Origin of the sequence: Burkholderia anthinoferrum (assembly GCF_002925705.1) — a bacterium.
Taxonomy (GTDB): Bacteria; Pseudomonadota; Gammaproteobacteria; order Burkholderiales; family Burkholderiaceae; genus Burkholderia; species Burkholderia semiarida.
Genome location: NZ_LFZP01000052.1, coordinates 170,043 through 283,499, shown reverse-complemented (window position 1 = coordinate 283,499; position 113,457 = coordinate 170,043). Strand labels below are relative to the sequence as shown.

Sequence of the window (113,457 nt, the reverse complement as noted above, 5' to 3'; positions counted from 1 at the left end):
CCACCGGAGCACCTCGAGCCACATGTCGACGTAGCAGTTGGTCTGTTTCCAGACCATCTCCTGACTATGCAGCGGATGCGGCCGGTAGTGGCGCGCGCGATGGCGCACGCTCTCGAACGACGCGTCTTCGCCGTCGCGGGAAACGAACCTCATCGCGTACCCCACAGCACGTCGCGCACGTCGCGCGGCCACGCGTCGATATCGAAGCCGTGGTGGCGGAACAGCGCGAGCGTGAGCCGCTCGAGGCCGAAACCGACGCAGCCCGTGTGCGCGACGTCGCCCGTCGCGGTACGGATGTCCCACAGCAGCCCGAAATGGTCCATGTGGTAGTTGAAGCTCAGGCATGCGGTCTGGCGGTCGTCGTGCTCGATCGGAATCAGCAGCTCGAACTTCAGGTTCTGCTCGCGCTGGCTGTCCGCGACGATCTTGCCGCCGCGTCCGAAGAACGGGTCGTTCGCGAGATCGATCGCATTCGGCAGGCGCAGTGCTTCGATCATCCGCGTGCCGCGTTCGATCCACGTCTCGCGGAACGAGACGATCTGCTCGGGCGTGCCGATCCGCACGTACTCGCGCATCCGGAACAACTGCATGCGGGTGGGGTCGAGCGACGGTTCGTGACGGAAGCAGTACGAGAATACGTCGACGATGCGGCCGTCCGGGTGCAGCGCGCCCGCGCGCGCGACGACGGGATACACGGGGTAGCACGCGGCCGGCGTCATCACGACGTAGGTCGGCTTCTGGTTCTCGGTCCAGTCGTCGCCGCGATCGAGGCATTGCAGCACGCGCTGGTGCTGGCGCTCGTCGCCGCAGAACGCGTGCACGCTGCCCGCCAGTTGCGGGAAGCTCTTCATGTATTCGCTGCGCTCGAACTCGATGCGGCTCATCGCCGGCGGGAAGCGCAGCACTTCGGCCTGCTGGTCGGCGCCGATGCGCGTGACGAACGCGTCGAGCGCTTCGACGACGCGCTCGAATCGCTCGCTGCGGCCGAACAGGCCCTGGATGCCGGTCGAGACCAGCAGGCCCGCGTCGATCAGCGCGTCGCGCAGCGGGTTGACGCCCGCACGGTCGAGCGGCGCGTCGGCGGGAACGGAGGCGGCGGAGGGCACGGCGAGGCGATCGTTCACGTATGTTTCTCCAGCGTCGCGGGACGCAGCGCGAGCAACAGGCTCGCAGTGTTGGCGGCAATGCGGTCGTTGCTGATCATCAGCGGCGCCGCGTGCAGGTCGCGAATGTGGCGGCCGATGCTGAACGGCGTGCCTTGCTTGTAGCCGGCCATCCCGCAGATCATCATCGCCTGATGCGCGACTTCGAGCGCGGTCGCCGACACGAAGGTCTTCAGCGTATTGATCTCGGCGGCCCAGGCCATGCCGGCCGACCACGAGCGGGCCCGCGCGTTCGCGTGGAGGCGCAGCACGTTGTCGACGCGGGCCTGCATCGCCTGCATCAGCGCCAGCGATTCGGCGATGCGCCGCGCGGCGGGCGACGGCGCGCCGTCGGTCTGGCGCGCCTGCGCGCGGAAGAACTGGTGCGCGCGATGGAACGCGTCGCCGGCCACGCCGATCCACACCGCGGCCCACAGGATGTGCGAGACGGGCACCATCGTTTCCTCGGCGATCTTCGCGAACGGCACCGGCAGGCATTGCACGGCGGCGCCCTGCGCGTCGAGCACGAAGCCGTTGCTGCACGTGCCGCGCATGCCGAGCGTGTCCCATTCGCCGCGGCGCGTGAGCGTATAGCCGTCGCGCAGCAGCGTGACGAGCACCTGCTCGGAAGCCGGCGCATCCGCATCGCGTCGCGCGGTGGCGAGAATGCCGTCCGCGTAGTCGCCGTACGAGATCGTCGGCGCGGCCTTGTGCAGCCGGAATCCGCCGCCGTCGATTTCGAGCGCGCACTGGCTCGCGCGCAGGTTGCCGCCGACGCCGTCTTCCGACGTGGCCGACGCGAGCAGCCACTGGTGACGCACGAGCTGCTGCAGGAACAGCTTGTGCCAACCCTGGTCGGCGGCGTGGTTGACGATGCACGCGACCTGGATCTGGTGCATCGCGAACACCATCGCCGACGACGCGCAGGCCTGGCCGAGGATCGAGCAGGCCGACGCGATGTCTTCCAGCGACGCGCCCGCGCCGCCGAGATGGGCCGGCACCATCGCGCCGAGCAGGCGGCGCGCGCGCATCGCCTCGATCGCCTCGACGGGGCAGCGCGCGTCGCGATCGACCGCATCGGCATGCTGGGCGGCGATTTGCGCGACGGCATGCGCGGCCTCGTCGAGGCGATGCGATTCGCTGTCGGGCGCGAGTTCGGGAAGCAGCGCGCTCATGCGGAGTGCTCGGTGCGTTGCAGCGTGGCGATCGTGTCCGCGAGCGCGTCGATGCTGCGGAACAGGTTGCGGTTCAGCATCTCGTCGGGAATCTCGATGTTGAACTGCTTTTCGATCGCGAGCATCAACTGGATCGTATCGAGGGAGGAGAGGCCCGCTTCGTAGAGGTCGTCCCCGTCGCCGATCGAATCGATCGCGGCTTCGAGATGGGCGACGTGCTTCAGGATGGTTCTGATTTCGTTTTTCACGTGCTGCTCCGGCGTGCGTGGTGTCGTCCGCTCGGGCGAACGCGCGATATGCGCTGACATCCCCCCGGCAGTCCGGCATCAGTAGACCACTGGCAGACACGGCGTTCTGTTCGCCACCCTACAAACAGCTGAACCGGTACGCGTGCGGCGCCGAAGCGCCGTCCCGGTCCGGCACGCCGGTCACGCGCGCGATGCTGCCGGCACGCCCGAGTCGGCCGACAGGATGCGCTTCATCTCGTCGCGCACGATCGCGCGGCAGCCGCACGACATTTTTTCGAGGCCGCCGAGGTCGGCGAGCTCGATCGAGCTGCGGTATTGCCGGATCAGGCCGAGCTTCTGGATTTCGCCGGCGGCGTCCGTGACCGTTTCGCGCCGCACGCCGAGCATTTGCGCGAGCATGCTGTGCGTCACCTGGATCTCGATACTGCGGGTGCGGTCGAACGCGAGCAGAAACCATCTGCATAACTGATGTTTGAGCACGTGATGACGGCTGCAGAACGTGATCTGCGAGACCTGCGCCATCAGCAGCCGCACGCAGACGAAAACGAGATGGCGGATCACCGGCGACGCGTCGAACGCGGCCGCGAAGACGCGCCGGTCGAGCCGGTAGACGAAGCCGTCGCGGCACGCGAGCGCACGGCACGGCATCTGGCCGCTGCCGCCGATCACGTCGTCGCAGACCACGCTTTCGCTGCCGATCTCCGCGACTTCCAGCGTCATGCCGCCAGACGACACGTACTGCAGCGAGATCGCGGTCGTGACCGGCAGGTAGACCGCGGCGAGCATTTCGCCGGGTTCGCAGAGCACCTGCCCGGATTTCAGGTGAACGAGTTGAAGGTGCGGCGTCAGCGTGGCGAGTTCGTCGCGGTCGATGGCCGCGAGAAAACGGTTGGCATCGAAGCTGTGGGAAAGCTCGATCATGCCGTTCGCATACGCGACGGCGTCGGGAGCCTGATGAGTCACGGCGCATCCTCGCAGAATGACGGTCGCGCGTCGTCCGCGCGAACTCCGGAACGGAAATTTCGCACGACCGTGCGGACTTTTGTTGATCAAAAACCGAATGACGATACTCGCAAAAAAGGCTAGCACGCAATTGAATTCACATAATTGCGCATCCTGCCATTTCACAAAGTTTGACGGTTGAGATTGGCCGCAAACGTTATGTCGATTTAATGATTCGTTTCCCTGAAATTAATCATCCGGAAATGGAATCGTGTGCTTGCTTGTCATTCAATGCCGACACGGAATCAATCGAACGACGTTGCGCATCGTACCGCGAAGTGCCGGAAAGTCATTGAACATTGTTTGACAAAAAAATGGGGATCGCCTGATTTTTCAATTGGATCAATGATTTGTAAGCGATATGTGCGCTAACCGACAGAGGTCTGAATTAGTGTATCGATTCAAATTTGAGACAGTTTGAAACGAACGTGTGCGGCGCGCCGACGTTGGGGAATGCTGCGCTGCACATCATGGAAACAATTGAAAATCGGCCGTAAGTATTTGAACGGTAAGCATCGTGGTCCCACGCGACCATGCCGGCCCGATGCGTAGGGATTGATCGATCGAATGCCTGCTGTGTCCGTTGCGCGGGCGAGTGTCCGGAAATGAGACGTTTTTTTGCTTTTGGGGCCGGTTATTCGGGGGCTCTAAATCGAATGTGATTCATATATTAAGGATGGACGGGTATTGGCACGTAAATCGCTTATTCGGGCTGGCGTGTCGAAACGTGGCAGTGGACTCAATCCGGCGATGACAAGCCGATGGTCAGTCGGATTCGGGGTTGTGGGCCGCAACCGCATCAATGTCCGGACGCGCATCGCGATAACGAGTTCCGTGCACGCGGCTGCAGGCGGCGCGGACGATAAAGGGATACAGACATGCTTCATCTTCACTCGAGCTATTCGGCGAACGCCATCCTTGCTGCCCTCCCGGAGGACAGCATCCGCACCATCGCACCGCATCTCGAACTGGTCAGGATCAAGGCCGGGATGCTCGACCGGGTCGGCGAACCGATGCGTCATCTGCACTTTCCGACGACGGCGATGATGTCGGTGCAGCACCTGATGGAGGACGGCGCGATGGTCGAGGTGGCGGTGGTCGGCCGCGAGGGGGTGGTCGGGCTGGGGACGCTGGTGGGCGGCATCGCGGCGTCGAGCCGGGTCGAGGTGCGCATCGGCGGAACGGCCTATCGCGTGCCGAGTTGCGTGATGCGCGCCGAGTTCGAGCGGTCGCCGCAGACCTACCGGCTGCTGCTGAACACCTGCCAGGCGACGATGGCGCAAATCTCGCGCAGCGCGCTGTGCAACCGCCACCACTCGGTCAGCGAGCAGCTCAGCCGCTGGCTGCTGCTCGCGCATGACAGGATCGACGGCGACGAGCTGACCGTCACGCAGCAGACGATCGCGAACATGCTCGGCGTGCGGCGCGAGGGAGTGACGGAGGCGGCCGGCAACCTGCAGGAAGCCGGGCTGATCCGGCAGCGCCGCGGCCGCATCACGGTGCTCGACCGCGACGGCCTCGAACATCACGCGTGCGAATGCTACGACCTGATTCGCGCGGACTATCGCCGGCTGCTCGGCACGCGCGGGAATGCGAGGCCGGCGACGGTCCACCCGCGCATGCTGGAGAGCCGTCGCGGATTCCCGGCACACGGTGCGTGACGATGCAGCCGATGTCCGGTGGAACGAATGCGATGCGGCGTGCCGCGATCGCGGCAGCCGACGTCGTGCTCGTGCTGGCGGGGGCGCTCGCCGCACAGGCGGCGTCGGGCCTCGGCTGGCATGCGCTGTCCGACGCGCAACGCGGCGCGATCGCGCTGCTGTGCGTGTTGACGGTGGCGCTGCTGCCGCGCTACCTGCGCACCGTGCGCGGCGGCGTGGCGGTGCAGGGCGGCGCGCACGTGCTGACGCACACGCTGGTGGCGGTGATGTGCGCGAGCGTGCTGACGGTGGCCGGCACGGTATGGATGATGAATCGCGGCGGCACGGTCACGACGCGCTGGATCGTGCAAACGGTGCTGGCCGGCGACGCGACGCTGCTGCTCGGCCGCGCGGCGCTGCTGGCGCTCGCGCTGACGCGCGGCGACCCGCGCGCACGGCAACGCCGCGTCGCCGTCGTCGGCGCGACGGCCTACGGGCGCGTGGCGATCGAGCGGATGCAGCTTGCGCCGAACGGCCCGTTCGTGGCCGCGTGCGTATTCGACGACGATGCGGCGGCCGCCGCGAGCGGCATCGGCGGCGTGCCGGTGATCGACGACTGGAACGCGTTGCGCGACCGGATTCGCGGCGGTGACATCGACGAGGTCTGGCTCACGCTGCCGATGTCGCACGAGTGGCGGATCCAGCGCATCGTGCGCGAACTGCGCGACGAGTTCGTCGAGTTGCGGCTGTTGCCCGACGTGCGGCAGATGGCGGTCGTCGACCGCTCGGCGACCGACGTGCTCGGCATGCCGGCGATCAATCTCGCGACCACGCCGCGCTCCGCGCCGGAGCTGTGGGCGAAGTTCGCGTTCGACCGTCTGTTCGCGTTCGCCGTGCTGATTCCATTGCTGCCGCTGCTGACGCTGCTCGCGATCGCGGTCAAGCTGTCTTCGCCCGGGCCCGTGCTGTTCAGGCAGCGCCGCAAGGGCGTCGACGGCCGCGAGTTCGACATCCTGAAGTTCCGAACGATGCGCGTGCATCGCGCGCAGCCGGGCGTCCTGCGGCAGGCGTCGCGCAACGATGCGCGCATCACGCGCGTCGGCGCGTTCCTGCGGCGCACCTCGCTCGACGAGCTGCCGCAGTTCTTCAACGTGCTGTTCGGGCAGATGTCGGTGGTCGGCCCGCGCCCGCATGCGATCGAACACGACGACTTCTATCGGCAACTGGTCGACTGCTACATGTACCGCTACCGCGTGCGGCCCGGCATCACCGGATGGGCCCAGGTGAACGGCTATCGCGGCGAGACGCGCAAGGTCGAGGCGATGGCGGCGCGCGTGAAGTTCGATCTGTTCTACATGCAGAACTGGAGCTTCTGGTTCGACATCAAGATCATCCTGCTGACGGTGGTACGCGGCTTCATCGGCCGCAATGCATTCTGAGGAAAACGAATGATCGAGTCGGCGCCGCGCGAGCGATCGTACCGACGGCCTGATGCCGGTTCGCGGGCACGGGAAGACGCGATGCGGCGGCGCGGAAAATTGCTGCACCGCGGTTGCGCCGACGGGCCGCGCGGCGCGCGCCGCACGTCGGGATTGCGCGTCCGTCCCCGGTTTCCTCACCGCTGACGCTGCGTGACCGGCACGCTGATTCGGGTCAACACACGCGTGTTCAATGGGTTTATCCTGCGTCGAATGCGTCCGGCGTTCTGCACGTCCGGCCGCGTATCCGGATGCGGCGGCGCAGATCATGCCTGCGCGCCGCGTACCGGCGCGATACCGCGCGCCTCACTTTTTCGCGCGGAACCCGGAACAGGAGAGACGGCCATGTCGCTCGACCAACAACAACGGCAGACGCTGAAACAGCGGCTGAACGAGAGCGAGCAGGCGCTGCGTGCGGAGATCCGCGCGAGCGAGGACCAGCGCGCGCTGGAATCCTATGCGGACCTTGCCGGCGCGGCGCCGGACGAGGGCGACGAGGCGAACGCCGATCTGTTCGTCGACGTCGATCACGCGTTGATCGGCATGAAGCTGACCGAGCTGCGCGCGATCGGCCGCGCGCAGCGGCGGATGCGCGACGGCAGTTACGGCGAATGCATCGACTGCGACGGCTCGGTCGGCTACGAGCGCCTGCTGGCGCGCCCGACCGCCGAACGCTGCACGCATTGCCAGTCGCTCTACGAGCGCCGCTACGCAACGACGCCGCGCGCGTCGCTCTGACGTCGCGGTTTCCACCGCGCTGCACGCGCCGGGCGGCCGGCGCAGGATGACCAACGGGCGCCCGGTGCCGTCGACACGCGGCGCCGGGCGGGCAGACGCCGTCGCGCCGGCGCGCGGCGCCATCCACGTGGAAGGGGGCACGCCGATCATGCCGATCCACAATGCGGAGTGCGCGGCCGTGTTCGCCGAAATCGGCGACATGCTCGAGATCCAGGGCGCCAACCCGTTTCGCGTGCGGGCATACCGCAACGCCGCCCGCACGATCGCCGACTACGGCCGCGATATCCCGACGATGATCGCGAACGGCGACGATCTCGGGAAGATTCCGTCGATCGGGGCCGATCTCGCGTCGAAGCTGCGCGAGATCGCCGCGACCGGCACCTGCGAACTGCAGCAAACCTTGCGTCATGCGTTGCCGGGCGCGATCGTCGCGCTGCTCGACGTGCCCGGGCTCGGCGCGAAACGCGTGAAGGCGCTGCACGACGCGCTGCACGTCGATTCTCTCGAGCAGTTGCGCGCCGAAGCGAAGAGCGGGCATGTGCGCGAGCTGCCGGGCTTCGGTGCGAAAACCGAAGCCCATCTGATCGAGGCGATCGACGATCGCCTGCAGCGTGAGCCGCAACGCTTCCTGCTGACCGACGCCGCGCATGCGCTGACGCCGTTGCTCGAACGCCTGCGCGCGGTGGCCGGCGTCGGCAAGGCCGTGCCGGCCGGCAGCTTTCGCCGCCGCCGCGAGACGGTCGGCGATCTCGACATCCTCGTCACCGCACGCGACGCTGCCGCGGTCGCCGACGCGTTCGTCGGCTACGGCGACGTGGCGCGCGTGCTCGCACACGGCAAGACCCGGTCGAGCGCGATGCTCGCCAACGGGTTGCAGGTCGACCTGCGCGTCGTCGATGCCGATGCGTTCGGTGCGGCGCTCGTCTACTTCACCGGATCGAAGGCGCACAACATCGCGCTGCGCCGGCTCGCGCAGGCCGGTGGCCTGAAGATCAACGAATACGGCGTGTTTCGCGGCGACGAGCGGATTGCCGGCGCGACGGAGGCATCGGTCTACGCGGCCATCGGGCTGCACGAGGTGCCGCCCGAGTTGCGCGAGGATCGCGGCGAGGTCGATGCGTCCCGTGCCGGCACGCTGCCGGCGCTGGTGGAGCGCAAGCATCTGCATGGCGACCTGCACGCGCATACCGACGTGTCGGCCGGCCGCGACGGCCTGCGCGCGATGGCCGCGGCCGCGCGTGCGCGCGGGCTCGCGTATCTGGCCGTCACCGATCGCGTCCCGCCTGGCGACGGCGCTCGCGGCGGCTTCGACTGGCTCGCGCGGCAGCTCGACGACATCGATCGCGTCAACGCGACGTTCGACGATTTCGTGTTGCTCAAGGGCGTGGAGGCGGGCATTCGCGAGGATGGCAGCCTGGACGTGCCCGACGCGATGCTCGGCCGGCTCGATCTCGTCGTCGGCGCGGTACGCGACGGTTTCGACCTGCCGCGCGGCGTGCAGACCGATCGCATGCTGCGCGCGATGGACCATCCGTATTTCACGATTCTCGCGCATCCGACCGGTCGCATGCTCGGCGAGCGCGACGCCTGCGAACTCGATGTGCCGCGCGTGCTCGCGCAGGCTGCCGCGCGCGGCTGTTTCGTCGAACTCGATGCTCAGCCGCGGCGCCTGGACCTGCCGGACGTCTGGTGTCGCGAGGCCGCGAAGGCCGGCGTGCCGGTCGCGATCGGTTCGGATGCATGCAGCGCGGACGAACTCGACAATCTCGCGTTCGGCGTCGACCAGGCGCGGCGCGGCTGGCTGACGCGGCACGACGTGCTGAACACGCGCACGCTCGCGCAACTGCGGCCGCTGCTGGCGCGCACGATGGGCGGCGGCAAGCGGAGCCGGTCGAAGGGCGCGTGAACGTAACGCGGCCGGCCGCGTTGCGTTCGGTTCATGCCGGCACGGTCATGCCAGCACGCCGGTGGCCGGGACGTACGGCAGCCCAAGCGCCTGCGCGACGGCTTCGTACGTGATGTGGCCGTCGCACACGTTCAGGCCCGCGCGCAGGTGCGGATCGTCGAGCATCGCCTGTTTCCAGCCCTTGTCGGCGAGCGCGAGCGCATGGCCGAGCGTCGCATTGTTCAGCGCAAAGGTGGACGTGCGCGCGACCGCGCCGGGCATGTTCGCGACGCAGTAGTGGACCACGCCGTCGACGACGAAGGTCGGCGCCGCGTGCGTGGTCGCATGCGAGGTCTCGAAGCATCCGCCCTGATCGATCGCGACGTCGACGACGACCGCCCCCTTGCGCATCGTCGCGATCATGTCGCGCGTGACGAGCCGCGGCGCCGACGCCCCTGGCACGAGCACGGCGCCGATCACGACGTCGGCATCGCGCACGGCTTCGTCGACCGTATGCGCATTCGAGCAGACGGTCGCGATCCGGTTGGCGAACACGAGATCGAGCTGGCGCAGCCGGTTCACGTTGTTGTCGAGCACGGTGACGCGCGCGCCGAGGCCCACCGCCATCTGCAGCGCGCCGGTGCCCACGACGCCCGCGCCGAGCACGACGACGTGCGCGGCCGGCACGCCCGGCACGCCGGCCATCAGCAGGCCGCGGCCGCCGCGCGGGCTTTCGAGGTGGGTCGCCGCGACCTGGATCGACATGCGGCCGGCGACTTCGCTCATCGGCGCGAGCAGCGGCAGGCCGCCGCCGGGGCCCGTCACGGTTTCGTACGCGATGCACACCGCACCGGATTTCACGAGCGCGGCGGCCTGATCGGGATCGGGCGCGAGATGCAGGTACGTGTAGAGAATCTGGCCGCGCCGCAGCATCGCGCACTCGGCGGGCTGCGGCTCCTTCACCTTGATGATCATGTCGGCCCGCGCGAAGATTTCGTCGGCGCCGTCGCTGAGCGATGCGCCGGCGGCCGTGTAGTCGTCGTCGAGCAGGCCGATCGCCGTGCCCGCGCCGCGCTGCACGAGCACGCGATGGCCGTGCCGCGTGAGTTCGCGCGCGCCGGCCGGCGTGAGGCCGACGCGGTATTCGTGGTTCTTGATCTCTTTCGGCACACCGACCAGCATGAGTCGCCTCCATGGCCTTCGTTATCGTCGTCGTGCGGGCGCGCAGCCGGTTGCGCGGCGGCGTGCCGACCGCAGTACTGGAATAACAGCGTAGTAGCGCGCGGAGGGAAGTCAAGCGTGCGGCATGCGCGCAATGCATGCGCACTGCGACGCAGCATGCGCGGCCGCCGGTTGCGACCGGACGTCGCAATGCGCGCGTGATCGGGTTTCGGTATCGTCATGCGTGTCGCGGGCCGAACGTTTTTCGGCAAGACGACGAGACAACGACACGAGGACATCGATCGACATGACCGGTGCGTATTTCAGCGTGCCGACGCTTTGCGCCCTCGCGCTCGTGCACGTCTACTGGGCGTTCGGCGGGCGGCTGGGCAAGCGTGCGGCCATTCCGGAGCAGGACGGCGTACCGCTGTTGCGGCCGACCGCCGTCGGCACGCTTGCCGTCGCGGCCGCCCTGCTGGGCGGCGCGTGCGTGGTCGCCGTGCGTGCCGGCTGGCTCGGGCGCAACGCGTATCCATGCACGATCGCGTTCGCGACCGTTGCACTCGCATTGATCTTCGCGGTGCGGGCCGTCGGCGATTTCCGCTACGTCGGCTTCTCCAAGCGGATCCGCGGGTCGCGTTTCGCGCGGATGGACACGCTGTATTACTCGCCGTTGTGCGCGGCGCTGGCGTTGTCGATCGCGTCGATGTTCTGGCCGTGGTGAATGGCGACTGGCGCACGGCTCACTCGGCGCGCGTATCGATCAACTCGAGATATTCGGCCGGCACGGCATCGGTCAGTCAGACACTGTTTTCGGCGACGAAGAACGCATGGCTCTGCCGGTGCATGCGCTGCGCATCGACTTCGAGGATCACGGGCACGCCGTAGCGCGCGCCGACGGCCAGCGCCGTCCGCCGTCTTCCCATCCTTGCACATTCCGGCTTCTCAATTTCCCATTGTTGCTGATTTCGATGCACTGAATTGCATCGATCCCTCTACCAATGGAACCGGTTCCATATATAATTCGCCGCACTCGTCGCCGGACCCGAAAGAGGGTCGTGCACGTTGCGCTTGCGGTGGGCAGACGTGACGTCTAAGTTGAACAAGGGTCATGGGCGATGACGGAGAGATGCAGGCTGATGCCGGTATTTGTCCGACGATAGGGCCCGCGAAGAGGTCGATCCGCACAGCGCCACCGGTACCGGGGCGGGGTGCGGCTGCAATGACGGCGCCACCGCGGCTCGCGGCCGGGCGCCTGCAATCGAGGTTGTGCGCAACACACGAAAGAACAGGGCGACCGGCCGCGTGCGGCACGGCTGCCTGCCGGGCACGCGGCATGCGGAATGCGCGCGTCCGAACCCCGATCCCCAACGATCAACATCCGACCATGTCCACGCCACCTGACAAACCCAATTCGCGTCGCCGTTTCCTGCGCACGTCGGTCGCGCTCGTGCCGATCGCGTCGGTCGCCGGCTGCGACCTGCGCTCGTCGTCGCCGTCCGCGACGACGGCTGGCAATGCATCCGCCGCGTCGGCCGGCGCCGAGCGCGCGCCGTACAAGCCGACCTTTTTCGATGCGAAGGAATGGGCGTTCGTCCAGGCCGCCGTCGACCGGCTGATTCCGGCCGATGCCGAAGGCCCCGGCGCGCTCGAAGCCGGCGTGCCCGAATTCATCGATCGCCAGATGGAGACACCGTATGCGCACGGCGCGACGTGGTACATGCAGGGGCCGTTCCAGCAGGGCGTGCCTGAGCTCGGCTACCAGTTGAAGCTCGTGCCGCGCGACATCTACCGGCTCGGCATCGCGGCCGTCAACCGCTATTGCGAAAAGGCGCACGGCAAGGCGTTCGCGGATCTCGACGCGCCGACGCGCGACACGGTGCTCGGCGCGCTGGAGAAGGGCGGCGCGCAGATCGACGACGTGCCGCCCGGCGTGTTTCTCGGCCAGTTGCTGCAGAACACGCGCGAGGGCTACTTCTGCGATCCGGTGCATGGCGGCAATCGCGACATGGCCGCGTGGAAGATGATCGGTTTCCCGGGCGCGCGCGCGGACTTCATGGATTTCGTCAACCAGAGCGGCAAGCCCTATCCGTACGGCCCCGTCTCGATCAACGGGGAGCGCAGCTGATGGCCGCAGACAAGAAGCCGCATGTCGACGCGGTGATCGTCGGGTTCGGCTGGACCGGCGCGATTCTCGCGAAGGAACTGACCGAAGCCGGTTTGAACGTCGTCGCGCTCGAGCGCGGCGAATATCGCGACACCTACCCGGACGGCGCGTACCCGAACACGATCGACGAGCTGACCTACAACATCCGCAAGAAGCTGTTTCTCGACCTGTCGAAGACGACCGTGTCGATTCGCCACGGGCTGCAGGACACCGCGCTGCCGTACCGGCAGCTCGCCGCGTTCCTGCCGGGCGAAGGCGTGGGCGGCGCGGGGCTGCACTGGTCGGGCGTGCACTTCCGGATCACGCCGGAAGAGCTGCGCCTGCGCAGCCACTACGAAGAGCGCTACGGCAAGAAGTTCATCCCCGAAGGGATGACGATCCAGGACACGGGCGTGACCTACGAGGAGCTCGAGCCGCATTTCGATTTCGCCGAGAAGGTGTTCGGCACGTCGGGGCAGGCGTACAAGGTCGGCGGCAAGGTGGTCGGCGACGGCAACGTGTTCGAGGCCAACCGCAGCGACCACTTCCCGCTGCCCGCGCAGCTCAATACGTATTCGGCGCAGCGCTTCTTCGATGCGGCCCGCTCGCTCGGCTTGCATCCGTACCGGCTGCCGTCCGCGAACACGTCGGGGCCGTACACGAACCCGTACGGCGTGCAGATGGGCCCGTGCAACTTCTGCGGCTACTGCAGCGGCTACGCGTGCTACATGTATTCGAAGGCGTCGCCGAACCTGAACATCCTGCCGGCGCTGAAGCAGGCGCCGAACTTCGAGCTGCGCTCGAAGTGCCACGTGCTGCGCGTCGATCTCGACGACACGAAGAAGCGCGCGACCGGCGTGACCTACGTCGATCCGGCCGGGCGTGAAGTGCACCAGCCGGCCGATCTCGTGATCGTGGCCGCGTTCCAGTATCACAACGTGCACCTGCTGCTGCTGTCGGGCATCGGCAAGCCGTACGACCCGGTGTCGGGCGAAGGCGTGGTCGGCCGCAATTTCGCGTACCAGAACCTGTCGACGATCAAGGCGTTCTTCGACAAGGACACCTACACGAATCCGTTCATCGGCGCGGGCGGCAACGGCGTCGCGGTGGACGATTTCAACGCGGACAACTTCGACCACGGCCCGCTCGGCTTCGTCGGCGGCTCGCCGCTGTGGGTGAACCAGGCCGGCGTGAAGCCGATCAGCGGCATCGCGACACCGCCCGGCACGCCGCAATGGGGCTCGGCATGGAAGAAGGCCGTGAAGGACAACTACGCGCACACGATCTCGATGGACGCGCACGGCACCAACATGTCGTACCGCGACGTGTATCTCGACCTCGATCCGACCTATCGCGATTCGTACGGCCAGCCGCTGTTGCGGATGACGTTCGACTGGAAGGACAACGACATCAGGATGGCGCAGTACGTGACCGGCCAGATGAAGAAGATTGCGGAGGCGATGGGGCCGAAGGCGATCGGCGTGTCGACGCGCGAGTTCGGCAAGCACTTCGACTCGCGCCAGTACCAGACGACCCATCTCGTCGGCGGCGCGATCATGGGCACCGACCCGAAGACGAGCGTGCTGAACCGCTACCTGCAGTGCTGGGACGTGCACAACGTGTTCGTGATGGGCGCGTCCGCGCTGCCGCAGGGCATCGGCTACAACCCGACCGGGATCATCGCGGCGCTGGCCTACTGGTCGGCACGTGCGATCCGCGAGCAGTACCTGAAAAATCCCGCCCCGCTGGTGACCGCATGAAGAGGACGATGAACCACAACGTCGCGCGCCGGATGTCGCGCGCGCTGGCGGCCGGTGCGGCCTGGGCCGCGTTCGGCTTCGCGGGCTCGGCGGCGCTTGCGCAACCGGCGGCCCCCGCGGCAGCCTCCGGCCCGGCGGCCGCACCGGCCGCCCAATCCGCCGACGCGGCCCTGATCAAGCGCGGCGAATACCTCGCCCGCGCCGGCGACTGCATCGCATGCCACACCGCGAGCGGCGGCAAGCCGTTCGCGGGCGGCCTGAAGTTCGACACGCCGATCGGCGCGATCTACTCGACGAACATCACGCCGGACCCGAAGACGGGTCTCGGCGGCTGGACTTACGAGGACTTCACCCGCGCGGTGCGCGAAGGCGTGCGCAAGAACGGCGACACGATGTATCCGGCGATGCCGTTCCCGTCGTATTCGCGGCTGACCGACGACGACATGAAGGCACTGTACGCATACTTCATGCACGGCGTCGCGCCGGTCGAGCACGAGAACCGCGCGGTCGACATCGTGTGGCCGCTGTCGATGCGCTGGCCGCTCGGCATCTGGCGCAAGATGTTCGCGCCGTCGCCGAAGCCGTTCGACGCGGCGTCGTACAGCGACCCGGCGGTCGCACGCGGCGCGTATCTCGTGCAGGGCCTCGGCCACTGCGGCGCGTGCCACACGCCGCGCGCGCCGACGATGCAGGAGCGCGGGCTGACCGACGCGGACGGCCTCGACTTCCTGGCCGGCGGCGCGGCGATCGACGGCTGGGTGCCGACGAGCCTGCGCGGCGAGCCGCGCACGGGCCTCGGCGCGTGGAGCGAAACCGAGATCGTGCAGTTCCTGAAGACGGGCCGCACGCTGCGCACGGCCGCGTTCGGCGGGATGACGGACGTGGTCGGCCACAGCATGCAGCACATGACCGACGACGACCTGAACGCGATCGCGCGCTACCTGAAGACGTTACCGCCGCGCGTGCAGGGCGAGCAGCCGCACGTGTACGACGCGGCCGCGGCGAAGGCGCTGCAGACGGGCGACGCGAGCAAGCCGGGCGCGGCCGTCTATCGCGACAACTGCATGGCCTGTCACCGCAGCGACGGCCACGGCTACACGCGCGTGTTCCCGGCGCTCGCCGGCAACCCGGTGGTGCAGGGCGACGATCCGACGTCGCTGATTCACGTCGTGCTGGAAGGCAGCGCGCTGCAGGGCACGCGCACCGCGCCGTCGACCTTCACGATGCCGCCGTTCGGCTGGCGCCTGTCGGACCAGGAAGTCGCGGACGTGTCGAACTTCGTGCGCACGAGCTGGGGCAACACGGGCACGCCGGTGACGGCCGCGCAGGTCGCGAAGGTGCGCAAGAGCGTGCCGTCGACGCGGCCCGAGCCGCCGCCGGGCGCGCGATTCCCGCAAGCGTCGCGCTGACGGCGGGGCGGCGGGGCGCCGGCCCCGCCTGTCACCCGGTCCGCGTCGATGCGTGACCGGGCCCGCGACGCATCAGTCTTCGCCGGGGTCGCGCCCCGCCAACCCGCGCCGCCGCGCGAAATTTTCGCGGCCGCGCGCCATTCTTCCGCCTCATCCCGTATCCTTTCACTCTTGAACCTTACTAAATCGTTACAAGAGCTTGGGAGGGGGGATGCCTCATGACGTCAGCCTGATTGCGTTGCTCGCGGCCGGTTTCGGTCTCGCGATGATTTTCGGTTACCTCGCGTCGCTGCTGAAAATGCCGCCGCTCGTCGGCTATCTGCTCGCCGGGATCGTGATCGGGCCCGGCACGCCCGGCTTCGTCGGCGACCTGTCGCTCGCGCAGCAACTCGCCGAAGTCGGCGTGATGCTGTTGATGTTCGGCGTCGGCCTGCATTTCTCGCTGGGCGATCTGCTCGCGGTGCGCAAGATCGCGCTGCCGGGCGCCATCGTGCAGATCACCGTCGCGACGCTGCTCGGCGGCGGGCTGGCGCTCACCTGGGGCTGGAGCCTCGGTGCGGCGCTCGTGTTCGGGCTGGCGCTGTCGGTCGCGAGCACCGTCGTGCTGCTGCGCGCGCTCGAGGGGCGCGGGCTCGTCGAGACGGTCAACGGGCGCATCGCGGTCGGCTGGCTGGTCGTCGAGGATCTCGTGATGGTGCTCGTGCTGGTGCTGCTGCCGCCGGTGGCGGGGCTGCTCGGCGGCACGCCGCCCGGCGACGCGCAGGCGGCCGGCGGCAGCGTGTGGGGCACGCTCGGCGTCACGATGCTGAAGGTCGCCGCGTTCATCGCGCTGATGCTGGTGGTCGGCAAGCGCGTGTTCCCGCGCATTCTGTGGCTCGTCGCGCGCACGGGCTCGCGCGAGCTGTTCACGCTGTGCATGATCGCGGCCGCGGTCGGCATCGCGTTCGGCGCCGCGAAGCTGTTCGACGTGTCGTTCGCGCTTGGCGCCTTCTTCGCCGGGATGATGATGCGCGAATCGGAATTCAGCCGGCGCGCGGCCGACGAGACGCTGCCGCTGCGCGATGCGTTCTCGGTGCTGTTCTTCATCTCGGTCGGCATGCTGTTCGACCCGAAGGTGCTGCTCGACGAGCCGCTGCACGTGATCGAGGTCGCGGGCATCGTGCTGATCGGCAAGACGCTCGCGGCCGTCGCGCTCGTGATCGCGTTCCGCTATCCGCTGAACACCGCGCTGACGGTGGGGGCCGGCCTCGCGCAGATCGGCGAATTCTCGTTCATCCTCGCGGGGCTCGGCCGCGCGCTCGGGCTGCTATCGGCCGAGGGGCAGAGCCTGATTCTCGCGGTCGCGCTGATCTCGATCGCGATGAATACGCTGCTGTTCGCGATGATCGATCCGGCGCTCGCATGGATCCGCAAGCATTCGGCGTTCGCGCGCAAGCTCGAGGCGCGCGACGATCCGCTCGCCGCGCTGCCGATGTCGACGCCGCAGACGCACCTGACCGGGCAGGTCGTGATCGTCGGCTATGGCAAGGTCGGCACGCGAATCGCGCATGCGCTGGACGAGCGCTCGATTGCGTATGTCGTCGTCGAGCAGAATCGCGAGCTCGTCGAGAAGCTGCGCGCGGACGGCATCGCGGCCGTGTCGGGCGACGCGATCGAGCCGATCGTGCTCGTGCAGGCGCATATCGCCCGCGCCGGGATGCTGGTCGTCACGCTGCCCGACGTATTCGACGTGCGGCAGATCGTCGAGATCTCGCGCACGCTCAACCCGACGCTCGAGGTCGTGCTCTGCACGAACAGCGGCGACGAGGCCGCGCTGCTGTCGAACGAGGGCATCGGCACCGTGTTCATGGGCGAGACCGAACTCGCGCGCGGGATGACCGAGCACGTGCTCGGCCGGATGGTGAAGCCGGTCGCGGCCGCGCATTGACGGCGCGCGGCGGCGCGCCTGGCTTCGTCAGCCTGCGGCGGCCACTTTCGCGGGCGCGGGGCGGGTGGACTGCGCGGCCGTCGTTGCCGGCGCCGCCGGTTTCGGCGCCGCGACCGTCTTCTGCGGCGCGCCGGCCTTCGCCGGCGCATTCTCTTCCGGTTCGACCGGTGCATCGGGCGGCACGCCGAGCAACTGCAGCGCGCCGCTCGTGACCGACGCGAACACCGGGCCGGCCACCGTGCCGCCGTAGTAGCCCTTGCCGCGCGGCTCGTCGATCATCACCGCGACGATCAGGCGCGGGTTGCTCATCGGCGCCATCCCCGCGAACAGCGCGCGGTACTTGCCCTTCGCGTAGCTCGCGCCAACCTGCTTGCGCGCGGTACCCGTCTTGCCGCCGATCCGGTAGCCGTCGACGCGCGCGCGGCGCCCCGTGCCGCCTTCACCCACCGCCATCTCGAGCATCGAGCGGATCGCGGCGGCCGTTTGCGGCGACGTCACGCGGTGGCCGCGGTGCGCGTCGATCGTCTGCTGGTCGGTGCCGTTCTTCAGCAGCGACACCGGATGCAGCGTGCCGTCGCCCGCATAGGCGGTGTAGGTCTGCGCGATCTGCAGCAGCGACATCGACAGCCCGTAGCCGTACGCCATCGTCGCCTGCTCGATCGGCCGCCAACGCTTGTAGCCGCGCAGCCGGCCCGACGCGACGCCGGGGAACGTCAGTTCCGGCGCGCGGCCGATCCCGTATTCCTGGTATTTGTTCCAGATCGTTTCGGCGGGCAGGTTCAGCGCGAGTTTCGCGAGCGCGACGTTGCTCGACTTCTGCAGCGCCTGCGACACCGTCAGCGACCCGTGGTTCGATGTGTCGTGGATCACGGCCGGGCCGATCTTGTAGGTGCCCGGCGACGTGTTGATGATCGTGTTCGGCGTGACCTTGCGCTCGTCGATCGACAGCGCGACGACGAGCGGCTTGATCGTCGAGCCCGGTTCGAACGTGTCCACCACCGCGCGGTTGCGCAATTGCTGGCCGGTGAGGCGGGCGCGATCGTTCGGGTCGAAGGTCGGATAGTTCGCGAGCGCGAGAATCTCGCCGTTCTGCGCGTCGAGTACGACGACGCTGCCGGCCACCGCGTTGTTTTCGATCACGGCCGCCTTGAGCTGGCTGAAGGCGAGCTGCTGGATGCGGCGGTCGATCGTCAGTTCGATCGTCGCGCCGTGCTGCGCGGGCACGAGCGGGCGCGTGTCCGACACGATGCGGCCGAGCCGATCGCGTATCACCTCGCGCTGGCCGGACGTACCTTGCAGGCGCGCATTCGCCGCCAGCTCGACGCCTTCCTGGCCCTTGTCCTCGACGTTCGTGAAGCCGACCACGTGCGCGGCCGATTCGCCTTCCGGGTAGAAACGTTTCGAATCGGCGATCTGCGTGATGCCGTCGATCGCGAGCTTGTCGAGCCGGCTTGCGGTATCCGCATCGACCTGCCGCTTGAGCAGCACGAACGTCTTGTCGTTGCCGAGACGCCGCTTCACCTCGACGAGCGGCATGTCGAGCAGCTTCGCGATCTGCGGATAATCGGTGTCGGCGACCTGTTTCGGGTTCGCCCAGATTTCATAGGTCGACAGGCTGACCGCGAGCATCGCGCCGTTGCGGTCGACGATGCGCCCGCGCATCGCGTCGAGCTCGATCGTGCGCTGGTAACGCTTCTGGCCCTGGCCGACGTAGAAATCCTGGTTCGCGACCTGCACCCAGAAAGCGCGGGCGATCAACGCGGCGAACGCGAGGAACACGACGACCACGATCAGCCGAGAGCGCCACATCGGCAGCCGCGACGCGAGCATCGGATTCTTGGTCGCCGCTGCGTACGGATCGGCGGGGTGGGTCTTTTTTTTCACGCTCATGCAAAGGCCGGGTCGGGCCGCCGGACGGCGGCGGGTCAGTCTGAATAATGCGATTGTAATAAATGAGTAAACAACGTGTGGGGAAAGTATGTTCCGGCCCCGCAAAAAGGCGAATGGTAGGTGATCCCGAGAATGGAGCGAAAAGGGGGCAGGGCGGCGCCGTAACGGAATGCGGCGGCGGCTGCGGCGGGGGAAACACGGACGATTCGCCGTGCGCCGAGGCCGGGCACGGGGTGACCGGCATCGATCGATCGGGATTGTCCCGCACGCGATCAATTGCCCGTGCTCCGGTTATTTCTTTAATCTCGAAAATGAAAAGCGCCTCGAGCCGAGGCGCCATTCATGCTGAATATCGAAATGAATATCGTGGATGTCGGAATAAACCCGAAAACCGCAGACGATTCAGGTCAATAATACCTATCGGGCCACGGAAATAAATTCGCGGTATTCCGGCTGGGTCGTGCAGGTATCGACCGCCTGCAGCCGCCACGCGCCTGCGGGATGCTCGCCGGCGAGCACGGCGGGGCCCTGTTCGCGCCGCATCGCGTCGAACGACAGCCCCTTCAATTGACAGACGGCATTGCCGCTGTCGGCCGCGCAGAGCGCCATCGCGCCCTGCACGTCGCGGACCTTGCCCCAGGTCGGAAGGTCGATGCCCTGATGTGCCTCGCGCGACCACAGTCCCTCGTCGGTATCGACCCACAAGACCGCGAAGGAATGCCGGGTTGCCGATTCGCTGCCATTAATCCGAATGGTGAGGCGCATTGGATCCTCTCCTGAAAAGTTGAAACGTTCGACCGATTTGACTTGAACAGTCTAGATAGACTGGTGTGAAACGCAAGTGATAAACCGCAATAAATCCGTATTGAGTCCATTTCGGTTTCAGATGAAAGGACGTCTGATGATGCATGGTCATTCCCGATGCGTCAGCACACACGGGCGATAGCGGCGATCGCGGCGCCCGGCCGGACACGCGCGGCCGTCAAGAGATGGGATGACGGGCGGACACCCGCGTCGATCTGTCGCGCGCCGGCTGCCGTCGAATCGGGCCGCCCGACGCCATCGGGCACCGCCCGAACTCGGCCGCACCGAACGTTTCAGCGTTCCGACGCGGCGGCCGGCACGACACACTCCGACAATCGCGTACAAATCTGCACACTTTCACGAAACTTTCGGGACAGACTTGCACGCGTTCGAGCCCCACACTGGGCACTTCCCGATCCCATGCGCGGACGCCCGTCCGCGCCGGCTGCCGCCGCCTCGTGCCAGCGCGCGATCGACGCGATCGCAGGGCGTCCGCCCGATCGGGAGCCGCCGGGGCGCGCGTCAGCCCCGGCCCGGCCGCTGAGCCGTGCGCCGGCCCGCAACCGCGGGCGCCGCGCCGCCCGGCCGATTCTTCGAAGGAGACTATCGTGCTGATCTGGAAAACCGCGTTGTCGCTCAACTGGCGCACGAGCCTCGTGTCGCCGGCCAGCGCGCCGGTCGCGGCGGCGAACGTCGGCCGGCTCGTGCTGACCGGCGCCACGGGCTTCATCGGCAGTACCGTGCTGACGGCGCTCGTCAATGCAGGGCTGCTCGAACGCGTGGTGTGCGTCGTGCGCGCGCAGGACCGCGGCCATGCGGTCGCGCGGCTGCGTGAAGCCGCGCTGCGCGCGGGGCTCGCGCCGTACTGGGCATCGCGCCTGACCGAAGCGAACGTGATCGTCGGCGCGCTCGGCGACGTGTGGCACGGCGCCGACGCGCCGCGCCTGGCCGGCGCGACGCACGTGATTCACTGCGCGGGCCACGCATCGCCGGCCGACGGCGCGCACCTGCAGGCCGACATCGCCGATGCGGTGCGCTTCGCCGAACGCTTTGCGCGCGCGCCGCGCCTGCAGCGCTTCGTGTACGTCGGCACGGCCTACGCGCACGCGGGCCGCGGCGGGATCGTGCAGGAGGAAGCGGAACGCGCCGCGGGCAACGATGCCGCGCCGGGCGCTGAAGGCCTGCCGGGTGCGGTGCTCGCGGCCGACTACCTGCACGCGAAGGCGCAAACGGAGCAGCGCCTGCGCGCGCTCGGGCTGCCGCTCGTCGTCGTGCGGCCGTCGCACGTGGTCGGCCACACGGTGCTCGGCACGCGGCCCGCGCCGAATTCGTTCTGGATGTTCCGGCTCGCGCATGCGGCGCGCCGCTTCACCGCGCGGCCGATGACGCGCATCGACATCGTGTCGGTGGACGACGTGGCGCGCGCGACGATGCTGCTGGCCGTCAAGCCGACGCTCGCGCACGACGTCTATCACGTGTCGGCCGGCGACGAGGCGCCGCAGGTCGCGCAGATCGTGCGCGCGATGGACGAGGCGGCGGGAATGACCGGGGCGCCGCGCTACGCGGCATGCGCGCCGGCCGAACTGCCGCTCGTCGTGCGCGACGTGCTCGGGCGCCGCGATCCGGCCCTGGAGCGCGTGATCGGCCGGGCGCTGCAGCGCTGCGGGGAATTCGCGACGGTCGATCGCGTATTCGACAATCGCCGCGTGCGCGATGAAATCGATTTCGAACCGTTGCCGTTCATCGATTACGTCGAGGAGTGCATGCGCACGTCACGCGGGGTGGCCGTCACCGAGCTGATGCGCGGCGCGTTCCACTGATCGCCCGCGTCGCACCGGCGCCCGTTCCCGCAGGCCGCGGAAGCGGGCGCCGCCGTCACGCGTCGCTGCCGAGCTCGATGAGCCGGTCGAGCGCGCGGTAGATGTCCTCGAGGCCGTCCTCGCCGAACCGCGACTCGAGTTGCCGGTATTGCTCGTCGATGCGCGGACCGATTTCCGTCACCAGTTTCCTGCTTTGCGGCGTCAGGCTGACCAGCAGCCGGCGCTGATCCTCCTGCGCGCGCGTGCGCGTGATCAGGCCGTCGCGCTCCATCCGTTCCAGCACGCCGGTCAGGCTCGGGCTCAGGATGCAGCAGCGTTTCGCGATCTGCCCGGCTTCGAGCGCCTGCGCCGGTTCGCCGTCGAGCACGCGGATGATCCGCCATTGCTGTTCGGTCAGCGAGAATTCCTTGAGAATGGGGCGAAACAGACCCATCAGCGTTTCGCGGGCCTCGAGCAGCAGCATGGCCAGGTTGCGATGGTCGAGCGTACGGTTCATCGGGGTGGGCAGAGGTCGGGGACGCATCAATCTTAACAGCCGAAGCTGATGAATTTCGCGTATCAGGGTAATCGAGGTTGCCAGCGCACGATTGTTTACTTAAGATATTAACTATTGACGATGCGCCGCGACGCGCGGCAGGGGAACGACGCATGGAGCTGTCTTGCACGAACGCCGCGGCGCCGCCGTTGCCGGTCGCCATCGGTACCGTCTACGGCGCGTTGCTCAACGAGCGCGCGGCGCTCGACGCGCTCGGCGATGCCGTGAACGCGCCGCCTTACGGCCGCCCGCCGCAGGCGCCGATCCTGTACATCAAATCCGCCAACACACATGCGGCCGACGGCGCCGCCGTCGTCGTGCCGGCCGGCGTCGACGCGCTGGAGATCGGCGCGTCGGTGGCCGTCGTGTTCGCGCGGCGTGCGACGCGCGTGCCGGCCGCGCACGCGCTCGACTACGTGCACGGCTTCACGCTCGCGAGCGACGTGTCGGTGCCGCATCCCGATTACTACCGCCCGGCCGTGCGCTTCAAGTGCCGCGACGGCTTCTGCCCGCTCGGCCCGGCGATCGTGCCGGCCGCCGCGCTCGCCGATGTCGACGCGATCGGCCTGACGGTGCGGATCGACGGCGCGGTGGCCGCGGCCGCGTCGACCGCGACGCTGATTCGCCCGGTGCGCGCGCTGATCGCCGACGTGACGGCCTTCATGTCGTTCGACGCGGGCGACGTGCTGCTGCTCGGCGTCGCGGGCGGCGCACCGCGTGCCCGCGCGGGCAGCACGATCGAGATCGCCGCGGCCGGCATCGGCACGTTGCGGCATACGCTGATGGCGGAGGAAGCACGATGAAGACGGCGCGCGTGATCTACAACGGCGCACTCCACGCGGCCGAACCGGCCGGCGACGGCGCGATCCGCCTCGATACGGGGCGCGTGGTGGCCGAGGACGCGGTGGCATGGCTGCCGCCCGTCGCGCCGCGCACGACGTTCGCGCTCGGGCTGAACTATGCGGACCACGCGAAGGAACTCGCGTTCAACGCACCGAGCGAACCGCTGATTTTCCTGAAGGGGCCGAACACGTTCATCGGCCACCGGTCGCTGACCGTACGCCCGGCGGACGCCACGCACATGCACTACGAGTGCGAACTGGCCGTCGTGATCGGCCGGCCCGCGCGCCACGTGAGCCGCGCGCAGGCGATCGACTACGTGGCCGGCTATACGGTCGCGAACGACTACGCGATCCGCGACTATCTCGAGAACTACTACCGGCCTAACCTGCGCGTGAAGAACCGCGACACCTGCACGCCGCTCGGGCCGTGGTTCGTCAGCCGCGACGAGATCGGCGACGCGGGCGATCTCACGCTGCGCACGACGGTGAACGGCCGCGAGACGCAGCGCGGCAGCACGCGCGACATGGTGTTCGACGTGCCGGCGCTGATCGAGCACATCAGCAGCTTCATGACGCTCTCGCCGGGCGACCTGATCCTGACCGGCACGCCCGAGGGGCTGGCCGACACGAAGCCGGGCGACGAGGTCGTGACCGAAATCGAAGGGATCGGCCGGCTCGTGAACACGATCGTCGGCGAAGCGGACTACTATCGCGCCGGCTGAAGCCGTCGCCCAAGGAAGGAGAGCACATGACCATCAAGCACTGGATCGGCGGCCGCGAAGTGGAGAGCCGCGACACCTTCACGACGCTGAACCCGGCGACGGGTGAAGTCATCACCGACGTCGCGTCGGGCGGCGAGGCCGAGGTCGACGCGGCCGTGCGCGCGGCGAAGGAAGCGTTCCCGAAATGGGCGAACACGCCGGCGAAGGAGCGCGCGAAGCTGATGCGCAGGCTCGGCGAGCTCATCGAGAAGAACGTGCCGATGCTCGCCGCGCTGGAGACGCAGGACACCGGCCTGCCGATCGCGCAGACGAGCAAGCAGCTGATTCCGCGCGCGTCGGAGAACTTCAACTTTTTCGCGGAAGTGTGCGTGCAGATGAACGGCCGCACCTATCCGGTCGACGACCAGATGCTGAACTACACGCTGTACCAGCCGGTCGGCGTATGCGCGCTGGTGTCGCCGTGGAACGTGCCGTTCATGACGGCCACGTGGAAGACGGCGCCGTGCCTCGCGCTCGGCAACACGGCCGTGCTGAAGATGTCGGAGCTGTCGCCGCTGACGGCCGACCAGCTCGGCCGGCTCGCGCTCGAAGCCGGCATCCCGCCAGGCGTGCTGAACGTCGTGCAGGGTTACGGCGCGACGGCCGGCGACGCGCTCGTGCGCCATCCGGACGTGCGCGCGGTGTCGTTTACCGGCGGTACCGTCACCGGCAAGCGGATCATGGAGCGCGCGGGCCTCAAGAAGTATTCGATGGAGCTTGGCGGCAAGTCGCCGGTGCTGATCTTCGACGACGCCGATTTCGACCGCGCGCTCGACGCGTCGCTGTTCACGATCTTCTCGATCAACGGCGAACGCTGCACCGCCGGCTCGCGGATCTTCGTGCAGCGCACGATCTACGACCGCTTCGTGCAGGAATTCGCACGCCGCGCGAACAACCTGGTGGTCGGCGATCCAGCGGATCCGGGCACGAATCTCGGCGCGATGATCACGCGCCAGCACTGGGAAAAGGTGACGGGCTACATCCGCATCGGCGAGCAGGAAGGCGCGCGCGTGGTCGCGGGCGGCGCCGACAAGCCGGCCGGGCTGCCCGACCATCTGCGCAACGGCAACTTCGTGCGGCCGACCGTATTCGCCGACGTCGACAACCGGATGCGCATCGCGCAGGAAGAGATCTTCGGGCCGGTCGCGTGCATCATCCCGTTCGAGGACGAAGACGAAGGGCTGCGGCTCGCGAACGACACGTCGTACGGCCTCGCGTCGTACATCTGGACGCAGGACGTCGGCAAGGTGCATCGGCTCGCGCGCGGCATCGAGGCCGGGATGGTGTTCGTGAACAGCCAGAACGTGCGCGACCTGCGCCAGCCGTTCGGCGGCGTGAAGGAATCGGGCACCGGGCGCGAGGGCGGCGAGTACAGTTTCGAGGTGTTCGCGGAGATCAAGAACGTGTGCATTTCGATGGGTTCGCATCACATTCCGCGCTGGGGCGTGTGACGGGAGCGGGTGGTGTCGCCGCAAGAACGAACGATTCCTTGGCCGGCACGCCGGCCAAGCATGGGGCCGGAGTAACCGCTAAAGCGCTAACTCCGGCCGACTGGGAGACTTGAACGATGGGCAAACTGTCCCTCGCCGCGAAGATCACGCACGTGCCGTCGATGTACCTGTCGGAACTGCCCGGTAAGCATCACGGCTGCCGTGATGCGGCGATCCGCGGCCACCGGCTGATCGGTGAGCGCTGCCGTGCGCTCGGCGTCGACACGATCGTCGTGTCGGACGTGCACTGGCTCGTCAACGCGGGCTATCACGTGAACTGCAATGCAAGCTTCGCGGGCACCTATACGAGCAACGAGTTGCCGCATTTCATCCGCGACATGCAGTACGCGTACCCGGGCAACCCGGCGCTCGGCCGGCTGATCGCCGAAACGGCCACCGAGCGCGGCATCGCGACGCGCGCGCACGAGATCGACAGCCTCGAGCTCGAGTACGGCACGCTCGTGCCGATGCGCTACATGAACGGCGACCAGCACTTCAAGGTCGTGTCGATCGCCGGCTGGTGCATGTGGCATCAACTCGACGAGAGCCGGCGCTTCGGCGAGGCGCTGCTCGAAGCGATCGAGAAGAGCGATTCGAACGTCGCGTTCCTCGCGAGCGGTTCGCTGTCGCACCGCTTCAACGACAACGGCAGCCCTGAGGAATCGATCCACCAGATCAGCCGCGAATTCTTCCGGCAGGTCGACTTGCGCGTGGTCGAACTGTGGAAGCAGGGCGATTTCAGGACGTTTTGCGCGATGCTGCCCGAGTACAACGTGCATTGCCACGGCGAAGGCGGCATGCACGACACCGCGATGCTGCTCGGGCTGCTCGGCTGGGATCGCTACGACAAGCCCGTCGAGATCGTCACCGACTATTTCGCGAGCTCGGGCACCGGGCAGATCAACGCGATCTTCCCGCTGCCCTGAGCATTGCCGCCCACCACGACTTCGAATCCGACCGGAGACTTGCCATGCCACACATCGTCGTCGAATACACCGCGAACATCCGCGACGACGCACGCATTCCCGCACTGCTGCGCACGATCAACGCGACGCTGATCGCGCAGGGCGGCGTGTTCCCGACCGGCGGCATTCGTTCGCGCGCGATCGAGCTGCACGACTACTGCATCGCCGACGGCGCGGAGGACGACGCGTTCGTCCACGTGACGCTGAAGATCGGCGCGGGCCGCAGCGACGAAACGAAGCAAGCCGCATGCGACGCGCTGTTCGACGCGATCAAGGCGCATTTCGCCGAGCTGTACGCGAAGCGTTATCTTGCTCTGTCGATGGAATTGATCGAGTTCAGCGAAAGCGGCTCGTACAAGCACAACAACATTCACGCCCGCTACAAGCGGGCCGGCTGAACCCCATTTTCGATCCGACCATGCTCGAACCCGCCATCATCGACCAGCTCGCGCACCGTCTGCACGACGCCGAGCGCGCGCGCACGCAGATCCGCCAGATCTCGCTCGACCATCCCGACATCACGATCGACGACGCGTATGCGATCCAGCGCGCGTGGGTGACGCTCAAGCTCGCGGAAGGCCGCACGCTGAAGGGGCACAAGATCGGCCTCACGTCGAAGGCGATGCAGAACACGTCGCAGATCGACGAGCCCGACTACGGCGCGCTGCTCGACGACATGTTCTTCGAGGACGGCGGCACGATCCCGACCGGCCGCTTCATCGTGCCGCGTGTGGAAGTCGAACTCGCGTTCGTGCTCGGCAAGCGGCTCACCGGCCCGAACTGCACGATCTTCGACGTGTACGACGCGGTCGATTACGTCGTGCCGGCGCTCGAGATCATCGACGCGCGCAGCCAGTCGATCGACCCCGATACGAAGCGGCCGCGCAAGGTGTTCGACACGATCGCCGACAACGCGGCGAACGCGGGCGTCGTGATCGGCGGCCGGCCGGTGCGCCCACGGGACGTCGATTTGCGCTGGGTCGCGGCGATCATGTCGCGCAACGGCGTGGTCGAGGAAACCGGTGTCGCGGCCGGCGTGCTGAACCATCCGGCGAACGGCGTCGCGTGGCTCGCGAACCGGCTGTCGCGTTTCGACGTCGCGCTGGAGCCTGGGCAGATCGTGCTCGGCGGATCGTTTACGCGGCCCTGCGCGGCGCGTGCGGGCGATACGTTCAGCGTCGACTACGGCCCGCTCGGGACGATCCAGTGCTACTTCGAGTGAGGTGAGCGAACGATGCGGATTCCGTCGAATGTCTTCAAGGCCGCGCTCGCGCGCGGCGACGCGCAGATCGGCCTGTGGCTCGGCCTCGCGAATCCCTACAGCGCGGAAGTGGTCGCCGGCGCCGGTTTCGACTGGCTGCTGATCGACGGCGAGCATGCGCCGAACACGGTGCCGACGATCCTCGCGCAACTGCAGGCGATCGCGCCGTATCCGTCGCATCCGGTCGTGCGCGTGCCGTGGAACGATCCGGTGATCGTCAAGCAGGTGCTCGATCTCGGCGCGCAAACGCTGCTCGTGCCGATGGTGCAGAGTGCGGACGAGGCGCGTGCGGCGGTGGCCGCGACCCGTTATCCGCCGCACGGAATCCGCGGCGTCGGCAGCGCGCTCGCACGCGCATCGCGGTGGAATCGCGTCGGCGAGTACCTGCATCGCGCGAACGACGAGATGGCCGTGCTCGTGCAGGTCGAGACGCGAGCCGGGCTCGACGCGATCGATGCAATTGCGCGGGTCGACGGTGTCGATGGCGTGTTCATTGGCCCGGCCGATCTGGCCGCCGATCTCGGGCATCTCGGCAATCCAGGCCACCCCGATGTGCAGGCCGCGATCGACGTCGCGATCCGCGCGATCAAGGCGGCCGGCAAGGCGCCGGGCATCCTGAGCGCGGATGAAGCGGCCGCGCGGCGCTATCTGGAAGCGGGGGCGTTGTTCGTCGCGGTCGGTGTCGATACGACGCTGCTGGCGAGGAGCGCGGAGCGGCTCGCCGCGCAGTTCAAGAAGGGCGGCGACGCCGCCGCGAAGAAGGGCGACGGCACGTATTGACGCGGCGGCGGGCGGTTGTTGTCTGCCGCCCGCCGGATCTTCGTCGTGCGGCTTCATGCGCGCGCATGAAGCCGCTATCCCTGCGCCTGACTTCCCCCCGCCAAATATCTCCCCGGCGTCGTCCCCAGCGCGCGCCGGAACATGTCGATGAACGCGCTCACGTTGTCGTATCCGAGATCGAGCGCGATCGTCGTCACCGGCACGCCGTCGGCGATGCGCTCCAGCGCCCGCAACAGCCTCGCCTGCTGACGCCATTGCGCGAACGTCAGCCCGGTTTCGGCGACGAAGCGGCGGCTCATCGTCCGTGCGCCGATGCCGGCCCATTCGGCCCATTCCTCCAGCCGCCGGTCGTTCGCGAGATCCGCGGCCAGCGCATCGGTGATCTTCACGAGCCGCGGGTCCCGCGGTCGGACCAGCCCCAGCGCCTCGGCTTCCGATGCCGCGATTTCATCGAGGATCACGTCGGCGATCCGGGCCTGTGCGGCATCCAATTCGGAATCGCCCCAGCTCGCCGCGCGCTGCACGGCCTCGCGCAGCAGCGGCGTCGTGCGGATCGCACGCGGCGTGGCCGGCAGCGCCGCGCAGCGCGCTTCGGCGACGAACGCCGACCAGCCGGAAATCGGCCCGAACGAGCGCAGCGAATGCCGGCAGTGCGGCGGAATCCAGATCGCGTGGATCGCGGGCACGACCCACTCCTGATCGTCGAGGCCGATCGTCACGAGCCCGCTCAGCGCGCCGACGAGCTGGCCGCGCGCATGCGAATGCGGCGCGGTGATACGGGGGGCGCGTTGCGACAGGGCGGCGGCGACCACGAACGGGCCGTCGTCGGACGTGACGAAGCGGGCGGGCAGAAGCGGATCGGACATGGCCGGATATCGGTATCGAATGGCCGTTATACCGGAGAACGGCCGGATTTGCACGCCTACACTGCGTCCATCGATGACAACCGGAGTACGACGCGATGCGAGCCGAACAAATGCTTCCCGACCATGCCAACCAGATCGATGCCGGCGGAACGACGATCCGCAAGGGCACGGTTGGCGCTTTTCTGATCAATGCCCGTGTGTTGACCGATCCGAATGCCGCGCCGGCGGACAGGGCGCGCGCGGAGGCCGATGCGATCGATGCGTTGCCGGCACTGCGTGCGCTCGGCCTGTTCGACGTGCTGGAAGTGCGCGATCCCGCGCTGCGCGCGTGGCTCGACGCCCGGTAAAGATCCACCGTCCAGATTGAAGGAACCACCATGAAAGCAGCCGTTGTTGAAGGCGCTGGACAGCGCCCGGTTTATACCGAATTCGAACCGCCGCGCGCGATGCCGGGCCACAGCCTGATCGACGTGACGGCGTCCGCGCTGAGCCGCATCGCACAGGGGCGCGCGGCCGGCACGCATTACTCGTCGGATCGACGCTATCCGTTCGTCGTCGGTGTCGACGGCGTGGGGCGTCTCGACGACGGTCGGCGCGTCTACTTCTTCGGCGCCCCCGTGCCGTTCGGCGCGATGGCCGAACGCACGATCGTGCCCGATACGCAGTGCGTGCCGCTGTCGGACACGCTTGACGATGTCACCGCCGCGGCGATCGCGATTCCGGGGATGTCGTCGTGGGCGGCGCTGACTGAACGCGCGCGGTTCGTCGCAGGCGAGACGGTGCTCGTCAACGGTGCAACGGGTACGTCCGGGCGGCTCGCGGTGCGAATCGCGAAGCATCTCGGTGCGGCGAAGGTGATCGCGACGGGCCGCAACGCGGCCGCGTTGCAGGCGTTGCTGAAGGCCGGCGCGGATGCTGTCGTGTCGCTGCAGCAGGACGACGCCGATCTGGCGCGGGCGCTCGAACCGCATTTCCGTGCGGGCGTGGATGTCGTGCTCGATTATCTGTGGGGCGCCAGCGCGCAGACACTGCTGGGCGCGGCCGCGAAAGCGACACCCGGCGGCCGGCGGCTGCGTTTCGTGCAGATCGGCTCGATCGGCGGCGCGGACTTGCTGGTGCCCGGCGCCGTGCTGCGGGCGACCGCGATCGAATTGATGGGCAGCGGTCTGGGCAGCGTGCCGTTGCCGCGCTTGCTGGGTGCTATCCGTGGTGTGTTTGATGCCGCCGCGCCGGCGGGCCTGACGATCGACACGCGCACGGTGCCGCTGTCGGCTGTCGGCGAGCACTGGGGCGATACGAGCAGCGCCGTGCGTTTGGTGTTCACGATGCGTGGTGACTGAACGGCGACGAGCGGGCCGCGGTCGTCACTCTGTACGCGGAAGGACCAGAAGCCGGGTGACGGCGCGTATTGACTGATATCGAGGTTCGGCGGTCTTATAAGGGCTCTATCGATTTTCGTTTATTGCGATTTTCGTTTATTTCGAATAAGATGGCGCATTTGAGAACCCTGCTTGGGAGCGCGCGATGGCCCATACCTCGATGTCCGATACGATCTTGCCGGTGGAGCGCGAGGTGCAGGCGGCGGTCGAAGGACAGCGTGCGCTGGCGGCTTATCTGGCCACGCGAACGGAAATACAGCGCATCCAGATTTTCGATGACGAAAATCGCGCCCATCAGGTCGAGCTTCCGACTTCTGCACTGCGTCTGCTGGTCGACATCCTCGCGGAGCTTGCAGATGGCAATGCGGTCAAGGTCGTGCCCGTTCACGCGGAACTGACCACGCAGGAAGCAGCCGACCTGCTCAATGTGTCCCGTCCACACCTGATCAAGCTGCTCGAATCGAAGGCGCTGCCGTATCACAAGACCGGCAAGCATCGTCGTGTGCGCTTTTCCGATCTGATGCGTTACAAGACCGAACGCGATCGGGCGAGCGCCAATGCGATGGAAGAGTTGGGGCGGCAAGCGCAGGAATTCGGGATGGGCTACGAATGACGAGTTCGCCATTCACGGCGGTCTATGATGCCTGCGTGCTGTACCCGGCACCGTTGCGCGATTTCCTGATGTGGCTCGCATTGAGCGGGTGTTTCAGGGCTCGCTGGAGTGCCGATATCCATAACGAATGGAAACGGAACCTGTTGCGCAAGCGCCCGGACCTCGGCGCCGCACAACTCGACCGGACTGCGAGTCTGATGGATCGCGCGATACCTGATGCGCTGGTGACCGGGTACGAAGCGTTGATCGAGGGCCTGAGGCTGCCGGATGCCGATGATCGGCATGTACTGGCCGCCGCGATCCGCTGCAACGCCAGTGTGATCGTGACGTTCAACCAGAAGGACTTTCCCGACGCAGTGCTGTCGGCGTACGGGGTGGAGGCGCAGCATCCCGACGTGTTCGTCGACAATCTGTTCGATCTCGAGCCGGCTGCGGTTGTCGGCGCAGCACGGCGACAACGCGAAATGCTCAAGCATCCTCCGATGATGGTGGATCGCTACCTCGACATCCTGCAGCGGCAGGGGATGGTTCAGACCTGCAAGGCGCTCGAAGCTTACCGGGCGATTCTCTGAACGAGCCGCCATGGTGTTCGCGTGCTCAGCGAATCGCCGGCACGTTGCTCGCGCATCCGTTTCAACGTGTTTCTCGTGCCGCGCCCCGACATGCGACGAAGCAGAGGGCGACGCGCCCCGAAACGCTCGCACCGTCCTCTGCCCGCCGTCATGTCGGAGCGGTCAGAACCGCTGCTGAATCCCCGCCGTGACCCCCACCTGCGTCGTGCCGTATCCGGCGAAATCGCGCGACACGCCGACTTTCTGGTCGTGCTTCGCGATCGCGAACGCACCGGCTGCATACAGCACCGTGCGCTTCGACAGCGCGTACTGCGCACGCACCGACACCAGCGTCGGGTCGGCATCCGTGCCGCCCTTGATGTTCTGGTGATAGACGGCCGCGATCAACGAGAACGTCGGCGTGAACTGGTACGACCCGCCGAGCCAATACATGTCGCTCAACTGGTTCGCGGCCGTGGTGTGATACGTGCGCCGATAGTTGCGATAGCCGGCCATCGTTTTCAGGTTACCGAAGTCGTAGCTCAGGCCCGCGTGGATGCCTTGAATGTAGTTGACGGTATCGGCCGGCGTGACGCTGTCGGCCGCGCCGTTCTGCCGGTCGAACGTGACGACGGCCGCGAACGGGCCCGTCTCGTAGCCGAGCGCGAAGTCGTATTTGGAACTGGTCTTGATGCTGCCTGGCACGTTGCCGAAACCGTACAGCGCGCCGAACTTGAAGCCGCTGAATTCGCCGTCGTAGCGCACCGCGTTCGACGAGCGCGTGAACAGGCCGTCCTTGCGGCCGCCCGTCGCCATCGACGAGGTCGCCCACGAGTAGTTCTGCGCGTAGCCCATCGGGTCGAACGGCAGCATGTAGTCGTAGGTGACGGTGAAGTTGCGGCCGAGCGACAGCTCGCCCCATTTGCCTTTCAGGCCGACCGTCGCGCGGCGCGCGAAGATCGAGTCGGGGCCGTCGTCAGACGCGCCATTCGCGAGATCGATGCCGCTTTCGAGGCGGAACACGGCTTTCAATCCGCCGCCGAGATCCTCGACGCCGCGCAAGCCCCAGCGCGACGTGTTCTTGTTGCCCGACTTCAGCTTGAACGCATTGCCGCCCTCCGGGGCCGCATGGTTCGTGTATTCGATGCCCGCGTCCATGATCCCGTATATCGTGACCGACGACTGCGCGTGCGCGGCCGGCGCGGCGAGACAGGCTGCCGCGGCTGAACTGGTGAGGACTACTGTTCGAATCGAGCGTTCTGCGCGTGACTTCATTTTGACGGTGTCTCCTAGATTATTGTGGGCGGGTTGAAACAGAAAACGGATGCGCGGCGCGCCAGCGGCGGACGCCGTGAAGCGTCCGCCGATGCGAGTCGCAAAGGGGCGGCTTGAAAGCCGGCGCGGCGGCACGCGAGCCGCCGCGATGCGGATCAGCCCGCTTTCGCGAACGCCCAGCAGTCGTTGGCCGGGAATTCGATCCAGTGCTTGCCGGCCGCGCGCGGCACGTGGCCGAACGCGCGCAGGCGCATCTCGCCGCAATGGAACAGGTATTCCCAGCGGTCGCCGAGATACATCGACGTGACGAGGTCGGCCTGCAGCCGGTTCGCGCCCGGGCCGTCGGCCACCTGCACGCGCTCGAGACGGATCACGGCCTGCGCGTCCTGGCCCGGCGCGAACGTGTCGCGGGCCAGCGCCTGCAACTCCCAGCCGTCGCCGGCAAGCGTCACGCGTTCGCCGTCGACGGCCGCGACGCGCGCGTCGATCCGGTTGTTGCTGCCCATGAATTCGGCGGTATACAGCGAGCGCGGCGCGCCGTACAGCTCGGCCGGCGTGCCTTCCTGCTCGATGCGGCCGTTGCGCAGCAGCAGGATGCGATCGGACATCGCCATCGCTTCGGTCTGGTCGTGCGTCACGCACAGGGCCGACAGTCCGAGCGACACGATCAGCTCGCGCAGCCACGCACGCGCTTCCTCGCGCAGCTTCGCGTCGAGGTTCGACAGCGGCTCGTCGAGCAGGATCACCGGCGGGTTGTAGACGAGCGCACGGGCGATCGCGACGCGCTGCTGCTGGCCGCCCGACAGTTGATGCGGAAAGCGTTCGGCGAGATGGCCGAGGCCGAGCTGGTCGAGCGCGGCCTGCACGCGGTGTTTCTGTTCGGCAGGCGCCACGCGGCGCAGCTTGAGCCCGTAGCCGACGTTGTCGGCGACGGTGCGGTGCGGCCACAGCGCGTACGACTGGAACACGAGGCCGAGCGAGCGCTGCTCGACCGGCAGGTCGATGCGCCGCGCGCCGTCGAAGAACACGCGCTCGTCGAGCTGGATGCGGCCGTCGGACGGCTGTTCGAGGCCGGCCACCGCGCGCAGCAGTGTGGTCTTGCCGCTGCCCGACGCGCCGAGCAGGCACACGACTTCGCCGGCCTTCAGTTCGAACGACACGCCCTTGAGGATCGGGTTGGCGCCGTAGCTGAGGTGCAGATCGTCGACGATGAGCTTATCCATGAAGTTTCACTCCGAAGCGCAGGGCCACGCCGAGACCGGCGCCGACCATCGCGATGTTGATGACAGAGAGCGCGGCGACCTGGTCGACGGCGCCGGTCGCCCACAGCGACACGAGCAGCGCGCCGATCACTTCGGTGCCGGGCGACAGCAGGTAGACGGCGGTCGAGTATTCGCGCTCGAAGATCATGAAGATCAGCAGCCACGCGGCGAGCAGGCCGAAGCGCACGAGCGGCAGCGTGACGTCGAGCGACACGCGGCTGCGCGTCGCGCCGACGCTGCGGCCGGCTTCCTCGAGTTCCGGGCCGACCTGCAGCAGCGCGCTCTGGATCAGCCGCATCCCGTACGCGAGCCACACGACCGTGTACGCGATCCAGATGCTCCACATCGAGTTCTTCAGTTCGCGCAGGCCCGGCACGAACAGGAAGATCCACAGGAACGCGAGACCGGCGAGCAGGCCCGGCACGGCGCGCGGCAGCAGCACGAGGTAGTCGAGCAGCCTGGTCGCCCAGTCGGGGCGGCGGTGGCCGGCGAACGCGACGAGCGAGTAGAAGCCGATCGCGAGCGCGCCGCCGATCACGCCGATGCCGAGCGTGTTGACGATCGCGCGCACCAGGTTGTCCTGCTCGAACAGCTCGACGAAGTTCGCCAGCGTCAGCACTTCGCCGAGCGGCACGCCTTCGCCCCAGTTGGTCACGAACGCGCGCAGCAAGATGCCCGAGATCGGCACGATCACGGTCAGCGCGAGCCACAGCGCGACGATCGCGAGCGCGACCCAGCGCCACACGCCGAGCGGCAGCACGGTCGCGCGGCCGGCCTTGCCCTTCACGGTGACGAAGCGGTTCGCGGTCTTCAGCAGGCGGCGCTGCAGCAGCACGAGCGGGAAGGTGATCGCGACGATGCACACGGCGACCGCGGCCATCAGGTGATACGACGGCACGCCGAGCTTGTTGGTCAGCTTGTACAGGTAGGTCGCGAGCACGAGGTGGCCTTCCGGGTCGCCGAGCACGAGCGGCAGCCCGAACACCTCGAAGCCGAGGAAGAACACCAGCACGCCGGCGAACAGCAGCGCGGGCATCGTCATCGGCAGGCTCACGTCGAGCGCGACGCGGAACGGGCGGGCGCCCGCCACGCGCGCGGCTTCCTCGACGTCCGAGCCGAGGTTGCGCAGCGCGGCCGACGAATACAGGTACACGTGCGGCACGTGCGTGAGGCCGACGATCACCGTGATCGCGAAGATCGAATACACGTTCCAGGGCACGCTCTGCGCCCCGAACAGCTCCTTGAACCACACCGAGTAGAAGCCGACCGGGCCGGCCGCGACCACGTAGCCGAACGCGAGCACCATCGGCGACACGAACACCGGCGTGAGCAGCAGCGGTTCGAGCCAGCGGCGGCCGGGCAGGTCCGTGCGCACCATCAGGAACGCGAGGATGCCGCCGAGCGGGATCGAGATGAACAGCATCCCGCCGGCGATGATGAACGAGTTCTTCACGGCCGACCAGAAATCGGGATCGCTGAAGATGAAGCGGAAGCCTTCGATGCCGAGCGTCTTGTTCGCGTCGAAGAACGGCGCGGACAGCAGGCTCTGGAACAGGATGAAGCCGAGCGGCAGCGCGACCGCGACGGTCAGTACCGCGACGACGATCCAGCGCAGCATGCCGGCGAGCGGCTGCAGGCTGCTGACCGGCAGCGCGGGAATCGCGTCGCGCGGGCCGGTGGCGGGCGGAACGGCCGGTGCCGTGCCGCGTGTGCTGGTGGAAAGCATGAGTTCGCCCCTGCGGCCATCCGGATGGCCGCCTCAAGGAAGTCGGTAAGGGGAAGGGGCCGCCCGCGCGCCGTGCGGCGGGCGGCCCGGCGTCAGCGGCTCAGCGCTTGATCGCCTGCTGCCATTGCTTCAGGAACGCGAGGCGCTTCGACTGGTCGAGATAGACGAGCAGGCCGGTGCCGATCTGGATCGGCTTGAGCGAATCGCCGAGTTCCTTCGTGAGGCTCGCGGCCGACGTTTCGCCGGTCACGTCCGCGCGGATCGCGTACAGGTTCGCCTGGTTCGCGATCAGCGTCTGGCCGCGCTTCGACAGCAGGTAGTCGACCCACAGCTTCGCGGCGTTCGGGTTCTTCGCCTTCTTCGACACGGTGGCGAGGCGGCTCACGACCTGCGTGTAGTCCTTCGGAAACACGTAGCCGATCGACTTGTCCTTCTTCGCCTTCGCGTACGCATACGAGCCGATGATGTTGTAGCCGATCAGGTTCTCGCCCGACGAGATGCGCTCCATCATCGCGCCCGTGCTCGACTGCAGCTTCGGGCCGGTCGCGCCGATCGCCTTCACGAGTTCCCACGTGACCTTCTCGTTTACGTGCGCGTCCTGGGTCAGGTAGTTGAAGCCGACGCCCGATTTCTCGATGTCGTAGGTCGTGACCTTGCCCTTGAACTTGTCGGCCTGCGTGGTGAGCAGCTTGATCAGGTCGGCGCGGGTTTTCGGCACCTCGTTCTCGGGGATCAGCCGCTTGTTGTAGACGATCGCGAGCGGCTCGAACGTCGTGCCGTACGCCTGCTTCTGGTACTGCGCCCATTGCGGCACGTTCGGGCTTTCGGGCGAATCGTACGTCGCCATCAGGCCGTCGTTGACGAGCTTGACCTGCAGGTCCATCGCCGAGCTCCACAGCACGTCGGCGCTGGTGCTGCTCGCCGCGTTCTCGCTGATGTAGCGGTTGTACAGCTCGGTGCTGTTCATGTCGTTGTACTCGACCTTCACGCCGTACAGGCTTTCGAAGTCCTTGATCAGCGGACGCACGAGGCCCGTGTCGGTCGTCGAGTAGACGATCAGCTTGCCTTCCTTCTTCGCGGCGTCGATCACGCCCTGGTAGTTCCCCGGGTAGCCGGCCGGAACCTGCGCGGCGGCGCTGCCGGCGGCAGTGCCCAGGACGACCGCCAGCGCGGCGGCGAGGTGCTTCGGTGCAAACGGCATGTCTTCCTCCAGTGATGCGTCGATGTTGTTCGAATGACGCGGATGTTACGGGCGGGGCACTTTCAGCCCGCTTTCATTTCCGTTCGCGATTGCGCCGTTCGCGTCATGGATTTCCCGGGGGCCACGCGGGTTTCGCGGCGCAACAGGGGGACGCGACGCGGGGTGACCGGCTACGCGGGCGCGGCCAGCAGTTGCCCGAGGACTTGGCCACCATGCCGCGCATACGCGGCCGTCCGCGCCGCATATCCGACGCCGCCGCCGCCGACGCGGCCCGTTCGCGGCACCCGCGCAACCCGTGTTTGCGCGAGGCGTGGAGACGGAAAGGATCATGTAATGTAGCGGGCTGTCGCTGACCTTACCGGAATCCCCATGCGTGTGCTGCTCGTCGAAGACAACCCCAACCTGGCCCAGTCGCTGAGCGATGCGCTGAGCGCCGCGCGCTTCGCGGTCGATCACATGGCCGACGGCGAGGCGGCGGACCACGTGCTGCGCACGCAGGATTACGCGTTGGTGATCCTCGATCTCGGGCTGCCGAAGCTCGACGGGCTGGAGGTGCTGCGGCGGCTGCGCGCGCGCCGCAACCCGGTGCCGGTGTTGATTCTCACCGCGCACGGTTCGGTCGAGGATCGCGTGAAAGGGCTCGATCTCGGCGCCGACGACTATCTCGCGAAACCGTTCGAGCTGACCGAACTCGAGGCGCGCGCCCGCGCGTTGATCCGGCGCAGCCTCGGCCACGAGCATTCGCGGGTCGAATGCGGGCCGCTTTCGTATGACAGTATCGATCGGAGCTTCCATCTCGCGGGCGAGCCGCTGTCGCTCACGCCGCGCGAGCGCTCGGTGCTCGAGGTGCTGATCCTGCGCAACGGCCGCGCGATCAACAAGGACACGCTGTCGGAGAAGATCTTCGGGCTCGACGAGTCGGTCAACGCCGATGCGATAGAGATCTACGTATACCGGCTGCGCAAGAAGCTGGAGAACACCGGCGTCGCGATCGTCACGCTGCGCGGGCTCGGCTATCTGCTCGAAGCAAAGGAAGGGACGGCCGAATGAGTGCCCGTCGCGCTCGCTCGTGCTCGCCGGCGGCCGACGCGGCGCCTGCGATCGTTGGCGCGGCCCGGCCGAACGCATGATGACCCGCCCGAACCTGCGCGCGCAGGTCGCGCTGTGGCTGCTGCTGCCGCTGCTCGGCCTGCTCGCGCTCGACTCGTGGCTCACGTACCAGCGCGCGATGAGCGCCGCGCACGTCGCGTTCGACCGCACGCTGTCGTCGTCGCTGAAGTCGATCCGCGAAGGCGTGCGGCTCAACGACGGCGAGATCGAGGTCGACCTCCCGTATCTCGCGCTCGAAATGCTCGAATCGAGCGACGGCGGCAAGATCTACTACCTGATCCGCGAGGACAACGGCCGCACGGTCACCGGCTATCCGGACCTGCCGCTGCCGCGCGGGCGCGACGCGGGCGACGGCGCGCTGTTCGTCACGCGCTACTACGACGTCGTGTATCGCGGCGAACAATTGCGGATGGCCGCGCTGCGCATCCCGGTGCACGACGTGCCGACCGCGCAATCGCGCATCGTGTGGGTGATGGTCGGCGAGACGATCGAGGCGCGCCAGGCGCTCGCGCGCGAGATCCTGATCGGGTCGCTGCTGCAGGAAGGGCTGCTCGTCGTGCTGGCGCTCGGGATCGTGTGGCTCGGCGTCGGGCGCGGGCTGCGGCCGCTGAACCGGCTGTCGGCGACCGTCGCCGCGCGCAGCGAGGACGACACGACGCCGCTCGACACGGGCGCGATGCCGAGCGAACTCGCGCCGCTCGTCGATTCGATCAACCAGTACATCGGCCGCACGCAGCGGATGCAGGTGGCGCGGCGCCGCTTCTTCGCCGATGCGGCCCATCAGTTGAAGACGCCGCTCGCGGCGGTGCAGGCGGGCGTCGAGCTCGCGCTGCGGCCCGACGAGCAGCCGCGCATGAACGTGCACCTGCGGCGCGCGAACGGCGCGGTGCGGCAGGCCGCGAAGATCGTCCAGCAATTGCTGTCGCTGTCGCGGCTCGATTCGGACAGCGGTCATGCGGTCGCGCACAAGCCGGTTGCGCTGCACCGGCTCGCGCGCAGCGTGACGCTCGACTGGTCGCCCGTCGCCCGCGCGCGCGACATCGATCTTGGCTTCGAGCACGAGGCAGACGTCGACGTGCTCGGGCAGTCCGACCTGCTCGGCGAGATGATCGGCAACCTGATCGACAACGCGATCCGTTATGCGGGCGACCATGCGGTGATCACGGTGCGTGTCTCGCGCGACGGCGAAGCGGCGCGGCTCGACGTGATCGACGACGGGCCGGGCATTCCGGCCGACGAACGCGACGCGGTGTTCGAGCGCTTCCATCGCGGCAGCAAGACGCAGACGGTCGAAGGCACCGGGCTCGGGCTGTCGATCGTGCGGGAAATCGCGCGCGTGCATCAGGGGAGCGTGACGTTGGCCGATGCGGCCGGCGGCGGGCTGATCGTGACGATCCGGCTGCCGGCGGCGGTGAACGACGCGATGCCGCGCGCCGTATGACGGCGCGCGTAGTAGCGGGCCGCGCTGTCCGGCTCAATCGCCGAAGCCGATCTCCGCTTCGACGGGCTGCCCGACTTCGAGCCACGCGCCGGCGCCTTCGACGACGATCGCATTGATGCCGAACGTCAGCGCGCCGTCGTAGTTCGGGTTCGCGCGATAGGTCTGCATCGTGTCGGTCGGCTCGTGCGGCCATGCCGGGTCCGGCGTGCCGGTGGCCTGGTCGATCGTCGGCACCGGGCAGCGCGTGCACAGCTTGACGAGCCGCAGCCGCACCGGCGTGTCGCCGCCGGCGTCGAGATGCTCGACGAAATCCTCTTCGTACGCATCGAGATCCGACACGACGATGTTTGGCCGGAAGCGGTTCATCGGGATCGCCGGCGCGCCCTTCGCGGCAAGCCGCGCGTTCAGGTCGTCGAGCGACGACTGGCCGATCACCAGCAGCGGATAACCGTCCGCGAACTGCGTATGCGTATCGATGTCGCCGGTCCATTTGCGGTTGCAGCCGCGGCGTGCGTCGGGGCTGAAGCGCGCGAGCTTCGTCGGCACGCCGAGGAATTCGGTGAGCCACGCGGCCGTGTCGGCACCGGTGTCGATCGCGTCGACCGTGTCGCGCCACACGGTGGCGGCCATCTTCGGTGTGGCGGGCGTTGCGTCACCGTCGAGCGGCGTGCGAATTTCCGGCATGCCCGGCGCGTTCAGCACGAGCGCATCGCGCTCGAGCGTCGGGCGGATCAGCGCGAGGCGCGGGTGTGTGCGCTGCGTGAGCATCTGCCCGTGCGGATCGGTGATCAGCCAGTGACGGTCGTACGCGAGGCCCGTTTCGAGCAGTTGCGCGCGCGACAGCGCGATGCCGGCGCAGGATTTGATCGGGTAGACGAAGAGTTCGGTGATGGCTGGCATGACGTGACGCTGGCTGGAGGCGGGATGATCGAATCGCGATTGTGCCAGATCATGCGTGAGCCGTTCGGGCGGTCGTGCGCCGCCACGCGGTCCGTCAGGCGAGCGGGAAACCCGTATCGAAGGTCGTGCGCACGTCGAGCGGCTGGCGCAGCAGCCCGGCCTTCAGGTAGAAGTCGGCCGTGCGCTGCTGTTCGGCGATCACCGCTGCGTCGATCGGCTGCCAGCGCGTGCCGCGGCGCTCGAACTGCAGCTTCGCGGCGGCCGGTGGAATGCCGATGATGCGTGCGAGCGCCGCCGAATACGCGTCGACGTGCCGGTACGACCAGGCCTGCGCGCGCACGACGCGCCGCAGGAAATCGTGCAGCACGTCGCGCTTCGATGCGATCGCCGCGTCGGTCGCCGCGAGATAGCTGAGGCCCGACCACAGCCCGCGGCCGTTGACCAGCACGCGCGCGCGGCCGCTCGTTTCGGCGAGCGCGGTGTAGGGCTCCCAGGTCGCCCACGCGTCGATCGAACCGGTGGCGAGCGCCAGCATCGTGTCGGCCGGCGGCAGGAAGCGGAACGACACCGCATCGGGCGGCAGGCCGGCCGCATCGAGCGCCTTCAGCGTGACGAAATGGCCGATCGAGCCGCGCGTCGTGCCGATGCGCTTGCCTTTCAGGTCGGCCGCGCCTTTCAGCGCGGCGTCGGGTTGCACGAGCACGGCCGTGCCGTATGGATCGGAACGGTTCGCGCCGATCACCTTGATGCGGGCGCCCGAGGCGAGCGCGAAGATCACCGGCGCGTCGCCGATCGGCCCGCAGTCGACGGCGGCCGCGTTCAGCGCTTCCGCGAGCGGCGCGGCGGCCGGGAATTCGGTCCACGCGATGTCGTACGCGAGCCCGTTCAGTTCGCCGGCCGCTTCGAGCAGCGCGCGCAGCCCGCCTTTCTGGTCGCCGGCGCGCAGCAGCGGGCGTACGCCCGACTGCGCGCGCACGGCGGCCGGGGCGGCGGCGATCGTGGCAAGGGCGCTCGCCTGCGCGAGGAAATGGCGTCGGGTCGGATTCATCGTGAAGTTCGGTTCAAGAAAGGTTCAGGGATTCAATGCGGAAGCCCGGCCTGTACGTCGCGCACGGGTTCCTGGTCGACGCGCAGCAGCAGCGCGGTCAGTGCGTCGCCGCTCGTGGCGCGCGCGGCCGGGCGGGCCACCGTGTCCGAGCGGCACAGCAGGTCGGCATCCGACCAGCCGGCGCCGCCCGGCAATGCGCGCGCCCGCAGCCAGCCGCGCCGATCCGCAAGCAGTTGCGTGCCGGCGAGCGAATCGGGCGCGACGCCGGCGATCGTCGCGAACGCGCGCCACGCATCGGCGGTCGTTGCCACGCAGTTCGCACGCGGGCCGGCTGACGGCGGCACGGGCGCGCCGCGTTCGGTAACGAGCAAGGTTTGCCAGCGCGCGTCTTCCTGCGGTGGTGTCGCGCCGGCCGCGAGCGCAACGACGCGCACGCGCTGGCCTTCGCGCCAGCGCTCGAGCGCCTGGGGCGCGGCGTCGCCGCACCGCACGTCGAGCGCCGGCAGCGGGACGGGCACCGGCCACGCGCCTTCCGCCTGTGCGCTGCTGCCGGCGGCCAGCGCTTTCAGGTAATCGAGCACGGCCCATGTGTCCTGCGGGCCGAGCGTCGCCGCGAAGCCGGGCATCGTCGACGCACCGTGCTCGTCCCGCGTGCCGTGGCGCACGCGCCAGAACAGTTCGCCGTCGAGCCGACGCGCGAGCAGCGCGCCGGCGAAGGTCGGCGGCCAGTGCGCGAGCGTGGCCGCGAGCGGGCCTTCCCCGCGTCCGTCCGCGCCGTGGCAGGCCGCGCAATGTTGCGCATACAGGTGCGCACCGCGCATCACGTTCGACACGGAAAACGGCGCGGGGTCGCGCTGGAAGCTCGTCGGCACGGCGGGCGCGAGCCACAGCGAAGCGGGCGGCCACGGCGCGAACCACGCGACGGCCAGCGCGGCGATGGCCGTCGCGACACGCCACTTGCGCGAAGCCAGCGCGGCGCAGGCGAGCCCGACGGCCAGCGCCGTCAACGTACACGCGAACGCGAGTTGCCGCGTGAGCCCCGCGTCGATGCGCAGCGTTTCAAGCGCGATGCGGTGTGCCCACGGCCACGCGGCCTGGCCGTCGGCGTCGCCGGTCAGGCCGATCGCGTGCAACCCATGCGCCAACGCGATTTGCGCGCGATACAGCAGTTGCAGGAACGCGATGGCCCAGTCGGCGAACGGCGGCGCGTTCATCGCGCGCGCCTCCGGCGGACCGCATTCGAACGTCGAACGGCACCCGGCATCTACCAGCTCGCATCGAGCCCGAGATGCCGCAGCGCGTCGTGGCGCAATTCGGCGAGGCGCGGGTCGCCGCGATGGCGCGGGTAGGGCAGGTCGACGCGCAGTTCGGCGACGATCCGTGCCGGGCGCGGCCCGAACACGATCACGCGCTGCGCGAGAAACAGCGCTTCTTCCACGTCGTGCGTGACGAGCAGCGCGGAGAAGCCGTCGCGTTGCCACAGCGCGGTCAGCTCGGCCTGCATCGTGAGCCGCGTCAGCGAATCGAGCTTGCCGAGCGGTTCGTCGAGAATCAGCAGGCGCGGGTCGTTGACGAGCGCGCGGGCGAGCGCGACGCGCTGCGCCATCCCGCCGGACAACTGATGCGGAAACACGTTCGCGAAGTCCTCCAGCCCGACGCGCGCGAGCGCATCGTCGACGCGATGCTGCGCGGTGCGTGCCACGCCGCGCGCTTCGAGGCCGAGCGCGACGTTCGCGCGCACGCGCCGCCACGGGTACAGCGTCGGGTCCTGGAACACGACGATGCGCGACGGATCGGGGCGCTCGATCGCCACGCCGTCCTGCGCGATTCGGCCTTGGTTGGCGGCGTCGAGCCCCGCGACGAGGCGCAGCAGCGTCGATTTCCCGCAGCCGCTCGGGCCGAGCAGCGCGACGAATTCGCCGGCCGCGACCGACAGCGACACGTCGTCGAGCACGGGCAGCGCGCCGCCGGGGCCGTCGAACGCGTGGCTCACGCGGCGGATGTCGATGCGTGCGCCGCGCGGCGGCGCGACGGCGGGCGCCGCAGCAGTGGCGGCGGACGGTTCGAGTACGGCGGCGCTTACCATTTGACGGTTCCTTTCTGCCAGGCGAGCACGCGGTCGCGCACCGCGAACAGCAGCGCGATCAACCCGGAAAACAGCAGCGCCATCACGATCAGCGCCGCATACATGTTCACGTACGACGCCCAGCCCTGCGCCCAGCTCAAATACCAGCCGAGCCCCGACTTGACGCCCATCATCTCGGCGACGACCAGCACCGTGAACGACGCGCTCAGCCCCATGAAGATGCCGACGAATACGTGCGGCAGCGCGGCCGGAATCGCGACGCGCAGCACGAGGAAGCGCGCGTTCGCGCCGAGCGTGCGCGCGACGTCGTAGTACTGCTTGTTCACGCTCGCGACGCCCGACCACGTCAGCACGGCGACCGGGAAGCCGGTTGCAAGCGCGATCAGGAACGCGGCGGCCGAATAGCTCGACGGGAAGAAGTAGAACGTGAGCGGCAGCAGCGCGGTGGCCGGCACGGGCCCGAGCACGCGCAGCACCGGATGCACCCAGTAGCCGATCCGGCGCGACCAGCCGATCGACACGCCCACCGCGAAGCCGACCGTGACGCCGTACGCGAACCCGAGCGCGAGCAGCTTCAGCGTGTTGCCGGCGCTGCCGGCGAGGCGCGGCCAGTCGTCGACGTAGACCTCGATCAGCGCCTGCGGCGGCGCGAAGAACGGTGTCGGCAGCCAGCCGGTTTTGGCGGTGACGATTTCCCACGCGGCGAGCACGAGCGGCAGCGCGACGAGCCACGGGCCGGCCGGGCGCACGCGTGCGAGCCGCGTGCGGGTCGCGGGAACGCGATGGCCGAGCGTCGCGGCGACGAGCAGCAGCGCGGCGATCGTCCACGCGGCCGTGCCGAACGTGTCGGTGTACGCCCAGTCGCTGAAGCCGACGATCCGGTTCGGCCACAGGTGCGTCAGCGCGCCGAGGGCGGCCCACGCGAATGCGGCGGCGATGCCGGTCGGCCAGGTGCGCGCGCGCCGGGCTTCCGCGGCCAGCGTGGCGTCGCAGGTCGTGCAGGCCGCTCGCGCGGAAGTTGCAGCGTTGGCGGCGCCGGCCGGAGCCGATGCGGCGCGTGCGGCGGAAGCATGTTCGATCGTCGACATCGCGTTACCCCAGTACGTTCGCATAGACCTGCTGCGCGAAGCGCTGCGGGTCCGTGCTCTTCTTCAGCACGCTGATGCGGCGGAAGTCGTCCGCATAGAACGCGATTTCCTGCTGCAGGTCGACGTTGGTCGGATGGTGCGTGTAGGTGAGCGTCGCGTACAGCTTGCGCAGATCCTCGGGGCTGATCTTCGGCGAATACTTCGCGAACACCTTCGCGGCTTCGTTCGGGTTGTCGTGCGTGTACTCGGTGGCCTGCACGATCGAGCGCGCGAGCGCGGCGGCCGTCGGCCGGTCGTTGCGCACGAGGTCCCCGCGCGCGCCGATCACGCAGCACACCTTGCGCGCGTATTCGCCGGACAGGTTGGTCGCGAGTTCGGTATACGCGCCGTTGCTGCGCTTTTCGAGCAGGTAGAGGTTCGGGTCGCCGTCGGCGATCGCGTGGATCTCGCCCTTGTCGACCGCGACGCCGAGCAGGTCGGCCGGATACTGACGCCACGTGATGTCGCGCTCCGGGTCGACACCGTTCTTCGCGAGCAGGATCGAGAAGAAGTGCTTGCCGGGCGCGGCCAGATCGCTGACGCCGACCGTCTTGCCCTTCAGCGCCTGCAGCGTCGTGACGCCGGCCGCCTTCGCGCCGAGCAGCCGCACGCAGCCGCCGTGCGAGCTGCCGATGATCTTCACGTCGAAGCCGGCTTCGAGCGGCTTCAGCCAGCGGTGGATCATCCCGACCGCCGCGTCGGCCTTGCCGGTCGCGATCGATTCGAGCAGTTGATCGGTCGAGCCGCTGTAGTTGATCAGCTCGACCTGCAGCCCGTTCTTCTCGAAGAAGCCGCGCTCCTGCGCGACGACGATCGGCGTCAGGCAGAACGCGTTCTGGTTCCACGCGAACGTGAGCTTCTTCAGCGGCGGCGCTGACCACGCGTGGCGGCCGAGCGTGATCGCCGGCACGGCGAGCGCAGCGGCGCCGGCCGCGCGCAGCAGCCGGCGGCGTTGGTCGTCGTGCGCGTCGTGGGGCGCGGGTGCGGTGGTTTGGGTCATGGTCTGGTCTCCGGTGTGGCGCAAGTCCGTTATTGGCGTGAACAGGCCCTAATCGAGCAGGTCGGGTTCGTCGGCGACGACGCGCGCGAACAGGCTGTCGAACGCATGCAGCGCACCGTCGGGACCGCCGATCTGGCCGTGCGTATGGCGCGCGGTCGCGTGATCGATCGGTTGCGGCGTGCCGGCCGCTTCGGCCAGCAACTGCGTGTGCGCGACGTTGTCGAGCGCGATGTACCACCACGCGGCGGCCTCGACCGTCGGGCCGGCCGTCAGGATCCCGTGGTTCTTCAGGATCACGCCCTTGTGCGTGGTGCCGTCCGGCTTCGCGAGCGCATCGGCGATCCGCGCGCCTTCGCTGGTGTCGACGACCATCCCGGTGAAATCGTCGAACAGCGCGTGATCCTCGTAGAACACGCACGCGTCCTGCGTGAGCGGATCGAGCGGGCGGCCGAGCGTCGACCATGCCTTGCCGTACGTCGAATGCGTGTGCGCGGCGGCGACCACGTGCGGATGGGCCTCGTGGATCGCCGCATGGATCGCGAACGCGGCCTTGTTCAGCGGCCGCTTGCCGATCGCGGTTTCGCCCCGTGCGTTGACGAGCAGCAGGTCGGAGACCTTGATCTGCGAGAAATGCACGCCGAGCGGGTTCACCCAGAAATGATCCGGCAGCTCCGGATCGCGTGCTGTGATGTGGCCCGCGAGGCCCGCCGCGAAGCCGAAGCGCGCGAACAGGCGGAACGCGGCCGCGAGCCGCTCCTGCCGGTGGCGGCGCTCGGCGGCGACGTCGAGGCGCGGTGCGGGCGGATCGAACCAGAAGTGCTGGCGCGGCGTGTCGGCGAGCACGAGGCCCGATGCGGTACGGTTGGGCGAGGACAGGACGGCGGACATGATCGCGTAGGGCTCCGTATGGCTCCGTTGGGCTCAGGCCGCGCGGCGCGCCGCGTCGCGTGCGGCGACGGCGCCGCGCACACGCGGAATCAGTTCACGGCCGTAGTCGATCGCGTCTTCCAGCGGGTCGAAGCCGCGGATCAGGAACGTCGTCACGCCGAGGTCGTAGTAGTCGAGCAACGCGTCGGCGACCTGTTCGGGCGTGCCGACGAGCGCCGTCGAATTCGAGCGCGCGCCGGTGAGCTTCGCGATCTCGGTCCACAGCCGCTTGTCGACGCGTGAGCCGCGCTCGGCCGCGGCGAGCAGGCGGCGTGCGCCTTCGCTCTGCTGTGGGCCGCCGGCGCCGAGCCCGGCCGCTTCGCGCAGCCGGCGCGTTTCGTCGAGGATGCGGTGCGCACGCGCCCACGCTTCGTCCTCGGTCGCCGCGAGGATCGGGCGGAAGGATACGGAGAAGCGCACCTGGCGGCCGTGTTTCGCGGCTTCGGCGCGCACGCGCGTCGTCAGGTCGCGCACCTGGTCGAGCGATTCGCCCCACAGCGCGTACACGTCCGCGTGCTTGCCGGCCACCGCGAGCGCGGCTTCCGACGCGCCGCCGAAGTAGATCGGCACGTGCGGCTGCTGGAACGGCTTCACTTCCGAGAAACCCTGCTTGAACCGGTAATGCGCGCCGTCGTGATCGAACGGCTGCGCTTCCGTCCAGATTCGCCGCAGGATGCCGAGGTATTCGTCGGTGCGTGCATAGCGCGCGTCGTGATCGAGGAAATCGCCGTCGCGCTGCTGCTCGCTGTCCGAGCCGCCGGAGATGAAGTGCACGGCGAGCCGGCCGCGGCTGAACTGGTCGAGCGTCGCGATCTGCCGCGCGGCGAGCGTCGGCGCGGTGAAGCCGGGGCGATGCGCGAGCATGAAATGGATGCGCTCGGTCGCGGCCGCCGCGAACGCGATCGTCAGCGTCGCCGACGGGCCGGTCGAGTGATGCGGCACGAGAATCCGGTCGAAACCGGCCGTTTCGTGGGCGCGGGCAAAGTCGCGCACATAGTCGGGATCGACCACGGGGCCGGACGCCGGGTGGATTTCCGACTGCTTCTGGCTCTGGATCATGCCGATGAATTCGACGCTCATCTGGGTCTCCGGTGCAGGGATGTCCCGGCGCACGGCCGGGCAGGAATGGAGCGCAGGTTAACGCCGGGATCATGCGGAATGGAAATAATCAATCCGGATTTGAATATCAGATTTGCATGGTTTGGGGCCGTATGGGTTGCGCATACGCTGTGGGCTCGTGAATGATCGGGCGCGCGTTGGCGCTGTTTTCGCCTGCTGTTTGCGCCCGCCGTTTTCGTCGTTCCGCCGCCGTGTTCGACCTACCCAGGGAATCCGTTTCGATGTCCGCCAGCCTTGCCGTTTCCTCGCCGCCACCGCAACCCTCGCTGCGCCTGCTGCCCGCGGACGCCGCCAAGCCCGCCCACGCCGACGCCATCGACGAGACGGACGACGCGCGCCTCGCCGCGCTGCTCGAGCGTCTCACTCCCGAACTCGCCGCCGATGCGGCCCGCAACGACGTCGAGGCCCGCTTTCCGCACGAGAACTTCGCGCGACTGCATCGTGCCGGGCTGATCGCGCAGGTCGTGCCGCGCGAGCATGGCGGCGCCGGGGCGACGCTGGCGCGGGCGAGCCGGATCGTCGCGGCCGTCGCGCGGGCCGATCCGGCAACCGCGCTGGTACTGACGATGACGTATCTGCAGCACCGCGCGCTCGGCCGCGCCGACAACCGCTGGCCCGCGCAGGTGCGGCGCGCGGTGTTCGACAGCGCGGTTGCGCACGGCGCGCTGATCAACGCGCTGCGCGTCGAGCCGGCGCTCGGCTCGCCGTCGCGCGGCGGGCTGCCGGCGACCCTCGCGCGCCGCGATGGCGACGGCTGGCGGCTGTCGGGCCACAAGCTCTACAGTACCGGGATTCCGGCGCTGCGCTGGCTGGCCGTGTGGGCGCGCACCGACGAACCGGCGCCGCGCGTCGGCGTGTTTCTCGTGCCGCGCGACCCCGCGGCGGACGGCGATCGCATCCGCGTGATCGAAAGCTGGAATCACCTCGGCCTGCGTGCGTCCGGCAGCCACGAAGTCGTGTTCGACGACGTGCCGCTGCCGGCCGACCATGCAGTCGACGTACGCGCGCCGGACGCATGGACCGTATCGGCCGCCACTCATGCGGATGCCGACGCGCAGGCGGACCAGCAGGCGTGGATGGTCGTGCTGCTCGGCAGCCTGTACGACGCGGTGGCGCGTGCGTCGCGCGACTGGCTCGTCGAATTCGCGACGACGCGTGCGCCGAGCGGGCTCGGCGCCCCGCTCGCGACGCTGCCGCGCGTGCAGGAGGCGGTCGGGGAAATCGAAGGCTGGCTGCACGCGAACCGTGTGCTGCTCGACGATCACATCGCGCGCACCGACGCCGGCAACGCGCCGTCGGTGACGACCAGCGGCCTCGTCAAGCGCACCGTGACCGAGCACGCGATCCGGACGGTCGAGCAAGCGCTGAAGCTGTCGGGCAATCACGGGCTGAGCCGCGGCAATCCGCTCGAACGCCACTATCGCGACGTGCTGTGCAGCCGCGTGCATACACCGCAGGACGATGCGATCGCGGTGGCGGCGGGGCGGGCGGCGCTCGACGTGGCGACGCGCGGGCAGACGAATGCAGGGGCGGACGCGACGTCACGCACCGGGAGCGAAGGCGGTCGACGCGATGCGTGAGCCGGGCCAGGTTGCCGCGCACGGCAACGGCGCGGCGCGACGCAGGCGCCGCGCGGCCACCGAGGCTACCGCGGCCACCGAGGCTACGTTACGCGGCCTTGTCGTGCGATTGCTCGGGCAGCGCGAACGCCGTGCGCGCATGCGCGGCGACGGCCGCGAGCGGCGCGTCGAGGCGCGCGGCATCGTGCCGGCGCAGCAGCCACAGATCGATCTGCGGCTTGAAATCGGCAAGCGGCACGATATCGAGCGCGTCGCGCAGCGGGCTGCCTTCGACGAGCGGCAGCGGCATCAGCCCGAGGCCGAAGCCGTTGGCGACGCTCTGCAGTTGCAGGTCGCGGCCGTACGCATCGAGCGTGACCGGCATCGGCAGGCCCTGCGCGTCGAGCGCGCGCCGCAGGCCCGCACGAAAGCCGCAGCCGTCCGGGTTGAGCACCCAGCCGCGCGCGTGGCAATCGGCGAGCCGGTAGCTGCGGCGCGGCCAGTCGCCCTTGCGGCCGACCGCGACGAGCCGCGTGGCCAGCAAGCGTTCACCCTCGACCTGCGCCGGCAGCACCATCTCGCGCGCGAGGAAGACCAGCGCCGCATCGAGTTCGCGGCGGGCGATGCGGTCGACGAGCAGGCCGCCCCATGCGGTCGTGACCTGCGTCGCGAGTGCGGGCCACTGCGCGGCGAGATCCGCGATCAGCGCGGGCAGCATCAGTTCGCCAAGGCCCTGCGTGAGCCCGATCCTGAATTCACCGGCGGGCGGCTGCTGGCCGGCCGTCAGTTCGCGCAGCGCGTCGACCTCGCGCAGGATCGCGCGACACTGCTCGAACACCTGCCGGCCGATGTCGGTCGGGCGCGGCGGCTTCGTGTTGCGGTCGAGCAGCGTCACGCCGAGCGTTTCCTCGAGATTCTGGACGCGCCGCGTGATCGCGGGCTGCGTCATCCCGAGCTCGGCCGCGGCCTGGCTCAGGGTCTGGCAGCGGACGACCGCTGCAAAAGCGTCGATATCGCTAATTTTCATGTTTGTTCTGCATGGTCTTTCGGGTGCATCATGACGATCCATCATATTCGGCATCATATTCGAGGAGACGGCCGATGAGTACGCTTTCGTTGCAACAGACGCCGCTGCGTCCGTTCGTCGATGGTCTGGATGCGCTGCTCGCGTCCGGCGCGAACGAGGCGCGCATTCTCGACGAGGGCGGCGCGCTGCTCGCCGCGCTCGTCGAGCACGACGACTGGTTGCCCGACGCATTCGCGCAGCCCGATCCCGAGCGTTACCGGCAGTACCTGCTGCATCTGGACCCGGACGAGCGCTTCTCGGTCGTCAGCTTCGTGTGGGGGCCGGGCCAGGCGACACCGATCCACGATCACACGGTGTGGGGGCTGATCGGGATGCTGCGCGGCGGCGAGTTCTCGCAGCCGTACCGGTTCGACGCGGCCGGCAGGCCGGTGCCCGCGGGCGACGCCGTGCGGTTGCGGCCGGGCGAGGTCGAGGCCGTGTCGCCGCGCATCGGCGACGTTCACCGCGTGACCAACGCATTTGCCGACCGCGTATCGATCAGCATCCACGTGTACGGCGCGAACATCGGCAAGGTCGAGCGCGCGGTTTACCTGGACGACGGTACCGTGAAGCCGTTCGTGTCGGGCTATTCGAATGCCTGACGCAACGCCCGCTCGCGCGGCCCGTGGCGGGCGCGCGGCGGCAGGGCCACGATCGAGCCGTTCCGTTTTCTTCACCGACTTCAACGTATTCAACCCAGAGACATCGTGACGCACTCCGCAGATTCCCTTTCCCGTTTCCCCGTCGCGTCGTACCAGGACGTACGCGCGCGCCTGCTTGCCCGCGACGAGATCGCGCTGATCGACGTACGCGAGGAAGATCCGTACGCGCAGGGCCATCCGCTGTGGGCCGCCAATTTTCCGTTGTCGAAGCTCGAACTCGACGCGTGGACGCGGATTCCGCGCCGCGACACGCCGATCGTCGTGTTCGGCGAAGCGGGCGGCGAGGATCTCGCGCCGCGCGCGGCCGCGACGCTCGTGCGGCTCGGCTACACCGACGTGCGGCTGCTCGACGGCGGCCTCGCCGGCTGGGTCGCCGCGGGCGGCGAACTGTTCATCGACGTGAACGTGCCGAGCAAGTCGTTCGGCGAATGGGTCGAGGCCGAGCGTCATACGCCGTCGCTGTCCGCGCAGGAGGTGCAGGCGCTGATCGACGCGAAAGCCGATGTCGTGATCGTCGACGCGCGCCGCTTCGACGAATACCAGACGATGAACATCCCGACGTCGACCAGCGTGCCGGGCGCTGAACTCGTGCTGCGCGTGCGCGCGCTCGCGCCGGACCCGCGCACGCAGGTGATCGTCAACTGCGCGGGCCGCACGCGCAGCATCATCGGCACGCAGTCGCTCGTCAACGCGGGGCTGCCGAACCCAGTCGCCGCGCTGCGCAACGGCACGATCGGCTGGACGCTGGCCGGCCAGACGCTCGAGCGCGGCGCCGCACGGCGCTTTCCGGACGAGATCGACGCGACGCAGCGCGCCGAAGCGCGTCGGGCCGCCCGCGCGGTGGCCGAGCGCGCCGGCGTGCCGCGCATCGCGCTGGCCGACGTCGCCGCGCTCGCCGAACCGGGCCGCACGCTGTACCGCTTCGACGTGCGCACGCCGGAGGAATACGAAGCCGGCCACCTGCCGGGCTTCTTGAGCACGCCGGGCGGCCAGCTCGTGCAGGAGACCGACCATCATGCGGCCGTGCGCGGCGCGCGGATCGTGCTGGCCGACGACGACGGCGTGCGCGCGGACATGACCGCGTCGTGGCTCGCGCAGATGGGCTGGGACGTGCGCGTGGTCGAGCCGGCCGGCGCCGCGGCATTCGTCGAGCGCGGCCAGCCGCCGCGCGACGTGCCCGCGACGCCGCCCGCGGCCGACGTGTCGCCCGCGACGCTCGCCGGCTGGCTGAAGGAGGCCGCGCCCGGCGAGCTCGCGATCGTCGACGTGACGGCCAGCGCGAACTACGTGAAGCGTCATGTGCCGGGCGCGTGGTTTGCCGTGCGTGCGCAGTTGCGCGACGCGCTGGCCGCGATTCCGCCCGCGAAGCGCTACGTGTTCACGTGCGGATCGAGCCTGCTTGCGCGGTTCGCGGCGGATGACGCCCGCGCGCTGCTGCCGGCGTCGGCCGAGACCCGCGTGCTGACCGGCGGCACGGCCGCGTGGATCGACGCCGGGCTGCCGCTGGAGAGCGGCGAGACCCGTCTTGCGTCGCCGCGCATCGACCGCTATCGGCGCCCGTACGAAGGCACCGACAACGCGGCCGCGGCGATGCAGGCGTATCTCGACTGGGAATACGGGCTGGTCGACCAGTTGAAGCGGGACGGCACGCACCACTTCAACGTGATCTGACCGACGCGGTGCAACCGGGCGCGGCACCTCGTGCGCGGCGCCCGGTCGCGTGCGGGTCGGCGCTTCGTGTCAGCGCTTGAACGTATCGACGGCCGTGCGGCCGACGGCCGGATCGTCGGTGAAGAAGCCGTCGATGCCCGCGCGCAGGTACGCCTGGATCTCGCGCACCGAGCCGCCCGTGTTGCGCGTGGCCGGCGTGCCGCCGTCCTTCAGCGATGCGGGCAGGAAGTTGTTTTCCGGGCGGAACGTGTACGGATGCACGACGAGGCCGGCCTCGTGCGCGTAGCGCACGAACGGCGTCGGCTGCTGCAGCGTGCCGTCTGCGGCGACCGCGATGATCGACGTCTTGTACGGGCCGACGCCGTTCGCATAGGTCGCGATCTCGCGCATGCCGTCGCGCGTCGACAGGTCGCCGTAGGTGCGCGTGTCGTTCGCCTTCACAAAGTCGTACGGGCGCTGACCGGCTTCGTCCATCAGCTGCACGAGCTGCCAGTTCGGTTGGCTTGACTTGATCCGGTTGCGGATCGCTTTCAGGTTCGCGACTTCGAACGACTGGATGTAGACGGTCGCCGTGCGCGACGTGTATGAATCCTTCAGCAGCGCGTCGACGAGACGGTCCTCGAGCGGCAGGCCGATCGACTGGAAGTAGGTCGGATGCTTGGTTTCCGGGTACAGATGGATCGTGCGGCCTGTCTGCGCGGACATCTGCTTCGCGAGCGCGACGATCTCGTCGAACGTCGGAATCTCGAACTGGTCGTTGTAGGCCGTATTCGCGGGGCGCACCTGCGGAATGCGCTCGCGCGCCCGCAGCGTCTTCAGCTCCGCGAGCGTGAAATCCTCGGTGAACCAGCCGGTCAACTGCGCGCCGTCGATCGTCTTGGTCGCCTTGCGGCCGGCGAACTGCGGCAGCGCCGATACGTTCGTCGTGCCCGAGATCTCGTTCTCGTGGCGCGCGACGAGCACGCCGTCGCGCGTCGACACGAGGTCGGGCTCGATCACGTCCGCGCCGTCCTCGATCGCCTTGCGATACGACGCGAGCGTGTGTTCGGGGCGCAGCGCGCTCGCGCCGCGATGGCCGACCACCTGGACCTTCGCGGAGATCGGCTGCGTGGGATCGCGCGTCAGGGCGTCGTCGCCGCCGCACGCGGCGAGCAGGAGCGCGGCGGCGCAGGCGAACGGGGCATAGCGCAGGGAGGTCGGGCGCTTGAGGAGCATGTCGTTGAACCTTCGAAACGGAGTCGGAAAGGGCGCTCGAGTCGGCGGCCCGGCGAGAAGCCGGGCAGAACGGAATCGAACGGTGCGCGATCGTCGCATCGAATAATTACATATTTATTACTTGGACCTTTCCGTTCTGTTTTGAAGGGGCGACGGGCGCGGCAGCGCGAGCGACGGCAGCCTTGCGCACATCGCATTCCGGCCGTCACAGCGAACCCGCGCGCCGGATGCACTAAACTTGCGGGAATTTTGCATCGCCGCACCGGGGCCGACGCCCGCCGCGCGCGACGATGCGGCGACTCGCGGGCCGGCGCGGGCGCCCGGCGCCCGTGTGCGCCCGGGGCCCGCGCCGGCCGATTTTTCCCGACTCATGACGACCCATACCGATCCTGCCTATCTGCTCGGCGACCTGCTGAAGAACGTATCCCGCTCCTTCTACCTGACGCTGCGCGTGCTGCCCGACGGCATGCGCGACCCGGTCGGCCTTGCGTATCTGCTTGCACGCGCGGCCGATACGATCGCCGACACGGCGCTCGTCGCGCCTGACCGGCGCGCGGCGCTGCTGACCGACCTGCGCGACGACATCGAGCGTCTCGGCGACGGTGCGGCGCTGTCGCGTTCGCTCGAGGACGTGACGCGGATGCAGACCGATTCGCACGAACACCTGCTGCTCGGTTCGATGGAACCGATGCTCGCGCTGTTGCGCGCGCAGTCGGAGGTCGATCGCGCGTCGATCCGCAAGGTCGTCGCGACGCTCACCGCGGGGATGGAATTCGACCTGCGCACGTTTCCGGACGAGCGGTCGGGGCAGGTCGCATCGCTGCCCACGCGGGGCGAACTCGACCGCTACACGTACCTCGTCGCCGGCTGCGTCGGCGAATTCTGGACCGACATGACGGGCGCGCACACGCGCGCCGCGCGCGGCTGGGACCTGCCGGACATGCGCGAGAAGGGCATCCGCTTCGGCAAGGCGCTGCAGATGACGAACATCCTGCGCGATTGCGCGAAGGACCTGCGCATTGGCCGCTGCTACCTGCCCGACGACGTGCTGCGCGCGCACGGGCTCGTCGTGGCCGACCTGATGCGGCCCGATGCGTCGGCGCGCGCACGCGGCGTGCTGGTCGACCTGCTGCGCGGCGCGCTCGACCAGTATCGCGACGCATGCCTGTATACGCTCGCGATCCCGCGCCGCTTCGTGCGGCTTCGGCTCGCCTGCCTGTGGCCGATCATGATCGGCCTCGAAACGCTCGAACTGCTGGCCGGCCACGCTGCGTGGCTCGACCCGGCGCAGCCGGCCAAGGTGCCGAGAAAGCGCGTCTACCGGATCATGGCGGCGTCGCTCGCGCTGGTCGGTTCGAACACGGCGATCCGCGCGCGCCTGAGCGCGCTCGCCGACGCCGTGACCGCGCGGCTCGCGCGCCCCGCGTCGCAGCACTGAAGCGCGTCGGTGCGACCGGCACCGACGTCGCGTCCCGGCCCGCGCTCGCCGGGCCGTTCCCGTCCGATCTCCCGTGCCCCGTGCACGGACAAAAACGTTTTCATGATTTCGTGTCTCGAAATGTGGGTGTCACGAACGTCGGCGATCCTGCGCGGCGGCGTGAATCGCGGCGTCAGCTTCGATCGCGCATTTGTAAGATGTTTGGTTGCCGAAGGCGTCTGACGACATCGGACGGTCGCGTTGCACCCGTAAAAATGTAAAGCTAGGGTTTTCACCGGCAAATGCCGGAAAGGCCCGCCGCACAAGCATTTCGAGCTGTTATGTAACCGTTTGGTGAACGCCCGCGTTGCGTCGATCATACGATGACCGACTGCACATGTTGGGAAACAATTGGTAATCCGTCAGAATCGCGTCGGCATGTACTCGCACATGTGTCGGTCACAAAACCACACCAGAAAAGAAACATTCTTTGAGGACGGAGAATCAATGAAAAAGCGCGTCGCTTTCGCCATGACGGCAGTGGGTCTCGCAGCCGCTACCGCCGCCCACGCCCAGAGCAGCGTGACCCTGTACGGTATCGTCGACAACGGCCTGGCATACCAGAACAACGCGGCCCCGTCGACGGGTGCGACGACCGGCGGTCACTCGAAGGTATCGATGTCCACCGGCGTATGGGCAGGCAGCCGCTTCGGCCTGAAGGGCAGCGAAGATCTCGGCGGCGGCACGAAGGCGATCTTCCAGTTGGAAGCAGGCGTGAACTCGGCGACCGGCGCGTCGCAATGGGCAGGCGGTATCTTCACCCGCCAGGCATGGGTCGGTATGACGAACCAGGCGTACGGTACGCTGACGGCCGGCCGTCAGTACACGGCGTACTACACGCTGCTGTCGCCGTACAGCCCGACGACGTGGCTGACGGGCGCATACGGCGCGCACCCGGGTGATATCGATTCGCTGGATACCAGCTACCGCGCGAACAACTCGCTCGTCTACATGTCGCCGAAGTTCTACGGCTTCACGGTCGGCGGTTCGTACTCGTTCGGCGGCGTGCCGGGCAGCGTCAACCGCGGCTCGACGTGGAGCGCGGCGGTCCAGTACCTGAACGGCCCGGCAGGCATCGCGGTCGGCTATCAGAAGGTCAACAACTCGACGCTCGGCGGCGGCGTGTGGGGCGACAACTCGACGGTCACGAGCGGCGGCCAGCCGGCGGTGTCGGCGCTCAATGCCGGTTATCAGACGGCGCAATCGCAGCAGCGCATCGGCGTGACGGCCGGTTACCAGTTCACGCCGGCGTGGGATGTGTCGGCGTCGTACACGAACGTCAAGTACACGCCGGGCGTCGGCTCGGTGTTCCGCAACAGCGCGATCTTCAACACGGCCGGCGCCGTGCTGCACTGGAAGGCAGCGGCTCAGTGGGACTTCGCGGTCGGCTACTCGTACACGGCGGCGACGCAGTCGAACGGCATCACGAGCGCGGCCAAGTACCATCAGGTCACGCTGTCGCAGTACTACAGCCTGTCGAAGCGCACGGGCCTGTACGCACTCGAGGCTTACCAGCACGCGTCGGGCAATACGCTGAGCAAGACTGGCACCATCCAGGCAGCAACGACGCAGATCGGCGACGGCGTGGCGGCAGGTTCGAAGCAGAACCAGATCGCTGTCGGCGTCGGCATGATCCACCGCTTCTAAACGTCGCGCGGCGCGCGAGCGCCGCTCACGGCATGCGGTATGAAAAAACCGGCTTTCGAGCCGGTTTTTTCGTTTACGTCGCGAGCATTCGCCCGATTCGTCCGATTCTCCGGATCACTGATCGATCGGCGATTTCAGCGGCTGATGCTCGCCCGTCAGCCCGAACACGACCAGTTGCGCGGGCTCGGTCGCGCTCGCGTTGCGCGATACCTGATGGCGCGAGCCGGGCGGCTCGTACCAGCCTTCGCCGGCGCGATAGCGGCGCAGCGGGCCGCCGTTCACCTGCGACAGCACTTCGCCTTTCGACACGACCGCGAAGACCGAGCCGAGATGCCGGTGCGCGTCGGACGCCTGACCGGGCGCATAGTCGACCGTCGCGACGACGACGAGCTTGCCGGGCGCTTCGGGCACGGCCTGCTGCATGATCGCGTGGACGCTGTCGCCGGCGTCGTGCGCGTGGGCGGCGGCCGGCAGTGCCGCCGCGAGCACGAGCCCGATGCACGGCGCGATGCGATGGAGCGGGGAGCGAATCATCGTCGCCGCCTTACTCGGGCATCTTGCGGAACGCGATCGCGAAGCGGTTCCACGAGTTGATCGTCGCGATCAGCATCGACAGGTCGAACAGCTCCTCGTCGGTGAAATGCGGCTTCACGGCTTCCCAGACGGCGTCGGGCACGTGGTTGCCGGCCACCAGCGTCAGCGCCTCGGTCCATTCCAGCGCCGCGCGTTCGCGCTCAGTGAAGAACGGCGTTTCACGCCACGTGACGACGGTCGCGAGACGGCGGTCGGTTTCGCCGCCCTTGCGTGCGTCGCTCGTATGCATGTCGACGCAGAACGCGCAGCCGTTGATCTGCGACGCACGCAGACGGACGAGTTCGGCGAGCGGCTTCTCGATCGAGCACTTCGCGAGGAATTCCTCGGCGTTGCGCATCACCTTGATCGCATTCGGGCTGGCGGCATAGAAGTTCAGGCGCGGTTGCATGGCAGGTCCTTTTCGGTTGGGTAGCGCCGGGGTGGCGCGACAGGACCCACTTTAGGACGCGTACTGGCCTGCTTGAATAGCCAATTCCGTGGAAATTCAGGTAACCAGTGGCGGCCCGCCTGCGATGCCGGCTTCCAGCAGCCGGGCCAGCTTCGCGAGCGCCGTGTCGATGCGCAGCGCGTCGATCCCGCCATAGCCGAACAGCAGCCCGGCACGCACCGGCACGTCCGCGTGGAACGCGGAGATTCCGTACAGGCCGATGTCCTGCGCCCGCGCCGCGCGGACCAGCGCCGCTTCGTCGAGCCCCGGCTTCAGGTGCGCGGCGAGATGGATGCCGGCGGTCGGCACGATCGCGTCGAACCACGGCGCGAGTTCGCCGCGCAGGTGCGCGATCAGCACCTTGCGCCGCGCGTCGTAGTGCTTCTGCACGCGTTTCAGGTGCCGCGCGAAATCGCCATCGTGCATGAAGCGCGCGAGCGCCGCCTGCGTCAGCGTGCACGTGTGCCAGTCGACGATCTGCTTCGCCTTGGCCAGCGCGCCGCGCAGCGCGCGCGGCGGAATCGCGTAGCCGATCCGCAACTCGGGAAAGATCGTCTTCGAGAACGTGCCGACGTACGCGACGAGGCCCGTGCGGTCGAGGCTCTTCAGCGATTCGACCGGGCGGCCTTCGAAGCGGAATTCGCCGTCGTAGTCGTCCTCGATGATCACTGCACGGCGACGCTGCGCCCATTCGAGCAGCGCGACGCGGCGGTCGAGCGTCATCGGCATGCCGAGCGGGAACTGATGCGACGGCGTCACGTAGACGAGCCGTGCGTCGTCCGGCAGCCGTTCCGTGACGAGGCCGTGCGCGTCCACCGGCACGCCGGTCACCGTCGCGCCGAGCGACGCGAACGCGGCGCGCGCGGGCGGATAGCCGGGATCCTCGACGGCGACGACGTCGCCCGGCCGCACGACGACGCGCGCGATCAGGTCGAGCGCCTGTTGCGCGCCTTGCGTGACGAGCACGTCGTCCCAGCTGCATGCGACCGCGCGGCTGAATCCGACGTAGCGCGCGATCGCGCCGCGCAACTGCGGGTCGCCGGCCGGATCGTGATACTGGCCGGGGCCGCGCGCCTGCTGGCGCAGCGCGTGATGCAGGCAGCGCCGCCATGCGTCGAACGGGAACAGCGTCTTGTCGGTCACGCCGCCGCGAAAGTCGAAGCCGGGCGAATCGTGCGGCGCGGGCATCGCGAGCGCGTCCGGCAGGTCGTTCCACAGCGCGCGCGCATCGACCGCGTCGATGCGCGGCATCTCGTCGACGATCGACGGCGCCGACGCGGCCGCGGCGTGCGGCACGCGCGCGAGGCCGTCCGCAACGAACGTGCCGTCGCCGGCGCGCGTATTCAGGTAACCCTCGGCCACCAGGCGCTCGAACGCGTCGAGCGTCGTCTTGCGCGACACGCCGAGCTGTTTCGCGAGGTCGCGCGTCGACGGCAGCCGCGCGCCGGCTTCGAGACGCCCGTCGACGATCGCGGTGCGCAGTTGCCGGAAGATTTGCCCCGTCAGGTCGTGACGGCCTTCGATGCGGATCGCGATGTCCATCGCAGTGGTTACCTCGATTCGTGTCATTTCGCCTCGGCCAGCATACCGGAAGTCGAGCGCGCCGGCGGCGGTTCGTGGCTCGTGGCCGCGGCCGCCATCGCGCGATTGGACCGCCGTGCGCTGCTGCCTTACGATCCACGACAAACCTCACCGCGGAGCGACCTCATGCTGTCCGAAGACGAACTGGCACTGCTCGACGCGATCCGCGCCACCGGCAGCCTGTCGCGTGCCGCCGCGCGGCTCGGCAAGGCGCCGTCGACGGTGTCGCACGCGGCGCGCCAGCTCGAAACGCGCTTCGACGCGCTGCTGTTCGACCGGCGCGGCTACCGGCTGCAGCTCACGCCGGCCGGACAATTGCTGGCCGACGAGGCGGCGCGGCTCGCGCTCGACGTCGCCCGGCTGACGCAGCGCGTGCGGCAGGTCGCGAGCGGCTGGGAGGACCGGCTGTGGATCGTCAGCGACGAGGTGCTGGAGTTCGATACGCTCGTGCCGGTCGTCCGCGCCTTCGATGCGCTCGATTCGGGCGTGTCGCTGCGTTTCACGCACGAGGTGCTCGGCGGGACCTGGGAAGCGTTGCGCGACGGCCGCGCGGATCTGGTCGTCGGTGCGACGAACGAGCCGCCGGCCATTCCAGGCCTCAAGTGGTTCGAACTCGGCGCGATGGAGTGGGTGTTCGCGGTGTCGCCGCGCCATCCGCTGGCGTCCGCGCGCGGCCCGCTGACGCGCGACGCGATCGGTGCGCACCGCTCGGTCGTCGTCGCCGATTCGTCGCGGCGCGCGGCCGGCCGCGCGTATGGCCTGCTCGGCGGGCAGGCCGTGCTCGCGGTGCCGTCGATGCGCGCGAAGATCCTCGCGCAGCGCGATGCGCTCGGCGTCGGCTGGGTGCCGCGCCGGCGCGTCGCGTCGCTGCTCGCGCGCGGCGAACTGGTCGAGAAGCAGACGGCCGATCCGCGCGAGCCGAATCTGTTGTACGTCGCGTGGCACGGCGATCGCGACGGCCGCGCACTGCAATGGTGGCTGGAGCAATTGCGCGAGCCGAGACTCGCACGGCGGCTGCTCGACGGGATCGACGTGGTCGGCTGAACGCGCCCGCGCGAACATGTTCGACGTTTTCGAACATGTTCGTCGCGCCCGTCGTACGGCAAGGCCGGGCGCCGCGCGCATCCTGTGTTCACGGTCAACTCACCGGTTCACAGGAGAACATCATGCAACGCTTCGAAGGAAAGACGGTCCTCGTCACGGGCGGCAACAGCGGCATCGGCCTGGCGGCCGCCCGGGCATTCGCGTCCGAAGGCGCGCGGGTCGTCATCACCGGGCGCGACGCCCAGACGTTGGAAGCCGCCCGCCAAACGCTCGGCGAAGGGGCGCTCACGATTCGCAACGAAGCCGGCAGCGTCGCGTCGGCCCGCGCGCTGGCCGATGCGCTCGCCGCCGCCGGCGTGCGGCTCGACGCCGTATTCGTCAACGCGGGCGTCGCGAAACTCGCGCCGTTCGCCGACAGCGACGAAGCGATGTGGGATCTCGTGTTCAACACCAACGTGAAGGGCGCGTATTTCCAGATCCAGTCGCTCGTGCCGCTGTTGAACCGCGGCGCCTCGATCGTGATCAACGGCTCGATCAACGCGCATGTCGGGATGCCCGGCTCGTCGGTGTACGCGGCGAGCAAGGCGGCCGTCAATTCGTTCGCGAAGACGCTGTCGACGGAACTGCTGCCGCACGGCGTGCGCGTGAACGTGGTGAGCCCCGGGCCCGTGCAGACGCCGCTGTACGGCAAGCTCGGGCTCGATGCGGCGGCGCTCGACGAGACGGCCGAGAAAATCAAGGGCCTCGTGCCGATCGGCCGCTTCGGCACGCCGGATGAAATCGCGTCGACGGTGCTGCACCTGAGCGCGCCGGAATCCGCGTTCATCGTCGGTGCGGAAATCATCGCGTCGGGCGGGATGGGGTTGCTCTGACGAGCCAGACGGGCGGGGACCGTCGCCGGCGATGCGATGCCGGACGCGCGGCCCCGTCACCCGCACCTATCGGGACGCGCAGGCGTCACGCGTATCGTCGCCGGCTTTCAGTTGCGTCACCGTCAATCCCGAGAACGTCGCGCGGCCGTGCTCGGCGAACACGGCCACGCGGTCCGCCTCGAGCGGCGGAAAGATCAGGTCGGTCAGCGCCACGCGGCCGCCGTTCGCGAATACTTCGACCGACCCGCGATCGACGACGATTTCGAGCCGCAGTTGCCCGTGCTCGAGCGGCAGATCGACGATGTGCTCGCGGCTGAACGTGCCGGCGAAATTCGTGTCGCCGGATTGCGACCGGTCGAGCGTCAGCGTGCGCTTCGTCGTGTCGTACACGATCCGCGTGCCGGTCGAGCCGTCGGCCGAGCGCCGGACGATCAGGCCCGCGCGCGCCGCATGCCGAGGCGAGATCGTCACCGTGATGCGCTGGACGACGCCGCGCGTCGCGGCCGACAGCACCCGCGTCGCGGAGTCGACCGTGACGTCGCCTTCGTGCACGGCGGGGCGGCTGTCGGCCCATGCGTCGAAGGCGGCGGCTGGCGCGACGACGAGGGTCGGCTCGCCGCCGATCGTCTTCAGCGACAGCTCGCGCGGCAGCGTGGTCGCGCCGCGCCACGGGGCGGTCGGCGCTTTCGCCGCGTAATCCCAGTTGCTCATCCATGCGATCGCGACCGGCCGGGCGCCGGGCGCGCCGGAGAACGTGCCGGCCGCATAAAAATCGGCGCCGTGATCGACCCAGCGGAATTGCGCGGGATCCGAGCCGGCCGGCGCGACGCGGTCGGGCACGAACGTGCGGCCGTCGAAGTTGCCGACGAAATACATCGCGCCGGAACCGCCGGCGATCGACCACGGGTTGACGTTGACGATCATCACCCACTTGATCCGTTTCGGATCGTCGTCGAGCGGCAGCGGCACGAGATCCGGCATTTCCCACAGCGCGCCCGCATGCGGCACGTCGGGCAGCGTGAAGTCGCTCAGGAACGACCAGTGGAGCAGGTCGTCGGAACGATAGAGCTTCACGACGTGCGCGTCGGCGACGACCGTCGTCATCAACCAGTAGCCACCCGGCGCATACCACGACACTTTCGGATCACGAAATTGCTTCGATTCCGGATCGAGCGTCAGCACCGGATTGTGCGCATACGGCTGCCAGGTCGCGCCCCGATCGAGGCTGTACGCGAGCGACTGCGCCTGTATGCCGGGTGCGTGACCCGAGCCGGGCTTGTAGACGCTCGTGTAAAGCGCGACGAGCGGCGTGTGGCCCGGTGTGCCGAGGCCGGACGTGTGCAGCGTATCGGCGACGATCGAGCCGGAGAAGATTTCCTCGGTGGCGTTCGCGCGCATCGCGACCGGCTGCTCGCGCCAGTGGACGAGATCGGTGCTGGTCGCATGGCCCCACGACATGTTGCCCCAGTCGTTGCCGAGCGGGTTGTACTGATAGAACAGGTGATAGCGGCCGTTCTCGTACACGAGCCCGTTGGGATCGTTCATCCAGTTGCGCTGCGGCGTGTAGTGGAGGGCCGGGCGCCATTGCGGCGTGCCGTTTTCGGCCGGCGCGCCGCAGGGTGCGACGGCGGCATGTGTGCAGGCGGCCGCGGCAAGCAGCAGCGCGGCGAAACGGACGGAAAGGCCGGAAGGGCCGGAAAGGCCGAACAACATTGATCTCATGCGTGATCCGGTGCTCCGTCGGGCGAAGCGGGAAAGGAGGGCGGATGCCGCTGCAACGGCGGCATGCGCAGTGGAGGAAGGAAAAAAGAGGAGGCGCACACGCGACACGCGCGATACGCGCCTCCTGAACCTCGTGCCTTTATCGAAGACGGTTATTGTTGGTGATCCTAATTGGCCTGCGCGTTGCCGTCGTTGTGGCCGGCCCCCGTCGCGGGCAGGTTCGCCGGGATGTCGCCGTAGCCGCCGAGGCCGCCGCGTCCATACGCGCGGTCGACCGACGTCGACGTGCCGTTGATGTTCACCTTCACCGTCGGCGCGAGCGTGCCGCCGCGGCGCGGGCCGATCGCATCGATGAACGACTCGACGAGCCCGCCCGGCATCACGTAGTGCGAATACGACTGGAATTCGCGCGGGTTCTGGTTCGGGTCCTGCGAATACGGCGCGCCGGCCGGGGCGGAGAAGTCGGTCGGGTTGCCGAGCACGAGGCCGCTGCCGCCGTTCAGCGGCAGGAAGTCGCTGCGGATGCCGTTGCCGACGAAGCCGTACACGCCGTCCGGGCCGTCGACGCCGGCCGCCATCGTCGTGCGGTGGCTGATCGTGAACAGGTAGTACTTGCCGTCCTTCAGATAGATCTGCGGGCGCTCGGTCTGGTCGTCGACGCAGTTCGCCGACAGGATCGGCGGCAGGAACTTCCATTCGGTCAGTTGCGGGTTCGTCGCGACCGCGAGGCCGACGTTGGCCTTTTGATACACTGCGCCCGAATTCATCACCGCGTTGAGGTCTTCGCGGTTCGGATCGTTCGGCGCGTAGCCGAGATCGGCCTCGGTGCAGGTGCGTGCGCCGCGCGGGCCGCCGGTGTTGCCTTCGAACACCATGTAGGTCTTGCCCGGATGCGCGGGGTCGGTGAACACGAACGGATCGCGGAACGAGAAGTAGGTGTTCTGCTGGCCGGTCTGGTAGTACTTGCCGTCCGGTTCCAGCAGCGGCTTGTGATCGCCGAAGCCGGTGAACCACACGTGCTTGTCGTCGGCGTGGATGTTGCCGTCGGTGCGCGTGATGATCGCCTGCGGCGGCGTGATGTCGGCGCCGCCGGGCGCCGAGCGGTTGAACGACGTCGCGGTGTAGTACAGGCTGACGTTGCTGCCGTGCGTGAGGCGCGCGGAGCCCGACCATTCGGCGTTGTTGGTCATCGGCGCGGTGCCGAATACCTTGGCGCTCGCGCCGTCCGGGAACAGGTGGCCGCCCCAGGTCCAGCCGCCGTTCGCGGGGCGTTGCGACGCGGGGATGCCCGCGCGGCGATAGAAGAAGCCGATGCGGGCGTGCACGTGCCGGTCGTCGAACGTGTAGCCCGCGTGCGGATCGGCGGTGAGCGAGAAGATCACCTCCCAGCCCTTGTAGCTGAGCTGGTTCGCGCGCAGGTCGGCCAGCGGCCACGTGTCCCACACCCACACGTTCGAGTTGATCAGCGGGAAGTCCTGCGGGATGTCCGGCATCGTCAGTGCTTGCGGCAGCGAGTTCTTGTCGGCACCGGCGGTGTGCGATTGCGCGACGATCTGGCGGATGTCCGCTCGCGTCCAGCGCATCGTGAAGTTGCCTTCGGGATCGTAGGCTTGCTGCGTGTGGGGCGTGGGCAGGGGCGCGCCCGTGCCGCCGGACTGCGCGTGCGCGACGGACGCGAAGGCGGCGAGTGCGCCGCCAGCGAGCAGCAAACGTTTGGCCGCGGTCGGGCGGAAAAGGGGAAAGTATGTCATCTCGTCGTTGTTTCCTGGAAAGGTGAAAGTGAACGGCTGAGTGGGCATCGATGTCCAAACCGGTTTGGATGCTATTTCAAACCGGTTTGGAACGCAAAAGATATTTAATTGACGGTAATCGTTACCAATTGGAAATAATTACCTGGTCGGTGTGTCCCGATGGTCGGGCGGCCGGGCGGAGCGGCGAATGCGAGGAGTGACGGTGAAGGTGAATCTGAAGGCGCTGTCGGACGCGCTCGGTCTGTCGCGCACGACGGTCAGCCGTGCGTTGAACGGTTACGACGACGTCAACGAGGCGACGCGCGAGCGCGTGGCGAAGGCCGCGCGGGAAATGGGCTACGTGGCCGATCCGACCGCGCGCCGGCTGGCGACGGGGCGGGCCGACATGATCGGCATCGTCTATCCGTTTGGCGCCGGCGATCTCGGCGATCCGCGCTTCGGCGAGGTCGTCGCGGGCATCACCGAGCGGCTCGCCGAGCGCAATCTCGATTTCATCATCGCGTCCGCGCGACCGAATGCGGAACTGGACACCTACCGGCGGATCGTCGACGGCAAGCTCGTCGACGGGCTGATCGTCGCGCGCACGCTGGTCGACGATCCACGGCTCGCGTACCTGCAGGCGAGCGCGTTTCCGTATGTCGCGTACGGCCGCACGCAGTCGGCCGGCCCGTATGCATGGTTCGACTTCGACAACGAGGCGGGCGCGCGCGACGCGGTGCGCCGGCTGATCGGCTTCGGGCATCGGCGCATCGCGATGATCAGCGCACCGCTGGCGCTGAATTTCGCCGCGCAACGGCGCGCCGGCTGTCTGTCGGCATTGCGCGAAGCCGGTATCGACGCGGATCCGGCGCTGCTCGTCGAGTGCCCGTTTACGCACGACGGCGGGGGGCAGGCAGCGCGGGCGCTGCTTGCGCAGGCCGAGCCGCCGACCGCGCTGCTGGTCGACAACAACATCGCGGGCGGCGGCGCATTTCGCGCGCTGGTCGACAGCGGGGTGCGCCTGGGTGCGGACCTGTCGCTGATCGTCTATGACGGCGTGCCGCCCGATATCGCGCATCCGTATCGTGTCACGGCGGTCGTGCAGCCGACCGGGCATGCATCCGGGCGCGCGCTGGCGGAACTGATGCTGCGGCTGCTGGACGACGGCGCGCGTGAGCATCGGCTCGAAGCGCCGACGATCGAAGCGGGCGACACGGACGGTCCGTTGCGCGGCTAGGTCCTCCGGCCGCGGCGAACCGAGGGCGGATGAGCGGGGCGGCGGGCGTGGTCGAACGACGCGCCGTCGCAAAGGCCATGACGTCGGCAGGGGCGAATGCGTGTTCTTCTAGACGACCGGTCTAATCCGGGGATATGATCCGTGCTGGTGAATGCGGCGACGTCCCTGGCGGATTCAGGCAGCGGGACGCCGTCGTTTTATTTCGGCCGCTTCTAGACGACTGGTCTAATAGGCATATATCGCATGCGGAGAAATGATTCGCACGTTGCCGCGCGCGGCCTGACTAACCGACAGGCGTGCCGCGACGCGCGGCGTCGTTCCCCGTTCATTTTCGAAGGAGTGTCCGATCATGAAGATTCTGGTTGTCCTGACCTCGCACGACACGCTCGGCGACACCGGCAAGAAAACCGGCTTCTGGCTCGAGGAACTGGCTGCGCCGTACTACACGTTCAAGGATGCGGGCGTCGAGCTGACGCTGGCGTCGCCGAAGGGCGGCCAGCCGCCGCTCGACCCGAAAAGCAGCGACCCGACGGCCCAGACCGACGCGACGCGCCGCTTCGACGCCGATGCGGCGGCCCGGGCCGAACTCGCGTCGACGCGCAAGCTGGCCGATGTGTCGATGGACGATTACGACGCCGTGTTCTACCCGGGCGGCCATGGCCCGCTGTGGGATCTCGCCGAGGATCTGCATTCGATCGGCCTGATCGAGCGCGCGCTCGCGGCCGGCAAGCCGGTCGCCGCGGTCTGCCACGCGCCGGGCGTGCTGCGCCACGTGAAGAACCCGCAGACCGGCGAGTCGGTCGTGCGCGGCAAGCGCGCGACGGGCTTCACCAACAGCGAGGAAGCGGCCGTCGAGCTGACCGAAGTCGTGCCGTTCCTCGTCGAGGACATGCTGAAGACCAACGGCGCGGCATTCGAGCGCAGCGCCGACTGGGCGCCGCATGTCGTCACCGACGGGCTGCTGATCACCGGGCAGAACCCCGCATCGTCGGCGCCCGCGGCCGAGGCGCTGCTCGCGAAGCTCGGCCACCGCTAAACACGCGGCGCCGGCCCGGCCGGCGCCGCGTCCTTGCCGTCGCCGGGCGCAGCCGGCCCGCCGACGGCCCGCATCGTTGCGCCGTGCGCCCCGCACGGCGCATTCCCAGCCGTTTTGCAGAACCAAGCAAAGGAGTCGTGGATGTCTGCCCTGTTCGAACCGTTCAAACTCAAGGATGTCACGCTGCGCAACCGTATCGCGGTGCCGCCGATGTGCCAGTACGTCGCCGAGGACGGCGTCGTCAACGACTGGCATCACGTGCATCTGGCCGGCATCGCGCGCGGCGGCGCGGGCCTCGTGATCGCGGAGGCGACGGCCGTGTCGCCGGAAGGCCGCATCACGCCGGGCTGCGCGGGGTTGTGGAACGACGCGCAGGCCGACGCGTTCGCGCCGTCGGTCGCGGCGATCAAGGCGGCCGGCGCGGTGCCCGGTATCCAGCTCGCGCACGCGGGCCGCAAGGCGAGCGCCAACCGCCCGTGGGAAGGCGACGACCATATCGCCGACGGCGATCCGCGCGGCTGGCAGACCATCGCGCCGTCGGCCGTGCCGTTCGGCGCGCATCTGCCGAAGGTGCCGCGCGAAATGACGCGCGACGACATCGCGCGCGTGCAGGCCGACTTCGTCGCGGCGGCGCGGCGCGCGCGCGACCTCGGTTTCGAATGGCTGGAGCTGCACTTCGCGCACGGCTATCTCGGCCAGAGCTTCTTCTCGGTGCATTCGAACCAGCGCACCGATGAATACGGCGGTTCCGCCGAGAACCGCGGCCGTTTCCTCGTCGACACGCTCGCGGCCGTTCGCAAGGTCTGGCCCGAGCATCTGCCGTTGACCGCGCGCCTGGGCGTGATCGAATACGACGGTCGCGACGAGGAGACGCTCGCCGAGTCGATCGCGCTCACGCAGCGGATGAAGCTCGAAGGGCTCGACATGCTGAGCGTGTCGGTCGGCTTCTCGACGCCCGACGCCCAGATTCCGTGGGGACCGGCGTTTCTCGCGCCGATCGCCGAGCGCGTGCGCCGCGAGGCCGGGCTGCCGGTGTCGTCCGCGTGGGGGATCGATACGCCGCAACTGGCGAATCGCGTGGTGGCGGAGCAGCAACTCGATCTCGTGATGGTCGGCCGCGCGCATCTGGCCGACCCGCACTGGCCGTACTACGCGGCCAGGCAGCTCGGTGTCGAGCGTCCGTCGTGGACGCTGCCCGCGCCGTACGCGCACTGGCTCGAGCGCTACCGGGTCGCCGACAAGGTGGCGTGAGCGACGCGTGACGACGCAGCGCCCGGGCGGCCCGCGCATCGCGCGTGCCGCCGATCCGGTGCCGATGGATAGAATGGCGGTTCGCGCAGGCCGGTTGCCTGCGCGAACCGCCATTTTTTCATTTCGACCGAGGTGCCATGGGCGCGCATGTCCCGTCGTCTTCCGATTCCGCCGCGCGGCCGCGCGCCCAGCAGATCGCCCGCGTCGCGCTGTATGCGGCGTTGCTGGTGCTCGCGCTGTGGGTGATCCGCGATTTCATTCCCGCCATCGCATGGGCCTGCGTGATCGCCATCGCGATGTGGCCGCTGCTGAAATGCTTTGAATCGCACCGGCTGTTCCGCAACCGGCCGACGCTGATCGCGACCGTCATCACGGCGGCGATTTCGCTGCTCGTCGTGCTGCCGGTGGCCGTCGCGACGACCCAGGCGATCGCACAGGCGCACGATCTGCGCGAGTGGCTGCGCACGATCCAGGACAACGGCATTCCGCTGCCGGACGTGGTCAGCCGGTTGCCGTACGGCGCGGCGCAGATCACCGAATGGTGGCAGGCCAATCTCGGCCATCCGCTGCATGCGGCCACCGCGATGCACGGCGTCAACGGCGAGAAATTCATCGCGTTCGGCCGGCACTTCGGCACGAAGCTTGCGCACGTGCTGCTCGAATTCGGCTTCATGCTCGTCACGCTGTTCGTGATCCTGCGCGCCGGCCACAAGCTGTCGGGTGCGTTGCTGCAGGGCGCGCGGCGTGCGTTCGGGCGCAACGGCGCGGAACTGATCGAGCGCATGGTCGCGGCCGTGTACGGCACGGTGACGGGGCTCGTCGTCGTCGGGCTCGGCGAGGGCGCGTTGCTCGGCGTCGCCTATGCGCTCGCGGGCGTTCCGCACGCGGCGCTGCTCGGCCTCGTCACGGCGGTCGCCGCGATGCTGCCGTTCTGCGCGCCGGTCGTGTTCTGCGGCGCGGCGCTCTGGCTGTTCGTGCAGGGGGCGACGATGTGGGCCGTCGTGATCGCGGCGCTCGGGTTCATCGTCGTGTTCGTCGCCGAGCATTTCGTGCGGCCGGTGCTGATCGGCGGTTCGACACGGCTGCCGTTCCTGCTCGTGCTGTTCGGCATCCTCGGCGGGGCGGAGACGTTCGGCCTGATCGGGCTGTTCGTCGGTCCCGCGCTGATGACGGTGCTGACGATGCTGTGGGCCGAATGGATTGCCTGACCGCGCATGCCGGTTCGACGCGGCGGTGCAGCGGCGCGGATGCGTGCACGGGCGCCGGTTGCAACGTTCGTTGACGATTCGGCTGGCGCGGATGCACGCCAGCGCGGGGATTCGGACAGAGATCTCTACATTTCTTTTCGATCCGGACCCAAAGGTCGAGTAGCATGGGGCTTTCGATCACGCCGGCATGGCGCAGCAGATTTCCCGAGCATGCGATTGATTTCGATGTCCCGTCCCGCGGCGGCGCTGTCCGTGGCCGCCGGCTGCCTGATGTTGCACGGCTGTGCCTGGTTCGACGCGTGGCTGCCGTTCTCGTACTCGCGCACGCCGCTCGCGCGGGCCGCGTCGCGGCATGGCGCGACGCGCGCCGACGTCGTCCGCGCCGCCGGCAACCCGCGCAGCGTGTGGATGGTCCGCAACGGCAGCGGCGTCTGCTACAACTATTTCATCGAGCACGGCAACGATCACCGCGCGTACTTCGTCGTGTTCGACAAGGCCGGCGTCGTCACGCGGTACGGCTTCGATTCCTGCATGGACGCCGACCGCAAGGGCGCGCTTCGCTCGGAGAAGGCCGCTTCGCGCTAGCGCGGCCGCCGTGCGCCGCGCGAGCGTGTCACGCAGTCGTCACGCGATCGTGTCGACCACGCCGCCATCGACGCGCAACGCCGCGCCCGTCGTCGCCGACGCCTGCGGCGAGCACACGTACACGACCAGGTTCGCGACTTCCTCGGTCGTCGCCGGCCGCTGGATGATCGAGCTCGCGCGCTCGCTGCGCACGAATTCCACCGCGATGTCGTCGATGCTGCGGCCCGTTTCGTCGGCCTGCGCCTTCAGCATCTCGCGCACGCCTTCCGACATCGTCGGCCCCGGCAGCACCGAATTGACGGTCACGCGGGTGCCGGCCGCGAGCTTCGCGAGGCCGCGCGCGATCGACAGTTGCGCGGTTTTCGTGAACCCGTAATGAATCATGTCGACCGGGATGTTCAAGCCCGATTCCGACGAAATGAACACGATGCGCCCGCCATTGCGTTCGATCATCCCTTTCAGGTAATGCCGCGCGAGCCGCACGCCGGACATCACGTTCATCTGAAAATAATGTTCCCATTCGGCGTCGTCGATGTCGAAGAACGGCTTCAGGCCGTAAATGCCCGCGTTGTTGACGAGAATGTCGGCATCCGGCGTGTGCTGCGTGACGCGCGCGACGCCGGCCGCGTCGGACAGGTCGGCGGCGACGCCGTCGAGGCTCGCGACTGGCACGGCGTCGCGCAGTTTCTCGAGCGCGGACTGCACCGACGCGTCGCTGCGGCCGTTGACGACGACGTGCGCGCCGGCGCGCACGAGCCCTTCGGCGATCGCGAAGCCGATGCCGGCGGTGGAGGCGGTAACGACCGCGGTCTTGCCTTTCAGATCGATCTGCATGAGTGGTACCGGTTGGAAGAGGAAGCGGAACCCGCCGCGTCTGCCGCGGCGGCCGAATTCAAAGCTTAGGCGATCCAGCCACCAGGCGTCGGTTCGCTGTTGCGCGGCGCCGCACAGTCTTGTACGGTGAGCGTTCGTCCGAACCGGGAGCCTGCCGCGTGAGCCGTACCGCCAACCGATCCGCCGTGCCGTCGCCGTTCTGGCGCGATGCGGCGCTGCCGTTCGTCGAGGCGCGTACCGTCGACGACGGGCGCGCGATCTGCTATGCAAAGCACACGCACGACACGTTTTCGGTGGGCGCGATCATCGGCGGCACGAGCACGTATGTGAACGGTGCGACGAACGCGCACGTCGGGCGCGGCGTGCTCGTGATCATCGATCCCGAGCAGGTGCACGCGTGCAACCCGTACGGCCCCGATGCGTGGGCGTACCGGATGGTCTATGTCGACGTGCCGTGGCTCGCGCGGCTGCAACACGCGCTGGGCCGCGATCCGAACCGCGATTTCCACGGGTTTTCGACGAAATGGACCGAGCGCGGCGATCTGTTCGCGCAATTCGGCGGCTTCTACCGCACGCTCGTGTCGCCACGCGTCGATGCGCTCGGCAAGGAGAGCGCGGCGGTCGAATTCTTCACGGCGCTGCACGGCGCGCTTGAACGCGAACCGCCCGATTCGCGGCCGGGCGACGACAACGCGAAGCTCGCGCGCGCGGCCGACTACATCGCCGCCCATTGCCGCGAGGCCGTTACGCTCGATGCGATCTGCGCGGCGGCCGACCTGTCGCCGTCGTACCTGATCCGCGCATTCAATGCGCGCTACGGGATGACGCCGCATGCGTTCCTGATCGATCGGCGCGTGCAGTACGGCCGCACGGAACTGCGCCGCGGCCGGCCGATCGCCGAAGTCGCGCTCGATGCCGGCTTTGCGGACCAGGCGCATTTCCAGCGCGCCTTTCGGCGAATCGCGGCCGCGACGCCCGGGCAGTACCGCAGTGCGATGCGCTGACCGGCGAAGCCGCTACACGTCGAGCAGCAACAGCGCGCTGCCCGCGAGCAGCAGCGCCATCAGCCGGTTGAACACGCGCATGCGCCGTGCGTTCGCGAGCCGGTGCCGCAACGACGCGCCCGCATAGCCCCAGCATGCGATCGACGCGAAGCAGATCACCAGATACAGCGCGGCGAACTGCCAGACCTGCGCACGGTCGCCATCGGCCGCATATGCGCCCATCGCGGCCACGCATGCGAGCCACGCCTTCGGGTTGAGCCACTGCATCGCCGCGCCGGCCGCCGCCGACGGGCCGGCCACGTCCGGATCGGCCGACAGCCGGCCGTCGTCGAGCGCGAGCCGCAACGCCATATACAGCAGGAACGCGATCCCCGACCACTGCGTGGCCGTCGTCAGCACGGGCCAGCGCGCGAGCGCCGCGTGCAGGCCGAGGCCGATCAGCAGGAACAGCGCGACGAAGCCGAGCGTCGCGCCGGCCGCGTAGCGCAGGCTCGCGCCGAGGCCGTGGCGCGCGCCCGCGCCGAGCGCGACGATGTTGACGGGACCGGGGGTGATCGACGAGGCGAGCGCGAACGCGGCCATCGAAACCAGCATGCTCATCAGATGTCTCCATGCGACATGTCGAAAGTCGCACCGAGACTACGGGCGCCGCGTCGGCCCGTATTGAAGAAAACTACCCTCGGCGGCGCGCGGCCGCCGTCAGTGCAGTGCGCCCGGCGCGTGCGCCGGGCGAGCGCCGTGGGGATCGGCCGGATTCGCCGAATCGGTGGAATCCGTGGAATCGGGCGGGCCGGCGGCGTCGCCGGGACGCAGCGGCCCGCCCGAGCCGGGCTGCGTCGACACCGAGAAGCCGAACGTATTGACGCCGCCCGAGCACGCGACGAACACGCCGCCGCCGTGCATCTCCGCCACGGCCTTGACGATCGACAGCCCGAGCCCGTGGTTTTCCTTGCTGTTCGCGCGCGCTTCCTCGAGCCGGTAGAAACGTTCGAACACGTGCGAGCGCTGCACCGGGTCGATCGGCTCGCCCGGGTTCGACACGGCCATCTCGACGAGCGTGTCGCGGCGCGTGATCGTCACGTTCAGCGTCGCGCCCGGCGCCGAATGCTGGATCGCGTTGATCAGCAGGTTCGTCATCGCGCGGCGGAACAGCGACGGATCGACGGCCGCGCGCGCATCGCCGTGCAGTTCGGCGCGCAACCGCGCCTCGTCGAGCGGGATTTCGAGGAAGTCGAGCATGCGCCGCACCTCGTCGGCCAGCGACACGTCCTTCAGGTCGGTCGCGCGTTCGCCGCGATCGCTGCGCGACAGGAACAGCATGTCGTTGATGATCACGCGCAGCCGCTCGAATTCCTCGAGATTCGACTGCAGCGTCTGGCGCATCCGGTCGACCGAGCGGTCGCGGCTCGTCAGCGCGACCTGGGTCTGGCCGATCAGGATGCTGATCGGCGTGCGCAGCTCGTGCGCGACGTCCGCGTTGAACGCTTCGAGCCGCGCGTAGGTTTGCTGGATGCGTTCGAGCGCGCCGTTGAACGACGTCGCGAGATCGCGCAGCTCGGTCGGCAGCGCGTCGGTGTGCAGGCGCTGGCGGCGGTTCGTCGCGCTCACGCTCGCCGCGTCCTGCGACAGCCGGTCGAGCGGCGCGAGCCCGAAGCGCGCGACCGCGCGGCTCAGCAGCAGCGTGATCACGGTGGCCGTCGCGATCAGCGCGGCCAGCGTCCAGCCGAAGCGGCGCAGCATCCGCTGCGTACGCTCGCACGACGTCGCGACGACGAGTTGCAGCGTCGGCCGTTCGCCGGCGCCGGCCAGCGTGACGGTTTTCGTCATCACCGCGTAGCTGCTGTCGTTGAGCTGGTAGCGCTGGAACGCGCCGAACGGCGGATCGAGCGGCACGCCGTTGACGGGGCTGCCGAAGCGGAACGCGGGGTCGGGGCTGACGACCTGATAGTGCGTCGACCCGTCGGGAGGTTCGAGGTCGGCGAGCTTTTCCTGCATCAGGTGGCCGCGCGCGGCCGTGGTCGCGTGCGACACGATCATCGCGGCGACTTTGGCGCGCGTGTCGAGCGTCGCGCGCAATTCGGCGAACAGTTGCCGTTCCATCATCACGAACAGCCCGCAGCCGACCAGCGTGAACACCAGCAGCGACACGATGCCGAACATCGCCGAGAGCCGCAGGATGATCGAGCGTTTCATGCGCGCCGCTCCGTGTCGCCGTCCTCGCGCGCCTCGAGCACGTAGCCCATCCCGCGGATCGTGTGCAGCAGCTTCTCCGCGAACGGGCCGTCGAGTTTCGCGCGCAGGCGCTTGATCGCCGTCTCGACGACGTTCGCGTTGCTGTCGAAGTTCACGTCCCACACGAGTTCGGCGATCGTGGTCTTCGACAGCACCTCGCCGCTGCGCCGCGCGAGCACGCCGAGCAACTGGAATTCCTGCGCGGTCAGATCGAGCCGCGCGCCGTCGCGGGTCGCGCGGCGGCCGATCAGATCCACGCGCAGGTCGCCGATCGAGATCAGCGTCGATTCCTGCACGCGCGCGCGGCGCGTCAGCGCGCGCAGCCGTTCGATCAGTTCGAGGAACGAGAAGGGCTTGGTCAGGTAGTCGTCGGCGCCGCCGCGCAAGCCTCGCACGCGGTCGTCGACGCGATCGCGCGCGGTCAGCATGATCACGGGCGTCTGCTTCTGCGCGCGCAGCGCACGCAGCACGCCGAAGCCGTCGAGCTTCGGCAGCATCACGTCGAGCACGACCACGTCGTAGTCGAATTCGACGGCTTTCCACGCGCCGTCCTCACCGTCGAGCGCGGTATCGACGACCCAGCCTTCCTCGGTCAGGCCGCTCTTCAGGTATTCGACGACTTTCGGTTCGTCTTCGACGATCAGCACTTTCATAGGTTCGTTGTCCGCGTAACCGGTTAAGGGCAGGTCAAGGGCCGACGCCCGCGCCGCGCCGCGGGGCCGCCGACGCGACGTCGGACGGCGGGGCGCCGTTCGCCGCATCGCCGTCCCAGCCGCCGCCGAGCGCCTTCGCGAGAAACACGACGAGCGCCGCGCGCTGGCCCTGGATCTGCACGGCCTGGCGCTCGCTCGTCAGCAATTGCTGCTGGGCCGTCAGCACGTCGATGAACGGCGTCAGGCCGCCCGCGTAGCGATCCTGCGCGAGCGACACGAGCTTGCGCGCGTCGTCGACGGCGGCCGATGCCTGCTGCGCCGCCTGCGCCAGCACCGACAGGCCGGTTACCGCATTCTGCACCTCCTGGAACGCGGTGAGCACGGTCTGCCGGTAGCTGGCCTGCGCGGCGACGTAGCCGGCCTGCGCGAAATCGACGCCGGCCTTCAGCTTGCCGCCTTCGAACAGCGGCTGGCTGAGCGATCCGCCGACCGACCACAGCAGCGCCGGCACGGTGAACAGGCCCGCGAAGCGCGTCGCATCCCAGCCGATGTCGGGCGACAGCGTGATGCGCGGGAAATACGCGGCGCGCGCGACGCCGATCTGCGCGTTCGCGGCGGCCATCGCGCGCTCGGCCGACGCGACGTCGGGACGCCGCTGCAGCAGGTCGCTCGGCATGCCGGTCGGCAGCGCGGGCGCGTTGATCGGCACCACGCGCGCCGGCAGCGAGAATTCGGGGGCCGGCGTGCCGACCAGCGTCGCGATCGCGGTTTCGACCTGCGCGCGCTGCTGGATCAGCAACTGCACCTGCGTGCGCGTCGCGTCGAGCTGCGCGCGCTGCTGCAGCAGGTCGAGGCCCGACACCGCGCCGAGGTCGTGGCGCGCGCTCACGTAATCGAGCGCTTTCTGCTGCAACGCGATCGAGCGCTTGACGACGTCGATCTCGGTGTCGAGCTCGCGCAGCGTGAAATAGCTCGACGCGAGATCGGCGCTCAGCACGAGGCGCGCGTTCGCGAAATCGTCGCGCGCCTGCTCGCTGTTCGCCCGTGCCGATTCGACGTTGCGCCGCACGCGGCCGAACAGGTCGAGTTCGTAGCTGACCGCCGCGCCGACCTGGATCTCGTTCTGCACGGTCGACATGCTCTTCGTCGCGTAGTTGGTCTGCGGCCGGTCGGCGGAGATCTTGAAGCGCTGGCCGCTCGCGTTCAGCCCGACGGCCGGATACTGTGCGGACGCGACCGACGCGAGCGTCGCCTTCGCCTGGTCGTAGCGTGCGGCCACCGCCTTCAGGTTCTGGTTGTTGCGCAGCGCGTCGGCTTCCAGCGCGTCGAGCTGCGCGTCGCCGAACGCGGTCCACCAGGCCGGATCGAGCGGCGCGCGGGCCGGTGCGGCCGGGTGCCAGTATGCGTCGGCCGGATCGAGCCGCCACGCGGCCGGCGTGTCGACGGCCGGGCGTTGGTAGTCCGGGCCGACCGTGCAGCCGGCGAGGGCGACGGCGGCGGCCGCGACGACGGCGGCGAGCGCCGCGGGCCGCACGCGGGTGCGTATCGCACTCACGACTTCGCTCCCGCGACGGCCGAGGCCGGTTGCGCCGCCGGCGCCTGCACGACGACCCGGTCGCCAGTCGCGAGCGCGTCGCCCGGGTTCGCGACGAGGCGGTCGTTCGGCGTGATCGGCCCGTCGACTTCGAGCGTCTGGCCGATCGTGCGCACGACCGTCACCTGTTTCAGATGAACCTGGCCGTTCACATCGACGGCCGCGACCGTCGGGCCTTCGGCACGGAACAGCAGCGTATTGGCCGGCACCTGCAGGCGGCCGACCGGCGTCATCGGCAGCGTCGCCTGCACGTACGCGCCGGGCAGCAGCCGCCCGTCCGGGTTCGGCAGTGTGATTTCGATCTGCAGCGAACGCGTCGCGACGTCGATCGCCTCGGACGTGCGCGTGATCGTGCCGTCGAAGGTCCGACCCGGCAGTTCCGCCTGCGCGACGCTCACGTGCTGGCCAACCTTGATCTGCTGCGCATACGCCTGTGGCACTTGCACGTACAGGCGCAGCCGGTCGGCCTGCACGACCGTGAACAGCGCGCGGCCCGCGTTGCCGGAATTGACGAGGTCGCCGACGTCGACGTTGCGCTGCGTGACGATCCCGTCGATCGGCGCGACGATCCGCTGGAAGCCTTTCAACTCGGTGAGGCGGCGCATGTTCGCATCGGCCGCGGCGAGGGTCGCGGCGCCCTGGCTGAACGCGCCTTGCCGGTCGTCGAGTTCCTGCTGCGACACGGCATCGCGCTGGCGCAACTGCTGCGCGCGATCGAACGACGTCTTCGCGAGCGCGAGCGCCGCTTGCGCCTGCTGGCGTTGCGCGGTGGCCTGCGCGAGTTCCTGGTTCAGCTCGGGCGTGTCGAGTTCGGCGAGCGTTTGCCCCTGCTTCACGTGCGCGCCGATGTCGGCCTGCCAGCGCAGCACGTAGCCGCTGGCGCGCGCATAGATCGGCGACTCGACGAAGCCGCGCAGCGTGCCGGGCAACGTCAGCTTGCCGCCGCTGGCCGCGTCGACCGGATGCACGACGCTCACATATTGGCGCGTGTTCTGCTCGGCGACCGCGTCGAGGTGATGCCGGTTCAGCACGTTGACGACGATGGTGCGCGCGGCGCCCGCCACCAGCAGCACGCCGATCACGATCAGGACGATCCGTCCGCGTCGCGACACCGACGCGCGCGCCGGCAGGTGCATGCCGTGTTCGTCCACCTGGATGCCGACGGCGCTGTGATGTTTCTCTTCCATGAATTCAACCAATTCAACCGGGTAGTGGGGCGAAAGTCAGTGTCCGGCCTGGCGCGCGCGCCGCCGGGCCAGCCGCGCATGCACGCCGCCGAACACGAGCGGCACGAACAGCAACGTCGAAACGGTCGCGAACAGCAGCCCGCCGATCACCGCGCGGCCGAGCGGCGCGTTCTGCTCGGCGCCTTCGCCGAGACCGAGCGCCATCGGCACCATCCCGATGATCATCGCGAGCGCCGTCATCAGCACCGGGCGGATCCGCGTCGCGCCGGCCTCCAGCGCGGCCGTGAGCGGCGGCGCGCCGGCCGCGAGCCGTTGCCGCGCGAACGACACGACGAGAATGCTGTTCGCGGTCGCAACGCCGACCGTCATGATCGCGCCCGTCAGCGCGGGCACGCTCAGGTGCGTGCCGGTGACGAACAGCATCCACGCGATGCCGGCGAGCGCGGCCGGCATCGCGCTGATGATGATCAGCGGGTCGAGCCACGACTGGAAATTGACGACGATCAGCAGGTAGACGAGCACGATCGCCATCGCGACGCCCGCGCCGAGACCGAGATACGACGTGCGCATCGTCTCGATCTGGCCGCGCATCGAGAGGTCGGTGCCGCGCGGCAGCGATCCGCGCGCGTCGGCCACGATGCGGTCGATCTCGCCCGCGACCGCGCCGAGATCGCGGCCCTCGACGCTCACGTATACGTCGATCGCCGGGCGGATGTTGTAGTGCGTGATCACGGCGGGGTTCGCGGTACTGCGCACCTGCACCAGATTGCCGAGCAGTTGCAGCGGCGTGCCCGTGCGGCCGCTGGCGGAGATCGGCGTGCCGAGCAGATCGTCGACCGACGACAGGTTGTATTGCGGGGTCTGGATCTGCAGCGGGTACTGGACGCCGGTGCGCGGGTTGATCCAGAACGACGGCGTCGTCTGCGAGCTCCCCGACAGCGAGATCAGCATGTTCTGCGCGACGTTCTGCGCGGAGAGATTGAGCTGCTGCATGCGCGTACGGTCCATGTCGGCCAGCAGGGTCGGTTCGTCGTTGCGTTGCAGTACATGCACGTCGACGGCGCCGGGGATTTGCCTGATCTTTTTCATCAGGCCGCTCGCAATGGTCATGTTACTCGCGAGATCGTTGCCGAGCACCTGCACGTCGATCGCGGCCGGCTGCCCGAAGTTGAGGATCTGCGTGATGATGTCCGACGGCTGGAAGAAGAACTCGACGCCCGGGAAGCGCTGCGGCAGCAGCGTGCGCAGTCTCTGCACGTAGTGCCCGGTCGCGCGGTGGCCGGGCTTCAGCGCGATCAGCAGCTCGCCGTCGAGCGTGCCGATCGTGCCGGCGTTGCTGTACGACAGGTTGATGCCGCTGACCGGCAGGCCGAGGTTGTCGACGATCGCGCCGAGCTCGTCGGGCGGCACGGTTTCGCGGATCACGCGTTCGACCTGGTCGGCGAGCCGCGCGGTTTCCTCGATCCGGTAGCCGGTCGGCGCGCGCACGTGCAGCCGGAGGTTGCCGGAATCGGCGTTCGGGAAGAAGTCGCGGCCGAGCACGAACACGAGGCCCGTCGACAGCACGCAGAAGCCGAGGAAGCACAGCGCGTAGAAACGGCGGCGCACGAGCAGGATGCTCAGCAGCACGATGTACCACGCGCGCAGCCGTTCGAACGCATGGTTGAACGCGTGATGGATGCGCGCGAAGCGCGACGTCGAAGGGCCGGGGCCGGTGCTCGCCTGCTGCGGGCGGAACAGCAGCATCGCGAGCGTCGGCACCAGCGTGCGCGACAGCACGTACGACGCGAGCATCGCGAATACCACGGCTTCCGCGAGCGGCACGAACAGGAAGCGCGCGACGCCGGTCAGGAAGAACATCGGCACGAACACGATGCAGATGCACAGCGTCGACACGAGCGCCGGTACCGCGATCTCGCCCGCGCCTTCGAGAATCGCTTCGTGCAGGTTCGTACCGAGATGGAGATGCCGCTCGATGTTCTCGATCGTGACGGTTGCATCGTCGACGAGAATGCCGACCGCGAGCGCGAGCCCGCCGAGCGTCATGATGTTGATGGTCTCGCCGAGCGCGGACAGCGCGATCAGCGACGTGAAGATCGACAGCGGGATCGAGATTGCAATGATCAGCGTGCTGCGCCAGTTGCCGAGGAACAGCAGGATCATCATCGCGGTCAGCACGGCGGCGATCAGCGCCTCGTGGATCACGCCCTGGACGGCTGCGTTGACGAACACCGACTGGTCGAACAGCGGCGTGATCGTGAGCCCCTCGGGCAGCGTCGGGATCACCTTCGGCAGCAGCGCCTTCAGGTCGGACACGACCTTGAGCGTCGACGCGTCGCCGCTTTTCAGGATCGAGATCAGCACGCCGCGCTGGCCGTTCTGGCGCACGACGTTGGTCTGCGGCGCGAAGCCGTCGCGCACCGCCGCGACCTCGCGCAGGTAGGTCGTCGCGCCGTTGATCGTCTGGACCGGCAGGTTGCCGATGTCGGCAACCGTATCGGCCGACGCGTTCGTGTCGATCCGGTATTCGGTCTGGCCCATCTTCGCGGTGCCGGTCGGCAGCACGAGGTTCTGCGCCTTGACCGCGTTGACGATGTCGGCCGGTGTGAGGCCCTTCGCCTGCAGCGCCTGCGGGTCGAGGTCGATCGCGACCACGCGCGTGCGGCCGCCGTACGGGAACGGAATCTGCACGCCGGGCACGGTGATCAGCTGCGGGCGCAGGAAGTTGAGCGCGATGTCGGCGAGCGACTGCTCGCTGAGCGTCTTGCTCGACAGCCCGAGCTGGATCACCGGGATGCTCGACGCGGAATAGGTGATCACGAGCGGCGGCGTCGCGCCCTGCGGCATCTGCCGCACGATCGCCTGCGCGGACGACACCGTCTGCGCGATCGCTGTCTGCACGTTCGCGCCCGGTTGCAGGAACACCTTGACGACCGCGATGCCGGGCAACGACGTCGATTCGACGTGCTGGATATTGTTGACGGTCGTCGTCAGGATCCGTTCATGCACGGACGTGATGCGGTTCGTCATCTCCGTCGCGGAGAAGCCGTTGTAATTCCAGATCACGCTGATCACGGGGATGTTGATCGCGGGCAGCACGTCGACCGGTGTGCGCATCAGCGCCAGCGGGGTGGCCAGCACGATCATGATGGCCATGACGATGAACGTGTAGGGGCGCCTGAGCGCGAGATTGACGATCCACATGGAGGCGGCGGGACAGGCGGTGATCGGGCGGCGGTGAAGGGAACCCGAATGATAGGCGTCGGCCCGCAACGGGTTACTGTCGCGAAACTGGCGGAATTGTCAGGTTGGGGCGTGGCGGCCGTCGGCCGATTCCGCAGACGGAATGCCCCGCCGCGATGGCGACGGTTCCGCGCATCGGGCGGCGCTCACAGCTGCTCCATGCCGAAACGCGCGAGCGCATCGAGATCGACGACCTCGATCTGGTTGTACGCGAGCCGCAGCGCGCCGAGCTTCTCGAGCTGCTGCAGCGCCTGGTTGATCCGCTGGCGCGACACGCCGACGAGCATCCCCAGTTCCTCCTGCGAGATCGACAGCGACGGGCCGGTATCCGGATACAGCGCGGGGTTGAAGAGCTGCGCGAGCGCCTGCGCGACACGAGCGTCGACGTCGAGCAGCCGGCTGTTCTGGATCGACGCGATGAATTCGCCCATCCGGTTGTTCAACTGATGAATCACGAAGCGCGTGAACGGCAGGCTCGTGTCGAGCAGCGCATGGAACGTGTCGACCGGCACGAACAGCACGGTCGAGCGCTGGATCGCGACGACCTCGTATTTGCGTAGCTCGCGCTTGATCACGCTGCCTTCGCCGAACCAGCCGCCCGACGGCACGCCGGAGAACGTGCAGCCGCGCCCCGATACGTTGAAGATCGCGAGCTTCAGCAGCCCCCGATGGACGCCGATCCAGTATTCGGACGGCGCGAGCCGGTGCGCGATCACGTCGCCGGCGTCGCACTGCGCGACGTGCGACTGGGCGAGCACGAGCGCCTGGTGTTCGGGCGCCAGCGTGCGGAACCACGCGCACTGGCCGAACAGCGTCGCCAGCGGCGGCAACGGGCCCGGTTCGGGAAGCGTGTCGGCCGGGTCGGCGGCCGCGTCGAGGTGGTCGTGCATGGATGCGGGTTTGCGAGGATAGGGATAACGCGCAGCGCTCGCGCGGCACTCTGTCGTTTCGATGACAGACGGCTCACAATATCGCCCGTTAGGCTGTCGGCAATTGAACCACATCAAAACGATCCGGGGTGCATGCGCCCCGGTCGACAGAACACGGGAGACAGGATAATGACGCAGATGTTCGAGGCCGGGCTCGGCCGCCGCGACGCCAACTACGTACCGCTCACGCCGATCGATTTCCTGATCCGCGCGGCCGAAGTCTACGGCGAGCGCCTCGCGATCGTGCACGGCGACGTGCGGCGCACGTGGGGCGAAACCTGCACGCGCGCGAAGCAACTGGCGAGCGCGCTCGCGCAGGCCGGCGTCGGGCGCGGCGACACGGTCGCGGCGCTGCTGCCGAACATCCCGGCGATGGTCGAGGCGCACTTCGGCGTGCCGATGGCCGGCGCCGTGCTGAACACGATCAACACGCGGCTCGACGTATCGTCGGTGCTGTTCATGCTGCGTCACGGCGAGGCGAAGGTGCTGATCGTCGACACCGAATATGCGGAGCTCGCGCATCGCGCGGCGCTCGAGGTGCCGGGCCTGAAGATCGTCAGCGTGGCCGACGCGATGCCGGCCGACCCCGACCGTTTCGCGGGCGCGACCGACTACGAGGCGTTCGTGGCCGGCGGCGACCCCGACCATGCATGGACGCCGCCCGCCGACGAATGGGACGCGATCGCGCTGAACTACACGTCCGGCACGACGGGCGACCCGAAGGGCGTCGTCTACCACCATCGCGGCGCGTATCTCGCGGCGATCAGCAACATCCTCGAATGGGACATGCCGAAGCACGCGGTGTATCTGTGGACGCTGCCGATGTTCCACTGCAACGGCTGGTGTTTCCCGTGGGCCGTCGCCGCGCGCGCGGGCGTGAACGTGTGCCTGCGCAAGTTCGACGCGAAGACCGTGTTCGACCTGATCCGCCGCGAGCGCGTCACGCATTACTGCGGCGCGCCGATCGTGCAGAGCGCGATCGCGAACGCGCCGGCCGAGTTGCGCGAAGGCATCGACCACACGGTGCACGCGATGGTCGCGGGCGCGGCGCCCGCGCCGGCGGTGATCGCGAAGATGAAGGAGATCGGCTTCGACCTGCTGCACGTGTACGGGCTGACCGAGGTCTACGGCCCGGCGACCGTCTGCGCGAAGCAGGCGCACTGGGAAGCCGTGTCCGACGAGGAACGCGCGCGGCTCAATGCGCGCCAGGGCGTGCGCTACCACCTCGAAGCGGGCGCGACGGTGCTCGATCCCGACACGATGACGCCGGTGCCGGCCGACGGCGAGACGCTCGGCGAGATCATGTTCCGCGGCAACATCTGCATGAAGGGCTACCTGAAGAACCCGAAGGCGACCGACGAGGCGTTCCACGGCGGCTGGTTCCATACCGGCGATCTCGCGGTGCTGATGCCGGACGGCTATATCCGGATCAAGGATCGCAAGAAGGACATCATCATCTCGGGCGGCGAGAACATCTCGAGCATCGAGGTCGAGGACGCGCTGTACCGGCATCCGGCCGTGGCCGTGGCGGCCGTCGTCGCGATGCCCGACCCGAAATGGGGCGAGGTGCCGTGCGCGTTCGTCGAGCTGCGCGAAGGCGCGAGCGCGACCGAGGCGGAAATCGTCGCGCACTGCCGGCAACTGCTCGCGGGCTTCAAGGTGCCGAAGGCCGTGCGCTTCGGCGAGCTGCCGAAGACCTCGACCGGCAAGATCCAGAAGTTCCAGTTGCGCCATGCGGTCGGCTCGAACACGGCGATCGACCTGGCGGGCGACAAGAAGTAGGCAGCGCACCCGGCCGTGGCCGATCATCGGGCGTCCGTCACGCGCCGCGTCAGAGCCGGAACACGCTGACGGCGTCCGACAGTTGCGAGGCCTGCTCGCGCAGCGCGACGGCCGCGCGCTCGGCATCCGAAATCAGCGTCGCATTCTGCTGCGTCGCTTCGCCGATCTGCGTGACGGCCAGGTTCACCTGCTCGATGCCGGTCGATTGCTCGCGCGACGCGGCGCTGATCTCGCCGATCAGCGTGCGCACCTGGTCGACCCGCGCGACGATGTCGCGCATCGTGCCGCGCGCGGCGTCCGCGATCCGGTAACCCTGTTCGACGGTCGTCGACGATTCGGCGCTCAGCGCGTCGATCTCCTTGACGGCGGCCGCGCTGCGCTGCGCGAGCGCGCGCACCTCGGCCGCGACCACCGCGAAGCCCTTGCCGTGCTCGCCGGCGCGGGCGGCCTCGACGGCCGCGTTCAGCGCGAGGATGTTGGTCTGGAACGCGATGCCTTCGATCGCGCCGGTGATCTCCGCGATCCGGCGCGTCGCGCGGCCGATGTCGTCCATCGTCGCGACCACGCGCTGCACCGCGGCGTCGCCGTTCGTCGCGGCGGCCGATGCGTCCGCGACCAGCGCGTTGGCTTGCGCCGCATGCTCGGCGCTCTGCTGCACGGCGGCGGTGATCTGCTCCATGCTGGCGGCCGTCTGCTCGACGCTGCTCGCCTGCGTCGCGATTCGCGCGGCGATGTCGCTGCTGCCGGCCGCGATGCCGACCGTGCCGTGCGCGATGTCGGCCGCGCCGTTGCGCACCTGCGCGACGATTCGCGCGAGGCCGTCGCCAATCCCGTCGACCGCCTGCACGAGCCGGCCGATCTCGTCGTTGCCCGCGCTGCCGTGCGCGGCCGCGCCGTCGCGGATGCGCACGCTGAGATCGCCCGCCGCATAGCGTTCGGACGCGCGGGCGGCGGCTTCCAGCGGCCGGCTCACGACGCGTCGCACGACGATGACGAACAGCATCGCGAACGCCGCGACGAGCGCGGCGCCGATCATCAGGAAGCGGTTGCGGGTGGCGCGCATCGTGGCCAGCAGTTCGTCGTCGAGCGCGATGCCGCCGACGAGCCATTGCCACTGCGGAATCGTCGTGAAGGACACGAATTTCGCGGTCGGCCCGGCGTCGTGCGCGGCCGGGTCGGTCGACGTGTACGCGAGCCGGCCTTGGGCCGCCGCGAGCATCTGCGCGTAGGGCGCGCGCGTGTCGTCGGCCCGTTGGCCCGCCGCGTCGGGATGCACGACGAAGGTGCCGCGCGACGGCCCCTGCGATGCGTCGAGCACGAAGTAGTAGCCGTTGTCGCCGATCTTCAGCGCGCGGATGCCGTCTTCGACGAGCTTGAGCTCGGCGCCGATGTCGAGGCCGACGAACAGCGCGCCGATCACGCGGCCGCTTACGTCGGTCACCGGCTTGTACTGCGTGATGTACGGCCGGCCGAACAGCTTCGCGAGGCCCGTGTAGCTGCGCCCGGCGACGAGCGGCGCATATGCGGGGCCGGCGCGGTCGAGCTTCGTGCCGACGGCGCGCGCGCCGTCCTGCTTCTTCAGCGACGTCGTGATGCGCACGAAATCGTCGCCGTCGCGCGCGAAGATCGTCGCGATCGCGCCGCTTTTCTTCAGGAACTGGTCGGGAATCGAGTAGTCGAGGTCGAGCGGCTGGCCACCCGCGAGCAGCGTCGGCGCGGCGACGCCGCCGATATCGACGGTGCGGGCCGGGTCGAGCGAGAAATCGGCCGGCAGGAAGCTCGCGAACAACGACATCGAGCGGCTGGCTTCGGCGCTCAGTGCCTTGTCGAACAGGTCGACCATCGCGCGGATCGACTGCTCCTTGTCGTCGATCCGCTGATGCGCTTCGTCGGCGAGCTGCTGGCCGGCGAAATGGGCGAGCGTCCACGCGAACACGGTAAACAGCAGGGCGACGAGCGCGCACGCCAGCGCGGCCAGACGCGCGCCGACGCTCACTCGGCCCGATTGGGTCATTCTCATGAGACATCCTGAGTAGGAGTGAGAGGAGGCGGAACGCACGCGTCACCGCTCGTGGACCCGTTAATACGGCAACTTTCGCGAAATCTTTAGCGGGCGTCGCAGATCACGGGCCCGCAGGCGGGCGAGGGGAGGCGGAGATCAGTGCGTGACGACCCACGCGACGGCCAGATAGCGGCCGACCTTCGCGATCGTCACGATGACGAGAAAGGTCGGCAGCGGCTCGCGCAGCACGCCGGCGATCATCGTCAGCGGATCGCCGATCACCGGCGCCCAGCTCAGCAGCAGCGACCAGCGGCCGTAGCGCGCGTACCAGCGCTCGGCGCGCGCGAGCGCGGACGGCTTGACCGGAAACCAGCGGCGCTCGCGGACGTGCTCGATGCCGCGCCCGAGCGCCCAGTTGATCGCCGAGCCGGCGACATTGCCGATGCTCGCGACCAGCACCAGCGCCCACACGGGTTCGCGCCCGGCGAGCAGCAGGCCGGCGAGCACGGCTTCGGACTGGAGCGGAAACAGGGTCGCGGCGACCATCGACACGGCGAACAGGCCGCCGTAAGTGAGCAATTCGGACATCGCGCGATTGTACTGGCGGCGTCGCCGCCGGTGCGGGGTGTCGCGGTCGCGTGGAAACGAACGCGTCGGCGGTTCTCAGTTCCAGCCGACCATGATCGCGCCCATCCCGACGAGCAGCCCGCCCGTCACGCGGTTCATCGCCCGCATCCGCGCCGGCCGCTGCAACACGCGGCTCAGCCGGTGCGAGAACAGCGCCATCGACGCAACGCCGCCCGCGAACAGCAGCGCGAACGTCGCGGCGAGCAGCAGGTATTGAAGGTTCAGGCTCCAGTCGGCAGTCGGGCTGATGAACTGCGGAAAGAACGACGGAAAGAACAGCAGCGTCTTCGGATTCAGGCCGGAAGTCGCGAGGCCGCGCCAGAACAATGCGCGCCGGGTGTCGGTGTCGGGCGCGACGATCCTCGTTCCTGCATTGGCGTCGGCCGGTGCCGCGGCTGCGCCGGCCGGCGTGCGGCTCAGCCATTGCTTGCCGCCGAGCCACACGAGATACGCGGCGCCGGCCCAGCGCAGCACGGTCAGCGCGTGTTCATCGAGATGGACGAGCGAATTCAGGCAAAGCGCGGTCAGCGCGAGTTGCAGCAGCACGGCGAGCGTGCCGCCCCAGACGCACGGCAGCGCGCGGCGCCAGCCGGTGCGCAGCGCCTGATTCATCGTGAGCAGGTTGACGGGGCCGGGCGCATAGATGAGGACGACGGAAGCGGCGAGGAACGACAGATAAAGCTTGAACGACATACGGACTGGCAAGGAACGGGGAAGCAGGCACCGGCCCCGCACGCGGTCGGATAGGCGTGCGGGCGGCGGGGGATCGCATGCCTGCCGGCCGGCGCCGCAACTCGTGATTGCGGCCGTGCGTCCCGCTGCGACGGGTGATCGCGGGGAGCGTGCCGGGCAGCAGGCATGGAGAAAATGTATCAAGCGGCCCGGTTAAAAGGCTTCCTGTTTTCCAGCAAAACGGCGCTGAAACCGGAATGGCGTTCAGATAGAATCGGGTTTTTCAGTAGAAGATTCTTCTCGTCATGGCTACCCGCGAACGCACGCCGAAAACGCTCGACAATCAGGACCGCAAGATCCTGGGTGCATTGCAGAAAAATGCGCGCCTGTCGAATGCAGAACTCGCCGAACAGATCGGCATGTCGACCACCGCCTGCTGGAACCGCACGCGGCAACTCGAACTCGACGGCTACATCGACGGCTATGTCGCACTGGTCAACCAGCGCAAGCTCGGCTACGCGGACATCGTGGTCCTCGAAGTCACGCTCGATCGCCACGAGGACGACGCGCTGGCGCGCTTCGGCGCCGAACTGGCGGCGCTGCCGGAGGTGCTCGAGGCGTATCTCGTGTCGGGCGAATACGACTACTGGATCAAGGTGGCGGTGGACGGCACGGCCGGCTACGAACGCTTTCTGCGGGAAAAGCTGTACCGGATTTCGAGCATCCGGCATAGCCGCTCGATGTTCGCGCTGCGATGCATGAAGGACGTGCCTTCGATTCAGGTGTGACGGGGGAATTGCGGGCGAGGCCGTTGTCGCGGCGGGCGGCGATGCGGCTTGGCGCTTGCGCGGAGGAAACCGGCGCAGGGCCGACAGGAAGGGCTCGCCGGGGAAAGGGCCCGCGGATACACGAAAACGGATGAATCTTCCGTCCGCGATGGCCGGGCACAATCGCGCGCCGGCGGGGAATGGTTTCTCGCCGAAGCGACCGGTTTACAGCAATCCGCGCCGATAACGGATGAATCGGCGCCGGTATCGGCCTGAAACACGGCTTCTCAAGACGATCTTGAAACGCTCGCCGCGCGGTGAGCGCATTCGGCGGGTTGCGCCCGGCCTCTTGCTACACGACCGGCGCGGCAACAGCCGCTGCCGGCGTGCGTCAGCGCAAGCGGATCAGGCGGCCGGCGCTCCGGCGGCCGGCAATCCGGCTGCCCGCTCAGCGCGGCAGGCGCGCGTGTGCTTCAGCGATGACTTCGCAGTTCTCGAGGTGCAGTGCCCAGGCTTCCGCCAGCAGCTCGCCAACACGTGCGAGCCAGCCAGTGGATTGGGTGGAACGATCGGAGACATTAGACGTTTGCATGACGAAGCCCCATATAGGTGGCGAGTTAGGGATAACCCTAATCATAGCGAAACGTCACCGCTTTGTGAAATTCGATTTCGTTATATGGGAATTCCTGACAATTTATGTTGCTGCTGCGCAACATGAATATTGGCCGCCGCGGCGTGCGGATAGGCGTGACGAGGCCGTGCCGGCACGGCCTCGCGGGGAGAAAGAAAGGGATTCGAGAGAAGGGATTCGAGCGTCCGTTCGGGAAAAGGGTGCGATTACCGGCCGATCCACCCGAAGCGCCAGGACAGCCGCCGCGTCGCGGCCCGCAGCGTCTGCGCCAGCTCGCTGTCCGGCCCGCGCGGGAAGCCGCGCGACGAGCCGATGATTGCGATCACGAGCCGGATGCTGCCGGTGTGATCGAACACGGGCGCGGCGATCGTCCCGATGCCGGGCACCGGCGCGTCGAACGCGAAATCGAGTTCGTCCGCGCGGATCGCCGCGAGCCGCGCGCGGAAGGCCGCGTCATCCGGCGCGACGGGCGCGCCGGCGAGGCGCACGGGCTCGTTGGCGAGCAAGTCGGCCAGCACGTCGTCGGACATGCCGGACGCGAAGAGCCGGCCGATCGCCGTATTGACGAGCGACATCACGGTGCCGACCTGCAGGCTCACGTGCTGCGGCCGCGCCGATTCCTCGAGCCGGATCACGGTCGGCCCGAGCGGCCCGAGCGTCGCGGCGGCCACGCTCATGTCGGTCGCGCCGGCGAGCGCGACGATCTCGGCTTCCGCGTCGCGCGTCGGCGATACGCGCTGCATCGCGATCAGGCCGAGCGCCTGCGCGAGCGGGCCGCCGTCGAAGCAGCCGGCGTCGTCGCGGCTCAACAGGCCGATCTTCTGCAGGCTGACGAGATGCGGAAACGCCTTCGCGGCCGGCATGCCGGCCGCCGTCGCGAGATCGCGCAGCGGCAGCGCGCGGCCCGCCGAGACCAGCGCGAGCAGCAAGTCGCCGGTGCTGTCGAGGGCATTGATCCCGCGTTGCGCTTTCGCGTCGTCGGCGAGCGCGGGCGGCACGCGCGCCGCGGCCAACGCCGGCGCGGGCGTCGGTTCCGCATCCACCGCGCCGAGCGACGCGGTCGCCTGACGCGCCGCGTCGCGCAAGGCCGCCGCGATCGGCCCGTTCCAGTCGACATCGATCGATCCCGTCGAACCGATCACCGTCAACGCGAGTTGCAGGCGCCCGTGTGCATCGAAAACAGGCACGCACATCCCGCTGACGCCGGGGCTGGGCCGGTCGATGCTGCGGTCGATGCCGCGCGCGCGGATCGCGTCGAGTTCGACGTGCTGTGCATCGGCGTCCGGCGCGGCCGGCTCGCGTTCGGCGCCGGCGAGCGTATCGCCCGCGCCGGCCTGGCTGGCCGCCATCGCGTCGAGTTGCGCGGCGTCGCCGAACGCGCGGAACACGCGGCCGGTTGCCGTTGTGTCGAGCGACATCACCGAACCGACGTGCAGGTTCACGTGTAACGGATAGCCGCCGTGCTCGATGCGCACGATCGTCGGGCCGAGCACGCCCGGCACCGACAACGCGACGCTCAGGCCGACCGTTTCCGCGAGCCGCACCGCATGCGGCAGCGTCGCGCGATAGGCCGGCTGGCGCTCGATCGACATCAGCCCGAGCCGCAGCGACAGCGGGCCGGGCTCGTAGTTGCCGGTGATCGCGTCGCGTTTCACGAGCGCGAGCCGCGTCAGGCTCACGAGATAGGTGTGCGCCTGCGCGGTGGAGAGGTCGGCCGCCGCGGCGAGCTCCGACAGCCCGAGCGGCTTGCGCCGGCGCGCGAGCGCGTCGAGCAGCCGGCCGCCGACCTCGACACTCTGGATGCCGCGCTGCGCCTTGGGCGGCGCATCGTCCGCGCTGACTTCGTGGTTCTGCACGCGATGATTCTTCCGTTGACGAAACCCCGCATGGTATCCGACGCCATTTCTCGCGCCAGCCCGCAGGTTTACCCGTATTAGACAATAGCAAGCGTGTTTGCCATTGACAAATATTCGATGCGGGCAGATGATCCGCTCATTCCCCTCAACACATGGCTCGCAGCCACGGAACGCACAATGGCCAAAGCATTCGCCTCCCAAGCCGATCTGGAAGAGAAGAAAGTCACCTGGACGCAGCTGTCCGAGAACGCGTACGCGTACACAGCCGAAGGCGATCCGAACTCCGGCGTGATCATCGGCGACGACAGCGTGCTGATCGTCGACACGACCGCGACGCCCGCGATGGCGCAGGACCTGATCGCGAGGATCCGCAGCGTGACCGACAAGCCGATCAAGCACGTGGTGCTGTCGCATTACCACGCGGTGCGCGTGCTCGGCGCGTCCGCGTATTTCGCCGAAGGCGCGCAGCACGTGATCGCGAGCCGCGGCACGTACGAGATGATCGTCGAGCGCGGCGAGGCCGACATGAAGTCGGAGATCGAGCGCTTCCCGCGCCTGTTCGCCGGCGTCGAGACGGTGCCGGGGCTGACGTGGCCGACGCTCGTGTTCGAGCGCGAGATCACGCTGTTTCTCGGCAAGCTCGAAGTGAAGATCATGCACGTCGGCTCGGGCCACACGAAGGGCGACACGATCGTGTGGCTGCCGTCGCAGAAGGTGCTGTTCTCCGGCGACCTCGTCGAATACGACGCCGCGTGCTATTGCGGCGACGCGCAGCTCGAACAGTGGCCGGCCACGCTCGAGGCGCTGCGCGCGCTCGGCGCCGAGAAACTCGTCCCGGGCCGCGGCCCCGCGCTGCTGAATCCGGCCGAAGTGAACAAGGGCCTCGACTACACGAAGGATTTCGTCACGACGCTGCTCGCGCAGGGCCGCAAGGCCGTCGAGCGCAATCTCGACCTGAAGGCGGCGATGGCGCTCACGCGCGAGGCGATGGACCCGAAGTTCGGCCACGTGTTCATCTACGAGCACTGTCTGCCGTTCGACGTGTCGCGCGCGTTCGACGAAGCGAGCGGCATCACGCATCCGCGCATCTGGACCGCGCAGCGCGACAAGGAGATGTGGGCCGCGCTCCAGGAGTGAATCGCTCAAGGCGGCGGCGCGGTGTTCAGATGACCGCGCCGCCGTTTCCCTGACGGTTGCGGCATTCGCGGCGGCATCGCGCCGCGGAGCCGGCGGCCGTATCCGGTCTCACAAGAAAGCAGGGCGCACGCACGCCCTCGGAGACTGCCGCGCGCTCGACATCGCGCGGCCCGTTTGGAGAGAGACATGCCCCAATCGCTTCCCGCCGAAGCGACGCTCGCGCACGCGAGCGCTTCGGCTTCCGTATCCGACTCCGCAATCGGCGACGCGCTGCTGTTCCGCAAGATCGCGTGGCGGATCGTTCCGTTCCTGTTCCTCTGCTACGTCGTGTCGTTTCTCGACCGCATCAACATCGGCTTCGCGCAGTTGCAGATGAAGCACGACCTCGGCTTCAGCGATGCGATGTACGGCCTCGGCGCCGCGGTGTTCTACGTCGGCTACGTGTTCTGCGAAGTGCCGAGCAACATGCTGCTCGCGCGGTTCGGCGCGCGCCGCACGTTCACGCGGATCATGCTGCTGTGGGGCCTCGCGTCGACCGGGATGATGTTCGTGTCGCAGCCGTCGCATTTCTACGTGCTGCGCTTCCTGCTCGGCGTGTTCGAGGCCGGCTTCTTCCCCGGCATCGTGCTGTACCTGACCTACTGGTTTCCCGCGAACCGGCGGGCGGCGGCGATCTCGGTGTTCTTCGCGGGCGTCGCGGTGGCCGGCGTGCTCGGCGGGCTGTTGTCCGGCTGGATCATGCGCGACATGAGCGGCGTGCTCGGGCTGCACGGCTGGCAGTGGATGTTCGCGATCGAAGGCGCGCCGGCGATCCTGCTCGCGTTCGCCGCGTTCACGTTGCTCGTCGACCGGCCGCGGGACGCCACGTGGCTCACGGCCGACGAAAAGGCGCGCGTCGCCGCGCTGTGCGCCGAAGGCCGAGCACCCGGCGGCGCGCACGACGGGCGCAGCGTGATGGCCGCGCTCGCGAACCCGCGCGTGTACCTGTTCGCGTTCATCTATTTCTCGCTGACCTGCGCGTCGCTGACGCTCAACTTCTGGATGCCGCTGATGATCCGCGACTTCGGCGTGACCGACGTCGTCGCCGTGAGCCTCTACACGGTCGTGCCGAATGCGGTGGGCGCGGTGGGGCTGGTGCTGATCGCGCGCCGCTCGGACCGCACCGGCGAGCGCCGCAAGCACTTCGCGTGCTGCACGATCGGCGGCGGCCTCGCACTCGCGGCGCTGACGCTGCATCTGCACAGCTTCGCTGCGATGCTCGCGTGCCTGTCGATCGCGGCGACGCTGATCTTCGCCGCGCTGCCGATCTTCTGGGCCGTGCCGACCCGCTACCTGTCCGGCAACGCGGCCGCGGCCGGGATCGCGCTGATCAGCAGCATCGGGATCACGAGCGGCATCGTCAGCCCGTGGGTGATCGGGATGATCCGCACGCGCACGGGCAGCATGGATCTCGCCGTGTACCTGCTCGCCGCGCTGCTGGTCGCGAGCGGGGTGGCGCTGATGCTCGGCGTGCGCGCCGCCCCGCGCGGCGCGGGCCCCGCCGCCAACTAGCGCGCCGCGGTGTAACGCGGCGCGGGCGTATCGGCCGACAAATGCGGCGCCATCGTGCGGCGCGCGGCCTCGTACGCCTCCCATTCGTCGCCCGCGTGCAGCGACGGGATCGTCACGAGTTCGCCTCGATCGAACCCGACCAGGGCGGCATCGACCATGTCCTGTGCGGTCATTACGATTTCCTTCGGCAGATGCTCGAGCGGCAGGCCGCCCGTCTGCCAGAAATCGGTGGCCGTTGCGCCGGGCAGCACGGCCTGCACCTGCACGCCCTGCTCGGCGAGTTCGTGATGCAGCGACTGGCTGAACGCGAGCACGAACGCCTTGCTGCCGCCGTACACGCCGTTCAGCGTTTCCGGCGAGATCGCGACGATCGACGAAATGTTGATCACCGCGCCGCGGCCGCGTGCGACGAAGCCGGGCACGGCCGCATAGGTCAGCCGCGTGAGCGCGGTCACGTTCAGGTCGATCATCCGCGTCATCGCGTCGACGTCGCTGTCGAGCAGCGGCGCATGCGTGCCGACGCCCGCGTTGTTCACGAGCAGCGTGATGCTCGCGTCCTGTTTCAGCTTCGCTTCGACGGCGGCGAGCGCCGCGCGGTCGTTGAGGTCCGCGTCGACGATCTCGACGCTGCGCCGCGTGTCGTTCGTGATGCGGTCGGCGAGGGCGTTCAGCCGGTCGCGGTTGCGCGCGACCAGGATCAGGTCGTAGCCGCGGCGCGCGAGGCGGTCCGCGTAGACGGCGCCGATGCCCGACGACGCGCCGGTGATGAGGGCGGTACCGCGATGTGCTTGCGTCATGATGTGCTCCGTTTCGATGAGGGTGGCCGGATGGCGTGAACGCATTCTGGCCTCGACGCGCCGCGACATAAATGACGTAGATGGGTATGATTTCGGACATCGGGCCAATCGGCACACGATCGGAGAGCGCATATGCACCGAATCGGCTTCTTGATCAGCGACGGTTTCCAGATCATGGCGCTCGCCGCGCAGTCGGTGTTCGAGTACGCGAACATCGGGATGGACGCGCCGTTCTACGCGATGGACAACTATTCGGTCGACGGCGGCGACGTGCGCTCGTCGCTCGGGCTGCCGGTCGCCACGCGCGCGCTGCGCGGGCGGCTCGGCGTCGATACGTGGATCGTCGCGGGCGTCAACGACCCGCTTGCCGCGCCAGCGCCGGCCGGCGTCGTCGCGTACCTGCGCCGCGCGAATGCGCACGCGCGGCGGATCGCCGGCATCTGTACGGGCGCGTTCGTGCTGGCCGAGGCCGGGCTGCTCGCGCAGCGTCGCGCGACCACGCACTGGGCGTTCGGCCGCGACATGCAGCGGCACTACCCGGAGATCCGCGTCGAGGACGACCGGATCTTCATCGTCGACGGTCCGATCTGGACGTCGGCCGGGATGACGGCTGGCCTCGATCTCGCGCTCGCGATGGTGGAAAAGGATCTCGGCGCCGACGCCGCGCGCTCGGTCGCGCACAAGCTGGTGATGCATCAGCGCCGGGCCGGCGGCCAGTCGCAGCATTCGGAAATGCTTGCGCTTGCGCCGAAATCCGACCGGATCCAGAACGCGCTCGACTACGCGCGGCAAAACCTCGGCCGTGCGCTCAGCGTCGAGGAGCTGGCCGAGGCCGTGCACCTGAGCCCGCGCCAGTTCAGCCGCGTGTTTACGCTCGAAACCGGGCAGTCGCCCGCGAAGGCGATCGAGCGGCTGCGGCTCGAATCGGCGCGGCTGATGATCGAGCAAAGCCGCCACCCGCTCGACGTGATCGCGAAGGAGAACGGTTTTCGCGACCGCCGGCACATGCGCGACGCGTTCGTGCGCGGGTTCGGCGTGCCGCCGCAGGCGTTGCGGCGCGACGCGCGCGCGGACGAACGGGAAACGCGCTGACGCACGCGGCCGCCGCCAGCGCGGGTCCGAAAAAGCGCGCAGAATCGCGTCGACATGTTTCGCGAGGAGACACGATGCGCGCCGAGCCGTTCGATATTGCGATACCCGATCAAGCCCTTGACGACCTGCGTCGGCGCGTGCGCGACAGCCGCCCGCCGAACCTCACACCGGCCGAGCCCTGGCAGCAGGGCGTCGACGGCACGTGGCTGCGCGAACTGGCCGCGTACTGGGTCGACGGCTTCGATTGGCGCGCGGCGGAACGTGCGCTGAACCGGCTGCCGCAGTTCGTCGCGGACGTCGGCGGCCGGCGCGTGCATTTCGTGCATCGGCGCGGCACGGGGCCGAAACCCTATCCGCTCGTCGTCACGCACGGCTGGCCCGGTTCCGCATTCGAATTCCACGCGCTGATCGACCGCCTGTGCGATCCGGCTGCGTTCGGCGGCGATCCGGACGACGCATTCGACATCGTCGCGCCGTCGCTGCCGGGCTTCCTGTTTTCTCCCGCACCGGCGGCGCCCGGCACGTCGGCGCCCAGGTCGCCGACTGCTGGGCGGAATTGATGGCCGGCCTCGGCTACCCACGGTTCGGCGCGCAGGGCGGCGACCTGGGCGCGGGCGTGTCGGTCGCGCTCGGTGCGCGGCATGAGGGCGTGGTCGACGGCATCCATCTGAACTACCTGCCCGGCAACTACGAACCGCCGATCGACGCGGCGCGGCCGCTGACCGACGACGAGCAGGCGTTCCTGAAGCAGCGCGGCGAGTGGGCGGTGCTCGAAGGCGGGTACGCGCACGTCCACATGACGAAGCCGCGGACGCTGGCCGTCGCGCTCAACGATTCGCCGCTCGGGCTGGCCGCGTGGATCGCCGAGAAATTCCGTGCGTGGAGCGATTGCGACGGCGATGTCGCGCGGCGGTTTTCGCACGACACGCTGCTGACGGGCATATCGCTGTACTGGTTCACCGGCTGCATCGGCTCGTCGATGCAGATGTATTGGGAAAACCGGCTGCAGCCGATGCGGTTTGCGGCCGGGCAACGCGTGGCGGCGCCGGTCGCGTTCGCGCGTTTTCCGAAGGAGATCAGCCGCCCGCCGCGCAGTTGGCTCGAACGTGTGTTCGACGTCGCGCAGTGGACCGACATGCCGAGCGGCGGCCATTTCGCCGCGATGGAGGAGCCGGATCTGCTGGCCGACGATATTCGGCGGTTTTTCCGGCGATTTCGGTAACGAGCGGGGTGGCCGGCGAAGCGTGCCGGCGGCCATTCGGGCGATCGGCCGCGGCACCGCCGCGCGGATCGCGCGGCGCCGACGTCGCCTGTCTTGTCATGTACTTACCGCGTCACGAACGCCGAGGCCGCATCCGGCGCCGTCCGCGCATGCTTGCGCTGGCGCAGCAGCGCGACGCGGCAGTTCTCGCGCGCCGTTTCGCGGCCGTCGTCGTCGAGCAGCACGAGGTCGCCGCGCATCACGTTCAGCGTGATGACATCCTCACCGGGTGCGCCGAGCGTTTCCGGCGTATGCACCGAGCCGGCCGGTTCGAGCACCGTCGAACCGGCGCGCGCGACCCAGTCGTATTCGCGGTAGCGCCACGCCCCCTGCAGCGTATGGACGAACACCTCGCCGTCGTGGCGGTGGCGCGGCAGCGTGCCGCCGGCCGGCATCTTCAGCAGCGCGGTAAGCGTGTCCTCGGCCGCATTGATGTGCAGGTACTTGATCGCGAGCCCCGGCAGGTCGGCGCTCATCGGCAACCACGGCAGCGCGTCGCCGGGCAGGCACGAGATCGGCGGCAGATCGGTGGAGAGCGGGGCGGACGGCTGCGTCATGGCGGAAGGCGGCGTGGAAACGGAAAGAGGTTGGCATTATCGCAGAGCGTCGCGACCCATTTCGTCGCACTCAGGCGGGCGTGGCCGGGCCCGCGCGGCGACGGGGCCTGACCGAGCCGGAAACCGCTACGCCGCCGGCCGCACCGCCGCATGCGCGGCTTCGAGGCACGACTGGAACAGCAGCGCGGCCCGCGACGGCCGCGGCGAGCGCCGCAGCAGGCTCACGAACCGGCACTGGTAATTGAACCGGTGCGGCGCGACCGGCTGCATCAGCCCCTTGTTTTCGAAACTCTCCGCGTAGTGATCGGGCAGGAAGCCGAGATAGCGGCCGGACAGGATCAGCGTCGCGATCGATTCCTGGTCCGACGCGGTCGCGCTGCGGGTGAGCTTCGCGCGATGGCTCAGTTCCATGTTCGGCGAATGGAAACCGAGCCCGGCGAATGCGTGATTGCGGATCGTCGTCCACGTGAGCTTGCCGTGCGGCGCGTCGAACAGCGGATGCTGGCGGCCGCAATAGAGCAGCATCCGTTCGTCGAACAGCGACGAATACACGAGGCTGCCCGAGTTGCGGTGCGCCGGAATGATCCCGACCTGATAGCTGCCGTCGATGATCCCGCGCTCGACCTCGTTGATCGACGCGACGTGCAGGTTCAGCGCGACGTCGGGCGCTTCGTCCGCGAATTGGCGAATCGCGTCGCCCAGGCGCGCATGCGGATTGGTGGCCGTCTTGTCGAACACCGCGATGTGCAGTTCTCCGCCCATCCTGTCATGAATGCCGTCGATCCTGCTGCGAAATGCTTCCATCGACGCGAGCAGCCGCAGCGTTTCCTCGTACACCGTCTGCCCCTCGGGCGTCAGCGTGAAGCCCGCGCGGCCGCGCCGGCACAGCACGAGGCCGAGCCGCGTTTCCAGATCCTTCACGTGCCGGCTGATCGTCGAGATGCCGATATTCAGTTCCAACTCGGCCGCCGCCATCCCGCCGCACTGCACGACGCCCTTGAAGACTCGCAGCAGGCGCAGGTCCATGTCGCTGAGCTGCCCGAGCAGCGCGCGGCTCTTCGGTTTCTTTGCTTGCATGGATGAGCAAGTGAACATTGATATTGCGATATTCAAAAGACTAATTGGCGTCCCGACAATGTGCAACATCATTACCAGGAGGAGGGGCGCGCCGCGCCGACCGACATGACCGACATCACCACCGCCCAGCACGACGAAACCAACCTCCGCACCGACGCCGCGTGGCTCGATGCGCACTGGATGCCGTTCACGGCGAACCGCCAGTTCAAGGCCGATCCGCGCCTGATCGTGTCGGGCAAGGGCGCGTATTACACCGACGCCGAAGGCCGCAAGATCTTCGACGGCCTGTCGGGCCTCTGGTGCACGGGCCTCGGTCACGGCCGCACGGAAATCGTCGAAGCCGTGAGCCGTCAGGTCGCGCAGCTCGACTATGCGCCGGCCTTCCAGTTCGGCCATCCGAAATCGTTCGAGCTCGCCAACAAGATCAAGGAACTCACGCCGGCCGGCCTCGACTACGTGTTCTTCACGGGCTCGGGCTCGGAAGCGGCCGACACGTCGCTGAAGCTGGCCCGCGCGTACTGGCGCGCGAAAGGCAAGGGCACGAAGACGCGCCTGATCGGCCGCGAGAAGGGTTACCACGGCGTGAACTTCGGCGGCATCTCGGTCGGCGGGATCGGGCCGAACCGCAAGCTGTTCGGCCAGGGCCTCGACGCCGACTTCCTGCCGCATACGCAACTGGCCGAGAACAAGTTCTCGCGCGGCATGCCGGAGCACGGCGCCGAGCTGGCCGACCGCCTGCTCGAGCTGATCGCGCTGCACGACGCATCGAACATCGCGGCCGTGATCGTCGAGCCGTTCTCCGGTTCGGCGGGCGTGGTCGTGCCGCCGAAGGGCTATCTGAAGCGCCTGCGCGACATCTGTACTGCGCACGACATCCTGCTGATCTTCGACGAGGTCATCACGGGCTTCGGCCGGGCCGGCGCGATGACGGGCGCCGACGCATTCGGCGTGGTGCCGGACATCATGAACTTCGCGAAGCAGGTGACGAACGGCACGCAGCCGCTCGGCGGCGTGATCGCGACGAAGGAGATCTACGACACGTTCATGGCCGCGGGCGGCCCCGAGTACATGCTCGAGTTCCCGCACGGCTACACGTATTCGGCGCACCCGGTCGCCTGCGCGGCCGGCGTCGCGGCGCTCGACCTGCTGGTGAAGGAAGACGCGGTGGCCCGCGTGCGCGATCTCGCGCCGCATTTCGAGGCGGCCGTGCACGGGCTGAAGGGCCAGCGCCACATCGCGGACATCCGCAACTACGGGCTGGCGGCCGGCCTGACGATCGCCGCGCTGCCGGGCGAGCCGGCACGGCGCCCGTACGAAATCGCGATGCGCTGCTGGGCGAAGGGCTTCTACGTGCGCTACGGCGGCGACACGATCCAGCTCGCGCCGCCGTTCATCGCCGAGAAGCGCGAGATCGACAACCTGGTCAACGCGCTGTCCGACGCACTGAACGAAGTGGATTGAGCCCGCGCTCGTTCCAAGCGACAACCGAATTCACGAAAGAGCCCCAACGATGAAACACGACAGCAATGTGACCTCCACCGTCGGCCACCTGATCGACGGTAAGCGCGTCGACGGCGGCAGCCGCGTCCAGCCGGTGTTCGACCCGGCCACCGGCGAATCGCACAAGAGCGTCGCGCTCGCCGACAAGCCGACCGTCGAAGCCGCGATCGCGTCCGCGCAGGCCGCGTTTCCGGCCTGGCGCAACACGCCGCCGCTGAAGCGCGCCCGCGTGATGAGCCGCTTCAAGACGCTGCTCGAGGAGCACGCGGAAGAACTGTGCGCGCTGATCACCGCCGAGCACGGCAAGGTGCTCGCCGATGCGATGGGCGAACTGCAGCGCGGGATCGAGAACGTCGAGTACGCGAGCTACGTGCCCGAGCTGCTGAAGGGCGAGCACAGCAAGAACGTCGGCCCCGCGATCGATTCGTGGAGCGAGTTCCAGGCGCTCGGCGTCGCGGCCGGCATCACGCCGTTCAACTTCCCGGTGATGGTGCCGCTGTGGATGTGGCCGATGGCCGTCGCGTGCGGCAACACGTTCGTGCTGAAGCCGTCCGAGCGCACGCCGTCGTCGACGCTGCGCATGGCCGAGCTCGCGCTCGAAGCCGGCCTGCCGCCGGGCGTGCTGAACGTCGTGAACGGCGACAAGGAAGCGGTCGATACGATCCTGACCGATCCGCGCGTGAAGGCGGTGAGCTTCGTCGGCTCGACGCCGATCGCCGAATATATCTACGCGACCGGCTGCGCGCACGGCAAGCGCGTGCAGGCGCTCGGCGGCGCGAAGAACTTCGCGGTCGTGATGCCGGATGCCGATATCCCCAACGCGGTGAACGCGCTGATGGGCGCCGCGTACGGCTCGTGCGGCGAGCGCTGCATGGCGATTCCGCTCGTCGTCGCGATCGGCGACGAAACGGGGGACCAGGTCGTCGCGGGGCTGAAGGCCGAGATCGAGAAGATGAAGGTCGGCCCGGGCAACGGCGCGGGCGTCGACATGGGCCCGCTCGTCACACAGCAGCATTTCGAGAAGGTCACCGGTTTCGTCGAGGCGGGTGTGGCGGCGGGCGCGACGCTCGTCGTCGACGGTCGCGGCGTGAAGGTCGACGGCCATGACGGCGGCTACTACCTCGGCCCGTGCCTGTTCGACAACGTGAAGCCCGGCATGCCGATCTATCAGCACGAGATCTTCGGGCCCGTGCTCGGCGTGATCCGCCTGAAGTCGCTCGACGAGGCGATGGCGCTGATCGATGCGCACGAGTACGGCAACGGCACGTGCCTGTTCACGCGCGACGGCGAGGCCGCGCGCTACTTCAGCGACAATATCCAGATCGGCATGGTGGGTATCAACGTGCCGTTGCCGGTGCCGGTCGCGTATCACTCGTTCGGCGGCTGGAAGCGTTCGCTGTTCGGCGATCTGCACGCGTACGGCCCGGATGCCGTGCGCTTCTATACGAAGCGCAAGACGATCACGCAGCGTTGGCCGTCGGCCGGCGTGCGCGAAGGAACGGTGTTCAGCTTCCCGTCGAACCGCTGAGCTGACGCGCGCACCGGCTGCATCCAGCCGGTGCGACCTGCGGAACTGCCAGGGCCCGCCCCGATCGCGCGATCGGCGGCGGGCCTTTTACGTGCTTACGGCGCGACCACGTGCCACACGTTCTTGAAGTTGTCGCCGTTGCGTTCGCCCTGTTTCATGTCCTTCGAGAAGAAGTACAGCGGCTTGCCCTTGTACGCCCATTGCGGGCTGCCGTCGTCGCGCTTGACGATCGTGTAGGGGCCGACCGGTACGTCGGTCGCGCTGGCCTTGTACGGCGGCCAGAGGGTTTCGCATGGGCCTGAACAGGCGCTGGTGCCGGCGTTGGGCTTGTCCTTGTCGAACGTGTAGACGGTCATCCCGTTCGCGGCGACGAGTGCGCCGTTTTCTTCCTTCGTGATGGAACCCTGGGCCGTGGCCGAAGCTGACGCAATGGCGAGCAGGGCGGAGCTGACGAGCAGCGCGGCTTTCATGAGTGCCTCCTGATAGTCCGGTGAGCGGCCGCGATCGCGCACGGGCGAGCGTGCGCCGGAATCGCGATGAATGGTGCCGGAGCACGGCGCCGTCGCCGCCCGCCCGCGCGAGCGAGCGACCCGGGGCGAATGGCGGCAAACGGGCGCCTTCTTCACGATAGGCGGTTTTTGGCGACGCTGCGAGAAGATCGGGGGGCATATCGGCGGCATGTAGGCCGCGCGCAACGGCGCGACGATCGTCGTCATGCGTCGGTATTCGGCGTCCGTCCCCGAGCCCGGCCCGCGCGTGCCGGCCGACGCACTCATCCAGCCGAACCTTCCCCCAACGCCTGAATGAACCGCGAAAACAGCTCCGGCTGCGACGAAATCCCGAGCTTCGCGTAAAGGTGCCGCCGATGCACCTTCACCGTTTCGGGCGAAATCGCGAGCCGTTCGGCGATCGCCTTCGACGAATTGCCGCGCAGCACCATTCTCGCGATCGACATCTCCCGATCGGTCAGCACGCCTGCACCGAAGCGCGCGAGCGCCTGCTCGACGCGGGCGCCGAGATCCGCGTCGGGCGTTGCGCGCGCGGCGTCCCCCACCAACCGCCAATGTTGCCGGATTGCCGCGAGCACCCACGGCATCGCGGCCGTCAGCTTGCCGAGCGGCTCGACGTCGAAACGCGTCGATGCACCGAGCGACAGCGACAGCAGCGTATCGGCATTCGGCCGCACGAGAATCTGGATCTCGTCGTCGCCGACCGCGTCGCGGAAATAGCTTAGGAAATACTCGCTCTGCCGGAACAGGTCCGGCGCGACTTCCTCGAGCCGGTAGCAGCCGTCGGCGAGCCCGTCGTGCGCAGCCTGCAGGAACGGATCGAGCAGATATAACCCATTCAGGTAAAGCGGCACCGGCGACGCGGTGTCGGCGCCGCCCGTGTCGTATTCGTCGAGCACGAGCGGCACGCCGTCGCGGCCGATCGCGGTCGCGAGCGCGTTGTCGAACGGCGCCATTTCATTGAGCAGCAGCACGAGGAACCGCCAGAAGCGCGGCTGGCCGAGATGATCGATTGCGCGGCCGAGCGCCTGGTGCATCGCGATTTCGGAAAAGAGACGATCCATACCACCACCGGAAGGGCGTAACACGAAGGGGGAATAGCGGTCCTGAAATTGGCTTCCTAGACTGCCACGCAATCAATCGGGCCCGAGTATGGGTGTTCAAAAAAACGCGGCACAGGAAGAACGAAATGGCGATGATGTCGGAATCCAAGGGCACGCTGCAAGCGGCCTCTGCAACGGAAGACGCGCCGCGCGCGCTGTCGCAGACGCTCAGCGTGCGCGACGCAGTCATGATCACCGTATCGGGCGTGACGCCGGCCAGCTCGATCTTCGTGATCGCGCCGTTCGCGATCCAGCAGGCCGGCAGCGGCGCCGTGCTGTCGTTCGTGCTCGGCGGCGTGCTCGCGCTCGCTTTCGCGCTCTGCTATGCGGAACTCAGCGCCGCGCACCGCAGCGCGGGCGGCGAATACGTGATGGCCAAACGCGTGTTCGGCACGCTGCCCGGCTACCTGACCTTCATCACGGTGCTGTCCGTCAGCGTGTTCATCCCGGCGGTGCTCGCGAGCGGCGCCGCGCCGTACCTGAACAACGCGCTCGGCACGCACTTCGGCAACCAGTCGGTCGCGCTGACGATCGTGCTGCTCAGCTATCTGCTCGGCATGCTGAACATCAAGACGAATGCGTGGATCACCGGCGCGTTCCTGGTCGTCGAAATCGGCGTGCTGATGTTGATCGCGGGCCTCGGTTTCGGCTCGCCGCAGCGCGGCGCCGACGTATTGATCGCACCGGTCGTCGCGAGCGGCAATGCGCTCGCGCCGGCCACGCTCGCGGCCATCGTGCCCGCGATCGGCACCGCGATCTTCTGCTACAACGGCTTCGGCTCGGCCGCCTATCTCGCGGAAGACCTGCGCGGCGGCAACCGCAACGTCGCGAAGGCGGTGATCTATTCGCTGCTCGTGATCCTCGTCGTCGAACTGGTTCCGCTCACCGCCATCGTGCTCGGCGCGCCGTCGCTGACGGAACTGACGAAGAGCGCCGACCCGATCGGCTATGTCGTGCGCTCGCTGAGCAATCCGGCCGTGTCGCGCGTGGTCAGCGGCGGGATCTTCCTGTCGGTGTTCAACGCGATCATCGCGATCGTGATCACGATGGGCCGCCTGCTGTACAGCAGCGGCCGGCATGCGCTCTGGTCGCGCACCTGCAACCGCGCGTTCTCGACGATCCATCCGCGCCTCGAATCGCCGTGGCTCGCGACGATCGCGCTGGCCATTCCGTCGGCCGGGCTCGTGTTCGTGTCGAGCCTCGACGAACTGACCGCGTTCACCGTCGACCTGCTGCTGCTGATCTACCTCGTCGTCGGGCTGGCCGCGCTCGCGAGCCGGTTCGTGCGCCGCGACGTCGAGCATCACTACCGGATGCCGCTGTGGCCCGTGACGCCGCTCGTCGCGGTGGCGGGCGCCGCGTATACGCTCTACACGACGCTCGCGACGGCGACGAAGCCGACCGACCTGATCATCATCGCGGGGCTGCTGGTCGCGGCGCTCGCGATGTACGTGGCGTGGGCGCGCCACAGCGAAGCATTCCGCGCGCTCTGAGCACCGGATCGACGTCTTGCAGCACCGAAACATCGAACCATTGAAAGATTGAAAGACTGGAGGAATCGCATCATGCGCACGAGGGATCTCGGCATCCGCATCGGCCTCGGCACGCCCGGCCGCTTCAACGCGATCACGGACGTACCGGGCGTGCGGGTCGGACACTGCACGCTGAACGTCGAGGACGGCGACGCGTCGATCCGCACCGGCGTCACCATCATCGAGCCGCGCGCGGGCGCCGCGCACGATTCGCCGTGCTTCGCGGGCGTGCACGTGCTGAACGGCAACGGCGACGCGACCGGGCTCGAATGGATCCGCGAAGCCGGCCTGCTGACGACGCCGATCGCCTATACGAACACGCACAGCGTCGGCGCGGTGCGCGACGCGCTCGTCGCGAACGAACGCGAAGCGGCGGCCGGGCGCGTGTACTGGTGCATGCCGGTCGTGATGGAGACCTACGACGGACTGCTGAACGACATCTGGGGGCAGCACGTGAATGCCGCACACGTCTCGCAGGCGCTGGCCGCCGCGCAGTCGGGGCCGGTCGCCGAAGGCGGCGTGGGCGGCGGCACGGGCATGATCTGCCACGAGTTCAAGGGCGGCATCGGCACCGCGTCGCGCGTGTTGGCGAGCGATGCGGGCGGCTGGACCGTCGGCGCGCTCGTGCAGGCGAACTACGGCGTGCGCGAGATGCTGCGCGTGGCCGGTTACCCGGTCGGCGAAGTGCTGCGGCACGCGCATTCGCCGTTTCGCGAAGCAGGCGCGAAAGGCGAGGCCGGCATGGGCTCGATCGTCGTCACGATCGCGACCGATGCACCGTTGCTGCCGCATCAATGCACGCGTCTCGCGCAGCGCGCGGGCGTCGGGCTCGCCCGCGTCGGCGGTGGCACCGAGGATTCGAGCGGCGATATCTTCCTCGCGTTCGCAACGGGCAACGACGGCTTGCCCGCGGCGAACTACGGCCGCAAGGGCGCGGCGACCACCGACGTGCGGATGGTCAACAACGACCATATTTCCGCGCTGTTCGTCGCGGCGGCCGAAGCGGTGGAGGAGGCGATCGTGAATGCGCTGGTCGCGGGCGGCGACGTCGAGTCGCGCGGGGCGCGGGTCGAAGGGATCGGGCCGGCGCGGTTGCTGGATGCGTTGCGCGAAGTGGGCTGGCGGCCGGGGCGTGGCGCGTGAGACGGCAAGCGCCCCTTCAATCGAAGCGGCGTGGGGCGGGACGGCGGTGTGGCGACCGGCCGGACCGCGATCGGCCGGGCCGCCGTCCGCCCGCGCATGTCATGCATACGGTGCGGGCGATGCGGGCCTGGCTGTGACGACGCGGCGTCATGCTCAACTGCCGAAGTAGATGTTGCAGAAGCTGACGGGGCCGACGCACGCGTTCGGGTCCTCCTGCTTCGATTGCGCACGATCGACGCGACCGGCGGCCTGGACCGCCTCGGCGCGGTTCGCCTGTTGCGGTGCGGCGTCTGCCGGCGCCGGCTGCGCGTGGGCGACGGCAGCGGTGAGCGACAGGGCAACGAGGGCGAGGTGCAGCGGCTTCATTTTGTTTCTCCTGGGTGAGTGCCAGTCTCGCTGGCAGTGAGGAAACTATAGGCTCGCACTGCTTAAAGATTAATCACCGGGGCTGTAGAGCTTATTTCCATCCGAAACAACGATCCCGTTGCGCGCACATCCATCCTCAATGGCGGTGCCGGTTGAACGGCGCGTCCTTGTCGAGCAGCGCGCTGCGCATGAAGTGCAGGCAGCCGACGATTCGCTGCATGTTGCGGCGCGCGTCGGGCACCGCGTACCACGCCTGCAGCGCGTGCTGCGCCGCGCGGATCGCGAGATTCACGGATTTCAGCGTGCGCGCATGGCGGGCGGGCGTCGGATCGTCGAAGAAGCGCGGCAGTTCGAGCAGCACCGCATCGATCGAACCGGTCCAGCGTAGCGTCTGCGGCGGTTTCGACGCGCGGAACGCGTGCACCTCGTCGCGCAGGTCGATCACGGCGTGGCCGACCTCGAGCGTCGACAGCATCCAGCGCAGTGCATCGCGATGCTGCCGCGTGCGGCGCACGAGCAGCGTACGCAATTGCGCCATCAGGTCGTGCGTGCTCGACTGGAAGCGCTGCGCGAGGCCGGTCGGCGCCCCTTCGCACGCAAGCGTCACCTGGCGGCGCAGGTCGTGCGCGATCCGGCCGGTGAGCCAGGGCATGTGGGTGGGGAACACGACGGCGAACACGAGCGAGCATGCGAGCATCGCGACGACGACCGCCAGCCCGTTGTTGATCAGCACTTCCGGCGTATACGCGATCGTGTTGTCGGGGCCCGCGAGCAGGCAGAAGAACACCGCGAAGCCGATCCCGTAGCCGGACAGGCCGGGCCGCATCGCGAGAAACGCGCCCAGGCCCAGCACGGGAGCCAGCGCCGCGCACAGCAGCGGGAAGCCGTCGATGTTCGGATAGACGTAGCACAGGAACACATAGCCGACCGCGGTCGCGAACGCGGCGCCGACGCCCATCTGCGCGACGAACTTCGGCGCGCGTGGCGAGGTCGAGCTGAGTGCGCACGCGATCGCGGTGGCGATCACCGCGAGCGAGCCGCTCGGCCATTCGGAGGCGATCCAGAACGCGCTCATCGCACCGACGGCGATCACCGTGCGCAGGAACGCGAAACCGACGAAGAACGAATTGGTTTTGACCGCGTAATGCGTGACCGAGCGCTCGAACGCGTGATCGTCCTGGTCGAGCGACGCGTAGGTGTCGACGTAGCCCAGATATTCGCCGATGAACCGGTACAGCAGCTCGATCGCGGTATCGAAGTCGAGCAGGCCGCCGGCCGCGTGGTCTTCGAGCGCCCGGCGCGACGCGCGCGCGGCCTTCGGCAGCGCGGCATGGAAGCGGCGCAGGTCGAGCAGCGCGCCGGTGGTCGGTGCGATGCCGCGCTGGCGTTCGTCGCGCAACGCGGCGAAGCGCAGCGCGAGTGCGTCGACGTGCGGCGCCAGCGCTTCCAGCACCGCGTCCGAGCGATTCGCGCGCAGCCGCTTGACGAGCTGGTGCAGCGCATGCAGCCGCGTGCATGCGTTCATGAACTCGCTGTTCAGCCGCGCGAGCCGGCGGCTGCGCGCGCGAATGTGCGGATCCTCGAACGACGCGAACGCGCGGTTCGCTTCGAAGCCGACGATGTCGTCGACGAAGTCGGCGAAGCGCCGTTCGAAATCGCCGCGTGCGACGTCGCCCGCCAGTGCGCCGGCCGTGAATGCCGCGAACGTCGCGTGGCGTGCGCTCAACGAACGCATCAGCGCCTTCGCGGAACTCAACGGCAGGATCAGCGCGCTGACCGCGCCCGAGCACGCGATGCCGAGCGCGACTTCCGCGGCGCGCGTGAGCGCCGACTGGAACAGCGTCTGCGGCGTCATCACGGCCGGCAGGCCGATCAGCGCGGCCGTGTAGCCGGCGAGCACGAAACCGTACCAGCGGAAGTGGCGGTTGCGCACCGCGAGTGCGATGCAGCCGCCGATCCACAGCGTGATGCCGGCCATGTACAGCTCGGGCTGCTGCGCGAACAGCCCGCCGAGCGCGAGCGCGCCGACGAGGCCGGCCGCCGTGCCGAGCACGCGGTAGAAGCTCTTCGCGAACACCATCCCCGACAGCGGCTGCATCAGCACGAACACGGTGGTCATCGCGGTGCGCGGCTGCGACATCTCCAGGCGCATCGCGATGCCCATCGCCAGCAGCGCCGCGAGCACGGTTTTCGCGAGGTGCAGCCAGATCAGCCCGTCGGTCGCGGCCCAGTCGCGCGCCGCGTTGCCGAGTGGATCGAGCCATGCTCTCCATCGTGCGGGTTCGATGGAAGGTCGCTCGATCGCAGGTTGTGGCTTCATGAAAAGAGGGCCCAGGGCCGACCGCGCAAGGTGCCGCGGTACGCCCGAACGGGTCCGTTCGACGGGTGAGGCGCCGATTGTAGGAGTGCGGCGCCCGCGCATTAACGCAGTTGCGGGGAAACGATAGTTGCAGCCGGAGTAACAATCTGTCGCATCCGGTGGAGGAAAATGACGGCTCCGCTACAGGTTGCTCACAGGAATGGATACCCTACAAAACATGCGGGTGTTTTCGCGCGTCGTCGAGACGGGCAGCTTCACCGCGGCCGCGCAATCGCTGAATTCGACGACGGGCGCGATGTCGCGCGCGGTATCGGAGCTCGAGGCGCGCCTGCGCACCCGCTTGATGAATCGCTCGACGCGCCGTCTCGCGCTCACGTCGGCCGGTGAAAACTATCTGCGGCGCTGCCGCCAGATCCTCGCCGACGTGGACCGCGCGGAAGAAGAGGCGAGCTGCGCGCACGAGCGCCCGGCCGGCGTGCTGCGCATGCACAGCTTCGCGAGCGTCGGCCATCACTACGTATTGCCCGCGCTGACGCGCTATCACGCGCAGTTCCCGGACGTCTCGATCGAGCTGTCGCTGTCGCAGCGCATGCCCGACCTGTTCGACGGCACGAGCGACATGGCCGTCGTCACCGCTTCGTCGCTGCCCGACTCGGAGCTCGTGTCGCACCTGCTTGGCTCGACGTTCAGCATTCTGTGCGCATCGCCCGAGTACGTGAAACGGCACGGCGCGCCGGCCCGCCCGCGGGATCTCGCCGCGCACGCGTGCCTGACGCTGTGTACGCCGGCGTTCCCGACGCACGAATGGGTGCTCGAAGGGCCCGAAGGCGTGGAGCAGATCCACGTCACCGGGCCGGTGCAGACCAATACCGCCGAATCGCTCGCGCTCGCGATCCGCGACGGCATCGGGATCGGCATGCTGCCGGTGTATTCGGCGATCGACGCATTGCGCGACGGCACGCTCGTCCGTGTGCTGCCCACGCATATCCTGCAGAAGATGAACGTGCATGCGCTGTACCCGTCGCGCCGCTTCGTCGATGCGAAGGTGCGGACCTGGGTCGAGATGCTGCGTGGGCAGGTGCCGGGGATGATCGCGCGCGACGTCGAGATGCTGAACGCGATCGACCGCGAACCGCGGGCCGCGTGAATGCCGCGCGCGCATCGGCGCGCGGCGGGATGCTTCATGCAAGCACCGGATACGCGCCGCTCGCAATGGATGCCCGATGCGCGCGACGCGCGCCGTCACAGCGCGGGCCTGGCCGCCGCGCCCGATTCGGTTGCCGGCTCGCCGGCCGGGCCGTAAGCGGCCTGCGCCGCTTTCCTCGCGGCGACACGCTTCGCCTGCAGTCGTTCCTGTGCGGCCAGGATGTCGTCCGGATAGTTGCCGACTTCACCGCGCGCCGGGTTGTAGCCGACCGATTCGAGATCGATCAGTTCCTGCAGCACCTGCGCGCGCGTGACGGGCGAGTTCGGCTGCTGGGCGAACGACAGGGCCGGTGCGGCAAGCAGGACGGCAGCGGCGGCGGTTACGACGAGCGATTTCACGAGGTTCTCCTGAATACGGGGTGGGTGGCCGCAGCGGCGCGTGACGCGCGGCTGCGACCTTCGACGTCAGTCTACGTAGCGCTGCCACGCGCAAACACCCCGATTCCGGGAGGGCTGCTTTCCAGAAGAAACAACATTGACGGCGTGGCCCGCGGCGATCGCGCCCGTGAGCGAACATGGGCGCAGCGCAGGCGGGCGACGTTACGCGATGCCGGTCAGAACCGCGTGCGCATGCCGATCGTGCCGACCACCTGATTCGCCGTGCTCGATGCGCCGCCCGACGTGTTGATGAACGCGTGGTAGCCGCGGCCGGACGCATGCTGGAACATCGCTTCCGCGTACAGGTCGGTGCGGCGCGACAGCTTGTACACGGCCTGCAGGTTGGCCTGATGCCACTTCGGATCGGTGCCGTGCTTGCTGTCGGGATTCGACACGCTGGCGTCCGTGTACACATAGGCGGCGCCGATGCTGATGGCCGGCGTGACCGCATAGCGCACGTTCACGTCGTAGTTGTTGAACGCGATCTGGCCGCTGGAGCCGAACGCGCCCGTGTTGTCGTACTGCGAGCGCGTGTAGACGAAGCCGACGGTCGCCGGGCCGAACACGTAGCCGACGCCGCCGCCGTAGGTGCGCATGCGGTCCGAGCCGATCGACCAGCCACCCTGGTTCAGGCTCTTCGCCTCGGCCGAATCGAGCGCGCCCGGGCTCGCGCTCGTCGAGCCCTTCGTGCCGTTCATCTGCAGGTACGCGCCGGCCAGCTTGAGCGGGCCGTTCGTGTAGCTCGCGGCCACGCTGTACGCGCGGTTGGCGCTGAAATTCGCCGAGTTGGAGAATGCGTACAGCGCGCCGACCTTGAAGCCCGCGATCGTGTCGCTCGTGTACTTGACCGCGTTGCTGATGCGCAGCGAGTGGTTCAGGTTGTCGTTGTCGAACGGATGCGCGAAGCCCGTATCGCCGAAATCGCCGGCCGTCGCGGACAGCGGCGCGACGAAGTCGACCATCGTGTCGTACTGGCGGCCGAGCGTCAGCGTGCCGTAGCCGGCCTGGCCGAGGCCGACATACGCGTGACGGCCGAACAGCTTGCCGTCCTGGCCGAGCCCGCCGTTGTTCGCGTTGAAGCCGTTTTCGAGCACGAACAGCGCCTTCAGGCCGCCGCCGAGATCCTCGGTGCCGCGCAGGCCGAAGCGGCTGCCGTTGATCGTGCCGGTCGTCATGCGCCATTGCGACCCGCCGTTTGCGTTGTTGGTATAGGCGATGCCGGCGTCGATCAGGCCGTACAGCGTGACCGAGCCTTGCGCGTGGGCGAGCGGCGCGAACAGGGCGGCGGCGCCCGCGCCGGCGATCAGGGTTTTTTTCATCGTGAAGCTCCTGCGTGTGGGACTGGAAACGAAAGTTCGGCGCAAGTATAGGAATGCGCGGCGTGCGCAAGGGCGTGGCGGCCGCGAGCGCACCGTTCCAGATCCGGCAAGAGTCGTTCACAAAACCGACACGACGTGTGGCGCGCGCCGGGCAGGCGGTTCTTGCGTGACGACCGGCGAGCGGCGTCCGTCCGGCGCGGCCCGGCTGTCGTGCCGATGCAACATGCACGGCACGTACGCGCGTCGCCGCTTTTCCTCCATACTGGTCGTCCGGACCGCACGGCCGCCGACGCAGATCGCGCGGCCGTGTTCATGCATACGACCAGAGGCCTCCCCCATGAACCTGTTCAACGTACGCCTGCGTGGCCGCGACGGCCTGTTCACGATCGGCATCGACGCCGGCACGATCGCGCGCATCGACGCGCAAGCCGCACCGATCGCGTCGACGAATCCCGACCATATCGATGGCGGCGGCCGTCTCGCGATTGCGCCGCTCGTCGAGCCGCATATCCACCTCGATGCCGTGCTGACGGCCGGCGAGCCCGCGTGGAACATGAGCGGCACGCTGTTCGAGGGCATCGAGCGCTGGGCCGAGCGCAAGGCGACGATCACGCACGACGACACGAAGGCGCGCGCGCATGCGGCGATCGGCATGCTGCGCGACCACGGGATCCAGCACGTGCGCACGCACGTCGACGTGACCGATCCGACGCTCGCCGCGCTGAAGGCGATGCTGGAAGTGAAGGACGAGGCGCGCGGGCTGATCGACCTGCAGATCGTCGCGTTCCCGCAGGAAGGCATCGAATCGTTCGACGGCGGCCGCGCGCTGATGGAGCAGGCGATCGAGCTCGGCGCGGACGTCATCGGCGGGATTCCGCATTTCGAGAACACGCGGGAGCAGGGCGTCAGCTCGATCCGCTTCCTGATGGATCTCGCGGAACGCACGGGCTGCCTCGTCGACGTGCACTGCGACGAGACCGACGATCCGCAATCGCGCTTTCTCGAAGTGCTCGCGGAGGAAGCGCGCGTGCGCGGCATGGGTGCGCGCGTCACCGCGAGCCACACGACCGCGATGGGTTCGTACGACAACGCGTACTGCTCGAAGCTGTTCCGGCTGCTGAAGCGGGCCGGGTTGAACTTCATCTCGTGCCCGACCGAGAGCATCCATCTGCAGGGGCGCTTCGACACGTTTCCGAAGCGGCGCGGCGTCACGCGCGTCGCGGAACTCGATCGCGCCGGGATCAACGTGTGCTTCGGGCAGGATTCGATCAAGGATCCGTGGTATCCGCTCGGCAACGGCAACATCCTGCGCGTACTCGATGCGGGCCTTCATATCTGCCACATGATGGGCTATCAGGACTTGCAGCGCTGCCTCGACTTCGTGACCGACCACAGCGCGACGGCGATGCATCTTGGCGACCGGTACGGCATCGAGGTCGGGCGTCCGGCGAATCTCGTCGTGCTCGACGCGGACAGCGACTACGAAGCCGTGCGCCGGCAGGCGAAGGCCACGCTGTCGATGCGCGACGGCAAGGTCATCATGCGGCGCGAGCCGGAGCGCATCACGTATCCGGATTGACAGGGCAAGACAGGCCGCTATGACCTGTCGTGCGTCGTGTATTCTAAAAATACATGAGTTGATCAAAAAAATACGTTTGTCTCATGATGGGCGCGCGCCTACGATGCGGTTCTGACGACGGCGCGCGTATTGCGCGCCGTCCTTTCGATCTTCGTTCGCCGACCCCATGCGCCTCGATCTTCCATCCGCTCCCGCTTCGTCTTCGCCGGCCGCCAGCCCGTTCGCGCGCATGGCCGTCGTCACGGTCCTGACCGGCATCGGCGCGGGTCTCGGCGGCATGCTGCTCGCGTTGCTGCTGCATGCGATCCAGCACGTCGCGTACGGCTACAGCATCGCGCACGTGATCGGGTCCGAGAGCTTCCTCACTGGCGTGACCGCGGCCGATCCGCTGCGCCGGCTCGCGGTGCTGGCCGTC

At 68.5% G+C, this 113,457-nt stretch carries 99 protein-coding genes and 1 pseudogene (2 of these 100 running past the window's edge); 49 read left to right on the top strand and 51 right to left on the bottom strand.

The genetic code is table 11. The annotated features are described in order from the left end of the window. The 5 genes from C5F75_RS23940 to C5F75_RS23920 all read right to left on the bottom strand — a co-directional run. Window positions 1–153, bottom strand: partial view of a DUF1839 family protein gene (locus C5F75_RS23940; RefSeq protein ID WP_104012884.1) — the start only. Its footprint begins 903 nt before the window's first position; only the first 153 of its 1,056 coding nucleotides appear in the window; its start codon is at window positions 151–153; its stop codon lies beyond the left edge, outside the window. Next, window positions 150–1,124, bottom strand: a complete 975-nt coding sequence (locus C5F75_RS23935) for an amino acid--[acyl-carrier-protein] ligase (RefSeq protein WP_104012805.1) — start codon at window positions 1,122–1,124, stop codon at window positions 150–152. Before C5F75_RS23935 ends, C5F75_RS23940 begins: the two co-directional genes overlap by 4 nt. After that, on the bottom strand, window positions 1,121–2,317 hold the full coding sequence (locus C5F75_RS23930; protein ID WP_104012804.1) for an acyl-CoA dehydrogenase family protein: 1,197 nt from the start codon (window positions 2,315–2,317) through the stop codon (window positions 1,121–1,123). The genes C5F75_RS23935 and C5F75_RS23930 overlap by 4 nt, the downstream gene beginning before the upstream one ends. Next, window positions 2,314–2,565 carry an acyl carrier protein gene (locus C5F75_RS23925; protein ID WP_006490451.1) on the bottom strand — a complete coding sequence of 84 codons (252 nt, stop codon included), beginning with the start codon at window positions 2,563–2,565 and terminating at the stop codon, window positions 2,314–2,316. The genes C5F75_RS23930 and C5F75_RS23925 overlap by 4 nt, the downstream gene beginning before the upstream one ends. Before the next feature lie 180 nt (window positions 2,566–2,745). Continuing rightward, window positions 2,746–3,528, bottom strand: a complete 783-nt coding sequence (locus tag C5F75_RS23920) for a Crp/Fnr family transcriptional regulator (protein WP_179231773.1) — start codon at window positions 3,526–3,528, stop codon at window positions 2,746–2,748. A 917-nt stretch (window positions 3,529–4,445) separates the two neighbouring features. Between C5F75_RS23920 and C5F75_RS23915 the strand changes: the two genes are divergently transcribed. From C5F75_RS23915 to polX, 4 genes are all read left to right on the top strand, one after another. Beyond that, the gene (locus C5F75_RS23915; protein ID WP_104012803.1) at window positions 4,446–5,228 is read left to right on the top strand and encodes a Crp/Fnr family transcriptional regulator; all 783 of its coding nucleotides are present in this window, start codon (window positions 4,446–4,448) and stop codon (window positions 5,226–5,228) included. Between the two features lie 11 nt (window positions 5,229–5,239). Next, the gene (locus tag C5F75_RS23910; RefSeq protein ID WP_099317900.1) at window positions 5,240–6,646 is read left to right on the top strand and encodes an undecaprenyl-phosphate glucose phosphotransferase; all 1,407 of its coding nucleotides are present in this window, start codon (window positions 5,240–5,242) and stop codon (window positions 6,644–6,646) included. 384 nt (window positions 6,647–7,030) lie between these two features. Further along, the gene (locus C5F75_RS23905) at window positions 7,031–7,423 is read left to right on the top strand and encodes a TraR/DksA family transcriptional regulator (RefSeq protein ID WP_059574623.1); all 393 of its coding nucleotides are present in this window, start codon (window positions 7,031–7,033) and stop codon (window positions 7,421–7,423) included. A 148-nt stretch (window positions 7,424–7,571) separates the two neighbouring features. Continuing rightward, complete coding sequence (gene polX / locus C5F75_RS23900) at window positions 7,572–9,329, top strand: DNA polymerase/3'-5' exonuclease PolX (protein WP_104012883.1); 1,758 nt, start codon at window positions 7,572–7,574, stop codon at window positions 9,327–9,329. A gap of 45 nt (window positions 9,330–9,374) precedes the next feature. On the opposite strand, the gene ald is transcribed toward polX, so the two are convergent. Next, a complete protein-coding gene (ald, locus tag C5F75_RS23895; protein WP_059639362.1) occupies window positions 9,375–10,490 on the bottom strand; it encodes an alanine dehydrogenase in 1,116 nt (371 codons plus the stop codon). Between the two features lie 286 nt (window positions 10,491–10,776). Here ald and C5F75_RS23890 point away from each other — a divergent pair, with 286 nt between their 5' ends. Further along, the gene (locus C5F75_RS23890; RefSeq protein WP_059574619.1) at window positions 10,777–11,193 is read left to right on the top strand and encodes a DUF3995 domain-containing protein; all 417 of its coding nucleotides are present in this window, start codon (window positions 10,777–10,779) and stop codon (window positions 11,191–11,193) included. Between the two features lie 76 nt (window positions 11,194–11,269). On the opposite strand, the gene C5F75_RS23885 is transcribed toward C5F75_RS23890, so the two are convergent. After that, window positions 11,270–11,395 (bottom strand): RNA 2'-phosphotransferase family protein, encoded by a 126-nt coding sequence (locus C5F75_RS23885; protein WP_258048584.1) that lies wholly within the window; start codon window positions 11,393–11,395, stop codon window positions 11,270–11,272. A gap of 461 nt (window positions 11,396–11,856) precedes the next feature. Here C5F75_RS23885 and C5F75_RS23875 point away from each other — a divergent pair, with 461 nt between their 5' ends. The 4 genes from C5F75_RS23875 (at window position 11,857) to C5F75_RS23860 (ending at window position 17,711) form a co-directional block, all read left to right on the top strand. Further along, entirely contained in the window at window positions 11,857–12,597 is a 741-nt protein-coding gene (locus C5F75_RS23875) for a gluconate 2-dehydrogenase subunit 3 family protein (protein ID WP_059574615.1), read from the top strand. After that, complete coding sequence (locus C5F75_RS23870; protein WP_104012802.1) at window positions 12,597–14,375, top strand: GMC family oxidoreductase; 1,779 nt, start codon at window positions 12,597–12,599, stop codon at window positions 14,373–14,375. The genes C5F75_RS23875 and C5F75_RS23870 overlap by 1 nt, the downstream gene beginning before the upstream one ends. After that, window positions 14,372–15,784 carry a c-type cytochrome gene (locus C5F75_RS23865; RefSeq protein WP_104012801.1) on the top strand — a complete coding sequence of 471 codons (1,413 nt, stop codon included), beginning with the start codon at window positions 14,372–14,374 and terminating at the stop codon, window positions 15,782–15,784. The genes C5F75_RS23870 and C5F75_RS23865 overlap by 4 nt, the downstream gene beginning before the upstream one ends. A 211-nt stretch (window positions 15,785–15,995) precedes the next feature. After that, entirely contained in the window at window positions 15,996–17,711 is a 1,716-nt protein-coding gene (locus tag C5F75_RS23860; protein ID WP_104012800.1) for a cation:proton antiporter domain-containing protein, read from the top strand. A gap of 27 nt (window positions 17,712–17,738) precedes the next feature. Here C5F75_RS23860 and C5F75_RS23855 read toward each other — a convergent pair whose 3' ends face one another. Together C5F75_RS23855 and C5F75_RS23850 are read right to left on the bottom strand one after the other, a co-directional pair. Then, window positions 17,739–19,601: a peptidoglycan D,D-transpeptidase FtsI family protein gene (locus C5F75_RS23855; RefSeq protein ID WP_059574607.1), complete on the bottom strand. Its 1,863-nt coding sequence runs from the start codon at window positions 19,599–19,601 to the stop codon at window positions 17,739–17,741. A 417-nt stretch (window positions 19,602–20,018) separates the two neighbouring features. Next, window positions 20,019–20,366 carry a DUF3564 family protein gene (locus tag C5F75_RS23850; RefSeq protein WP_059574605.1) on the bottom strand — a complete coding sequence of 116 codons (348 nt, stop codon included), beginning with the start codon at window positions 20,364–20,366 and terminating at the stop codon, window positions 20,019–20,021. Window positions 20,367–21,013: 647 nt separating this feature from the next. Between C5F75_RS23850 and C5F75_RS23845 the strand changes: the two genes are divergently transcribed. Next, window positions 21,014–22,225: an SDR family oxidoreductase gene (locus C5F75_RS23845; RefSeq protein ID WP_059574603.1), complete on the top strand. Its 1,212-nt coding sequence runs from the start codon at window positions 21,014–21,016 to the stop codon at window positions 22,223–22,225. Between the two features lie 55 nt (window positions 22,226–22,280). Here the strand turns inward: C5F75_RS23845 and hpaR are convergent, their stop codons facing one another. Continuing rightward, window positions 22,281–22,721 carry a homoprotocatechuate degradation operon regulator HpaR gene (hpaR, locus tag C5F75_RS23840; protein ID WP_059574601.1) on the bottom strand — a complete coding sequence of 147 codons (441 nt, stop codon included), beginning with the start codon at window positions 22,719–22,721 and terminating at the stop codon, window positions 22,281–22,283. A gap of 152 nt (window positions 22,722–22,873) precedes the next feature. Here hpaR and C5F75_RS23835 point away from each other — a divergent pair, with 152 nt between their 5' ends. The 7 genes from C5F75_RS23835 (at window position 22,874) to hpaI (ending at window position 28,859) form a co-directional block, all read left to right on the top strand. Further along, entirely contained in the window at window positions 22,874–23,563 is a 690-nt protein-coding gene (locus C5F75_RS23835) for a fumarylacetoacetate hydrolase family protein (RefSeq protein ID WP_059574599.1), read from the top strand. Continuing rightward, window positions 23,560–24,324, top strand: a complete 765-nt coding sequence (locus tag C5F75_RS23830; RefSeq protein ID WP_059574597.1) for a fumarylacetoacetate hydrolase family protein — start codon at window positions 23,560–23,562, stop codon at window positions 24,322–24,324. Before C5F75_RS23835 ends, C5F75_RS23830 begins: the two co-directional genes overlap by 4 nt. 26 nt (window positions 24,325–24,350) lie before the next feature. Continuing rightward, window positions 24,351–25,814, top strand: a complete 1,464-nt coding sequence (gene hpaE / locus C5F75_RS23825; RefSeq protein WP_059574595.1) for a 5-carboxymethyl-2-hydroxymuconate semialdehyde dehydrogenase — start codon at window positions 24,351–24,353, stop codon at window positions 25,812–25,814. Between the two features lie 116 nt (window positions 25,815–25,930). After that, window positions 25,931–26,779: a 3,4-dihydroxyphenylacetate 2,3-dioxygenase gene (gene hpaD / locus C5F75_RS23820; RefSeq protein WP_059574594.1), complete on the top strand. Its 849-nt coding sequence runs from the start codon at window positions 25,931–25,933 to the stop codon at window positions 26,777–26,779. 44 nt (window positions 26,780–26,823) lie between these two features. Beyond that, entirely contained in the window at window positions 26,824–27,216 is a 393-nt protein-coding gene (locus C5F75_RS23815; protein WP_059574592.1) for a 5-carboxymethyl-2-hydroxymuconate Delta-isomerase, read from the top strand. Window positions 27,217–27,236: 20 nt separating this feature from the next. Then, a complete protein-coding gene (gene hpaH, locus C5F75_RS23810) occupies window positions 27,237–28,040 on the top strand; it encodes a 2-oxo-hept-4-ene-1,7-dioate hydratase (RefSeq protein WP_059574589.1) in 804 nt (267 codons plus the stop codon). A 12-nt stretch (window positions 28,041–28,052) separates the two neighbouring features. After that, window positions 28,053–28,859 carry a 4-hydroxy-2-oxoheptanedioate aldolase gene (gene hpaI, locus C5F75_RS23805; protein WP_104012799.1) on the top strand — a complete coding sequence of 269 codons (807 nt, stop codon included), beginning with the start codon at window positions 28,053–28,055 and terminating at the stop codon, window positions 28,857–28,859. Window positions 28,860–28,933: 74 nt separating this feature from the next. On the opposite strand, the gene C5F75_RS23800 is transcribed toward hpaI, so the two are convergent. Then, window positions 28,934–29,725 (bottom strand): AraC family transcriptional regulator, encoded by a 792-nt coding sequence (locus C5F75_RS23800; RefSeq protein ID WP_099317381.1) that lies wholly within the window; start codon window positions 29,723–29,725, stop codon window positions 28,934–28,936. 95 nt (window positions 29,726–29,820) lie between these two features. Here C5F75_RS23800 and C5F75_RS23795 point away from each other — a divergent pair, with 95 nt between their 5' ends. From C5F75_RS23795 to C5F75_RS23780, 4 genes are all read left to right on the top strand, one after another. Beyond that, the gene (locus C5F75_RS23795) at window positions 29,821–30,072 is read left to right on the top strand and encodes a hypothetical protein (RefSeq protein ID WP_104012798.1); all 252 of its coding nucleotides are present in this window, start codon (window positions 29,821–29,823) and stop codon (window positions 30,070–30,072) included. Between the two features lie 30 nt (window positions 30,073–30,102). Next, a complete protein-coding gene (locus tag C5F75_RS23790) occupies window positions 30,103–31,065 on the top strand; it encodes a quinone oxidoreductase family protein (RefSeq protein WP_104012797.1) in 963 nt (320 codons plus the stop codon). Window positions 31,066–31,249: 184 nt separating this feature from the next. Beyond that, window positions 31,250–31,717, top strand: coding sequence for a helix-turn-helix domain-containing protein (locus C5F75_RS23785; RefSeq protein ID WP_059574579.1), 468 nt, complete (start codon window positions 31,250–31,252; stop codon window positions 31,715–31,717). Then, window positions 31,714–32,289 carry a PIN domain-containing protein gene (locus tag C5F75_RS23780; protein ID WP_059574577.1) on the top strand — a complete coding sequence of 192 codons (576 nt, stop codon included), beginning with the start codon at window positions 31,714–31,716 and terminating at the stop codon, window positions 32,287–32,289. The genes C5F75_RS23785 and C5F75_RS23780 overlap by 4 nt, the downstream gene beginning before the upstream one ends. Window positions 32,290–32,451: 162 nt before the next feature. Here C5F75_RS23780 and C5F75_RS23775 read toward each other — a convergent pair whose 3' ends face one another. The 4 genes from C5F75_RS23775 to C5F75_RS23760 form a co-directional block, all read right to left on the bottom strand. Then, a complete protein-coding gene (locus tag C5F75_RS23775) occupies window positions 32,452–33,543 on the bottom strand; it encodes a porin (RefSeq protein ID WP_104012796.1) in 1,092 nt (363 codons plus the stop codon). A gap of 155 nt (window positions 33,544–33,698) precedes the next feature. Next, a complete protein-coding gene (locus tag C5F75_RS23770) occupies window positions 33,699–34,766 on the bottom strand; it encodes an ABC transporter ATP-binding protein (protein ID WP_059639380.1) in 1,068 nt (355 codons plus the stop codon). Continuing rightward, on the bottom strand, window positions 34,759–36,531 hold the full coding sequence (locus tag C5F75_RS23765) for an ABC transporter permease (protein WP_059574572.1): 1,773 nt from the start codon (window positions 36,529–36,531) through the stop codon (window positions 34,759–34,761). Before C5F75_RS23765 ends, C5F75_RS23770 begins: the two co-directional genes overlap by 8 nt. 100 nt (window positions 36,532–36,631) lie before the next feature. Further along, window positions 36,632–37,732, bottom strand: coding sequence for an ABC transporter substrate-binding protein (locus tag C5F75_RS23760; protein ID WP_059574571.1), 1,101 nt, complete (start codon window positions 37,730–37,732; stop codon window positions 36,632–36,634). A gap of 369 nt (window positions 37,733–38,101) precedes the next feature. Here C5F75_RS23760 and C5F75_RS23755 point away from each other — a divergent pair, with 369 nt between their 5' ends. Then, entirely contained in the window at window positions 38,102–38,782 is a 681-nt protein-coding gene (locus C5F75_RS23755) for a response regulator (RefSeq protein ID WP_059574569.1), read from the top strand. Between the two features lie 79 nt (window positions 38,783–38,861). Continuing rightward, the gene (locus C5F75_RS23750; RefSeq protein WP_059574680.1) at window positions 38,862–40,283 is read left to right on the top strand and encodes a sensor histidine kinase; all 1,422 of its coding nucleotides are present in this window, start codon (window positions 38,862–38,864) and stop codon (window positions 40,281–40,283) included. 33 nt (window positions 40,284–40,316) lie between these two features. Here the strand turns inward: C5F75_RS23750 and C5F75_RS23745 are convergent, their stop codons facing one another. The 8 genes from C5F75_RS23745 to C5F75_RS23710 all read right to left on the bottom strand — a co-directional run bounded on the left by C5F75_RS23745 (window position 40,317) and on the right by C5F75_RS23710 (window position 48,451). Then, window positions 40,317–41,183 (bottom strand): MOSC domain-containing protein, encoded by an 867-nt coding sequence (locus C5F75_RS23745; RefSeq protein ID WP_059574567.1) that lies wholly within the window; start codon window positions 41,181–41,183, stop codon window positions 40,317–40,319. 94 nt (window positions 41,184–41,277) lie between these two features. Further along, entirely contained in the window at window positions 41,278–42,231 is a 954-nt protein-coding gene (locus C5F75_RS23740; protein ID WP_059574565.1) for an ABC transporter substrate-binding protein, read from the bottom strand. Between the two features lie 32 nt (window positions 42,232–42,263). Further along, window positions 42,264–43,445 carry a c-type cytochrome gene (locus tag C5F75_RS23735; RefSeq protein WP_059574563.1) on the bottom strand — a complete coding sequence of 394 codons (1,182 nt, stop codon included), beginning with the start codon at window positions 43,443–43,445 and terminating at the stop codon, window positions 42,264–42,266. 50 nt (window positions 43,446–43,495) lie between these two features. Then, on the bottom strand, window positions 43,496–44,317 hold the full coding sequence (locus C5F75_RS23730) for an ABC transporter ATP-binding protein (RefSeq protein ID WP_104012795.1): 822 nt from the start codon (window positions 44,315–44,317) through the stop codon (window positions 43,496–43,498). Continuing rightward, a complete protein-coding gene (locus C5F75_RS23725; RefSeq protein ID WP_104012794.1) occupies window positions 44,311–45,405 on the bottom strand; it encodes an ABC transporter permease in 1,095 nt (364 codons plus the stop codon). The genes C5F75_RS23730 and C5F75_RS23725 overlap by 7 nt, the downstream gene beginning before the upstream one ends. 4 nt (window positions 45,406–45,409) lie before the next feature. After that, the gene (locus C5F75_RS23720; protein WP_060311027.1) at window positions 45,410–46,444 is read right to left on the bottom strand and encodes an ABC transporter substrate-binding protein; all 1,035 of its coding nucleotides are present in this window, start codon (window positions 46,442–46,444) and stop codon (window positions 45,410–45,412) included. Between the two features lie 48 nt (window positions 46,445–46,492). Continuing rightward, a complete protein-coding gene (locus tag C5F75_RS23715; RefSeq protein WP_060011327.1) occupies window positions 46,493–47,332 on the bottom strand; it encodes a class II aldolase/adducin family protein in 840 nt (279 codons plus the stop codon). A 33-nt stretch (window positions 47,333–47,365) separates the two neighbouring features. Then, window positions 47,366–48,451: an LLM class flavin-dependent oxidoreductase gene (locus C5F75_RS23710; protein ID WP_060011329.1), complete on the bottom strand. Its 1,086-nt coding sequence runs from the start codon at window positions 48,449–48,451 to the stop codon at window positions 47,366–47,368. A 260-nt stretch (window positions 48,452–48,711) separates the two neighbouring features. On the opposite strand from C5F75_RS23710, the gene C5F75_RS23705 reads away from it, so the two are divergent. Continuing rightward, window positions 48,712–50,070, top strand: a complete 1,359-nt coding sequence (locus C5F75_RS23705; protein WP_060011331.1) for an acyl-CoA dehydrogenase family protein — start codon at window positions 48,712–48,714, stop codon at window positions 50,068–50,070. An 88-nt stretch (window positions 50,071–50,158) separates the two neighbouring features. Here the strand turns inward: C5F75_RS23705 and C5F75_RS23700 are convergent, their stop codons facing one another. Next, a complete protein-coding gene (locus C5F75_RS23700; protein ID WP_179231774.1) occupies window positions 50,159–51,133 on the bottom strand; it encodes a LysR family transcriptional regulator in 975 nt (324 codons plus the stop codon). A 17-nt stretch (window positions 51,134–51,150) separates the two neighbouring features. On the opposite strand from C5F75_RS23700, the gene C5F75_RS23695 reads away from it, so the two are divergent. Both C5F75_RS23695 and C5F75_RS23690 read left to right on the top strand, forming a co-directional pair. Continuing rightward, window positions 51,151–51,717, top strand: a complete 567-nt coding sequence (locus C5F75_RS23695; RefSeq protein ID WP_060011336.1) for a cysteine dioxygenase family protein — start codon at window positions 51,151–51,153, stop codon at window positions 51,715–51,717. Window positions 51,718–51,822: 105 nt separating this feature from the next. Then, on the top strand, window positions 51,823–53,448 hold the full coding sequence (locus tag C5F75_RS23690) for a rhodanese-related sulfurtransferase (RefSeq protein ID WP_104012793.1): 1,626 nt from the start codon (window positions 51,823–51,825) through the stop codon (window positions 53,446–53,448). 69 nt (window positions 53,449–53,517) lie between these two features. On the opposite strand, the gene C5F75_RS23685 is transcribed toward C5F75_RS23690, so the two are convergent. Next, window positions 53,518–54,663 (bottom strand): glycerophosphodiester phosphodiesterase, encoded by a 1,146-nt coding sequence (locus C5F75_RS23685; RefSeq protein WP_060011339.1) that lies wholly within the window; start codon window positions 54,661–54,663, stop codon window positions 53,518–53,520. Window positions 54,664–55,033: 370 nt separating this feature from the next. On the opposite strand from C5F75_RS23685, the gene C5F75_RS23680 reads away from it, so the two are divergent. Further along, window positions 55,034–56,101 (top strand): phytoene/squalene synthase family protein, encoded by a 1,068-nt coding sequence (locus tag C5F75_RS23680; protein ID WP_060011341.1) that lies wholly within the window; start codon window positions 55,034–55,036, stop codon window positions 56,099–56,101. 486 nt (window positions 56,102–56,587) lie between these two features. Next, window positions 56,588–57,787, top strand: coding sequence for a porin (locus tag C5F75_RS23675; protein WP_059574542.1), 1,200 nt, complete (start codon window positions 56,588–56,590; stop codon window positions 57,785–57,787). 114 nt (window positions 57,788–57,901) lie between these two features. Here C5F75_RS23675 and C5F75_RS23670 read toward each other — a convergent pair whose 3' ends face one another. The 3 genes from C5F75_RS23670 to pdxR form a co-directional block, all read right to left on the bottom strand. Continuing rightward, window positions 57,902–58,321, bottom strand: a complete 420-nt coding sequence (locus C5F75_RS23670) for a cupin domain-containing protein (protein ID WP_059574540.1) — start codon at window positions 58,319–58,321, stop codon at window positions 57,902–57,904. Between the two features lie 10 nt (window positions 58,322–58,331). Continuing rightward, window positions 58,332–58,769 (bottom strand): carboxymuconolactone decarboxylase family protein, encoded by a 438-nt coding sequence (locus C5F75_RS23665; RefSeq protein WP_059574538.1) that lies wholly within the window; start codon window positions 58,767–58,769, stop codon window positions 58,332–58,334. 96 nt (window positions 58,770–58,865) lie between these two features. Beyond that, window positions 58,866–60,350: a MocR-like pyridoxine biosynthesis transcription factor PdxR gene (gene pdxR / locus C5F75_RS23660; protein ID WP_060011342.1), complete on the bottom strand. Its 1,485-nt coding sequence runs from the start codon at window positions 60,348–60,350 to the stop codon at window positions 58,866–58,868. Between the two features lie 165 nt (window positions 60,351–60,515). On the opposite strand from pdxR, the gene C5F75_RS23655 reads away from it, so the two are divergent. Together C5F75_RS23655 and C5F75_RS23650 are read left to right on the top strand one after the other, a co-directional pair. Further along, window positions 60,516–61,433 carry a LysR family transcriptional regulator gene (locus C5F75_RS23655; RefSeq protein ID WP_059574534.1) on the top strand — a complete coding sequence of 306 codons (918 nt, stop codon included), beginning with the start codon at window positions 60,516–60,518 and terminating at the stop codon, window positions 61,431–61,433. A gap of 122 nt (window positions 61,434–61,555) precedes the next feature. Further along, a complete protein-coding gene (locus tag C5F75_RS23650; RefSeq protein ID WP_060011344.1) occupies window positions 61,556–62,305 on the top strand; it encodes an SDR family oxidoreductase in 750 nt (249 codons plus the stop codon). Window positions 62,306–62,371: 66 nt separating this feature from the next. Here C5F75_RS23650 and C5F75_RS23645 read toward each other — a convergent pair whose 3' ends face one another. Next, complete coding sequence (locus C5F75_RS23645) at window positions 62,372–64,018, bottom strand: glycoside hydrolase family 32 protein (protein WP_104012792.1); 1,647 nt, start codon at window positions 64,016–64,018, stop codon at window positions 62,372–62,374. Window positions 64,019–64,194: 176 nt separating this feature from the next. Beyond that, window positions 64,195–65,778 carry a glycoside hydrolase family 68 protein gene (locus C5F75_RS23640; protein WP_059574527.1) on the bottom strand — a complete coding sequence of 528 codons (1,584 nt, stop codon included), beginning with the start codon at window positions 65,776–65,778 and terminating at the stop codon, window positions 64,195–64,197. Window positions 65,779–65,965: 187 nt separating this feature from the next. Here C5F75_RS23640 and C5F75_RS23635 point away from each other — a divergent pair, with 187 nt between their 5' ends. From C5F75_RS23635 to C5F75_RS23615, 5 genes are all read left to right on the top strand, one after another. After that, entirely contained in the window at window positions 65,966–66,994 is a 1,029-nt protein-coding gene (locus C5F75_RS23635) for a substrate-binding domain-containing protein (protein WP_059574525.1), read from the top strand. 349 nt (window positions 66,995–67,343) lie between these two features. Beyond that, on the top strand, window positions 67,344–68,030 hold the full coding sequence (locus tag C5F75_RS23630; RefSeq protein ID WP_059574523.1) for a type 1 glutamine amidotransferase domain-containing protein: 687 nt from the start codon (window positions 67,344–67,346) through the stop codon (window positions 68,028–68,030). Window positions 68,031–68,171: 141 nt separating this feature from the next. Further along, window positions 68,172–69,281, top strand: a complete 1,110-nt coding sequence (locus tag C5F75_RS23625) for an NADH:flavin oxidoreductase/NADH oxidase (protein WP_059574521.1) — start codon at window positions 68,172–68,174, stop codon at window positions 69,279–69,281. A 137-nt stretch (window positions 69,282–69,418) separates the two neighbouring features. Then, complete coding sequence (locus C5F75_RS23620) at window positions 69,419–70,489, top strand: AI-2E family transporter (protein ID WP_059574519.1); 1,071 nt, start codon at window positions 69,419–69,421, stop codon at window positions 70,487–70,489. A 210-nt stretch (window positions 70,490–70,699) separates the two neighbouring features. Continuing rightward, window positions 70,700–71,074, top strand: coding sequence for a hypothetical protein (locus C5F75_RS23615; RefSeq protein ID WP_059574518.1), 375 nt, complete (start codon window positions 70,700–70,702; stop codon window positions 71,072–71,074). Between the two features lie 39 nt (window positions 71,075–71,113). Here the strand turns inward: C5F75_RS23615 and C5F75_RS23610 are convergent, their stop codons facing one another. Next, window positions 71,114–71,908, bottom strand: coding sequence for an SDR family NAD(P)-dependent oxidoreductase (locus C5F75_RS23610; RefSeq protein WP_059574516.1), 795 nt, complete (start codon window positions 71,906–71,908; stop codon window positions 71,114–71,116). A gap of 158 nt (window positions 71,909–72,066) precedes the next feature. On the opposite strand from C5F75_RS23610, the gene C5F75_RS23605 reads away from it, so the two are divergent. Beyond that, window positions 72,067–72,912, top strand: coding sequence for an AraC family transcriptional regulator (locus C5F75_RS23605; RefSeq protein ID WP_059574514.1), 846 nt, complete (start codon window positions 72,067–72,069; stop codon window positions 72,910–72,912). Between the two features lie 12 nt (window positions 72,913–72,924). Here C5F75_RS23605 and C5F75_RS23600 read toward each other — a convergent pair whose 3' ends face one another. The 7 genes from C5F75_RS23600 to C5F75_RS23570 all read right to left on the bottom strand — a co-directional run bounded on the left by C5F75_RS23600 (window position 72,925) and on the right by C5F75_RS23570 (window position 82,711). Continuing rightward, a complete protein-coding gene (locus tag C5F75_RS23600; RefSeq protein WP_059574512.1) occupies window positions 72,925–73,512 on the bottom strand; it encodes a LysE family translocator in 588 nt (195 codons plus the stop codon). A gap of 99 nt (window positions 73,513–73,611) precedes the next feature. Continuing rightward, entirely contained in the window at window positions 73,612–75,105 is a 1,494-nt protein-coding gene (locus tag C5F75_RS23595; protein ID WP_059574510.1) for a heavy metal sensor histidine kinase, read from the bottom strand. Then, window positions 75,102–75,797, bottom strand: a complete 696-nt coding sequence (locus tag C5F75_RS23590; protein ID WP_011547791.1) for a heavy metal response regulator transcription factor — start codon at window positions 75,795–75,797, stop codon at window positions 75,102–75,104. Before C5F75_RS23590 ends, C5F75_RS23595 begins: the two co-directional genes overlap by 4 nt. Before the next feature lie 34 nt (window positions 75,798–75,831). Continuing rightward, on the bottom strand, window positions 75,832–77,343 hold the full coding sequence (locus tag C5F75_RS23585; RefSeq protein ID WP_059574674.1) for an efflux transporter outer membrane subunit: 1,512 nt from the start codon (window positions 77,341–77,343) through the stop codon (window positions 75,832–75,834). A gap of 5 nt (window positions 77,344–77,348) precedes the next feature. Continuing rightward, complete coding sequence (locus C5F75_RS23580; protein WP_059574508.1) at window positions 77,349–78,578, bottom strand: efflux RND transporter periplasmic adaptor subunit; 1,230 nt, start codon at window positions 78,576–78,578, stop codon at window positions 77,349–77,351. 36 nt (window positions 78,579–78,614) lie between these two features. Next, window positions 78,615–81,782 (bottom strand): efflux RND transporter permease subunit, encoded by a 3,168-nt coding sequence (locus C5F75_RS23575; protein ID WP_104012791.1) that lies wholly within the window; start codon window positions 81,780–81,782, stop codon window positions 78,615–78,617. 185 nt (window positions 81,783–81,967) lie between these two features. Next, a complete protein-coding gene (locus C5F75_RS23570) occupies window positions 81,968–82,711 on the bottom strand; it encodes a Crp/Fnr family transcriptional regulator (RefSeq protein ID WP_059574504.1) in 744 nt (247 codons plus the stop codon). A 168-nt stretch (window positions 82,712–82,879) separates the two neighbouring features. On the opposite strand from C5F75_RS23570, the gene C5F75_RS23565 reads away from it, so the two are divergent. Continuing rightward, window positions 82,880–84,532, top strand: coding sequence for an acyl-CoA synthetase (locus C5F75_RS23565; RefSeq protein ID WP_059574502.1), 1,653 nt, complete (start codon window positions 82,880–82,882; stop codon window positions 84,530–84,532). A gap of 49 nt (window positions 84,533–84,581) precedes the next feature. Here C5F75_RS23565 and C5F75_RS23560 read toward each other — a convergent pair whose 3' ends face one another. From C5F75_RS23560 to C5F75_RS23550, 3 genes are all read right to left on the bottom strand, one after another. Further along, the gene (locus C5F75_RS23560; protein WP_059608911.1) at window positions 84,582–86,552 is read right to left on the bottom strand and encodes a methyl-accepting chemotaxis protein; all 1,971 of its coding nucleotides are present in this window, start codon (window positions 86,550–86,552) and stop codon (window positions 84,582–84,584) included. A gap of 138 nt (window positions 86,553–86,690) precedes the next feature. Beyond that, the gene (locus C5F75_RS23555; RefSeq protein WP_059574499.1) at window positions 86,691–87,122 is read right to left on the bottom strand and encodes a YqaA family protein; all 432 of its coding nucleotides are present in this window, start codon (window positions 87,120–87,122) and stop codon (window positions 86,691–86,693) included. 75 nt (window positions 87,123–87,197) lie between these two features. Continuing rightward, window positions 87,198–87,854, bottom strand: coding sequence for a LysE family translocator (locus C5F75_RS23550; protein WP_059574497.1), 657 nt, complete (start codon window positions 87,852–87,854; stop codon window positions 87,198–87,200). 284 nt (window positions 87,855–88,138) lie between these two features. On the opposite strand from C5F75_RS23550, the gene C5F75_RS23545 reads away from it, so the two are divergent. Further along, a complete protein-coding gene (locus C5F75_RS23545; protein WP_059574495.1) occupies window positions 88,139–88,621 on the top strand; it encodes an Lrp/AsnC family transcriptional regulator in 483 nt (160 codons plus the stop codon). 816 nt (window positions 88,622–89,437) lie between these two features. Here the strand turns inward: C5F75_RS23545 and C5F75_RS23535 are convergent. Beyond that, complete coding sequence (locus tag C5F75_RS23535; RefSeq protein WP_059574492.1) at window positions 89,438–91,087, bottom strand: IclR family transcriptional regulator; 1,650 nt, start codon at window positions 91,085–91,087, stop codon at window positions 89,438–89,440. 177 nt (window positions 91,088–91,264) lie between these two features. On the opposite strand from C5F75_RS23535, the gene C5F75_RS23530 reads away from it, so the two are divergent. Next, a complete protein-coding gene (locus C5F75_RS23530; protein ID WP_059574490.1) occupies window positions 91,265–92,224 on the top strand; it encodes an MBL fold metallo-hydrolase in 960 nt (319 codons plus the stop codon). Window positions 92,225–92,410: 186 nt separating this feature from the next. Next, window positions 92,411–93,775, top strand: a complete 1,365-nt coding sequence (locus tag C5F75_RS23525; RefSeq protein WP_059574488.1) for an MFS transporter — start codon at window positions 92,411–92,413, stop codon at window positions 93,773–93,775. On the opposite strand, the gene C5F75_RS23520 is transcribed toward C5F75_RS23525, so the two are convergent. Continuing rightward, window positions 93,772–94,572: an SDR family NAD(P)-dependent oxidoreductase gene (locus C5F75_RS23520; protein ID WP_059574673.1), complete on the bottom strand. Its 801-nt coding sequence runs from the start codon at window positions 94,570–94,572 to the stop codon at window positions 93,772–93,774. The genes C5F75_RS23525 and C5F75_RS23520 overlap by 4 nt on opposite strands. Window positions 94,573–94,704: 132 nt before the next feature. On the opposite strand from C5F75_RS23520, the gene C5F75_RS23515 reads away from it, so the two are divergent. Both C5F75_RS23515 and C5F75_RS23510 read left to right on the top strand, forming a co-directional pair. Beyond that, the gene (locus C5F75_RS23515) at window positions 94,705–95,664 is read left to right on the top strand and encodes a GlxA family transcriptional regulator (RefSeq protein ID WP_059574486.1); all 960 of its coding nucleotides are present in this window, start codon (window positions 94,705–94,707) and stop codon (window positions 95,662–95,664) included. Window positions 95,665–95,738: 74 nt separating this feature from the next. Then, a pseudogene (locus tag C5F75_RS23510) lies at window positions 95,739–96,886 on the top strand (epoxide hydrolase family protein). Between the two features lie 104 nt (window positions 96,887–96,990). Here C5F75_RS23510 and C5F75_RS23505 read toward each other — a convergent pair. Beyond that, a complete protein-coding gene (locus C5F75_RS23505; protein ID WP_059574484.1) occupies window positions 96,991–97,482 on the bottom strand; it encodes a 2,4'-dihydroxyacetophenone dioxygenase family protein in 492 nt (163 codons plus the stop codon). Window positions 97,483–97,608: 126 nt separating this feature from the next. Continuing rightward, window positions 97,609–98,559, bottom strand: a complete 951-nt coding sequence (locus C5F75_RS23500) for a LysR family transcriptional regulator (protein WP_059574482.1) — start codon at window positions 98,557–98,559, stop codon at window positions 97,609–97,611. Between the two features lie 105 nt (window positions 98,560–98,664). Here C5F75_RS23500 and C5F75_RS23495 point away from each other — a divergent pair, with 105 nt between their 5' ends. Together C5F75_RS23495 and C5F75_RS23490 are read left to right on the top strand one after the other, a co-directional pair. Continuing rightward, a complete protein-coding gene (locus C5F75_RS23495; protein ID WP_059574671.1) occupies window positions 98,665–100,020 on the top strand; it encodes an aspartate aminotransferase family protein in 1,356 nt (451 codons plus the stop codon). A gap of 49 nt (window positions 100,021–100,069) precedes the next feature. After that, complete coding sequence (locus C5F75_RS23490) at window positions 100,070–101,587, top strand: CoA-acylating methylmalonate-semialdehyde dehydrogenase (RefSeq protein WP_059608910.1); 1,518 nt, start codon at window positions 100,070–100,072, stop codon at window positions 101,585–101,587. A gap of 95 nt (window positions 101,588–101,682) precedes the next feature. Here the strand turns inward: C5F75_RS23490 and C5F75_RS23485 are convergent, their stop codons facing one another. Then, window positions 101,683–102,057 (bottom strand): COG4315 family predicted lipoprotein, encoded by a 375-nt coding sequence (locus tag C5F75_RS23485; RefSeq protein ID WP_059574669.1) that lies wholly within the window; start codon window positions 102,055–102,057, stop codon window positions 101,683–101,685. Between the two features lie 302 nt (window positions 102,058–102,359). Further along, complete coding sequence (locus C5F75_RS23480) at window positions 102,360–103,160, bottom strand: helix-turn-helix transcriptional regulator (RefSeq protein WP_059574479.1); 801 nt, start codon at window positions 103,158–103,160, stop codon at window positions 102,360–102,362. A gap of 125 nt (window positions 103,161–103,285) precedes the next feature. Between C5F75_RS23480 and C5F75_RS23475 the strand changes: the two genes are divergently transcribed. Next, on the top strand, window positions 103,286–104,692 hold the full coding sequence (locus C5F75_RS23475) for an APC family permease (RefSeq protein WP_059608909.1): 1,407 nt from the start codon (window positions 103,286–103,288) through the stop codon (window positions 104,690–104,692). Between the two features lie 72 nt (window positions 104,693–104,764). Beyond that, entirely contained in the window at window positions 104,765–105,874 is a 1,110-nt protein-coding gene (locus tag C5F75_RS23470) for a DmpA family aminopeptidase (RefSeq protein WP_059574474.1), read from the top strand. Between the two features lie 153 nt (window positions 105,875–106,027). Here C5F75_RS23470 and C5F75_RS23465 read toward each other — a convergent pair whose 3' ends face one another. Both C5F75_RS23465 and C5F75_RS23460 read right to left on the bottom strand, forming a co-directional pair. Then, entirely contained in the window at window positions 106,028–106,240 is a 213-nt protein-coding gene (locus tag C5F75_RS23465) for a hypothetical protein (protein WP_059574472.1), read from the bottom strand. Window positions 106,241–106,376: 136 nt separating this feature from the next. Continuing rightward, window positions 106,377–108,560, bottom strand: a complete 2,184-nt coding sequence (locus C5F75_RS23460) for an FUSC family protein (RefSeq protein ID WP_059574470.1) — start codon at window positions 108,558–108,560, stop codon at window positions 106,377–106,379. Window positions 108,561–108,759: 199 nt separating this feature from the next. Here C5F75_RS23460 and C5F75_RS23455 point away from each other — a divergent pair, with 199 nt between their 5' ends. Continuing rightward, the gene (locus C5F75_RS23455; RefSeq protein WP_059574468.1) at window positions 108,760–109,707 is read left to right on the top strand and encodes a LysR family transcriptional regulator; all 948 of its coding nucleotides are present in this window, start codon (window positions 108,760–108,762) and stop codon (window positions 109,705–109,707) included. A gap of 95 nt (window positions 109,708–109,802) precedes the next feature. On the opposite strand, the gene C5F75_RS23450 is transcribed toward C5F75_RS23455, so the two are convergent. Continuing rightward, entirely contained in the window at window positions 109,803–110,105 is a 303-nt protein-coding gene (locus C5F75_RS23450; RefSeq protein ID WP_059574466.1) for a DUF4148 domain-containing protein, read from the bottom strand. A 215-nt stretch (window positions 110,106–110,320) separates the two neighbouring features. Continuing rightward, window positions 110,321–111,463 (bottom strand): porin, encoded by a 1,143-nt coding sequence (locus tag C5F75_RS23445; RefSeq protein ID WP_059574464.1) that lies wholly within the window; start codon window positions 111,461–111,463, stop codon window positions 110,321–110,323. Window positions 111,464–111,800: 337 nt separating this feature from the next. Here C5F75_RS23445 and codA point away from each other — a divergent pair, with 337 nt between their 5' ends. Together codA and C5F75_RS23430 are read left to right on the top strand one after the other, a co-directional pair. Further along, a complete protein-coding gene (codA, locus tag C5F75_RS23435; RefSeq protein WP_059574462.1) occupies window positions 111,801–113,042 on the top strand; it encodes a cytosine deaminase in 1,242 nt (413 codons plus the stop codon). A 166-nt stretch (window positions 113,043–113,208) separates the two neighbouring features. Then, window positions 113,209–113,457 carry the start of a chloride channel protein gene (locus C5F75_RS23430; RefSeq protein ID WP_059574460.1) on the top strand. Its footprint extends 1,086 nt past the window's final position, so the window shows 249 of its 1,335 coding nt (coding positions 1–249); its start codon is at window positions 113,209–113,211; its stop codon lies beyond the right edge, outside the window.

What these genes read in the sequence shown, in the direction of transcription:
- C5F75_RS23615 (WP_059574518.1), top strand. Translation starts at nt 70,700, where the DNA reads ATGCGATTGATTTCGATGTCCCGTCCCGCGGCGGCGCTGTCCGTGGCC.
- C5F75_RS23700 (WP_179231774.1), bottom strand. Translation starts at nt 51,133, where the DNA reads ATGATGCCGAATATGATGGATCGTCATGATGCACCCGAAAGACCATGC.
- C5F75_RS23770 (WP_059639380.1), bottom strand. Translation starts at nt 34,766, where the DNA reads ATGGATAAGCTCATCGTCGACGATCTGCACCTCAGCTACGGCGCCAAC.
- C5F75_RS23610 (WP_059574516.1), bottom strand. Translation starts at nt 71,908, where the DNA reads ATGCAGATCGATCTGAAAGGCAAGACCGCGGTCGTTACCGCCTCCACC.
- C5F75_RS23905 (WP_059574623.1), top strand. Translation starts at nt 7,031, where the DNA reads ATGTCGCTCGACCAACAACAACGGCAGACGCTGAAACAGCGGCTGAAC.
- C5F75_RS23580 (WP_059574508.1), bottom strand. Translation starts at nt 78,578, where the DNA reads ATGGAAGAGAAACATCACAGCGCCGTCGGCATCCAGGTGGACGAACAC.
- C5F75_RS23455 (WP_059574468.1), top strand. Translation starts at nt 108,760, where the DNA reads ATGGATACCCTACAAAACATGCGGGTGTTTTCGCGCGTCGTCGAGACG.
- C5F75_RS23780 (WP_059574577.1), top strand. Translation starts at nt 31,714, where the DNA reads ATGACGAGTTCGCCATTCACGGCGGTCTATGATGCCTGCGTGCTGTAC.
- codA (WP_059574462.1), top strand. Translation starts at nt 111,801, where the DNA reads ATGAACCTGTTCAACGTACGCCTGCGTGGCCGCGACGGCCTGTTCACG.
- C5F75_RS23725 (WP_104012794.1), bottom strand. Translation starts at nt 45,405, where the DNA reads ATGTCGACGATCGAACATGCTTCCGCCGCACGCGCCGCATCGGCTCCG.
- C5F75_RS23600 (WP_059574512.1), bottom strand. Translation starts at nt 73,512, where the DNA reads ATGAGCATGCTGGTTTCGATGGCCGCGTTCGCGCTCGCCTCGTCGATC.
- C5F75_RS23715 (WP_060011327.1), bottom strand. Translation starts at nt 47,332, where the DNA reads ATGTCCGCCGTCCTGTCCTCGCCCAACCGTACCGCATCGGGCCTCGTG.
- hpaD (WP_059574594.1), top strand. Translation starts at nt 25,931, where the DNA reads ATGGGCAAACTGTCCCTCGCCGCGAAGATCACGCACGTGCCGTCGATG.
- C5F75_RS23835 (WP_059574599.1), top strand. Translation starts at nt 22,874, where the DNA reads ATGGAGCTGTCTTGCACGAACGCCGCGGCGCCGCCGTTGCCGGTCGCC.
- C5F75_RS23530 (WP_059574490.1), top strand. Translation starts at nt 91,265, where the DNA reads ATGGCCAAAGCATTCGCCTCCCAAGCCGATCTGGAAGAGAAGAAAGTC.
- C5F75_RS23865 (WP_104012801.1), top strand. Translation starts at nt 14,372, where the DNA reads ATGAAGAGGACGATGAACCACAACGTCGCGCGCCGGATGTCGCGCGCG.
- C5F75_RS23720 (WP_060311027.1), bottom strand. Translation starts at nt 46,444, where the DNA reads ATGACCCAAACCACCGCACCCGCGCCCCACGACGCGCACGACGACCAA.
- C5F75_RS23645 (WP_104012792.1), bottom strand. Translation starts at nt 64,018, where the DNA reads ATGTTGTTCGGCCTTTCCGGCCCTTCCGGCCTTTCCGTCCGTTTCGCC.
- C5F75_RS23875 (WP_059574615.1), top strand. Translation starts at nt 11,857, where the DNA reads ATGTCCACGCCACCTGACAAACCCAATTCGCGTCGCCGTTTCCTGCGC.
- C5F75_RS23885 (WP_258048584.1), bottom strand. Translation starts at nt 11,395, where the DNA reads ATGGGAAGACGGCGGACGGCGCTGGCCGTCGGCGCGCGCTACGGCGTG.
- C5F75_RS23910 (WP_099317900.1), top strand. Translation starts at nt 5,240, where the DNA reads ATGTCCGGTGGAACGAATGCGATGCGGCGTGCCGCGATCGCGGCAGCC.
- C5F75_RS23595 (WP_059574510.1), bottom strand. Translation starts at nt 75,105, where the DNA reads ATGAAACGCTCGATCATCCTGCGGCTCTCGGCGATGTTCGGCATCGTG.
- C5F75_RS23575 (WP_104012791.1), bottom strand. Translation starts at nt 81,782, where the DNA reads ATGTGGATCGTCAATCTCGCGCTCAGGCGCCCCTACACGTTCATCGTC.
- ald (WP_059639362.1), bottom strand. Translation starts at nt 10,490, where the DNA reads ATGCTGGTCGGTGTGCCGAAAGAGATCAAGAACCACGAATACCGCGTC.
- C5F75_RS23445 (WP_059574464.1), bottom strand. Translation starts at nt 111,463, where the DNA reads ATGAAAAAAACCCTGATCGCCGGCGCGGGCGCCGCCGCCCTGTTCGCG.
- C5F75_RS23695 (WP_060011336.1), top strand. Translation starts at nt 51,151, where the DNA reads ATGAGTACGCTTTCGTTGCAACAGACGCCGCTGCGTCCGTTCGTCGAT.
- C5F75_RS23870 (WP_104012802.1), top strand. Translation starts at nt 12,597, where the DNA reads ATGGCCGCAGACAAGAAGCCGCATGTCGACGCGGTGATCGTCGGGTTC.
- C5F75_RS23500 (WP_059574482.1), bottom strand. Translation starts at nt 98,559, where the DNA reads ATGCAAGCAAAGAAACCGAAGAGCCGCGCGCTGCTCGGGCAGCTCAGC.
- C5F75_RS23560 (WP_059608911.1), bottom strand. Translation starts at nt 86,552, where the DNA reads ATGAGAATGACCCAATCGGGCCGAGTGAGCGTCGGCGCGCGTCTGGCC.
- C5F75_RS23860 (WP_104012800.1), top strand. Translation starts at nt 15,996, where the DNA reads ATGCCTCATGACGTCAGCCTGATTGCGTTGCTCGCGGCCGGTTTCGGT.
- C5F75_RS23675 (WP_059574542.1), top strand. Translation starts at nt 56,588, where the DNA reads ATGAAAAAGCGCGTCGCTTTCGCCATGACGGCAGTGGGTCTCGCAGCC.
- C5F75_RS23460 (WP_059574470.1), bottom strand. Translation starts at nt 108,560, where the DNA reads ATGAAGCCACAACCTGCGATCGAGCGACCTTCCATCGAACCCGCACGA.
- C5F75_RS23680 (WP_060011341.1), top strand. Translation starts at nt 55,034, where the DNA reads ATGACGACCCATACCGATCCTGCCTATCTGCTCGGCGACCTGCTGAAG.
- C5F75_RS23475 (WP_059608909.1), top strand. Translation starts at nt 103,286, where the DNA reads ATGGCGATGATGTCGGAATCCAAGGGCACGCTGCAAGCGGCCTCTGCA.
- C5F75_RS23635 (WP_059574525.1), top strand. Translation starts at nt 65,966, where the DNA reads ATGCGAGGAGTGACGGTGAAGGTGAATCTGAAGGCGCTGTCGGACGCG.
- C5F75_RS23705 (WP_060011331.1), top strand. Translation starts at nt 48,712, where the DNA reads ATGTCCGCCAGCCTTGCCGTTTCCTCGCCGCCACCGCAACCCTCGCTG.
- C5F75_RS23800 (WP_099317381.1), bottom strand. Translation starts at nt 29,725, where the DNA reads ATGTCCGATCCGCTTCTGCCCGCCCGCTTCGTCACGTCCGACGACGGC.
- C5F75_RS23480 (WP_059574479.1), bottom strand. Translation starts at nt 103,160, where the DNA reads ATGGATCGTCTCTTTTCCGAAATCGCGATGCACCAGGCGCTCGGCCGC.
- C5F75_RS23565 (WP_059574502.1), top strand. Translation starts at nt 82,880, where the DNA reads ATGACGCAGATGTTCGAGGCCGGGCTCGGCCGCCGCGACGCCAACTAC.
- C5F75_RS23750 (WP_059574680.1), top strand. Translation starts at nt 38,862, where the DNA reads ATGACCCGCCCGAACCTGCGCGCGCAGGTCGCGCTGTGGCTGCTGCTG.
- C5F75_RS23790 (WP_104012797.1), top strand. Translation starts at nt 30,103, where the DNA reads ATGAAAGCAGCCGTTGTTGAAGGCGCTGGACAGCGCCCGGTTTATACC.
- C5F75_RS23625 (WP_059574521.1), top strand. Translation starts at nt 68,172, where the DNA reads ATGTCTGCCCTGTTCGAACCGTTCAAACTCAAGGATGTCACGCTGCGC.
- hpaE (WP_059574595.1), top strand. Translation starts at nt 24,351, where the DNA reads ATGACCATCAAGCACTGGATCGGCGGCCGCGAAGTGGAGAGCCGCGAC.
- C5F75_RS23760 (WP_059574571.1), bottom strand. Translation starts at nt 37,732, where the DNA reads ATGCCGTTTGCACCGAAGCACCTCGCCGCCGCGCTGGCGGTCGTCCTG.
- C5F75_RS23650 (WP_060011344.1), top strand. Translation starts at nt 61,556, where the DNA reads ATGCAACGCTTCGAAGGAAAGACGGTCCTCGTCACGGGCGGCAACAGC.
- C5F75_RS23490 (WP_059608910.1), top strand. Translation starts at nt 100,070, where the DNA reads ATGAAACACGACAGCAATGTGACCTCCACCGTCGGCCACCTGATCGAC.
- C5F75_RS23795 (WP_104012798.1), top strand. Translation starts at nt 29,821, where the DNA reads ATGCGAGCCGAACAAATGCTTCCCGACCATGCCAACCAGATCGATGCC.
- C5F75_RS23755 (WP_059574569.1), top strand. Translation starts at nt 38,102, where the DNA reads ATGCGTGTGCTGCTCGTCGAAGACAACCCCAACCTGGCCCAGTCGCTG.
- C5F75_RS23745 (WP_059574567.1), bottom strand. Translation starts at nt 41,183, where the DNA reads ATGCCAGCCATCACCGAACTCTTCGTCTACCCGATCAAATCCTGCGCC.
- C5F75_RS23620 (WP_059574519.1), top strand. Translation starts at nt 69,419, where the DNA reads ATGGGCGCGCATGTCCCGTCGTCTTCCGATTCCGCCGCGCGGCCGCGC.
- C5F75_RS23470 (WP_059574474.1), top strand. Translation starts at nt 104,765, where the DNA reads ATGCGCACGAGGGATCTCGGCATCCGCATCGGCCTCGGCACGCCCGGC.
- C5F75_RS23765 (WP_059574572.1), bottom strand. Translation starts at nt 36,531, where the DNA reads ATGCTTTCCACCAGCACACGCGGCACGGCACCGGCCGTTCCGCCCGCC.
- polX (WP_104012883.1), top strand. Translation starts at nt 7,572, where the DNA reads ATGCCGATCCACAATGCGGAGTGCGCGGCCGTGTTCGCCGAAATCGGC.
- C5F75_RS23685 (WP_060011339.1), bottom strand. Translation starts at nt 54,663, where the DNA reads ATGCTCCTCAAGCGCCCGACCTCCCTGCGCTATGCCCCGTTCGCCTGC.
- C5F75_RS23570 (WP_059574504.1), bottom strand. Translation starts at nt 82,711, where the DNA reads ATGCACGACCACCTCGACGCGGCCGCCGACCCGGCCGACACGCTTCCC.
- C5F75_RS23930 (WP_104012804.1), bottom strand. Translation starts at nt 2,317, where the DNA reads ATGAGCGCGCTGCTTCCCGAACTCGCGCCCGACAGCGAATCGCATCGC.
- C5F75_RS23465 (WP_059574472.1), bottom strand. Translation starts at nt 106,240, where the DNA reads ATGAAGCCGCTGCACCTCGCCCTCGTTGCCCTGTCGCTCACCGCTGCC.
- C5F75_RS23740 (WP_059574565.1), bottom strand. Translation starts at nt 42,231, where the DNA reads ATGAATCCGACCCGACGCCATTTCCTCGCGCAGGCGAGCGCCCTTGCC.
- C5F75_RS23485 (WP_059574669.1), bottom strand. Translation starts at nt 102,057, where the DNA reads ATGAAAGCCGCGCTGCTCGTCAGCTCCGCCCTGCTCGCCATTGCGTCA.
- hpaR (WP_059574601.1), bottom strand. Translation starts at nt 22,721, where the DNA reads ATGAACCGTACGCTCGACCATCGCAACCTGGCCATGCTGCTGCTCGAG.
- pdxR (WP_060011342.1), bottom strand. Translation starts at nt 60,350, where the DNA reads ATGGACATCGCGATCCGCATCGAAGGCCGTCACGACCTGACGGGGCAA.
- C5F75_RS23590 (WP_011547791.1), bottom strand. Translation starts at nt 75,797, where the DNA reads ATGAAAGTGCTGATCGTCGAAGACGAACCGAAAGTCGTCGAATACCTG.
- hpaH (WP_059574589.1), top strand. Translation starts at nt 27,237, where the DNA reads ATGCTCGAACCCGCCATCATCGACCAGCTCGCGCACCGTCTGCACGAC.
- C5F75_RS23655 (WP_059574534.1), top strand. Translation starts at nt 60,516, where the DNA reads ATGCTGTCCGAAGACGAACTGGCACTGCTCGACGCGATCCGCGCCACC.
- C5F75_RS23520 (WP_059574673.1), bottom strand. Translation starts at nt 94,572, where the DNA reads ATGACGCAAGCACATCGCGGTACCGCCCTCATCACCGGCGCGTCGTCG.
- C5F75_RS23915 (WP_104012803.1), top strand. Translation starts at nt 4,446, where the DNA reads ATGCTTCATCTTCACTCGAGCTATTCGGCGAACGCCATCCTTGCTGCC.
- C5F75_RS23850 (WP_059574605.1), bottom strand. Translation starts at nt 20,366, where the DNA reads ATGCGCCTCACCATTCGGATTAATGGCAGCGAATCGGCAACCCGGCAT.
- C5F75_RS23815 (WP_059574592.1), top strand. Translation starts at nt 26,824, where the DNA reads ATGCCACACATCGTCGTCGAATACACCGCGAACATCCGCGACGACGCA.
- C5F75_RS23730 (WP_104012795.1), bottom strand. Translation starts at nt 44,317, where the DNA reads ATGGTAAGCGCCGCCGTACTCGAACCGTCCGCCGCCACTGCTGCGGCG.
- C5F75_RS23640 (WP_059574527.1), bottom strand. Translation starts at nt 65,778, where the DNA reads ATGACATACTTTCCCCTTTTCCGCCCGACCGCGGCCAAACGTTTGCTG.
- C5F75_RS23550 (WP_059574497.1), bottom strand. Translation starts at nt 87,854, where the DNA reads ATGTCGTTCAAGCTTTATCTGTCGTTCCTCGCCGCTTCCGTCGTCCTC.
- C5F75_RS23735 (WP_059574563.1), bottom strand. Translation starts at nt 43,445, where the DNA reads ATGAACGCGCCGCCGTTCGCCGACTGGGCCATCGCGTTCCTGCAACTG.
- C5F75_RS23525 (WP_059574488.1), top strand. Translation starts at nt 92,411, where the DNA reads ATGCCCCAATCGCTTCCCGCCGAAGCGACGCTCGCGCACGCGAGCGCT.
- C5F75_RS23785 (WP_059574579.1), top strand. Translation starts at nt 31,250, where the DNA reads ATGGCCCATACCTCGATGTCCGATACGATCTTGCCGGTGGAGCGCGAG.
- C5F75_RS23775 (WP_104012796.1), bottom strand. Translation starts at nt 33,543, where the DNA reads ATGAAGTCACGCGCAGAACGCTCGATTCGAACAGTAGTCCTCACCAGT.
- C5F75_RS23630 (WP_059574523.1), top strand. Translation starts at nt 67,344, where the DNA reads ATGAAGATTCTGGTTGTCCTGACCTCGCACGACACGCTCGGCGACACC.
- C5F75_RS23830 (WP_059574597.1), top strand. Translation starts at nt 23,560, where the DNA reads ATGAAGACGGCGCGCGTGATCTACAACGGCGCACTCCACGCGGCCGAA.
- C5F75_RS23495 (WP_059574671.1), top strand. Translation starts at nt 98,665, where the DNA reads ATGACCGACATCACCACCGCCCAGCACGACGAAACCAACCTCCGCACC.
- C5F75_RS23855 (WP_059574607.1), bottom strand. Translation starts at nt 19,601, where the DNA reads ATGAGCGTGAAAAAAAAGACCCACCCCGCCGATCCGTACGCAGCGGCG.
- C5F75_RS23515 (WP_059574486.1), top strand. Translation starts at nt 94,705, where the DNA reads ATGCACCGAATCGGCTTCTTGATCAGCGACGGTTTCCAGATCATGGCG.
- hpaI (WP_104012799.1), top strand. Translation starts at nt 28,053, where the DNA reads ATGCGGATTCCGTCGAATGTCTTCAAGGCCGCGCTCGCGCGCGGCGAC.
- C5F75_RS23665 (WP_059574538.1), bottom strand. Translation starts at nt 58,769, where the DNA reads ATGCAACCGCGCCTGAACTTCTATGCCGCCAGCCCGAATGCGATCAAG.
- C5F75_RS23670 (WP_059574540.1), bottom strand. Translation starts at nt 58,321, where the DNA reads ATGATTCGCTCCCCGCTCCATCGCATCGCGCCGTGCATCGGGCTCGTG.
- C5F75_RS23545 (WP_059574495.1), top strand. Translation starts at nt 88,139, where the DNA reads ATGGCTACCCGCGAACGCACGCCGAAAACGCTCGACAATCAGGACCGC.
- C5F75_RS23710 (WP_060011329.1), bottom strand. Translation starts at nt 48,451, where the DNA reads ATGAGCGTCGAATTCATCGGCATGATCCAGAGCCAGAAGCAGTCGGAA.
- C5F75_RS23890 (WP_059574619.1), top strand. Translation starts at nt 10,777, where the DNA reads ATGACCGGTGCGTATTTCAGCGTGCCGACGCTTTGCGCCCTCGCGCTC.
- C5F75_RS23505 (WP_059574484.1), bottom strand. Translation starts at nt 97,482, where the DNA reads ATGACGCAGCCGTCCGCCCCGCTCTCCACCGATCTGCCGCCGATCTCG.
- C5F75_RS23555 (WP_059574499.1), bottom strand. Translation starts at nt 87,122, where the DNA reads ATGTCCGAATTGCTCACTTACGGCGGCCTGTTCGCCGTGTCGATGGTC.